Here is a 113893-nt window from a genome sequence, read left to right on the forward strand (position 1 = left end):
GACAGGCCGATCGCCGAGTCGTAGGAGTAGCGTCCGCCGACCCAGTCCCAGAACTCGAACATGTTGGCCGTGTCGATGCCGAAGTCCGCGACCTTCTGGGCGTTGGTCGACAGCGCCACGAAGTGCCTGGCGACCGCCTTCTCGTCCCCTCCCAGCCCGGCCAGCAGCCAGGAGCGTGCCGAGGTGGCGTTGGTGATCGTCTCGATCGTGGTGAACGTCTTGGACGCCACGATGAACAGCGTCTCGGCCGGGTCCAGGTCGCGGACCGCCTCGTGCAGGTCGGCGCCGTCCACGTTGGAGACGAAACGGAGCGTCAGATCGCGGTCGGTGAAGGCGCGCAGCGCCTCGTACGCCATCGCCGGACCCAGGTCGGAGCCGCCGATGCCGATGTTGACCACGTTGCGGATGCGCCTGCCGGTGTGGCCGGTCCACTCGCCCGAGCGGACCCGGTCCGCGAAGCGGGCCATCCGGTCCAGGACCGCGTGGACCTTGGGGACGACGTTCTCGCCGTCGACCTCGATCACCGCGTCCCTGGGGGCGCGCAGCGCGGTGTGCAGCACGGCGCGGTCCTCGGTGAGATTGATGCGCTCCCCGCGGAACATGGCGTCCCGCAGCCCGAACACATCGGTGGCCACGGCCAGTTCACGCAACAGCCGCAGCGTCTCATCGGTCACCAGATGCTTGGAGTAGTCGACGTACAGGTCGCCCACCCGCAGGGCGTACCCGGCGCCGCGCCCGGGATCCGCGTCGAACAGGTCGCGCAGGCGCATCTCGCCGAGCTGCTCGCGATGCTCGGCCAGCGCGGTCCACTCGGGCGTCCGGTCGAGCCTGATACGGCCGTCTGCGTTCATGTCGGACTTCAGCCTTCTTCCTTGGGTGTCCCAGCTGTCACGGCTGTTTCCAACCTAGTTGATCAGCGAAGAAGAAGACCGGAGAAGACGGACGGCGGCCGAGGGCGGCCGCCGGGCTAGATCTCGCCCCGGAGTTTGGCGAGCGCCTCGGCGAGGATCGCCTCGCCGTCCGCGTCGCTGCGGCGCTCGCGTACATACGCCAGGTGCGTCTTGTAGGGCTCGGTTCGCGGCGGGTCCGGCGGATTGTCCCGGTCCTGCCCGGCGGGGAAGCCGCAGCGCGGGCAGTCCCAGGTCTCGGGGACCTGGGCGTCGCTCGCGAAGCTCGGCTGTGTCTCGTGTCCGTTGGAGCACCAGAAGGAGATGCGCAGACGCGGCGCGGACTCGCCGCGCTCGGCCTCGCCCATCGGCCCCGCTCCGACCCGGCTTCCCCGGATCGCGTTGCCACTTGCCACGGTCGTAACTCCCTGCGTGATGGTGCCGCAAAGCGAGTCGGCGTTCCGCTTCGCTGCGAGCGCCTCAGTCTACGTAAGGCCCAACGCGCGTCCAGTGAGGGGAGTTACCGCTTCCTCTGCTCCCGCACAGACGCAGGCCCCATGATAGGCCGCGCCACGGGGCGCGTACCGTACATGGGGCCTTGCGTATGCGTACCGGCGGGGTCAGTTGTTGGCCTTCATCAGCAGGCCGAGCACCATGATGCACGCGAACCACAGCAGACCGACCACCACGGTGATCCGGTCGAGGTTGCGCTCGGCGACCGAGGAGCCGCCGACGGACGACTGCATGCCGCCACCGAACATGTCGGAGAGACCGCCGCCCTTGCCCTTGTGCATCAGCACCAGCAGCATCAGCAGCAGGCTGAAGACGATCAGGGCGATCGAGAACCCCAAAACCACGGCTGGACCAACTTCCTCGGATTCGGATGAACGACGGGGGCACGGTGACAGCAGGCCACCATGCCCCCGCAAGGGTACGACGTATCGCCGCTACGGCATACTCACCGGCCGATCCGCAGGTCTGCCGGTGAGCCGGTCCGCTGATCTACTGGTCGCGGAAGCGGACGATCTTGACGAACTCGTCGGTGTCCAGCGAGGCACCGCCGACCAGCGCGCCGTCGATGTCGGGCTGCGCCATGATCTCGGCGACGTTGCCGGACTTGACGGAGCCGCCGTACTGGATGCGGACCTTGTCGGCCAGCTCCTGCGAGTACAGCTCGGCGAGCTTGCCGCGGACGGCCGCGCAGACCTCCTGGGCGTCCTCGGCGCCGCAGACCTTGCCGGTGCCGATGGCCCACACGGGCTCGTAGGCGATCACGATCGTCTCGGCCTGCTCGGCCGGGAGGTCCTTCAGGCCGCCCTCGACCTGGGCGAGGGTGTGGGCGACGTGGTTGCCGGCCTCGCGGACCTCGAGCTCCTCGCCGACGCACAGGATCGGGGTCAGGCCGTGCTTGTAGGCGGCCTTGACCTTGGCGTTCACGATCTCGTCGGTCTCGGCGTGGTACTGCCGGCGCTCGGAGTGGCCGATCGCGACGTAGGAGCACTTCAGCTTGGCCAGCATCGAGCCGGAGATCTCGCCGGTGTAGGCGCCGCCGTCGTGCGCGGAGATGTCCTGGGCACCGTACTTGATCTTGAGCTGGTCCCCCTCGACCAGGGTCTGCACGGAGCGCAGGTCGGTGAAGGGCGCGAGGACGGCGACCTCGACGGCCTCGTAGTCCTTGTCCGCGAGGGCGAAGGCGAGCTTCTGGACATGGGCGATGGCCTCGAGGTGGTTGAGGTTCATCTTCCAGTTGCCCGCCATCAGCGGCGTGCGGGTGGTCATCGGGTCAGTCCTCCAGTGCGGCGAGGCCGGGGAGCGTCTTGCCCTCGAGGTATTCGAGGGAGGCGCCGCCGCCGGTCGAGATGTGGCCGAATGCCTTTTCGTCGAAGCCGAGCGTGCGGACGGCCGCGGCGGAGTCGCCGCCGCCGACCACGGTGAAGCCCGGGGCGTCGACGAGGGCCTGGGCGACCGCCTTGGTGCCCTCGGCGTAGTCGGGGTGCTCGAAGACGCCCATGGGGCCGTTCCAGAAGACGGTGGCGGCGTCGGCGAGCTTCGAGGCGTACAGCTTGCGGGTCTCGGGACCGATGTCCAGACCCTCCTGGTCGGCCGGGATGGCGTCCGCGGCGACGGTGGCGGGGCTGGCCGGGGCCTTGGTCTTCAGGTCCGGGAACTCGGACGAGACCAGGACGTCGACGGGCAGGACCAGCTCGACGCCGTTCTTCTCGGCGCGCTCCATGTACTCCTTGACGACCGGGATCTGGTCCTCCTGGAGCAGCGAGATGCCGACCTCGTGGCCCTTGGCCTTGAGGAAGGTGTACGCCATGCCGCCGCCGATGAGGAGCCGGTCGGCCTTGCCGAGCAGCTGGTCGATGACGGCGAGCTTGTCGGAGACCTTGGCGCCGCCGAGGGCGACGACGTAGGGGCGCTGCACGTCGTCGGTGAGCTTCTTCAGGACGCCGACCTCGGTGGCGATGAGGTGGCCGGCGTAGTGCGGCAGGCGCTTGGGCAGGTCGTAGACCGAGGCGTGCTTGCGGTGCACGGCGCCGAAGCCGTCGCCGACGTAGACGTCCGCGAGGCCGGCCAGCCTGTCGGCGAAGGCGGCGCGCTCGGCGTCGTCCTTGCTGGTCTCGCCGGCGTTGAAGCGCAGGTTCTCGATGACGGCCACCCGGCCGTCGGCGAGGCCGGTCACGGTGGACTCGGCGGACGGGCCGACCGTGTCCTCGGCGAACGCGACGTCGGCGCCCAGCAGTTCGCCGAGGCGTGCGGCGGCCGGGGCGAGGGAGAAGGCCGGGTCCGGGGCGCCCTTGGGGCGGCCCAGGTGCGAGGCGACGATCACGCGGGCGCCCGCGTCGGCCAGGGCCTTGACGGTGGGCAGCACGGCACGGATGCGACCGTCGTCGGTGATGGTGGTGCCGTCCAGCGGCACGTTGAGGTCGGCGCGGACGAAAACGCGCTTGCCGGCCACGCCTTCGGTGAGGAGTTCGTCGATCGTCTTCATGCAGAGGGCTCCTGGAATCTCGTGCTCGCTCGTGATCCTACGAGGGCTGGTCGCTGCGGACGCGACGCAGGGCCCGGACGGCGCGACGCTGCGCCGTCCGAGCCCTGCTCACGCATAGAGTCCTGCTCGGTCCGCTTCGGTCAGAGCTGGTTGCCGACGAAGACCGTGAGGTCGACGAGACGGTTGGAGTAGCCCCACTCGTTGTCGTACCAGCCGATGACCTTCACGTTCTTGCCCTCCTGGACCATGGTCAGGGAGGAGTCGAAGGTGCAGGACGCCGGGGCGTTGACGATGTCCGAGGAGACGATCGGGTCCTCGGTGTACTCGAGGATGCCCTTCAGCTCGCCCTCCGCGGCCTTCTGGAAGGCGGCGTTGACCTCTTCCTTGGTGACCTCGCGGGAGAGCTCGAGGACGAGGTCGGTGACCGAGCCGGTGGGGACCGGGACGCGCATGGCCATGCCGTCCAGCTTGCCCTTGAGCTGCGGGAGGACCAGCGCGGTGGCCTTGGCGGCGCCCGTGGTGGTCGGGATGATGTTCTCCGCGGCGGCGCGGGCGCGGCGCAGGTCCTTGTGCGGGAAGTCCAGGATGCGCTGGTCGTTGGTGTACGCGTGCACCGTCGTCATCAGGCCCTTGACGATGCCGAAGTTCTCGTCGAGGACCTTCGCCATCGGCGCCACGCAGTTGGTGGTGCAGGAGGCGTTGGAGATGACGTGGTGGTTCGCCGGGTCGTACGCGTCCTGGTTGACGCCCATGACGATGGTGACGTCCTCGTCCTTGGCCGGGGCCGAGATGAGGACCTTCTTCGCGCCGCCCGCGATGTGCTTCTCGGCGTCGGCCTTCTTCGTGAAGATGCCGGTCGACTCGATGACGATGTCGACGCCCAGCTCGCCCCAGGGGATGTCGGCCGGGTTGCGCTCGGCGAGGACCTTGATGGTCCTGTCGCCGACGGTGATGGTGTCCTCGGTGTGCGAGACCTCGTAGGGGAGGCGCCCGAGGATGGTGTCGTACTTCAGCAGATGAGCGGTGGTCGCGGTGTCACCCAGGTCGTTGACAGCCACGATCTCGATGTCTGCACCCTGCTCCAGCAGCGCGCGGAAGTAGTTACGACCGATGCGGCCAAAGCCGTTGATGCCTACGCGGATCGTCACGAACCGATCTCCTCGTTGGTACGCCGGCCCGTTGTGCCGGCGAGCTGTATTTGGGATGTCCCCGACCACCTCCGACCCTACCTCTCCGGGGCGTCGGAGGTGACATCGAGACGCCCCATAACCGGCAGGGCGGCCCGTACCCGTCAGTAGGGGTACGGACCGCCCGCGGTCACGGGGACCGATCACCCGATTGCGCTACCCGGTGCGGGTCCCCGGCGTCCCGGATTTCACTCGTCCAGGGCACGCAGCGCCTGCCGGACCAGCGCCGCGCGGGCGGCCGGCTCGGTCAGGTGCTCCAGTCCGAAGCCCAGCAGCACGGTGTCGTCCGTGGTGACCGCGCCGTAGGTCTGGAACAGGGTGCCGGTGCGGGTCCAGTTCTTCAGGACGGCCGGGCTGCCCGGGGGCGGTCCGGTGACCCGCCAGGCGCCCAGGGACGTCTCGAAGCCCTCGGTGCCGGCCGCCGTGCCGCCGGTGACCAGGGACGCCTCGTCGGCGAGGACGCCGCGGCCGCCGGTGCCGGGGTCGGTGACGTAGGCGATCGACACCTCGACGGACTTCCCGGCGTAGGCGCTCAGGTCGAACTCCACCTGCCGCCAGCCTCCGGACACCCCGGTGAGGCTGTTCCAGCGTCCGGTCGTGCCGGTCGCGGTGCAGCCGTCGTCGGACAGGGTCAGGTAGTGCCGCAGCCAGGGGTGCTCGTTCATGTAGAAGCCGGCCCCGCACTCGGCGGGCACGGCGGTGCCGGTCGCGCCGCCGGCCTCGGGGAGCGTGGTCCAGTCGTCGGCGCCGGTGGTGTGGGCCTCGACCAGGGCGTGGTCGTAGCCGCGCTCGGTGTCCCACAGCAGCTGGGTGCGCAGGGTGGGCCGGTCGGCGGCGGTGACGCCGGTGAGGTCGATGGTGCGGGTGAGGCGTTTGTAGGCGTCGTCGGTGTGGACGGCGGCGGCCATCCAGTCGCCCGCGTAGGGCCCGTACGGGTTCACCGTGCCGGCGAACTTCCCGGCGCCCGCGCTCGCGAACTGCGGGTGGGTGGCGGCGGGCAGCTCGTCCGAGGTGACGCTGTAGGTGCCGGCGGCGTCCAGCGGGTTGCCGGGGGCGGCGCCGAGCGTGCCGCCGGTTCCGCCGAGCCTTCCGGACCCGGTGAACGCGGTGGCGCCGGTGGTCGGCGTACGGGTGTAGGCGCCCAGGTAGTACTGGCTGAAGTCGTCGGACGGGTTGCCGCCGCCGAGGTCGACGCTGCCGCCCGCCTCCTCGCCGGCCTCGATCAGCTTGCCGCCCTCGTTGAGGTAGGCGCGCAGCTGGAGCTGGGTGGCGTTGCCCGGGGCCGTGGCACCGGTGTAGTGGACGACGGTGCCGAAGTGGCCGAGGACACCGAGCGCGTCGGGCACGCCCTGGGTGGCGACGTCCCAGACGGCCGCCCGCTTGCCGTTGGCCCTGAGCGCGTCCACGTACGTCTGCGCCTGCGTGGCCTTCGCGCCCTCCTCGGCGACGACGAGGACGTCCGCGCGGGGCCGTTCGGCGACCGTGTACGTGAAGTGCTCGCTCTCGGTCCGCTTCCCCTGCGCGGTCCGGCCGGTGAACCAGACCTCGACCTTGTCGCCCGGGTCGCCGTCCTCGACCTCGGCCCGGTACTCGTCGAAGTAGAGGTTGTCCTCGCCGCCGTACCGCTCACCGCCGCGCCAGGGCTTCAGGTCCGTGTCGTGGACGCGTCCGCCGTTGACGCGGTACTTCAGCTCCTTGTCGCGCACCGACTTGCGGGCGACGACGGAGACCTCCTGGCCGGCGCCGCGCGAGTAGGACGTGGTGAAGGGGGCCGGGGTGAAGTCGGCGGCCTCCAGGCCGACCGCGGAGGACGGCCGGTCGGGGTGGGCGGCGGACTCGGCGACGGAGAGCGCGAAGGGGATGTTCTTCTCGAACTCCTCCTGGATCAGCTTCTCGTCGTCGGGGAAGTTGAAGCCGGACTGGCAGTCGCTCGCGTTCCACTCGTCGTCGGGGTACTGGTCGGAGATGGTCTGGCAGGTGGACATCTCCGGGGTGAACATCGCCATGCCGTTGACGTTGGCCGCGTGGCCGTCCGCCTCGCCGTTGGTGGTGTACAGCTCCGAGGAGACCTGCGGGTGGTAGCCGGGGATCGCGGAGTTGCCGGGCGTGCCGGCGAGCGCCTCGTAGAGGACGTCGTCGGGGGTGTTCGTGGCGACCTGCCAGCCGACGCCGTAGAGGAGGAGTTCGGCGGCGGAGTGGTAGTTGATGCCGAAGGTGAAGCCGATGCGTTTCTGGAAGGCGTCCAGGGCCTTGGTCTCGGGTTCGGAGCCCGGACTCGCGCCGCGGTAGGTCTGGCTGGTGGGGTTGGGGGACGAACCCTCGTCGTCGTAGCCCCACTTGTAGGCGAAGTTCCGGTTGAGGTCGACGCCGTCACCGGTGCTGATGGCGCCGTCGCCGTTGACGTCGCGCAGGTTCTTGCGCCACAGGCGGTTGGCGGGGTCCTGGAAGGTGTAGTCGTAGCCGTCGGGGTTGGCCGACAGGACGAACCACAGCTCGGTGGTGTCGACCAGCTTCCGGATCCGCCGGTCCTTGCCGTAGTTGTCCAGGTAGTGGTGCATCAGCCGCCGGGTCATCTCCGGGGTGATCCACTCCCGTGCGTGCTGGTTGGACAGGTAGAGGACGGCGGGCTTGGAGCCGTCCTTGGCCTTCTTGGCGTTCTTGGTGAGCTTGAGCGCCAGGATGTCCTGGCCCCTGATCGTCCTGCCGATGGAGACGACCTTGGTGAGGTCCGGATTCTGCTGTGCGGTGCGGAGGATCTCCTCCTTCAGGCCGCCGCTGCCGCTGTACGGGCGGAAGACGCCGTCGGCCTCGGCCTCGACGCGTTTCGCGGCCCGGGCGGAGAGGGTGTGCTCGGTGAGGTCGACGCCCTTCTTCTCCAGCGTCTTCGCCTGCCGGTCGGTGAGGTAGACCTCCACGGTGGCCGTCCCCTTGTCGGGGACCTGCTCGCCGAGTTCGTGGCCGTCCTGTCCGGCGGCCAGCAGCAGGGGCACCTGCTCCTGGGTGACGTCGGCGCGGAAGACCTTCACTTCGTCCGCGTCCGGGGTCCCCGGGTCCGCGGGATCCGCCTGGGCGACGGGTGCGAAGCCCGCTCCGCCGATCAGGAGCGCGCCGACGGCGAGGATCGATCTCGCTCTTCGTCTCATGAACCCCCCTAGCTGAAGCCTGTCCGACAGGCATGGGTCCGCCACAGCAGCGAACAGATGCCAGGCTCATGACACCTCATGATCGAGTCAAGAGCGCGGGAGGGACACGCCGAAGCCGGTGCCGGTCACCCAAGTGGGCGTCGGCACCGGCTCGTCGGCGAAAAGCGGACGGGGCGCGCAGCGGGTCGGGCGGGGGCGGTCACCGGCCACCGGTGGTGCGGCGTCCGGGGTCGGTCAGCCGACCAGGTTGTCGGCCATGTTGTCGGTCAGGTTGTCGGCGAGCTCCTCGCCGAGGTTGGCCTCCGTGCCCGGGATGCCGAGGTCCGCGGCGCGTTTGTCGGCCATGGCCAGCAGGCGGCGGATACGGCCGGCGACGGCGTCCTTGGTCAGCGGCGGGTCGGCGAGCGCGCCCAGCTCCTCCAGGGATGCCTGCTTGTGCTCCATGCGCAGCCGGCCCGCGGCGGCGAGGTGCTCGGGCACGTCGTCGGCGAGGATCTCCAGGGCACGCTGCACCCGGGCGCCGGCGGCGACGGCCGCGCGGGCCGAGCGGCGGAGGTTGGCGTCGTCGAAGTTGGCGAGGCGGTTGGCGGTGGCCCGCACCTCGCGGCGCATCCGCCGCTCCTCCCAGGCCAGCACCGAGTCGTGGGCACCGAGCCGGGTGAGCAGGGCGCCGATCGCGTCACCGTCGCGGACGACGACCCGGTCCACGCCGCGCACCTCGCGGGCCTTGGCGGCGATCGACAGCCGGCGGGCGGCGCCGACCAGCGCGAGCGCGGCCTCGGGGCCCGGGCAGGTCACCTCCAGAGAGGAGGAGCGGCCGGGCTCGGTGAGCGAGCCGTGCGCCAGGAAGGCCCCGCGCCAGGCGGCCTCGGCGTCACAGGTGGCTCCCGAGACCACCTGCGGCGGCAGACCGCGGATCGGCCGGCCCCGGCCGTCCACCAGGCCGGTCTGCCGGGCCAGCTGGTCACCGCCCGCGACCACCCGGACGACGTAGCGCGAGCCGCGGCGCAGCCCGCCCGGCGCCATCACGATCAGCTCCGAGCTGTGCCCGAAGATCTCCAGGATGTCCCGCTTGAGCCGGCGGGCCGCGTTCGCGGTGTCCAGCTCCGCCTCGATCACGATCCGCCCGCTCACCAGGTGGAGGCCGCCGGCGAACCGCAGAAGGGCGGAGACCTCCGCCTTTCTGCAGCAGGTCCGGGTGACGGGGAGCCGGGAGATCTCGTCCTTCACCGCTGCCGTCATCGCCATGGGCCGATCCTTCCATGCATCCGAAAAATACGGTCGTACGCGGCGGCCAGCAGCTCCGGGTCGTGCCTCGAGGTCCCGTCGGCCCGGGCTACCGGAGCCAGTTCGACCGCGGCGCCGAACCGTTTCGCGGCGTCGGTGAGCGAGTCACGGTCGGGCACGGCGGCCTCGTCGGCCAGCACCACGTCCAGGGCGAGTTTAGGGGCGTGTCGTCCCAAAACCTCCAAATGACGCTGCGGGGAGAAGCCGGCGGTTTCTCCGGGCTGCGGGGCGAGGTTCAAGGAGAGCACCCGGCGCGCCTTGGTCCGGGTGAGCGCGTCCAGCAGGTCCGGTACGAGCAGGTGCGGGATGACCGAGGAGAACCAGGAGCCGGGGCCGAGCACCACCCAGTCCGCGTCCAGGACCGCCTCGATCACCTCTGGGACGGCGGGCGGGTCGTTGGGCACCAGGTGCACGGACTGCACCTCGCCGGGGGTCAGGGCCACGGTGGCCTGCCCCCGCACGATGCCCACCTCGTCCGGCCGGTCCGGGTCGTGACCTCTGACCAGGGCCTGGAGTTCCAGCGGGACGGCGGACATGGGCAGCACGCGCCCGTGCGCGCCGAGCAGCTTGCCGACCAGGTCGAGGGCCTGGACATGGTCGCCGAGCTGCTCCCACAGGGCGACGATCAGGAGGTTGCCGACCGCATGGTCGTGCAGGTCGCCCTGCGACTGGAAACGGTGCTGGATGACACGGGCCCAGGTCTGGCCCCAGTCGTCGTCGCCGCACAGCGCGGCCAGTGCTTTGCGCAGGTCGCCGGGCGGCAGGACGCCCAGCTCGTCGCGGAGCCGCCCGCTGGAGCCGCCGTCGTCGGCCACGGTGACGACGGCGGTGAGGTCACCGGTGATCCTGCGCAGTGCGGCGAGCGAGGCGGACAGGCCCCTGCCGCCGCCGAGGGCGACGACCTTGGGCTGGGTGCCCCGGCGGCGCGGTCTGCCGCCGCGCGCCTGTTCGGACCGGGTGGCGCGGGCTTCGGCGGATCTGCCGCCAGGTCCGTCGGGCACCACCCGGCGCAGCCTGCTCAGCCGCGGAGTACGTCGTGTCATTCCCGTCCCATGTCCCGGTGGACGACCACCGTCTCCACGCCCTCGGCGGCGAGCCGTGCGGCGAGCTTCTCCGACATGGCCACGGACCGGTGCTTGCCGCCGGTGCAGCCGACGGCGACGGTCACATAGCGCTTGCCCTCACGACGGTAGCCCGAGGCGATCAGCTGCAGCAGCTCGGTGTAGCGGTCGAGGAACTCCTTGGCCCCCGGCTGGTTGAGGACGTAGGAGGAGACCTCCTCGCTCAGGCCGGTGAAGGGGCGCAGCTCCGGGACCCAGTGCGGGTTGGGCAGGAAGCGCATGTCCACGACCAGGTCGGCGTCGACCGGGAGGCCGTACTTGAAGCCGAAGGACATGACGGTGGCCCGCAGCTCGGGCTCCTCCTCGCCGGCGAACTGGGCGTCCATCTTGGCGCGCAGCTCGTGCACGTTGAGGCTGGAGGTGTCGATCACCAGGTCGGCGTCGCCGCGCAGCTCGCGCAGCAGTTCCCGCTCGGCGGCGATGCCGTCGACGATGCGGCCGTCGCCCTGCAGGGGGTGCGGGCGGCGCACCGACTCGAAGCGACGCACCAGAGCATCTTCGGAGGACTCCAGGAAGACGACCCGCCGGGTGACGCCGCGGGCGTCGAGGTCGGCGAGGGACTCGCGCAGATTGTCGAAGAAGCGCCGGCCGCGGACGTCGACGACGACCGCGATGCGGGCCACGTTGCCCTGCGACCGGGCGCCGAGCTCCACCATGGTGGGGATCAGCGCGGGCGGCAGGTTGTCGACGACGAACCAGCCCAGGTCCTCCAGGCATTTGGCGGCCGTCGAGCGGCCGGCCCCGGACATGCCGGAGATGATCACCAGCTCGGGGATGGCCGCCTCGTGCGCCTTGGCTGTTTCCTTGCCCGTACTCACGTGTGCTCCGTTGTCCTGGCGTCCGTCGGGCCGGGCCGTGCTCGGGTCCGTTTCCCCGTCGGCCGTGGCGTGGGTCTGTTCTCGTCGCGTTGCGGGCTGTGTGTCGCGCTCGGTCATCTCTCCTGCCCCCGTCGTTCGTCCGGGGTGCCCGCGGGCACGGGCTCCCCCGGGGTGTCCGTCGTCGTCCCGGGTGCCCCGTCGTCGTCTTCCATGATCTCTCCGGTCGCCGTGTTCACGGCGGGCGCGGCCGGGGCCGTCCGGGCGAGGGCCACGGCGACCGTCTCGGCCGTCTTGCGGCCTATGCCGGGTACCTCGCAGATCTGGTCGATCGTCGCCGAGCGGAGCTTCTTCACCGAACCGAAGTGTTTGATCAGCGCCTGTTTGCGGGTCTCCCCCAGGCCCGGCACGTCGTCCAGGGGGCTCGACCGGAAGCGCTTGGCGCGTTTGGCGCGCTGGTAGGTGATGGCGAAGCGGTGGGCCTCGTCGCGGACCCGCTGGAGCAGGTACAGGCCCTCGCTGGTGCGGGGAAGGATCACCGGGTCGTCCTCTCCGGGCAGCCAGACCTCCTCCAGCCGCTTGGCGAGGCCGCACACGGCGATGTCGTCGATGCCGAGCTCGTCCAGGGCCCGCTGGGCCGCCGCGACCTGCGGCTGACCGCCGTCGACGACGACGAGCTGGGGCGGGTAGGCGAACCGCCTGGGACGGCCGTCCTCGTCCTTGAGTGGCTCCCCCTCCGAGGGGTCTTCGCCGTCCGCCCACTCGCCGGTCCGCTCCTTCTCGGCGAGATAACGCCGGAAGCGGCGGGTGATGACCTCGTGCATGGAACGGACGTCGTCCTGACCGCTGAACCCCTTGATCTGGAAGCGGCGGTATTCGCTCTTCCGGGCCAGTCCGTCCTCGAAGACGACCATGGAGGCCACCACGTCGTCGCCCTGCAGGTGAGAGATGTCGTAGCACTCGATCCGCAGCGGGGCGCTGTCCAGGCCGAGGGCTTCGGCGATCTCTTCCAGTGCACGCGAGCGCGTGGTCAGGTCGGAGGCGCGCTTGGTCCTGTGCAGCACGAGCGCCTGCTGGGCGTTGCGCTGCACGGTCTCCATCAGCGCCTTCTTGTCGCCGCGCTGCGGGACGCGCAGCGACACTCCCGAGCCGCGGCGGCCGGTGAGCCACTGCTGCACGGGCTCGACCGGGTCGGGCAGCGCCGGGACCAGGACCTCCTTGGGGACGGCGTCGCCCTTCTCCTCGCCGTACAGCTGCTGGAGGGCATGCTCGACGAGGGCGCCGGTGGTGATGTCCTCCACCTTGTCGGTGACCCAGCCGCGCTGGCCGCGCACGCGTCCGCCGCGCACGTGGAAGATCTGGACGGCCGCCTCCAGCTCGTCCTCGGCGACCGCGATCAGGTCGGCGTCGGTGGCGTCGGCGAGCACGACCGCGCTCTTCTCCATGGCCTTCTTCAGGGCGCCGATGTCGTCGCGCAGCCGGGCCGCCCGCTCGTACTCCATGTCCTCGGCGGCCTCGGTCATCTGCTTCTCCAGCCGGCGCAGATAGGCCCCCGTGCGACCGGCCATGAAGTCGCAGAACTCGTCGGCCAGGTCCCGGTGGTCGTCGGGGGAGATCCGGCCGACGCAGGGCGCGGAGCACTTGCCGATGTAGCCGAGCAGGCAGGGGCGGCCGGTGCGGGCGGCGTTCTTGAAGACACCGGCCGAGCAGGTGCGGACGGGGAAGACGCGCAGCAGGAGGTCGACCGTGTCGCGGATCGCCCACGCGTGCCCGTAGGGCCCGAAGTAGCGCACGCCCTTCTTCTTGTGGCCGCGCATCACCTGCACGCGCGGGAACTCCTCGTTCATCGTCACCGCGAGGTACGGGTAGCTCTTGTCGTCGCGGTACTTGACGTTGAAACGGGGGTCGTACTCCTTGATCCAGGAGTACTCCAGCTGCAGCGCCTCGACCTCCGTGGACACCACCGTCCACTCCACGGACGCGGCCGTGGTGACCATGGAGCGGGTGCGGGGGTGGAGGTTCGCCAGGTCCTGGAAGTAGTTCGCCAGGCGCTGGCGCAGGCTCTTCGCCTTTCCGACGTAGATCACCCTGCGGTGCTCGTCACGAAACCTGTACACCCCCGGGGAGTCCGGGATCTCTCCCGGCCTGGGGCGATAGCTGGAGGGGTCGGCCATGACTCACACCCTACTGGCGGGGACCGACAGTCCGGCGGGCCTGTGGACGACGGAGCCGGGGCCCTGTGGACGACGGGAGGGAACCTCGTGGGCCACCGCGGCGCTCTCCGGGGCTGTCGTACGGGTTCCCCGGGCCGGGAGGATGGACCGGAGGATGGCCGGGAGGGGTGGATCAGGTCTCAGGGGTGGCGACGATCCGGCCCTGCTTCACCTCGGCCCGCAGTTCCGTGAGCGGCGTGCTCGCCGGGGCGTGCAGCACCTCGCCGGTGCGCGCGTCGAACTCGCTGCCGTGACACGGGCACACCAGCTTGGTCCCCTCCAGCTTCTTCATGGGGCACCCCGCGTGGGTGCAGATGGTGCTGTAGGCCTTCAGCGAGCCGTCCTCGGCCCTGCTCACCACCACGTTCTGGTCCCGGTAGAGCCTGGTGGCGCCCTTGGCCACCTCGCCGTCCGCGCCGAGTTCGACGGGGCCGGTCGGCTTCGGGGCCGCACCGTCGTCGCCCGGTGAGCAGGCGGCCAGACCCAGTCCGGCTACGGGCGTGAGGGCCGCCGAGCGCAGGACGGTTCGACGGCTCGGGACGGGACGGCCGGGCATGAGCTCTCCACGGGTCGGGGATGTGCAGGGCGACGATATCCGGCGCCGCCGGGCGGCGGTGCGGCCGGGGAGCCGCAACGGGGTGCCTCCGGCCGCGTCGGTGTAAGCGCTTGCGCAAGCGTTTACGCCCGTTCGGCGGAATGGGTTACGGTCCCAGGCGGCACAGACCGCGCGGTGCAGAGGTACGGCGGCACGGGAGAACAGGGACGTGACGGATCTTCCGCGCACTGTGTGGGCCGACCTGTTCTCCCCGCGCCTGACCGCCGTCGCACAGCCCGACAGGGATCTCGGCGTCCGGGTGGTCCGGCTGCTGCCGGAGCGGCCGAGCCGGGCCGGCCGGGACCGTGCGGCTGCCCTGCGCCTTCGTCCACCGCACGTCGTGCGGCCGTTTCGAGCAATCCGGGCAATACGGGCATACTCACGAAAGGACCCTCCCGTGATCGTCGTCGCCGGTGAGGCACTGATCGACCTGGTACCGCAGGGCACGGGTGCCCTCGCCGCGCTGCGTCCCGCCCTCGGCGGCGGCCCCTACAACACGGCCGTGGCACTGGGCCGTCTCGGCTCCCCCACCGCCTTCTGCTCCCGGGTGTCGTACGACGCCTTCGGCGAGGCGCTGCTGGACCGGCTGCGCGAGACCGGCGTGGACGTCTCGCCGGTGCAGCGCGGGCCCGAGCCGACGACGCTGGCCGTCGCCACGGTCGGTGCGGACGGATCGGCCGCGTACTCCTTCTACGTGGAGGGCACCGCCGACCGGCTGTTCACGGCGCCTTTCTCGTTGCCGTCCGGCACCCGGGCGGTGTCCTTCGGCACCTGCTCGCTGGTGCTGGAGCCGGGCGCGAGCGCGTACGAGGAACTGCTGCGGAAAACGGCCGCGCGGGGCGTGTTCACGGCGCTCGATCCGAACATCCGGCCCGGGCTGATCACGGATCCGGACGCCTACCGGGCCCGGTTCAAGAGCTGGTTGCCGTCCGTGTCGCTGCTGAAGCTGTCGGCGGAGGACGCGGAGTGGCTCGGCGGCGATCCCCGGGAGTGGCTGGACGCCGGTCCGGTGGCGGTCGTGATCACCCGGGGCGGCGAGGGGCTGACGGCGTTCACCCGCGACGGAGGCGAGTACGCGGTGCCGGGCGAGCGGGTCGAGGTGGTGGACACCATCGGCGCGGGCGACACGGTGAACGCGGCACTGCTGCACGGACTCGCGGTACGGGACGCGCTCGGCGAGGCGGGGACGGCCGCGCTGGGCGACGAGGGCTGGACGGACCTGCTCGGCTTCGCGGCGCGCGCGGCGGCGGTCACCTGTTCGCGCGCGGGCGCGGAACCGCCGTACGCGCACGAACTGCGCGGCTGACGGCCACGGCACCGCGGCAGGCACCGTGCGGTTCAGCCCGCCGGGCGCACGGCTCGCGGGGCGCCGGGGCTTGTGTGCCCCGGCGCGTCCGTGTGCCGGCACCGCGTGGGTGCCGGGGTGTCCGTCAGGCCTCGCCGGAGGGCGTCGCCTTCTTCGCGGCCGGCTTGATGGTCCCGGTCTTCTTGACCGTCGCCGTGACGGTCTTCCGGGCGGTGCTCCTGGCCGCCGCCGTCTTCCCGGCCGTCTTCTTGGCCGCCGCCTTGCGGGGAGCCTTCACCGGGGCCGCGTCGCTGATGCGGTCGGCCCCCAGGATGTCCCGCAGGAACTTGCCGGTATGGCTGGCCGGTACCGCGGCGACCTGTTCCGGAGTGCCCTCGGCGACCACCAGGCCACCGCCGGCGCCGCCCTCGGGGCCCATGTCGACGACCCAGTCGGCGGTCTTGATCACGTCGAGGTTGTGCTCGATGACGATGACCGTGTTGCCCTTGTCGACCAGGCCGGACAGGACGGTGAGCAGCTTGCTGATGTCCTCGAAGTGCAGACCGGTGGTGGGCTCGTCCAGGACGTAGACCGTGCGGCCGGTGGAGCGACGCTGCAGCTCGCTGGCGAGCTTCACTCGCTGGGCCTCACCACCGGACAGGGTGGTCGCGGACTGGCCGAGCCGGACGTAGCCGAGGCCGACGTCCTTGAGTGTCTTCATGTGGCGGGCGATCGCGGGAACCGCCTCGAAGAAGTCGGTCGCCTCCTCGATGGGCATGTTCAGGACGTCGGCGATGGACTTGCCCTTGTAGTGGACCTCCAGGGTCTCCCGGTTGTACCGGGCTCCGTGGCAGACCTCGCACGGGACGTAGACGTCCGGGAGGAAGTTCATCTCGATCTTGATCGTGCCGTCGCCCGCGCAGTTCTCGCAGCGGCCGCCCTTGACGTTGAAGGAGAAGCGGCCGGGCATGTAGCCGCGGACCTTCGCCTCCGTCGTCTCGGCGAACAGTTTGCGGATGTGGTCGAAGACACCGGTGTACGTCGCCGGGTTGGACCGCGGGGTGCGGCCGATGGGCGACTGGTCGACGTGGACGACCTTGTCGACGAGGTCGTCGCCGTCCACGCGCGTGTGCCGCCCGGGGACGTTGCGGGCGCCGTTCAGTTCCCGCGCGAGGTGGGTGTAGAGGATGTCGTTGACCAGCGTCGACTTGCCGGAGCCGGAGACGCCGGTCACCGCGGTGAAGACGCCCAGCGGGAAGGAGACGTCGATGTCCCGCAGGTTGTTCTCGCGGGCGCCGTGCACGGTGAGCTGCCGGGACGGGTCCCGCGGGCGCCGCGTCTCGGGCAGGGGGATGGCCTTCCTGCCCGACAGGTACAGGCCGGTCTGCGACTCGGTGTTCTCGAGCAGCTCCTTGACGGAACCGCTGTGCACCACCTTGCCGCCGTGCTCACCGGCCCCGGGGCCGATGTCGACGATCCAGTCGGCGACCTTGATGGTGTCCTCGTCGTGTTCGACGACGATGAGCGTGTTGCCCATGTCGCGGAGCCGCACGAGAGTCTCGATCAGCCGGTGGTTGTCGCGCTGGTGCAGGCCGATGGACGGCTCGTCGAGGACGTACAGCACACCGACGAGTCCGGAGCCGATCTGGGTGGCCAGGCGGATGCGCTGGGCCTCGCCGCCGGAGAGCGTACCGGCCGCGCGGTTCAGCGAGAGGTAGTCCAGGCCGACGTCGACCAGGAAGCGCAGCCGCTCGTTGACCTCCTTCAGCACGCGCTCGGCGATCTTCTTGTCGCGGGCGCTGAGCTTCAGCTCGCCCAGGAAGTCGGCGCAGTCGCTGATGGACATCGCCGAGACCTCGGCGATCGACTTGCCCATGACGGTGACCGCGAGGACGAGGGGCTTGAGACGCGTGCCCTCGCAGGTGGGGCAGGGCACCTCGCGCATGTAGCCCTCGAAGCGCTCGCGGCTGGCGTCGCTCTCGGCCTCGCTGTGGCGGCGCTTGACGAAGGGGACGGCGCCCTCGAAGGCCGTGGTGTAGCGGCGCTCGCGCCCGTACCGGTTGCGGTAGCGGACCTCGACCTGCGTCTTGTGGCCGTTCAGCAGGGCCTTGCGGGCACGCAGGGGCAGCCCGGCGAACGGGATGTCCGTACGGAAGCCCAGGGCGTCGGCGAGGGCACCGATCAGGCGGGCGAAGTAGTCCTTGGTGTGCCCGTGCGACCAGGGATGGATGGCGCCTTCGTCCAGGGACTTGTCCGGGTCGGGGACGATCAGCTCCGGGTCGACCTCCATGCGCGTGCCGATGCCGGAGCAGTCGGGGCAGGCGCCGAAGGGCGAGTTGAAGGAGAAGGAGCGGGGCTCCAGCTCCTCGAAGGACAGGTCGTCGTACGGGCAGTACAGGTGCTCCGAGTACATGCGCTCGCGCTCGGGGTCGTCCTCGGGGAGGTCGACGAAGTCGAGCACGACCATGCCGCCTGACAGCCCGAGCGCGGTCTCCACGGAGTCGGTGAGCCGACGCTTGGCGGAGTCCTTCACCGTGAGACGGTCTACGACCACCTCGATGGTGTGCTTCTCCTGCTTCTTCAGCGTGGGCGGCTGGGAGAGCTGGACGGTCTCGCCGTCCACGCGCGCGCGGGAGTAACCCTTGGTCTGGAGGTCGGCGAAGAGGTCGACGAACTCGCCCTTGCGCTCGCGCACCAACGGGGAGAGCACCTGGAAGCGGCTGCCCTCGGGAAGCTCCAGGACCTTGTCGACGATGGCCTGCGGTGACTGGCGCGAGATGGGCCGGCCGCACTCGGGACAGTGCGGCTTGCCGATGCGCGCGAAGAGCAGACGGAGGTAGTCGTAGACCTCGGTGATGGTGCCGACCGTGGAGCGCGGGTTGCGCGAGGTCGACTTCTGGTCGATGGAGACCGCCGGGGAGAGACCCTCGATGAAGTCGACGTCCGGCTTGTCCATCTGGCCGAGGAACTGCCGGGCGTAGGAGGAGAGCGACTCCACGTAGCGCCGCTGCCCCTCGGCGAAGATCGTGTCGAAGGCCAGGGAGGACTTGCCCGACCCGGACAGGCCCGTGAAGACGATGAGCGAGTCACGAGGCAGGTCGAGCGAGACGTTCTTCAGGTTGTGCTCGCGCGCGCCACGGACGATGAGACGGTCGGCCACGCCGGTCCGCACCTTTCTTGAGAGAAGTGACAGGGGCGGGGCCCCCGTCCTTCTCAGACTAGGGGGAGCCACTGACAACGCCGGTCGGATTCACCGGTTGTCAACAAACCCCGGCTTCCCAGCATGCCCGACGCCACGACCGACCATATAGCACGTGCATTCGATTTACGGGCGGCTTCCGCCTCCTTCACCCGAAGGAGTTGTGCGGTCTAAGGTCGGCCGCATGATGGATCACGTACGTGACCTGGCGTCTGTACAGGACGCCACCGAGCGGCTGCTGAGTGCGCTCGCCGAACTGGACAACGCGGCCGTGACGGACCGGTCACGGCTCCCCGGCTGGACCCGCGGCCATGTCCTCGCCCACCTCGCCCGCAACGCGGACGCCCTCGTGAACGTTCTCGAGGGCCGCCCCATGTACGTCTCCGCCGAGGTCCGCGAAGCCGACATCGAACGGGACGCCCCGCGCCCTCTGGACGTACAGATCGCGGACGTGCGGGAGAGCGCCGGCCGTTTCCGGAAGGCGGGTGCCGTGCCCGCGGACTGGTCGCGCACGGTGACGCTGCGGGGCGGGGTCACCGACTCGGCCTCCCGGGTGCCCTTCCGGCGGTGGGCCGAGGTGGAACTGCACCACGTGGACCTGGGGATCGGATACGAGCTGGAGAACCTGCCGGAGGAGTTCACCGAGCGGGAGACCGCCTTCCTCGCCGCCCGGTTCACCGGCCACCCGGACGTGCCCCCCACCCGCCTGACGGACGGCACGCGCACGTGGCGCACGGGCCGCGAGGAGGACGGTTCCGGGGTGAGCGTCACCGGGCCCCCCGCCGATCTCCTCGGCTGGCTCGCCGGCCGGCGCGACGGCTCCGCGCTGACCGTGGACGGCGGCCCGCTGCCCGCGCTGCCGCCGTTGTAGCCCGGGGCGGGACGGCCGCGGGGGCGGTTACGGACCGCCTCCCGGCGCTAGGCTGGCCGGTATGACCTACAGCGGACAGGTGAGGGTCGGCGGCCCCGCCGACGTGCACGAGCTCAAGGACCTGATGATCACCAAGGTCGCGGTCGGTCCGATGAACAACAACGCCTATCTGCTGCGCTGCCGGGCCACCGACGAGCAGTTGCTGATCGACGCCGCCGCCGACGCGCACGCACTGCTCGGCACGATCGGTGACAGCGGTATCGCCTCCGTCGTCACCACCCACCGGCACGGCGACCACTGGCAGGCGCTCGCCGAGATCGTCGCGGCCACCGGCGCCCGCACCTACGCGGGCCGTCACGACGCCGAGGGCATCCCCGTGCCCACCGATGTGCCGGTGGCCGACGGCGACACGATCCGGGTGGGCCAGGTGGAACTCACCGCACGCCATCTGGTCGGGCACACGCCGGGTTCCATCGTCCTCGTCTACGACGACCCGCACGGGCACCCCCACGTGTTCACGGGGGACTGCCTCTTCCCCGGGGGCGTGGGCAACACCTTCAAGGATCCGGAGGCGTTCGCGAGCCTGATCCACGACGTCGAGACCAAGATCTTCGACGTTCTCCCCGACGAGACGTGGGTCTACCCGGGGCACGGCGACGACACCACGCTGGGCGCGGAACGTCCGCATCTGCCGGAGTGGCACGCGCGCGGGTGGTGATCCGCCCCGGTCCGCGCGCGGTGGCGCATGTGGTGCCGTGCGCGGACGGTGCGCCGCCCGGTACCCGTCAGGTGGCGGCCTGCCCCGTCCCGGCCAGTGCCGCGATCCGCTCCACTCCGAACACGTACCCCTGCGCACCGCACCCCGCGATCACACCGTCGGCGCGCTGCGAGACGTAGGAGTGGTGCCGGAACGGCTCGCGCTGGTGGATGTTGGAGATGTGGACCTCCACCACCGGCAGCCCGTCACAGGTGTTGAGCGCGTCCAGGATGGCGACGGACGTGTGCGAGTACGCGGCCGGGTTGATGACGATCCCGCAGTGGTTCAGGCGGGCCTCGTGGATCCAGTCGACCAGTTCGCCCTCGTGGTTGGACTGGCGGAAGTCCACCGTGCCGCCGTGTGCCGCCGCGGCCTTCGCGCACCGGGCCTCGATGTCGGCGAGGGTCTCGGAGCCGTAGATCTCGGGCTGGCGTCGGCCCAGCAGGTTCAGGTTGGGGCCGTTGAGGATCATGATCGGGGCGTTGGCCAGGGTGCGGGGCACGGTTCCTCCGGTCCGTTCGGGCGGCGGTCCGGACGTGACCGGCGCCGGGGTCCGGTTCTATCACGGTGCGACGGTCACCCGTCCGGCTCTACCCTGCCCGCATGACGACGATCATGTACCCGCCCAAGCCCTCGCCCGGAGACCGCATCGCGGTGATATCGCCCGGGGCGGGCCTGCCCGGACTGTTCCCGCGCCCCTACGAGCTGGGCCTGGAGCGGCTGCGCGAGGAGTACGGGCTGGAACCCGTCGAGTACCCGGCCACCCGGAAGATGGGCTCGTCCCCGCGGGAACGGGCCGACGACATCCACGCCGCCTTCGCCGACCCGGACGTCAAGGCCGTGATCGCGTCGATCGGCGGCGACGACCAGATCACCGTCCTGCCCTACCTGGACCGGGAGCTGCTGCGGGCGAACCCGAAGCCGTTCTTCGGGATGAGCGACAACACGAACCTGCTCGCCTACCTGCGCAACACCGGGATCGTCGCCTACCACGGCGCCGGTGTCATGTGCGAGCTGGGCCGTCCCGGCGCCATGCACCCGCAGACCGCGGACTCCCTGCGGGCCGCGCTGTTCACGTCCGGCCCGTACGAACTGCGGCCGGCCGAGCGCTGGAACGACGTGAACCGGGACTGGGCCGATCCCGCGACCTTCGAGAGCGAACCGCGGACCCGGCCCGGGTCGGGCTGGACCTGGGTCAACGCCGACCGGGTGGTCGAGGGGCGCAGCTGGGGCGGCTGCCTGGAGATCGTCTCCTGGCTGCTGATGGCCGACCGCGAGATCGCGCGCGACCCGGCCGAGTACGAGGGGGGCGTGCTGCTCCTGGAGACCTCGGAGGAGATGCCGCGCGCCGAGGAGGTCTTCCGGATCCTGCGCAACATGGGCGAGCGCGGCCTGCTCCGCCCCTTCTCCGCGCTGCTGATGGGCCGGCCGAAGACGTGGTCCTTCGAGCGGCCCAACAGCCCCGAGGAGGCCGCCCGCTACGCGGCGGAGCAGCGTGAGGCGGTGCGGCGTGCGATGCGGGCCTACGCTCCCGACACCACGATCGTCTTCGACGTGGACTTCGGCCACACGGATCCGCAGTTCGTCGTCCCGTACGGCGGGACCGTCCGGGTCGACGGGCCCTCCCGGCGCATCACCGTCACCTACTGATCCGCGTACGGGCTGTGCGCGTCCGCTACGGGGTGACCGCGAGCTCCAGGTAGGCCGCGAGCAGCACCAGGTGCACCCCGCCCTGCAGCGGTGTGGCCCGGCCGGGCACCACCGTCAGCGCGCTCACCACCACGGTCAGGGCGAGCAGCACCATATGGGTGCTGCCGAGGCCGAGGACGAGCGGACCGGTGAGCCAGACGGAGGCCAGTGCGACCGCCGGGATGGTCAGACCGATGCTGGCCATCGCCGAGCCGAGCGCGAGGTTCATGCTCGTCTGCACCTGGTTCCGGCGCGCGGCGCGCACGGCGGCGATGGTCTCGGGGAGGAGCACCAGCAACGCGATGATCACGCCGACGACCGAGTGGGGCAGATCGGCCGCCTCCACTCCGGACTCGATCGTGGGCGAGACCCCCTTGGCGAGGCCGACCACTCCGATCAGGGCGAGTCCCAGCAGCCCGAGACTGATCATGGCGGTGCGCCTCGACGGGGCCTCGGCGTGCTGTTCCTCCTCGTCGGCCACGCCGTCCTGCTTGGTGACGGGCAGGAAGTAGTCGCGGTGCCGGACGGTCTGGGTCGTGACGAACAGGCCGTAGAGGATCAGCGAGGAGACCGCCGCGAAGGAGAGCTGCACGGTGGAGAACTCCGGGCCGGGCTTGCTCGTCGTGAACGTCGGCAGCACAAGGCTGAGAGTGGCCAGTGTCGCGACCGTGGCGAGGGCCGCTCCGGTGCCCTCCGAGTTGAAGACGGCGGTGCCGTGCCGCAGTGAGCCGACCAGCAGGCTCAGTCCGAGGATTCCGTTGACCGTGATCATCACAGCGGCGAAGACGGTGTCCCTGGCGAGCGAAGCGCTGTTGTCCCCGCCGTCGAGCATGAGGGTGACGATCAGCGCCACCTCGATGACGGTGACGGCGACCGCGAGGACCAGGGAGCCGAAGGGTTCGCCGACCCGGTGGGCGACCACCTCGGCGTGGTGCACAGCCGCCAGTACGGCTCCGGCGAGAACCAGGGTGACCACCGCGACGAATCCGCCGGGCAGACTGCGTCCCCAGGTCAGGGCCAGCAGGACTACCGCCAGCAGCGGCACCAGGACGGTCCACCGTGCCGCGAGTCGCCTGGACAGAGCGATCATGCGGCAATCGTCCCAGGCGCAGAGGTGCGTCGCACCTCACTGGAGTCCGCCGGCCGACGGCGGACCGTGGTGGGGACGGTTGTTCTCACCCCCGAACTCCGTACCGGTCCTGACCGCCTCGGGGTCGTCATGGTCACGCATGGCCTCCTTGTACGAGTCGGATTCGGTGGGCTTCGGACGGCGGCACGGTCTGCCGCAGACGGTCCGGTACAAACGGACACCGGGAGCGGTGGTCGGCGATGTGCGCCTCCGCTCCCGGTGTCCGTTCCCCTGCGTACGTCATCGTCAGGCGTCGATGTTGTCCTTCGCGGGATGCTCGTCCCGGCCTTCGGCCGCGTCGGCCACCGCCTGCTTCCGGGAGGCCCGGAGGCTGGTGATCGTGGTGACGATCAGGACCGAGCAGATCACGCCGAGCGAGACCGGGATGCTGATCTCGGGGACGTGGACCCCGGACTCGTGCAGGGCGTGCAGCACCAGCTTCACGCCGATGAAGCCGAGGATGATCGACAGGCCGTAGGACAGGTGGACCAGCTTCTTCAGCAGGCCGCCGATGAGGAAGTACAGCTGCCGCAGACCCATCAGGGCGAACGCGTTGGCCGTGAACACGATGTACGGGTCCTGGGTCAGGCCGAAGATCGCCGGGATGGAGTCGAGCGCGAACAGGACGTCGGTGGTGCCGATCGCGAGCATCACGACCAGCATCGGGGTCATGATCCGCTTGCCGTTCTCCTCGATCCACAGCTTGGTGCCGTGGTACCGGTCGGCGACGCCGAACCGGCGTTCGGCGGCCTTGAGCAGCTTGTTCTCCTCGAACTCCTCGTCCTCCTCGTCGACGCGGGCCTCCTGGATGAGCTTCCAGGCGGTCCAGATCAGGAAGGCGCCGAAGAGGTAGAACACCCACGAGAAGCTGGCGAGGATCGCTGCGCCGGCGGCGATGAAGACGGCCCTGAGGACCAGGGCTATGAGGACACCGATGAGGAGCACCCGCTGCTGGTACTGCGAGGGCACCGCGAACTTCGCCATGATCAGGACGAAGACGAAGAGGTTGTCGACGCTCAGGGACTTCTCGGTGATGAAGCCCGCGAAGAACTCACCGGCGGGCTGGCCGCCGCCGAAGACGAGCAGCCCGAGCCCGAAGAGAGCCGCCAGCGCGATCCAGACGACCGTCCAGATGCCCGCTTCCTTGATCGACACGTCGTGCGGCTTGCGGCCGATGAAGAAATCGGCCCCGATGAGGACGGCAAGGCCCACGATGGTCAGGACCCACAGGCCCCCGGTCACTTCCACTATGCCTCCGGCAGTACGTCACACGGCAGATGTCAGCGTCGTCGCTGCCGGAGGTCTCTTCCACCCGGGCATCCGGTGCACGAAGCGCGTCGCGGACGCCACGGGCCGACGCCCCGGGATCTGGCCTGATCCGTATTGACGGGTACGCCGCAGCTGGCAGGGAGTACTCCCCTCCGTGGGAAAGACGGTACCCAATCACCAAGGAAAGGTAAAGGGCAAGGTAAAGGAAGTAACAAAAGGCCAGTTCAGCGTGGCTTTACCAGTGCTTGATGCAGGCCGCTCGGGACGGTCCTCGGCCTACCGTCCCCCTGGGCGGCGCGCTGCGGCCACGGCGGTGAGCACTCGCCCGAGCACCTGACTGCCGGGCGGGACGAGCGCGGGCTCGTACGTCCAGGCGTGCCCGACCCAGGGGTCGGACAGGTGGTCGTCGGCCACCGGGGTCAGGCGCAGCAGTGAACGCCACAGCGGGTCGAGCAGGGGGCCGTACTCCGCGGACTCCTCGCGGTCGGCGACCAGCATCAGGTGCACACCCGCGGCGGGGCCCTCGTCCGCGAGGTAGCGCAGCTGGGTCACGGCCCGGTCGTCGAAGCCGTGCGGGAAGTCGTTGACGATCAGGAGCTGCCGGGACGCGTCGAGGCCGGGCGGCAGCGCGTCGGCGGCCCCTCCGCGCAACGCCATCTGCACCAGGTCGACATGCTGGGTGAGCCGGGTCAGCACGTCCGCGGTCCCCGCGGCGCCCAGCGCGGGCGGCGCGGCCAGCACTCCGGCCCGTACCAGGGGGGCCAGGGGCCGGGACCCCGCACCGGCCGGGTCGATGACGTGCACGGTGAACCCGCCCGGCGGGTGGACGGCGAGCAGCCGGGCCGCGAGCGCGACCGCCGTCTCCAGGCCCAGGCGCCGCATCTCGTGGGAGTCGGTGAACGAACCGTCGAGCGTTCCGGAACGCCCGCTGTCGACCCACAGGCCCCGCTCCAGCGGCAGCCGGACGAGCATCGGGATGCGTATCCGGCCGGCCTCGGGCAGGTGGAGGTCGCCCAGGCGCACGGCCATCGGGGTCTCCTCCGGCGCCCGGTAGGCGTGCCAGACGGGGCTGTCCCAGCGCGCGCAGGCCGCCGGCAGGGCGGGCTCGACGACCTCGGCCTCCGCGGTGAGCTGGGCGAGGTCCCGGTCGAGGGCCTCCCCTGCCCGGGACACGAGCTGGTCGTGACGGGCACGGGCGGCCTCGCGCGCGGCGTCGCCCTGGCCGCCGAGCCGGTTGCGCGGGTCGGACAGTGCCCGGTCGAGTTCCTTCTCCCTGCGCGAGTCGGCGAAGTCGACGGCGCTGCGGTAGGCGGCGACGGCGCGGGCCAGGTCCTCGAACATGCCCCACACCTGGTTGTAGAGCCGTTCGTCCATGGTCCAGCCGGTGGCGTCGCCGGCGACGGGCCGTGCGGGCCGCCCCGGCGGGGCCGGGGAAGCGGCCGGTGCGGGCGTGGGCGGAGCGGTGTGCCGCCTGCGCGGGTGGCTGTAGTCGATCGGTCCCCCGGGGGCGGGCGGCACGGCGGTGCCCTCCTCCGCCGCCGGCCCGTCCTGGTAGGGCGGCGGCGTCCCGGGCTGTCCCGGAACACCGGGTGCCGGAACACCGGGTGCCGGTGTGCCGGCGACGCCGTGGGAGTCGTACGGGGAGGACGCCGGCGTGGGATCGGCGGTGCCGCGGGAAGCGGCTCCGGAGCGCTCCGGGCCGAGCGCCGGAGCGGGGGCCTGCCGGGGGCGGTCGCCGTCCGCCGTACGCGCCGGTGTCCGGACCGAGCGGGCACGGCCGCCTGCCACCGCCTCCCGGACGGCGTCGGCGAGCCGGTGGGCCTCGGTCAGGCCCTGGTCGGCGAAAAGCTCGGCGAGGCCGCCCGCGTAGCCCTGGCCGACGGCGCGCACCTTCCAGGCGTCCTGCCGGCGGTAGAGCTCCAGGGCGACGACGGCGGTCTCGTCCTCCAGTCCGGTGAGGGTGTAGCTGGCGATCTCGACGCCGCCGGGACCGGTGACGGCGACGAAGGGGGCGGCGACGGCGCCGAAGCGGGCGGGGCCCCGTTCCCCGTCACCGGGCAGGGCGAGCAGCACACCGACCTGGTGCACGGCGTCCGGCAGGGCCTCCAGGTCCACGGCGAGGCGGTGCTCGGCGGCCGCCTGGCGGGAGACCTCCAGTCCGGGCAGGGCGGGCGTGCCCGGGTGGGCCACCCGTCCGACGCCGTGGACCTTTCCGTTCTCGTCGCCGAGCGTGGCCGCCGCCACGAGCGGCGTGCCGGCCCGGACCCGGATCTCCAGACGGGTCTCGGGAAGCGGGTGGTTCTGTCCCCGCACCAGCTCGACCGTCATCGTCCCTCCCCCGTGTCGCTCATGTGCGCGTCGTGACGTGCGGCGCACCCGTGGCCCGTGTCCCGGTGGAACGGGCCACGGCCGCTGCCTGTCCTACAGGGCCGGAAGGATCGCCGGCATCAGGTCCTGGAAGGTGCGGCCCTTGGCCGGGGTGCCGAGGGCCGTCATCGACCAGCCCTGTCCCACCCTGTGCACCTTCGCCATGATCTGTGCCGTGAAGGCGCCACCGCCGGCCAGCGTGTAGCGGGCGAGCTCTTGGCCGTTGGTCTCGTCCACCAGACGACAGAAAGCGTTCTGCACCTCCTGGAACGTCTGGCCCGTGAAGGAGTTCACGGTGAAGACGATCTGATCGATGTGGACCGGGACGCGCTGCAGGTCGACGAGGATCGCCTCGTCGTCGCCGCCCTGGCCGACACCGCCGACCAGGTTGTCACCGGTGTGACGCACCGAGCCGTCGTCGCTCACCAGGTGACGGAAGAAGACGACGTCGACCGGCTGCTTGTCCGCGAACAGGACGGCGGAGGCGTCGAGGTCGATCTCCCGGGTGCGTGAGCCGAACAGGCCGCGACGGGGAGCCGCCTGCCAGCCGAGGCCCATGCGCACCGACGTCAGGCTGCCGCCGTCGCTCTTCTGCAGGCTGATGGCCTGACCCTTGGTCATGTTGACGGTCACGCGCTGATTCCCCTCTACGAACTGTCCCCTGTTGCCGCGGCGCCCGCGGTTGACCGAACCCTACGCAGCGGCACCGGCGGTGCCTTCCCCCGGTGCGCGCTTTGTGTCGGTCTTGCAACACAGCGCGTGCCGGGGCGCCGTCAGGCCAGTCCGGCCTCCTTCATCTGGCGCAGTTCCTTCTTCATCTCGGAGACCTCGTCGCGCAGCCGGGCGGCGATCTCGAACTGCAGGTCCGCGGCGGCCGCCCGCATGCGGGTGGTGAGTTCCTCGATCTGTTCGGCGAGCTCGGCCGCGGGGCGGTCGGTGGGCACCGTCTCCGCCTTCCTGCCCTTGGCCGCCTTGGCATCGGCCGCCGTCCTGCCGCCGAGTGCGGGCACGGGAGCCTTGGCGCCCTTGCCGTCCTTCGACTGGCGGTAGCCGGAGCCGAGGAGCTGTTCCGTGTCGACGTCCTCGCGGGCGATCTGCGCCACGATGTCGTTGATCTTCTTGCGGAGGGGCTGCGGATCGATGCCGTTCGCCGTGTTGTACGCGATCTGCTTCTCGCGGCGGCGGTTGGTCTCGTCGATGGCCTTCTCCATCGCCGGGGTGATCTTGTCGGCGTACATGTGGACCTGGCCGGAGACGTTGCGTGCGGCGCGGCCGATGGTCTGGATCAGGGAGGTGCCGGAGCGCAGGAAGCCCTCCTTGTCTGCGTCGAGGATCGCCACCAGGGAGACCTCGGGCAGGTCGAGGCCCTCGCGCAGCAGGTTGATGCCGACCAGCACGTCGTACTCGCCGGCGCGCAGCTCGCGCAGCAGTTCCACGCGGCGCAGCGTGTCGACGTCGCTGTGCAGGTAGCGGACCTGGATGCCGAGCTCCAGGAAGTAGTCGGTGAGGTCCTCGGCCATCTTCTTGGTGAGCGTGGTGACGAGGACGCGCTCGTCCTTCTCGGTGCGCTTGCGGATCTCGTGCACCAGGTCGTCGATCTGGCCCTCGGTGGGCTTGACGACGACCTCCGGGTCGACGAGGCCGGTGGGCCGGATGATCTGCTCGACGGCGCCGTCGGAACGCGACAGCTCGTAGGCGCCGGGGGTCGCCGAGAGGTAGACGGTCTGGTCGATGCGTTCCTGGAACTCCTCCCACTTCAGCGGCCGGTTGTCGAGTGCCGAGGGCAGCCGGAAGCCGTGGTCGACCAGGGTGCGCTTGCGGGAGGCGTCGCCCTCGTACATGGCGCCGATCTGCGGCACGGTGACATGCGACTCGTCGATGACCAGCAGGAAGTCCTCGGGGAAGTAGTCCAGGAGGGTGTTCGGCGGGGAGCCGGGCAGACGGCCGTCGAAGTGCATCGAGTAGTTCTCGACGCCGGAGCAGGTGCCGATCTGGCGGAGCATCTCCAGGTCGTACGTCGTGCGCATCCGCAGACGCTGGGCCTCCAGGAGTTTGCCCTGCTTCTCCAGCTCGGCCAGGCGCTCGGCCAGCTCCTTCTCGATGCCGTTGACCGCGCGCTCCATGCGCTCGGGGCCCGCGACGTAGTGGGAGGCCGGGAAGACGTACAACTGCTGGTCGTCGCTGATGATCTCGCCGGTGACCGGGTGGAGCGTGGACAGGGCCTCGATCTCGTCGCCGAACATCTCGATGCGGACGGCGAGCTCCTCGTAGACGGGGAAGATCTCGATGGTGTCGCCGCGCACCCGGAAGGTGCCGCGCGTGAAGGCCATGTCGTTGCGCGTGTACTGGATGTCCACGAAGCGGCGCAGGAGCTCGTCCCGGTCGTGCTCCTCGCCGACCCGGAGGGGGACCATGCGGTCGACGTACTCCTGCGGGGTGCCCAGGCCGTAGATGCAGGAGACGGAGGCGACGACGACCACGTCGCGCCGGGTGAGCAGCGAGTTGGTCGCGGAGTGGCGCAGGCGCTCCACCTCCTCGTTGATTGAGGAGTCCTTCTCGATGTAGGTGTCCGACTGCGGGACGTACGCCTCGGGCTGGTAGTAGTCGTAGTACGAGACGAAGTACTCGACGGCGTTGTTCGGCAGCAGTTCGCGGAACTCGTTCGCCAGCTGGGCGGCCAGTGTCTTGTTCGGTGCCATCACCAGGGTGGGGCGCTGGAGCTTCTCGATCATCCACGCGGTGGTGGCGGACTTGCCGGTACCGGTGGCGCCGAGCAGCACGACGTCCTTCTCGCCTGCTTCAATGCGCCGGGCGAGCTCGGCGATGGCCGCCGGCTGGTCACCGCTCGGCTGGTAGGGACTGACGACCTCGAAGGGCGCCACCGTGCGTTCGATCTGAGAAACGGGCCGCATGGGATCCACCGTACGACCCCGCACTGACAACCGGTCCGGATCAGCGGTTCTGCGGGGACCGGGGGTGCCGGCGGGCGAGGTGGCGGCGTGTGTGGTGCACGGGGTGGCGGACCGGACGGCGGGCCTTCCGCCGGAGTTCGGTGTGGGCCGGGACGCCCGGTTTGCGCTCGGCGGGGAACCCGGCCGGCCGGCCCGCGACCATCAGCGGGTCGAACAGCACCACGACGCCGGCGAGCAGGAGGAAGGCGAGCGGGCCGATCAGCATGGGGGCGAGGAGCTCGGCCGGTGAGCCGCCGGTGGAGGGCTCGGACGTGCCGTGCAGGTGGACGTCGAGGGCGGCCATGCCGGTGTAGTGCATGCCGGTGACCGCGAGGCCCATCACCAGGCTCGCGCCCACGCTCCAGAGGAAACCCCTGACCTGTCCGGCCGCCCACAGGGCCGCGGTGGCGGCTGCCATGGCGATGGCGACGGACACGGCCACGGTGAAGGTGTCGTACTCCAGCCGTCCGTCCAGCCGCATGCCGGCCATGCCCAGGTAGTGCATCGAGGCGATGCCCAGTCCGGTGATGGTGCCGCCGGTGAACAGGGCCGTTCCCCGTGCGCCGCGGTAGCCGACGATGAAGACGCCCACGCCCACCATGACGATCGCGATGGCCAGGCTCGCGAACGTCATCAGCCAGTCGTAGCGGATCGGCGTGTGCGCGATCGTGAAGCCCATCATCGCGACGAAGTGCATGGTCCAGATCCCGGAGCCGATCGCCGCCGAGCCGAGCGCGAGCCATCCGGGCCGCCACGACCGTGTGACCAGCAGGGCTCTGATGGTGCACCGCAGGCCGAGGGCTCCGCCCAGACAGGCCATGAGGTAGGCCACCACCGGTGTGACGAGTCCGTAGGTGAATCCGTCGACCGTGTTCTGCATGTGCGGCTGCCCTTCCGCCCTCTTTACGTCCCGGAGCGTTCTGAAATGTGCCCTTCCCGGAACCGTGCATACGACCAGGGCCGAGGCAGAGAGTATGACTCCCACCGGAATGGTCGAACGATTCTGCGGCAAAGAATCACGGTCTTGCCCCAGTTGTGCGGCCCCGGTGAGCGGAGTTGAGCAACTCCGTTCAGCCTGTGGCCATTCTGCACCCTGCTCTCGTTGACTCTCTGCTGTCACAGTAGTGCTGTCCGTGAACGCTCGACACGAGGAGCATGTATGCACGCGCGCGCAGTTGCCGTCCTGACCACCGCGCTGGCCGGAGTCGTCCTCCTGGCTCCCGGTTCGCACGCGGACGTCCTGGACAAGGGCGGCTCACCGACGGTCGTCGCCCACCGGGGTGCCTCCGCCTACGCGCCGGAGAACACGCTGGCAGCCGTCGACAAGGCCGCCGAGCTGGGCATCCGCTGGGTGGAGAACGATGTCCAGCGCACCAAGGACGGTGAGCTGGTGGTCCTCCACGACGAGAGCCTGCAGCGCACCACCGATGTCGAGGAGGTCTTCCCCGGCCGTGCGCCCTGGAAGGTGAAGGACTTCACGGCCGCCGAGATCGCGCGCCTGGACGCGGGGAGCTGGTTCGGTCCCCGGTACGCGGGCGCGCGTGTGCCGACGCTCGAGCAGTACGTGCAGCGGGTGGAGCGCCATCACCAGAAGCTGCTGCTGGAGCTCAAGAACCCGGCCCGGTATCCGGGGATCGAGCGGCAGACCCTGAAGGTTCTCGCCAATGAGGGCTGGCTCGACCGGCGGCACGTGTCCGGCCGGCTGGTCGTGCAGAGCTTCGACGCGGACAGCATCCGGCGGGTGCACGACCTCAAGCCGGCCGTCAAGACCGGGTTCCTCGGCACTCCGGCCGTGTCGGCCCTGCCCGAGTACGCGAAGTTCACCGACCAGATCAACCCCTCCCACAGCACCCTCTCGGCGGGCTACGTCTCCTCCGTCCGCAAGCACACCGGACCGCACGGCAGGCCTCTGGAGGTCTTCACCTGGACGGTCGACGACGCGGCCACGGCCCGGCGGGTCGCGGGGTACGACGTGGACGGCATCATCACCAACAAACCCGACGTGGTACGGGACGCCGTGCGCCGGACGGGGGCCCCGGCCGGCCGGTGACGTCGCGGCGACCGGGGCGGGGACGTGTGCGCTGCGCCGGGCGTTGTCAGTGGCGGGCCGTACGGTGGGCGGCATGGACAGCCATGGGCAGTACGAGGAGCAGGCCGTGTGGGCCGTCGTCCGCACCGGTGTCGGTCCGCTGCTGCTGGCCGCGACCGGCGAGGGCCTGGTCAATGTCGTGTTCCACGCCACGGACGCCGTGCGCGACAGCGCGCTCGGGCGGCTCGGGTCCCGGCTGGGCACCCGGCCCTTCGAGGCGCCCGGTTCCCCGGTGCTGGCCGAGGCGATACGTCAGATCGACGCGTACTTCACGGGCCGGCTGCACGACTTCGAGCTGCCGCTGGACTGGTCGCTGGTCTCGGGCTTCAACCGCCGGACACTGCGGGAGCTGGCGTCCGGCGTGCCCTACGGCTCGGTCGTCGGCTACGGCGACCTGGCCCGGCGGGTGGGCCGACCCGGGGCCGCGCAGGCGGTGGGCCTGGCGATGGGGGCCAATCCGCTGCCGGTCGTCGTGCCGTGCCACCGGGTCGTGGAGAGCGACGGCGGCATCGGCGGGTTCGGCGGCGGCGTGGACACCAAACGGCGGCTGCTCGCGCTGGAGGGCGTGCTGCCCGAGCCGCTGTTCTGACGGTCCTGTGCCCTCTGCGTGTGCGCTGCCGCGGACGCCGTGCACTGTATGTCGGCTCGTGCCGGAAGTGGACGGCCCTCCGGCACGACGGGCTTCCCGGACCACGCGGGTGAGGCTCGCACGCGGGCGGGAAGGCTCTGTCCACAGCGGGGAACAAAGCGGAACATCCCGTTTCCACAGGCCCGTACGCCGCCCGCGCGAAGCTGGCAGACTGGCGCGCCACGACGCGGGAAGCGCGGCGCGAGGAGATCCACGCGAGGAGGCCGGCATGTCGATGGCGGGGAATCTGCGGAAGGTGACGACTCCGGGCAGGGTCGGTGGCCTCCGCAGAGTCGCGCGGCTCGCCCGGCGGCGCCCGCGCGTCGACCTGAGCCATCCGGCCCGCTCGCCACTGGGGTCCTCGGTGGTGAACTGCGTGGCCTACCAAGGCGGTTACCGCACTCCCGTGAGCGGCGACCCGGCCGACGCCGTGCGGCGGATGCGCGAGCACGGAGACGGTTTCCTCTGGGTGGGTCTGCACGAGCCGACCGACCGGGAGTTCGCCGGCATCGCGGAGCTGTTCCATCTGCATCCGCTGGCGGTCGAGGACGCGATCGAGGCTCATCAGCGTCCGAAGGTGGAGCGGTACGACGACACGCTCTTCGCCGTGTTCAAGACGGTCTGCTACGTCGGGCACGAACGGCTCACGGCCACCAGCGAGGTGGTGGACACCGGGGAGATCATGGTGTTCACGGGCGAGGATTTCGTGATCACCGTGCGGCACGGACGGCACGGCTCGCTCGGTCCGCTGCGCGAAGGGCTGGAGGCCGAACCCCGGCAGCTCGCCAAGGGGCCGTCGGCTGTGCTGCACGCGATCGCGGACCAGGTGGTCGACGACTTCCTCACCGTCATCGAGGCGGTGCAGGAGGACATCGACCGGATCGAGACGGACGTGTTCGCGGAGAACGGGGCACGGGTCGACCCGGGGCGGATCTACCAGCTCAAGCGTGAACTCCTCGAGCTGAAGCGGGCCGTGGTGCCCCTCGGCCGTCCGCTGGAGGAGCTGGCCACCAGGCCGTCCCGGGCGGTGGCCCCGGAGATACAGGCATACTTCCGCGACGTGACCGACCATCTGCTGCGTGCCACGGAGCAGATCGCCGCGTTCGACGAACTGCTCAACTCCATCCTGCAGGCGCATCTCGCCCAGGTGACCGTCGCGCAGAACGAGGACATGCGGAAGATCACGGCCTGGGCCGCGATCGTCGCCGTCCCCACCATGATCTGCGGGATGTACGGCATGAACTTCGAGCACATGCCGGAGCTGCGCTGGCGGTACGGCTACGGGCTGTTCCTGGGCCTCGTATTCGCCGTCTGTCTGACGCTGTACCGGGGGTTCCGGCGCAACGGCTGGCTCTGACACCGTCCCGTGCGCACCGCCCGCGCACACCACCCGTGCGGGGCCCGCGCCCCGGCCGTGGGCGCCACGCGGTCAGCCGCTCCACGCCGGATGCCGCGGGTCGTCGGCGCGGACCAGGACGTCGGCGACGCCGACGGGATCGGCCTCCTCCTCGTAGCGGTCGTAGGCGGGGAGCGTCCACCGCTCGTCCTCGGGTGTGCGCCGGCGCAGGGCGCCCGGGGAGAGGACGAGGTGGACGCTCAGGTCCAGGGGGAACCAGTGGCGCAGCAGGAAGGGGCCGTGCAGCAGCAGCACGCCGCCCGGCGGAAGGTCCGTGTAGGGGCTGCGGGTGGCCCGGTCGGTCGCCGGGTCCCACAGATCGGGCAGCACCCGGCCGTTGCCGTCGGGGCCCAGGGGGTCGAGGACCTCTCGCCACAGGGCGCCGGTGTCGTGCCAGCCGTTGTAGTACGACTCGACGTCCTGACGTCCGTACTCCAGGCGGAGCGAGGCGGGGCGCAGGAAGCCTTCCAGCCCGACGACGAGGGAGGGGCGACCGCGCAGGCGCAGCGCCTCACCGACCCGCTCGGCGAGGTCGCCGGGGCGGGCGGCGGGAGCGCCGTCGAAGGCCGCGCGTGGCCAGCGGCTGCCGTCGGCCGGTTCCAGGTCGAGCAGACGCTCGGCGAGCCGGTCGCCGAGCCGGTCCCAGGTGATCGCTTCCAGTCGCACGCGCCCATGATGCGCCTGTTCGTGTCGTTCCCGGCACGGGCTGCCCGTACACGGCACGCGCCCGGAACGGGAAGTCGACGCAGCGGCAGGTGACCGGCTCGGTGCCGGAACGGTTCAAGAACAAGATTCAGCGCAGGATTCAGCAATGGGGCAGGTCTCAGGACAGGAGGAAGTCCGCCTCTCCCGCCTTCGCTCCCTCGATGAAGGCCGTCATCTCGGCGGAGGTGTAGATCAGCGCCGGTCCGTCGGGATCGGTGGACTGGCGTACGGCGATCCGGCCGTCGGCGAGCTTCATCGCCTCCAGGCAGTTGCCGCCGTTGCCGCCGCTCCACGGTTTGTGCCAGCCCTCGCTGCCCAGTTCGCGGGCGGGCATGCCGTTGTAGATGTGCTCGGCGCGGCCGCGTGGCGATGGCTGGGACGTGATGCGGTTCATTTCACAGCTCCTTGCGGAGATCCTGGAGGATCTCCTTCGTGCGATGTGCCGTGGCGGCCTGCGCCGCCATGCGGTCCATGACCTCGAGGTGGGTCGCCACCTCGGTGCGCGCGTCCAGATAGACGGCGCCGGTCAGGTACTCGCTGTAGACCATGTCCGGCAGCTCCGGCATGGCGAATCGGAACAGCACGAAGGGCCCGTACGTGCCGGGGTGCGGCCCGCTCGAGAACGGGGCCACCTGCAGTGTCACGTTGGGCAGCTCCATGGCGTCGAGCAGTCTGTCGATCTGGGCACGCATCACCTCGGGGCCGCCGACCGGCCGGCGCAGCGCGGTCTCCTCCATGACGACCCACAGCCGGGGCGCGTCCTCACGGGTGAGCAGTTCCTGACGCTGCATGCGCAGGGCGACGTGGCGCTCGATGTCGTCGGGCCGGGTCTGCCCGATGGCGCCGGAGCGGAGCACCCCGCGCGCATAGTCCTCGGTCTGCAGGAGGCCGGGTACGAAATGGGGCTCGTAGGAGCGGATGAGGGAGGCGGCCCCCTCCAGGCTGACGTACATGGAGAACCAGCCGGGCAGGATGTCGTGGAAGCGCTGCCACCATCCGGGGCGGTTGGCGTCCTCGGCCAGCCGGACGAAGGCGTCGGTCTCCTCGTCGTCGACGCCGTAGGCCTTCAGCAGGAGCTGGAGGTACGGGATCTTGAGGGCGACCTCGGCCATCTCCATACGGCGCACGGTGGCGGGGGCCACGCGCAGGACACGGGCGGCTTCCTCACGCTTGAGGCCGGCCCGTTCCCGCAGGTCCAGCAGGCGCCGGCCGAGTACGACCTGGCCGACGGTCGGCGCGGACCTCGGCTCGCTCACGGCCCACCTCCACGAAGAGTCCTGTGACAACGTGCGGACAGCCCGGCGGCGCCATTCGAAGATCTTCCCGAAGTCCGGCCAGACCTTCGGTGATCTGAAGTGGCGCCGCTCGACGTGCTGTTGCGAGCAGTGTGCCATGGCCGTCCGGAACGTCATGCAGCACTCTGCATTTTTCAGAGTGATACTTGCCAAGTGTTCGGGCCGGGGCGATAGTGGCAAGCGTGATTCCGTCCGCGCCCTTAGGAACAGACGCTGTCGCCGGCCTCCCGGGCCTCGGCGCCGCCGTGGCGACCCGCCCCGCGGGGGCCGATGCCGCCCAGCGCCGGTTCCGTTTCGAGCTGGCCGCACATCCGAGCTCTCCGGCGCAGGCCAGGCGCCTGACACGGGCCCGGCTGAACGGCTGGTCGGTGTGCGAGGACACCTGCGACACCGCCGCGCTGGTCGTCTCCGAACTGGTGACCAACGCGATCGTGCACACCGCGAGCACCCACATCGTGTGCGAGCTGCACGACGACGAGGACCTGGTGCGCATAGCCGTGCGCGACGAGGGATGCGCGCCCGGTCAGCCCCACGCGTCCCACGGGCAGCAGCCCGACGACGAGCACGGCAGGGGCCTGCTCCTCGTGGACGCCCTGTGCGAGGCCTGGGGCGCTCATGAGCAAGGGCCCGGGCTGCTGGTCTGGGCCGAGCTGCCGCGCACGGCCGCCACGGAAGTCCCGGCCGAGCACGGCCGGTCCGAGCCCGGGAACGACCTGGGCTGGGGTGCCCGCCCGAAGCCGGGATCCACCGGAGGTGCCGGCGACGACGGTGGGACCGGCGGCCGCCGCGAGATACGCCGCGGGACGGGGACCGCATGGCTGTGAAGGTTCCGCCCGGCAACCGCCCGCTCGGCCTGGACACCCTGGTCCGCCTCCAACGGGCCCTGCGTGCTCCCGGTGCCCCCCGGCGGCTGCCCGTTCCGGACGGCATGACGGCCCCGCTGGGCTGCGACGCGGTGGCGGTGCCCGCCCGTCTCGGCCCGCAGGTGATGCCCCGGCTGCCACGCGTGGGGTGCGTCTACGCCGACGCGGCGCACTGGTGGTGGATCGTCCCGTCCGACTCCGACTACGCCCTCGAGTGGCCGGCCCCCGCGCAATACGCCACCGGTGCGGTCCTGCCCGACGCCCCGGGTGTTCCCGGCCTGATACACCGGCCCGACGGCACCGTCCCGTACACGCCGCCCATCCCGCTCTACCTGGCTCTGTGCCGGCTGACGAACACGACGCCGACGTGGTCGCGGCCGGTGAGCGCGTAGCCGCTCCCCTCGGCGGGCGGGTCCTGCGCCCGGCCCCGCTCGCTCACGGACACGCCTGTACCGCTCAGGAGGCAGGCCGGTCCCGCCGCTCTTCCGGCCGGGCGCCGGTCACGCGGCCGTGTCCCGGACGCGCCCGCCGCCGCGGACGACGACGAGGAACGTGTCCGTGGCCAGGTCCATGACGACCTCGGCGGGCATGCCCTCCAGACGCCGTGCGTGCGCGAACTCCTCCGCCGGCCAGGATCCGCGCGGCCCGCCGGCGGGAAAGCGTTCGAGCACCGTTCGCCCGTCCACCCTGCACCTCCATGTAGCGCTGTACTCGTAGAGTCGAACGCCAACCATGGGGTGAACGGCTCGGGAAGCGACGGTACCGAGACCAAGTCGACACCCGTTCACCGCAAAGTGTGAGCGGTGTCGCAGCCGTTCGGTCCTTCTCGCCACGCTCCGTGTCAGTCCTCGTACTCGTCGTGGTAACGGATCGCCGCACTGCCCGCGGGCGCCCCGAGAGCCGACGCGCGTCCCGCCGGCCGCTCCCACTCCTCCCGCCGGCCGAGCGCGGTCAGGTCGAGGAGACTGGTGGTCGAGCCGAGCCCGTCGAGTCCGCGCTCGTACGTCGAGTAGGTGTGGAAGACCCGGTCGTGGTCGCGCAGGAAGCAGCTGAGGCCCGGCCGCTCGCCGAGCTCCCCCTCGTGCTCCAGAGTCACCTCGAAGTCGGTGTTGAAGTCGCTGACGTACGACGAGTACCAGGGCAGCGTCCAGCCCATCCGCGCCTTGAACGGCAGGATCTTCGGGTACGGCGCCCGGGACACCGCCGCGAAGGACGTGCCGCGTGCGTGCAGGTGCGCGAGGTGCCCGATCTGGTCGAGGAACGCGGAGCAGCTGCGGCAGCCGGCGTCCCATTCGGGGGCGAACATGAAGTGGTAGACGACGAGCTGGTCGCGTCCCTCGAAGAGGTCGAGCAGAGTGGCCTTCCCGTCGCCGCCCTCGAAGACGTACTCCTTGTCGACCTCGACCATGGGCAGTCCGCGCCGCTCGGCGTTGAGCGCGTCCCGGGCGCGGGTGGCCGCTTTCTCCTTGGCCAGCAAGGCCTCGCGCGCCGCGCGCCACTGCGCGCGCGTGACGATCTCGGGAAGCGACATGGGCTTCAGCTCCTCCTGTGCAACGGTCCGTAGGAGTGCTGACCCGAGGGGGGAGCGGAATTCATCGCGGCTCGGCAAGATTTTTTCCGGGCGATGGCCAGGACGGCGGTCCGTGCGCCCTGCGGGGTCACCGCCGAAGGGCCGTCACGTCCGGAGGAACGGTCCGCCGGGCGGCGATGGGCAGCGCGGGCAGGCGCAGCCCCGCGCGTTCGCACCGCTCGGCCAGCTCGTCCCGCAGCTCGGCGAGCCGCCCGGTGTGCCGGGGTGTGAGACGGCCGGCGTCGTCGAGATGCACGGCGCACGCGGTGGTCGTGTCGACGATCCGCTCCAGGACGGCGGCGACCTCGCCGGCGCCCGCGGAGTGCCGGGCGAGCGTGGGGAACTCGGCGGCGGAGAGGGCGGCGGCGGTGCGGGCCTCGGCGAGCGCGCGGTAGGCCTCCCGGCGCAGCGTCCACCGGTCGGCGCGGTCGCCGGATCCGTTCAGTACGTGGGTGAGATAGGCGTGCGCGGCGCCGCCCGCGGTCTCCAGCCGGGCGCGGACCGTGCCGCCGCGCTGGCGGCCCGGCATCGGCAGGTGTCCGACGACGAGCACGATCGCGCAGGCGAGCAGTGTCTCCGCGATGCGGCTGAGCGAGGCCTGGGGCTCGCCGCCGGCCATGACCAGGGCGAGGACGAGCACGGTGACGACGGCGGTCTGGGCGGCGAAGTGCCGGGCGGCCACGGGCACCAGGGCACCGCTGACGGCGACGAGCGCGACGAGACCTTCCGGCCGCGGCAGTACGGCGGCGAATGCGGCGAAGACGAGCGCCCCGAGGACGGTGCCGGCGGCCCGGCACAGCACCCGGGAGGCGAGCGGTCCGAGGTCGGGCTTGACCAGGAAGACGGCGGTGGCCGGCATCCAGTACCAGTGCTGGTGGGATCCGTACCACTGGCTGTGGTGCAGGGCCTGGGCGACGGCGGCGCTCGCCCCGAAGCAGAGGCCGGCCCGCATCCCGTACTCCCGGCCTCCGGCCCCCAGGGCGACGCGTGCCACGGAGGCCAGGGGCCGCCTGCGGGTGTGCAGGTCCCGGCCGCCGCCCCGGTCGAAGGCCTCGGCGGCGTGCAGCAGGGCGTCGTCGAGGGCGCGCAGGGCGGGGTCGGTGCGGGAGGGGGCGGGCAGCGGCCCGGCGGGGGTGTCGCCGCGGACGGCCGCGGCCAGTCGCCGGGGGCCTTCGGCCGCCCGGGCGGGCACGGGGTGCTCCGCCCAGGCGAGCGCGGTCGCGGCCTCGCCGAGGGGCAGCGCGGCGGCGTACCGGGCGTGCAGCCGCCGTTCGGCCGAGGAGGAGGCGTGGCGTCGCAGCCGGGGGCCGGCCAGCGCGTCCTGCGCGTGGTCGAGGGCGGCGGTGAGCGCGGCCCGGCGGGCGACGGCGTGCTCGCCGCCGGCCGCTTCCAGCAGCGCGGCGACGGCGTCGTACACGTCGGCGACGGCCGCCCGCTCCCCGTCGAAGCGGAAGGCGAGGCGGGTGTCGCCGGTGAGGGAACCGGGTGTGGGGAGGACCAGTCGCAGCGTGAGCAGCCATCCGGCGCCGGTGAGGAAGGCGAGGACGCTCTGCCAGGCCGGGTCGGGCAGCGGCATCCCGGCCCCCACGGCGGTGGTGACCAGCAGCTGGGTCCCGGCCCCGGACGCGACGGCCCCGGCGGCGCTGATGCCTCCGGCGACCAGCCCGAGCGCGGTCAGCACGAGGGTCAGCGGGACGGGTCCGAGGTGCTGCCCCGCCGAGGTGCCGGCCAGCAGCCCGGCCGCCCCGGCGAGCGCCGGTACGCCGATGCGGCGGACGGACGTACGGCGGCCGCCCGGCCGGTCGTTGATGCCGGCCAGCATGGCGGCGATGGCGGCGACGACGCCGAGGGAGGCACGCCCCGCGAGCAGGGCGGCGAGCAGCAGAGGTCCGCCGGCGAGCGCGCCCCGGGTGACCGCGCTCCAGGGCACGGGCCCGCGCTGGGCGCGCAGGGCGTGGGCGAGCCAGGGAGGAAGCGCGGGGGCGGTGGGGCGGGAGATACGGAGCACGGGGTGCGGGGCTCCTGTCGTCTGGTCGAGGGCGGGGATGAGCCTTCGGGCGACGGTGGCCGGGCCGGGGTGGGTGCCGTCCAGGGTACGGGTGGTTCTTGTGGTGGCGGCAACAGGCGTGTTTCGGGGAGGTGACGTCAGCTTTGTCGGGGTGACGTCAGCGACACGGCACCCCGGCGGTTGTTCTGGGTGCTCGGGGGGTGTCCGCCCGTGGCCGCCCTCCTGGCCCGGGGGCGGGCGGCCGGGTCTCGATAAGGAGGCCGCTCGCCCGTCGGCGCGGGTCCCTCCTCAGTCGCTCTTCGCACCGCTCCGGGCCGCTTGCACGGCCCGGCTCAGCAGCGTCCCGGCCCGGGCCACCGTCTGTCCCAGGATCTGTGGGTCCGGTGTCAGTTCCGTCATCAGCGCGTCGATGCCGTCGAGTCCCGCACGCTCGACGAGTCCCTTCTCGTTGGTGACCCACTCCCCCCGTGCCGCCAGCACCGCGTGGGCCGTCTGGGTCGCGGCGAGGGCGATCGCGCCGGCGACCTGGGTGAGGGCGCCCCTGGGGGCGTGGCCGGCCTCGGCGTAGGCGAGGGTGGCCGTGGCCGCGTCGTGCCAGCGGTCGGGGGCGGTGGCACGCAGGGCCTCGGGATAGGCGGGGCGGGGCAGGTCCCCGTGCAGCACCTTGTTGATCGCCAGTTCCGCGACCACCAGATAGGTGGGGATGCCGGCCAGGTGGAACATCAGCGGCTCGATGCCGAAGCGGCCCGCCTGTGCCTGGGCCGTCTCGTGCTCGACCACGTCGAGGTCGCGGTAGTGCAGGTCGACGCGGCGTCCGTCGATCGTCAGCCAGGCGCCGCCGTTGAAGACGCCGCCGCCCCAGGCGCCGATCCCGAAGACCTCCCCCGGCCAGCCGAGGGCGCGGAGACCGTCCGGGTCGAAGGTGCCCCGGTAGTAGACCGCCAGATCCCAGTCGCTGTCGGGCCGGTGAGTGCCCCGGGCCCGGGAGCCGCCGAGGGTGACCGCCCGGACGGCGGGCAGCGCGGCGAGCCGGGCGACGGTCGTGTCGAGGAAGGCCTGGTCCGTGAGGGAGGGCACTGCTGCGGGCTCCTGACGGTGGGGCGGGCGGTCGCCCGGAAGCCTAGGCGGCCGGGGCGGGAGGTGCGAGGGAAAATCGGGTGCGGCGGCGGGCGCGGAAGCGGACGATCAGGAGGTTGTCCGCCTGCCGTACCAGGAGTTCACGTGATCCAGCGCGTCACCGTGCCCGGTCTGTTCCCGCCGCCCGCCTACTCGCACGCCTCCGTCGTCGAGGCCGGGACGAAGCTCGCCTTCCTGGCCGGGTCCGTCCCGCTCGACGAGGAGGGGAAGCTGGTGGGTGAAGGCGATCCGGTCCGCCAGGCGGAGCGGGTGATCGCCAACCTCACCGAGCAGTTGCGTGCCGTCGGCAGCGGTCTGGAGCACGTCGTCTCCACCGACGTGCATGTCGTGAGCGACGAGAGCGCCGTCCTGGCCGCCGTCTGGGAGGTGGTCGAGGCGTCCGGTCTCAGTGCCGGACCGCACTCCTCGACGCTGATCGGGGTCAGCTGTCTCGGCTACACGGGCCAGCTGGTGGAGATCACGGCGACGGCCGTCGTACCGGAACCGGCACGGCCGTGACCGGCGCGGACACGTCGGCGCCGGTCCGGTTGCGGCGGGCGACGGATGCCGATGCCCGGGCCGCGGCCGACGTCTGGCTGCGCTCCTTCACCGCCGCCCTGCCGGCCGTGGTCCGGCCCCGCGCCGACGACGAGGTGCGCGACTACTTCCGGCACGTGCTGGTGCCCCGGTGCGAGACCTGGGTGGCCCAGGCCGCGGACGGCGGGGTCGTCGGGGTGATGGTGCTGGAGGACGACGAGCTCGCGCAGCTGTATCTCGCCCCCGAGTGGCGTGGGCGAGGGATCGGGGACCGGTTCGTCGCGCTGGCCAAGGAGCGCTGTCCGGGCGGGCTGTGGCTGTGGACGTTCCAGGTGAACACGCCCGCGCACCGCTTCTACGAACGGCACGGCTTCAGAGCCGTCGAGTGGACGGACGGCGCCCGGAACGAGGAGCGGGAACCCGACGTGCGGTACGTGTGGCAGCCGTAGGAGGACCGGTCGAGGCCCGGGCCCGTCCGTGGGCCCGGGGTCTCTGTGGAGCACCGGTGCCGGTTTGCCGTGCGGGTTTCCGGAGGTCTCCCGGTACACGTGGTTGTCGTCGCCGACGCCGAGCATGCCGTGGCCGTACGGTTCGGTCTCCGGATACAGGCCCATCGCGGCGCCGTACCGTCGTCCGCCCGGGCCGCTCACTCCTGATGTGCCGTGGGCAGTCCCGCCGTTCGGGCGGCCGTGCGCAGGACGTCCCGCAGCATCTCGGGGGTGAGCCGGCCGGTGAAGGTGTTGCGCTGGCTGACGTGGAAGCAGCCGAAGAGGTCCAGGCCGGGCCCGCCGGGGGCGGGCAGCGTCACATGGGCGCCGTGCGCGAAGGCGGGGCGGGGGCGGGGCACCGTCCACCCCGCCGCGGCGAACGCCGGCAACGCGGCCTGCCAGCCGAAGGCGCCGAGGACGACCACGGCGCGCAACGCCGGCCGCAGCAGCCCCAGCTCCTGGACGAGCCAGGGGCGGCAGGTGTCGCGCTCGGCGGGGGTGGGTTTGTTGGCGGGCGGGGCGCAGTGCACCGGTGAGGTGATGCGTACGCCGTACAGCTCCAGGCCGTCGTCGGCGCTGACCGCGGTGGGCTGCGACGCGAGGCCCACGTCGTACAGCGCCCGGTACAGCACGTCACCGGAGCGGTCGCCGGTGAACATCCGGCCGGTGCGGTTGCCGCCGTGGGCGGCGGGGGCGAGTCCGAGGATCAGCAGGCGCGCGTCCGGCGGTCCGAAGCCCGGCACCGGGCGGCCCCAGTACGTCCAGTCGGCGAACGCCGCCCGCTTGGTACGGGCCACCTCTTCCCGCCAGGCGACCAGCCGCGGACAGGCCCGGCACCCTGCGATCCGCGCGTCGAGTTCGAGGAGGCCGTCGGTGTCCATGTCTCCCACCGTAAGACCCTCGGCACCTCGGGGATCATCCGCCCGATATCCGGTCCCGGCGGGCCGGGACGTGCGGTTAAGGTCGGGGCATGGCTTCCGAGCATGACGAAGGCAGAGTCGGCGGCGGGGACGACGGCGGAGCCGGCGCCGCGCAGGACACCGCCGGGACGGAGACCGCCGGCCCCGTGGCGGACCCCGCGACGGCCGCCGCGGTCGCCGCCGCCGAGGCGGCCGGGCCGCAGAACGGCGAGAGTGTCCGCGTCGACAGCTGGATCTGGGCCGTCCGTCTGATCAAGACCCGTTCCCTTGGTGCGACCGCCTGCCGTGGCGGCCACGTCCGGGTGAACGGCGAGCGGGTCAAGCCCGCGTACTCCCTGCGCGTCGGCGACGAGGTACGGCTGCGGCACGAGGGCCGGGAACGCGTCGTCGTCGTGAAGCGGCTCATCCGCAAGCGGGTCGGTGCTCCCGTCGCCGTCCAGTGCTACATCGACAACTCCCCGCCGCCCCCGCCCCGCGAGGCCGTCGCACCGGCCGGCATCCGTGACCGCGGCGCCGGCCGCCCGACCAAGCGCGACCGGCGCGAGCTGGAACGCCTGCGCGGCCTGGAGGGCCCTGGCCGTCCGGCCGGCCGCTGAGACGCGGCACGTCCCCGGCTCCGGGACGCCCGGGGCCGGAGCACCGGGGCCAGGGACGTGCCCGGTCCACCGGCCTGTGCCGGCAGGTCAGGCACGCTTGCCGAGCAGCCGGAGCAGCTCCGCGTTGTGCTCCCGGCGGGCCCGGGCGACGAGCAGCAACGGCACCATCAGGATGAGCGGCGTCGCCGCGTTCTCGCCGTCGAAGTGGGTAAGCTGTACGACGAACGCGCCCGCCATCAGCGCGCTGAGCGCCGTCGCCGCCACCGACTGCAGCACCGGCACCAGCAGGGCGACCGCACCGGCCAGCTCCAGGACGCCTATGGCGTACATGCCGGCGTGGCCCCAGCCCAACTCGTCGAAGATCCCGGCAGCCGACGTGTGCCCGATCAGCTTGGGCAGCGCGCTCGCGACGGCGAAGAACAGGGCGACGACCACCTGCACCACGCGCAGGGCGGTCCTGGCACCACGCCCGCGGGCCGACGCGCCGGCGGCCGCCGAGGGGGCGGGGGCGGCGGGGTCGATGCGAGTCGTGGAGGTGGCGGTCTCGGGCATGGGATCTCCTGGGCTGGACGGTCCGTGCTGCTGTCGGGGGGTAGACCGCCCCGCGCCCCGGAACTCATCGGCCCACGGGAACCGCTCGCACCCATGTCCCGTCCTCGGTGAGATACCGGTCGACTCCCAGTCCCGCCTCCGCCAACGCCTCCTCGAACTGTTCCCTGGACAACGGCCGCGCCCGGAACGTCTGCGTCCAGACGGCGTCGGGGAACTCGTACTCCACGTGCACCGAGTTGACGCCGTCGCCGACCGGGTCGGCCGAGACGATCCGGACGGTGAAGCCGCCGGGATCGACGCGTTGCCGCGGCACGTCGGTGTGGTAGTCCTCGCCCTCCCGCTGGATCACCACGCAGCCGTCCTGCGCGACATGCCTGGCGCAGGTGCTCAGCAGCCCTCTTCTCACCTCCGTGTCCGCGGTGTGGACGAGGAAGGACGCCAGCAGCACCACGTCGAACGTCTCGTCCAGGTCCAGGTCTTCGATCGGGCCGCATATCGTCCGCGCCCCGCTCACGTGGGCCAGCATCTCGGCGGACTCGTCGACCGCCGTGACGGAGAAGCCCCGTTCCACCAGCGGCCGGGTCATCCGGCCCACCCCGCTGCCCAGCTCCAGGATGCGGGCGCCCGCGGGCACGGCCGCGGTGACGATGTCCGGCTCGGCTCCGACGGGCAGCCGCAGGTAGAGCTCGACCGCACAGCCGTCCGGGGTGATGGCTCCGGGCCCCGTCCCCTGGTGTCCTTCTCGCTTCTTCGGCTCCATGCCCGTCCAACGGGCGTCTCCCGCACAGCCGTTCCCCTCCCCGTCTGGTTCACCCGACCGAGTGAAAGGCCGACGGCTGCCGCGTCGGGGGCCCGTGACACCCGGCACGTCGTTCGCCCCGTCTTCGCGGGGGTACGCGTTCAACAGGAGTGGTCACGTCATGCGTACGGGCAGTGAACCGGCGACCGCCCGCAGTGCTCTGCGGGCGCGCTTCTGGCTGAGTCTGTGGGGAGTGGCGTGGGCGGTCTTCGGAACGGCCGCCTTCGCGCTCACCGGGCGGCCCGGCTGGGCCACGGCGTGCGGAGTGCTGTGGCTGGTCGCCACGGTCGATCTGACCGTGGTCCTGCGGCACCTCCGCCAGGGACCGCACTACCAGCCGGGCCCGGACGTCCCGCCGTACCGGCCGCCGGACACCCGCCCCCGGAACGGCCCTTCCGCTTCCCCTCCCCGTGGTCCGGGGAAGCCCGGCGATCCGTGATCCTCAGGAGCCGCGGGATCGCAGGTCCGGGCAGGTCCGGGCACCGCCGGGTACGGGACGCTGACGACCACGGGCCGGGGACAGCGGCAGCGGTGTCCCCGGGGATCAGCCGTCGAACCGCGCCTGCTGCAGATACTCGGGATTCGGGTCCAGGGCGGCGGCCAGGCGGAAGTGGCGTCGCGCCTGGTCGGGGCAGCCCCGGCGCTCGTAGGTGCGGGCCAGCGCGAAATGCGCGAACGCGTTGTCGGGCTCGCGCTCCAGGACGATCGTGAACTCCAGCTCGGCCGGTCTGAGCTGCGCCGCCGCGAAGAAGGCCCGGGCGCGCAGCAACCGCGCCGCGGTGTTCTCGGGGTGCGCCGCGATGACTGCGTCGAGAAGCTTCACCGCGCCCCGTGGGTCCCGCGCGGCGAGCAGTTGCTCGGCGGCACGGAAGTCGATGACGTCCGTCTCGGGAGTCCGTCCGGTCGGACCGCTGATCTCGGGCACGGCTGAGTCCTTCCCTCGCTGGCAGCACTCAACGCCCGCGCGGGCGGCGCTATTCCAGGGGGAGAGGGGCCCGGCCGTCCGGGCCGGACCGACTCAGCCGGCCCCGTGTGCCCGGCGGGTCAGCTCCGCCCACACCTCGTTCACGCGGCGCCGGAGCTCGTCCAGCGGTACGTCGTTGCCGATGACGATGTCGGCGATCTCCCGGCGTTGCTCCCGCGTCGCCTGGGCGGCCATGCGGGCGCGTGCGTCCTGCTCGGTCATGCCGCGCAACCGCATCAGCCGGTCGAGCTGGGTCGCGGGGTCGGCGTCGACGACGATCACCACGTCGTACAACGGCGCCAGGCCGTTCTCGGTGAGCAGCGGGACGTCGTGGACGACGACGGCGTCCTCGGCGGCGGCCTGCTCGAGTTCGCGGGAGCGGGCGCCGACCAAGGGGTGCACGATGGCGTTGAGCGCGGCCAGTTTCTGCGGATCGGCGAACACGATCGAGCCCAGTTTCGGCCGGTCGAGGCTGCCGTCGGCGGTGAGGATCTCCTCGCCGAACGCCTCCACGACCGCCGTGAGCCCCGGTGTCCCCGGCGCGACGACCTCGCGAGCGATGCGGTCCGCGTCGATCAGTACGGCGCCGCACTCGACGAGCAGCCGCGACACCTCGCTCTTGCCGGCGCCGATCCCGCCGGTCAGGCCCACTGTCAGCATGAGCGGAAGCTTAGGGCCTGCCGGTGACGGCACCTCGGACGGGGCGCCGCCGGACGTCAGCCCTCGCCCTCGCGCTCCGCCAGGAACCGCTCGAACTCGCGGCCGATCTCGTCCGCCGACGGGATCTCGACGGGCTCGGCGAGCATGTTGCCCCGGGACTCGGCGCCCGCGGCAGCGTCGTACTGGTGCTCCAGGCCCTGGACGAGGGCGGTGAGTTCCTCGTCGCCCTCCCGGACCTGCCGCTCGATCTCGGTCTGGGTGCGGTGGGCGTCGGTGCGCAGGGAGTGCGCGACGCCGGGCAGCACCAGTCCGGTCGCCGACGTGATGACCTCCAGGACCGTCAGCGCCGCGTCCGGGTAGGGGGAGCGGGCGACGTAGTGGGGCACGTGCGCGGCGACGCCCAGGACCTCGTGGCCGGCCTGCATGAGCCGGTACTCGACGAGCGCCTCGGCGCTGCCGGGGACCTGCGCCTCCTCGAAGGGGCTGCGGTGGCCCGGGACGAGGTCGGTGCGGTTGCCGTGCGGGGTGATGCCGACGGGGCGGGTGTGCGGGACGCCCATCGGGATGCCGTGGAAGTTCACCGCGAGGCGGACACCGAGCCGCTCGACGATCTGCGTCACGGCGGCGGCGAAGCGCTCCCACTCGACGTCCGGCTCGGGGCCGGACAGCAGCAGGAAGGGCGCTCCGGTGGCGTCCTGGACGAGGCGCACCTCGAGGGTGGGTTCCTCGTAGGCGGTCCAGGTGTCGCGCTTGAAGGTCAGCAGCGGGCGGCGGGCCCGGTAGTCCACGAGGCGGTCGTGGTCGAAGCGGGCGACGACCTGGTGGGGCAGCGAGTCGAGCACCTGCTCGACGATCTGGTCGCCGGTCTCGCCGGCGTCGATGTATCCGTCGAAGTGGTAGAGCATGACCAGTCCGGCCGACTCCTGGGCGAGTGCCATGTCGACGACGGCCAGGCCCTTCGGCTCCCACGTGTACAAATCCTGCGGATCAAGCACAGTGACCGCTCCCCTCCTGGTTGTCCGTACGTCATAACGCCCCTGCGGGGGCGGGCATTCCCGGAGCGGGGCACTGTGATCTTGACGGCGCGGGCGGTGTCGGGGCAACGCCGAGGGGCCGTACCCCGGAAGGTACGGCCCCTCAGTGTCAACGGTCAGGCCTCAGCGGCCCCGCGTTTCAGCTCTGGCCGCCGGCCAGCTTCTCGCGGAGCGCGGCGAGCGCCTCGTCCGACGCGAGGGCGCCGGAGGTGTCGCCACCCTCGGAGGAGTACGAGCCGCCGCCACCGGACGCGGCCGGGGCCGCGCTCGCGGTGTCGCCACCCTCGGCAGCGGCCTTCTCGTCCGCCTCGCGGGACTTGATGACCTGCGCCTGGTGCTGCTCGAAGCGGGCCTGCGCCTCGGCGTACTGGCGCTCCCACTCCTCGCGCTGCTTCTCGTAGCCCTCGAGCCAGTCGTTGGTCTCGGGGTCGAAGCCCTCGGGGTAGATGTAGTTGCCCTGGTCGTCGTAGGACGCGGCCATGCCGTACAGGGTCGGGTCGAACTCGACCGCCGACGGGTCGGCACCGAAGGCCTCGTTGGCCTGCTTCAGCGAGAGGCTGATGCGGCGGCGCTCGAGGTCGATGTCGATGACCTTGACGAAGATCTCGTCGTTGACCTGGACGACCTGCTCCGGGATCTCCACGTGGCGCTCGGCCAGCTCGGAGATGTGGACCAGACCCTCGATGCCCTCGTCCACGCGGACGAACGCACCGAACGGAACCAGCTTCGTGACCTTGCCGGGCACGACCTGGCCGATCTGGTGGGTGCGGGCGAACTGCTGCCACGGGTCTTCCTGGGTCGCCTTCAGCGACAGGGAGACACGCTCGCGGTCCATGTCGACGTCGAGGACCTCGACGGTGACCTCCTGGCCCACCTCGACGACCTCGGACGGGTGGTCGATGTGCTTCCAGGACAGCTCGGAGACGTGGACCAGACCGTCGACGCCACCCAGGTCCACGAAGGCACCGAAGTTGACGATCGAGGAGACGACGCCGGAACGGACCTGACCCTTCTGGAGGGTGGTGAGGAACGTCTGGCGGACCTCGGACTGGGTCTGCTCCAGCCAGGCACGGCGGGACAGGACCACGTTGTTGCGGTTCTTGTCCAGCTCGATGATCTTGGCCTCGAGCTCCTTGCCGACGTACGGCTGGAGGTCGCGGACACGGCGCATCTCGACCAGGGAGGCCGGGAGGAAGCCGCGGAGGCCGATGTCGAGGATGAGACCACCCTTGACGACCTCGATGACGGTACCGGTGACGATCCCGTCCTCTTCCTTGATCTTCTCGATGGTGCCCCAGGCACGCTCGTACTGGGCGCGCTTCTTCGAGAGGATCAGGCGGCCTTCCTTGTCCTCCTTCTGGAGGACGAGGGCCTCGATCTCGTCACCGACGGCGACGACCTCGTTGGGGTCGACGTCGTGCTTGATCGAGAGCTCGCGGCTCGGGATAACGCCTTCGGTCTTGTAACCGATGTCGAGCAGGACCTCGTCCCGGTCGACCTTCACGATGACGCCGTCGACGATGTCGCCGTCGTTGAAGTACTTGATCGTCTCGTCGATCGCGGCGAGGAAAGCTTCCTCGTTACCGATGTCGTTGACCGCAACCTGCGGGGTGGTGGCGGTGGTCTCGGTGCTGCTCGTCATGTGGGAAAGGGCTCCGGTACGGACATTGAGTCGTAGGTACTGCTTACGCCGGGAGCCCGTTTCGCTCTGCAGAAGCCGGACAGCCAAGTAAGCGTCACCGAAAACACTGGCGACGCCTCGAGAACCGAGGGGACATACAACAGATGCGAGCGCGACCTGCTACGTCTGAGGTGCGCAGGCCCGCAGCGCAACTTGTAGCATACGGGGACGGCCGGGCCCGGTCAATGCGCGAAGCCGCACACCCGGGGCGGATCGTCACATATCCGGCACAAGAGCCGTCCCCCGAGGCCACGCGGAGCCCGTGCCGCCCCGCGTGCGACGCCCGGGGCGGGCCGCCCGGAAGAGCCGCAGACTAGTACGAGGGAGCCGGTCATCCAAGAGCCCGTAGTGTCCGCAGCGGAAGAGACCGAGCCCGAGGCCACCCGGCGTGCCGCCGGTGTCACGGAGAGCGTCCGCGCCAACCGTGGCTGGTGGGACCGGAACGCGGACGAGTACCAGACCGAGCACGGCACCTTCCTCGGCGACGACCGCTTCGTGTGGTGCCCCGAGGGCCTGGACGAGGTGGAGGCCGAGCTGCTCGGTCCGACGGAGGAGCTGAAGGGCAAGGACGTCCTGGAGATCGGTGCCGGCGCCGCGCAGTGCGCCCGCTGGCTGGCCGGCCAGGGCGCGCGTCCGGTGGCTCTGGACCTGTCCCACCGCCAGCTCCAGCACGCGTTGCGCATCGGTTCAGCCTTCCCGCTGGTCTGCGCCGACGCGGCCGTGCTGCCCTTCGCGGACGGTTCCTTCGACCTGGCCTGCTCGGCGTACGGGGCGCTGCCGTTCGTCGCCGACCCGCGGCTGGTGCTGCGGGAGGTGCGCCGGGTGCTGCGGCCCGGGGGCCGTTTCGTCTTCTCCGTGACACATCCGCTGCGCTGGGCGTTCCCGGACGAGCCGGGACCCGAGGGGCTGTCGGTGTCCGCCTCCTACTTCGACCGCACGCCGTACGTGGAGCAGGACGACGAGGGTGTCGCGGTGTACGTCGAGCACCACCGGACGCTCGGCGACCGGGTCAGGGACGTCGTCTCGTCGGGGTTCCGGCTGGTGGACCTGGTGGAGCCGGAGTGGCCCGACTGGAACACCTCGGAGTGGGGCGGCTGGTCGCCGCTGCGCGGGCATCTCATCCCCGGGACGGCGATCTTCGTGTGCGAGCGCGACTGACCGACTGCCGCGGGGCGCACGCGTGGCGGGCGTTCCGCCGGGCGCACGCGCGTGAAGCGCGGTTCCGCCGCCGTACGACACTGGGGGCGTGATCCGTTACGACGCTCTGGAAGCCCTGCCCGTACGCGGTGCGCTGCCCGCGCTGCACGACGCCCTGGAGGGGCACGGCACCGCGGTGCTGGTCGCGCCGCCCGGCACCGGCAAGACGACGCTGGTGCCGCTCGCGCTGGCCGGGCTGCTGGGCGAGGGGCCGGCGCGACGGGTGGTCGTGGCCGAGCCGCGGCGGATCGCGGCGCGGGCGGCGGCCCGGCGGATGGCGTGGCTGCTCGGTGAGCGGCCCGGCGCGAGCGTCGGGTTCACCGTGCGCGGTGAGCGGGTGGCCGGGCAGGACACGCGCGTGGAGGTCGTCACGACCGGGGTGCTGCTGCAGCGGCTGCAGCGGGACCAGGAGCTGACGGGTGTCGACGCGGTGGTGCTGGACGAGTGCCACGAGCGGCATCTGGACGCGGACACGACGGCAGCGTTCCTGTGGGACGTGCGGACGGCGCTGCGGCCGGAGCTGCGGCTGGTGGCCGCCTCGGCGACGACCGACGCGGAGGGCTGGTCCCGGCTGCTCGGCGACGCGCCGGTCGTCGAGGCGCAGGGCGTGTCGTACCCCGTGGAGGTGGTGTGGGCGCCGCCGGCCCGGCCGGTGCGGCCGCCGCACGGGACGTGGGTGGATCCGGTGCTGCTCGCGCATGCGGCGTCGGTGGTGCGGCGGGCGCTGGCGGAGCGGGACGGGGACGTGCTGTGTTTCCTGCCGGGCGTCGGGGAGATCGCCCGGGTGGCGGGGCAGCTGTCCGGGCTCGGCGACGTCGAGGTGCTGCAGGTGCACGGGCGGGCGCCGGCGGCCGTGCAGGACGCGGTGCTGTCGCCCGGGACGCGGCGCCGGGTGGTGCTGGCGACCTCGGTGGCGGAGTCGTCGCTGACGGTGCCGGGTGTGCGGGTCGTCGTGGACGCGGGGCTGGCGCGCGAACCCCGGGTGGACCACGCGCGCGGGCTGAGCGCGCTGACCACGGTGCGTGCCTCGCGGGCGGCGGCGCGGCAGCGGGCCGGGCGCGCGGGACGTGAGGCTCCGGGCACGGTCTACCGCTGCTGGTCGGAGGCGGAGGACGCGCGGCTGCCGGCCTTCCCGTCACCGGAGATCAAGGTGGCCGATCTGACGGCGTTCGCGCTGCAGGCGGCGTGCTGGGGCGATCCGGACGCCTCCGGACTGGCGCTGCTGGATCCGCCGCCGGGCGGGGCGATGGCGGCGGCGCGGTCGGTGCTGACGGCCGTGGGCGCGGTGGACGCGGACGGGCGGGCCACGGAGCGGGGCGTACGGCTGTCGCGGCTGGGTGTGCATCCCCGGCTGGGGCGTGCGCTGCTCGACGCGGGCGCCTCGATGGCGTCGGACGCCTCGGAGGCGGTGGCGGAGGTGGTCGCGCTGCTGGGCGAGGAGCCGCCGCGGGAGTACGGGGACGATCTGGCGTCCGCGCTGCGCGCCGCCCGGCGCGGGGGCGACGCGTACGGGGCACGGTGGCGGTCCGAGGCACGGCGGCTGCGGGCCGCGGCGACGGCCCCCGGCGGACGGGGCGCCGGGGGTACGGAGGGCGCTGTGCCACGGTCTGGGGATACCGGCGGCACGGAGGGTGCCGGGGCGCGGCCGGACGGTTCCGGTGGTGCGGAAGGTGCCGGGGCGCGGCCGGGTGGTCCCGGTGGGCGGGCGGAAGCGGCCGGGGCGGGCGTCCACCTGCCCGGTGGGCGGGTGGCGGAAGTCGCCGGGGACACGCTGACCGGGCTGGTGGCGGCGCTGGCGTTCCCCGAGCGGGTGGCCAGGAAGGACGGGGGGTCGTACCTGATGGCCTCCGGTACGCGGGCGGAGCTGTCGGAGGGGTCCGCGCTGCGCGGGGCGCCGTGGATCGCCGTCGCCGTGGCCGACCGGCCGGTGGGCAGGGGGCACGCGCGCGTGCGGCTCGGTGCGGGCATCGACGAGGCGACGGCCCGGCTCGCGGCGGGCGCGCTGCTCACGGAGCGGGACGAGGTGCGCTGGGCCGACGGCGACGTGGTGGCCCGGCGGGTGGAACGGCTGGGGGCCGTCGAGCTGTCGGTGGGGCCGCCGGCCGACGCCGCTCCCGGCCTCGTGCGGGAGGCGCTGCTGGAGGGGCTGCGGCAGGAGGGGTTCGGGCTGCTGCGCTGGTCGGACGATGCCCGGGTGCTGCGGCAGCGGCTCGCGTTCCTGCGGCTGCGCCTCGGTGATCCGTGGCCGGACGTCTCGGACGAGGCGCTGCACGCGCGCGTGGACGAGTGGCTGGAGCCGGAGCTCGGCCGGGCCCGGCGGCGGGCCGACCTGGCGCGGATCGACGCCGGGCAGGCGCTGGCGCGGCTGCTGCCCTGGGCTTCGGGCGAGGCGGCGCGGCTGGACGAACTGGCGCCGGAGCGGATCACCGTGCCCAGCGGCTCCAGGATCCGTGTCGACTACGGCGATCCCGCCCGGCCCGTGCTCGCGGTGAAGCTGCAGGAGATGTTCGGGCTCCAGCGGTCGCCCGAGATCGCCGGGGTGCCGCTCCTGGTCCATCTCCTGTCCCCCGCCGGCCGTCCGGCCGCGGTCACGGCCGACCTGGCCTCCTTCTGGAAGGACGGCTACAAGGGCGTACGGGCGGAGCTGCGCGGCCGGTATCCGAAGCATCCGTGGCCCGAGGACCCGGCCTCGGCGGAGCCGACGCGGCACACCAAGGCCCGGTTCGGGCGGGAGTCCGCGTCCGGGGCGTGAACGGTTTCCGCCGGACCGCGCCAGGGCGGCGCGGTCCGGCGGGTGCTCATGCCGTGGGCTCGGCGGAGGGGCTCGGCGAGGCGTCGGAGGGCGCGCCGGTGGACGGGCTCGGCGAGGGTTCCGCCGCCGCCACCTCGAGCGGGATCTCGAGCGTGGCACCGCCCGCGGTGGTCAGACGCAGGACGAACGTGCCGGTGGTGTCGTCGGCGTACAGCTTCGGCAGCGTGAGCAGGCCGTCGGCGTCGGTCCTCAGGCCGCTCAGGATGCGGACGGCCTTGCCGTCGGCGTCCTTGAAGTAGGGGCCCTTGCCGCTCCCGGCCGGACCGGCGAGCGCGGCGGTGACGGCGACCCTGTCCGCGGCGGCGCCCTTGTACGTGGCCTTCACCCCGATGCGGCCGGCGAACTCGCCGCCCGGGACGCAGGTGAGCGCGCCGCCGCCGGTGCGGGTGAGGGCGTCGGCGACACGCTCGGTGACGGTGGCCCGGTAGTCGAGGGCGGTGCCCGGCCGGCCGACGACGACGGCCCGGACGGTGAACGTGCCGGTCTTCTCCCCCGCGCGCAGCGCGGGCGCCGTGGCGACGCCGGTGCCGTCGGTGAGGACGGTGGCGACCTTGTCGCCGCCGGCGAAGGTGGCGTCCGTGTCGCCGGTGATCGTGAAGCGGACGCGGACCTTGGCGACGGCCTCGCCGTCCTCGGTCTCGGCCCGGGCGCTGATCCTCTTGGTGAAGGTGTCGCCCGCCCTGGCGGTGAGGCCGGGGGCGCCGGCGTTCTCCAGGTGGTCCACCGTGTCGGTGGGGGTGGGAGACGGTGACGGCGACGGTGTCCCCGGGCGGGGCGGCGGCTCGGGGCTCGGGGAGCCGGTGGCGGGCGGTGCCGGCTCGGTGGGGGTGGTGGGTGTGCCGGGGCTCGGTGACGTCGTGCCGGGGGCCGTGGGTCCGGTGGACGGGCTGCCGGTGCCGGCCCCGGGCCTCGGGGTCGGGCGGGACCGGGCGGGGTCGTCGCTGCGGCCCACCGGCAGCGAGCCGGTGCCGTCCGGGACCTCGTGCGTGCCCTTGCGGTAGTACTCCAGCCAGGACAGCACCGTGCGCAGGTAGTCCTGCGAGTTGTTGTAGCTGAGGATCGCGCGGTGGAGGTCGGCCTGGACGGACAGGTCCCAGCCGTTGCGGCACAGGTAGTGGCCGGCGGCGAGGGCGGCGTCGTAGATGTTGTTGGGGTCCTTCTTGCCGTCGCCGTTGCCGTCGCGGGCCGCCCAGGCCCAGGTGGACGGGATGAACTGCATGGGGCCGACGGCGTTGTCGTAGCTGCTGTTGCCGTCGTGGACGCCGCCGTCGGTGTCCCTGATGAGCGCGAAACCGTTGCCGTCGAGCTGCGGTCCGATGATCCGGCCGATGGTGGTGCCGTTCGCGTCGACACGGCCGCCGCGGGCCTGGCCGGACTCCACCTTGCCGATGGCGGCGAGGAGCTGCCACGGGAGGTTGCAGCCAGGCTTGGCCTCGCGCAGCGCCGACTCGGCCTTCTTGTAGGCGTCGAGGACGGTGGCGGGGATGCCCGCCTCGGCGGGGCCCCGGGAGACGGGGGTGCCGACGACGGGGGTGTTCGTGGGTGCGGGGCTCGGGCTGTTGAGCGGCGGAAGGTCCGTGTAGTACGGCGAGTTGCCGGTGGCGCTGTCGCCGGCGGGTGCGGTGGGCGACGGCGTGCTGTCGGCGGTGGTCCGCCTGCCGTCGTCGCCGACCGTCACCTCGGGAGCCTTGGACGCGGACAGTGCCGCGACCGCGACCGCGGCAACGGTGGTGGTGACCGCCGCCTTGCGGAGCCTTCTGTCGAACTGAGCCGCCATGGAGTGACCCCTCCCGTGGACGCCCGCGCGTCCGTCTCCGTCGTCCGTCTCCGCCTGTCCTCGGCCGCAGTGCCCGCGCGCTGCACCCGCCCCGGTGCGACGGCCGGCCCGGGCCGGAGACCGCACCGCAACTTTCCGAGCACGATGTTCGTCTGTTCGACCAGTGCGGTGCCGCAGGTGACCCTACGGCAACTTGCTTTGCACGGGCACCCATTCGTGCCCGATATTCACCAGTTGGCCATATGAGGAGCCGGGTTGCCTTTCACTCTCAGTCATGCGGCGGCCGTGCTGCCCGCCGTGCGCGGCGACGGGTCCGGGCGGGGGCGGCTGGTGCCGGCCGTGCTGGCCGCGGGGTCCTTCTCACCCGACATGACCTACTACGCGGCGAGTTTCCTGTCCGGGGCGATGGAGTTCGGGGATGTGACGCATTCCCTGCCGGGCGTTCTCACGGTCGACGTTCTCATCGCCGGGGCGCTGGTGGGACTGTGGCTGCTGCTGCGGGAGCCGCTGGTGGCGCTGCTGCCCCGGGCCCGGCAGGGGCGCTTCGCCGCCCTGGTGCGCTGCGGGGCGGAACGCGCGCGGCCGCGGCCGTCCGTGCTGATGTGGTGGTACGTGTCGGCGGTGCTGGGGGCGCTGACCCATGTGGTGTGGGACGAGTTCACCCATCTCGACCGGTGGGGGATGCGGGTGTTCCCCGTGCTGGGCCGGGAGATCGCCGGCTCGCCGCTGTACTGGTACCTGCAGTACGGCGGTTCCGCGGTGGCCGCGGTCGTGCTCACCGTGTTCGTGGTGCGGGCACTGCACCGGCAGTCCCCGGCCGAGCCGCGGGGTGTCCCGGTGCTGTCGGTGCGGGACCGGTGCTGGGCCGGGGTGGTGCTCGGCGGCTGCGCGGTGGCCGGGGCGGTGCAGCGGGCGACCCGTTGGTGGGACTACTGGGGGGCCGTCGCGAAGCCCTGGGAACTCGTCCCGTCGGTGTGCTTCGGGGCGGGCGCCGGGCTCGTCCCCGGCCTGTTGCTGTACGCGGTCGCGGTCAGGGTGTGGCGTCCGGTTCCGGCCCCCGCAGACCCGGTGGCCGTCGGTGCGGAGCCGGGGCACCGGGTCGCGCGTTGAGGGTGTCGGGGGACGCGACGAACACGGTGAAGGTGTGCGCGGGGCGCGAACGCGGCAGCAGGGTGAGGGCGAGCGCCAGGTAGCCGCGGGCCAGGTCGGACCACAGGCGCCAGGCGGGTGTCTCCCGCGGGGGCGCGGCGGCGGGTTCACGGCGGGTGAGTCTGCGGCGGAGATCCGCGGTCGTGCGGCGTGCGGCCGCCGCGAGTGTGGTGGGGGTGCGGCCGGTACTTGCGTCCCGGGCGAAGACCGGGACCTGGAGGAGTGGCACGCGGGCGGGTCGGTCTGTGCTTGCCCGTGCCGGTGTCGTCCGGTGGAGGAGCATGCGTATACCCATGCCCCGCATCCTCACGGCGGGCGGGGACGGGGGCTTTCCTGCGGGGGCCACCTGAGTGACGGCCCGCCGGGGCACGGCACCCTCGCTCCGCCGGCCCTGCGAGGGCGGCGGGGCGGGCCTTCCGGCACGGCCCGCACCGGGTGACGGGCCGCCCTTCCGGGCCCCGGCCCACCGGCACCGCGGCACTCGGCGGCGGGGGCGTCCTCACGGAACCTCCGGGTGCCGGACGGGGCCGCGCGACCCGGCGGTGCGGCCCGGGTACCCCGGGCTGCGAGGCGGCCGGGGAGGCCGGGGAGGCCGGTTCACAGGGGGCGGGAGCCCGGCCGTGAAGACGGGAACCGGACCGCGAGGCGGGAGACCGGGCGCAAGGCCGGGGCACGGAGCCGGGGCCAGGACCGGGGGCGCGAAGGGGCGTGGCGCTTGCTGGGCCTGCCTTGCTCCGCGGCATGGACTGCGTCCCCCGCCCCGCCGCGCAGGAGGCTCATGCGCCTCCCGCGCGGCCGCCGGAGGCTAGTGCGCCGCCGACTCCCAGTCCGGGCCGGAGCCCACCGAGACGCCCAGGGGGACCCGCAGCTCGACGGCGTTCGCCATTTCGCGGCGGACCAGCTCCTCCGCCGCCGCCCGCTCGCCGGGGGCGATCTCCAGGACGATCTCGTCGTGGACCTGGAGCAGCATCCGGGAGTCGAGGCCCGCCTCGCGCAGCGCCCTGTCGACGTTGAGCATGGCGATCTTGACGATGTCGGCCGCCGTGCCCTGGATCGGGGCGTTCAGGGCCATCCGCTCGGCCGCCTCGCGGCGCTGACGGTTGTCGCTGTTGAGGTCGGGCAGGTAGCGGCGGCGGCCGAAGAGCGTCGCCGTGTAGCCGGTGGCCCTGGCCTCGTCGACGACCCGGCGCAGATAGTCCCGCACGCCGCCGAACCGGTCGAAGTAGGCGTCCATCAGCCCCCGGGCCTCGGCCGCCTCGATGTTGAGCTGCTGGGAGAGGCCGAAGGCGGACAGGCCGTACGCGAGACCGTAGGACATGGCCTTGATCTTGCGGCGCATCTCCGCGTCCACCGCGGACTGCTCCACGGAGAAGACCTGCGCGGCGGCGGTGGTGTGCAGGTCCTCGCCGGAGGTGAACGCCTCGATCAGGCCCGCGTCCTCGGACAGGTGGGCCATCACCCGCAGCTCGATCTGGCTGTAGTCCGCCGTCATCAGGGACTCGAAGCCCTCGCCGACGACGAAGCCGCGGCGGATCGCCCGGCCCTCGTCGGTGCGGACCGGGATGTTCTGCAGATTCGGGTCGGTCGAGGAGAGACGGCCCGTCGCGGCGACGGTCTGGTTGAACGTGGTGTGGATACGGCCGTCCGCGGCGATCGTCTTGATCAGGCCCTCGACGGTGACGCGCAGCTTGGCCTGCTCGCGGTGGCGGAGCATGATGACCGGCAGTTCGTTGTCCGTCTGCGTGGCCAGCCACGCCAGGGCGTCGGCGTCCGTGGTGTAGCCGGTCTTGGTCTTCTTCGTCTTGGGCAGGTTCAGCTCGCCGAAGAGGACTTCCTGGAGCTGCTTGGGCGAACCGAGGTTGAACTCGCGTCCCGCCGCGTCGTGGGCCTCCTTCACGGCCTGCTGGACCGCGCCCGCGAACATCTGCTCCATGGCCCGCAGATGCTCCCGGTCGGCCGCGATGCCGTGCCGCTCCATGCGGGCCAGCAGGGCGGACGTGGGCAGCTCCATGTCGCGCAGCAGGTCCGCCGCGCCGACGTCCTCGAGGCGCTCCTCGAAGACCTCGCCGAGGTCGAGGATCGCGCGGGCCTGCACCATCAGCGCCTCGGCCGCCGCGGCCTCGTCCGCGCCGAAGGCCAGCTGCCCGTCGGCCGCCGCGGCGGGGGCCAGCTCACGGTGCAGGTACTCCAGGGACAGCGCCTCCAGGTCGAAGGAGCGGCGGCCCGGCTTGACCAGATAGGCGGCGAGCGCGGTGTCCATGGTGACCCCGGCGACGCTCCAGCCGTGCTCGGCGAAGACGCGCATGGCGCCCTTGGCGTTGTGGAACACCTTCGGCCGGTCCGGGTCGGAGAGCCAGTCCGCGAACGCCCTCTCGTCGGCCTCGTCGGTCTGCGTCGGGTCGAACCAGGCGGCCTTCCCGTCGGACGCGGCGAGCGCGACCTCGGCGACCGACCCGGTGCCCAGCGCCCAGCTGCCGACCGTGGCGACACCGAGGGGCCGGGTGCCGTGCTCGGCGAGCCAGCCGGCCAGCTCGCCCGTGCCCAGCACCGTGCCGTCCAGCTCCACGCCGTCCGCCACGACCGGCGCCGCCTCGGCCTCCTCGGCCCCCGGGTCGACGGCGAACAGCCGCTCACGCAGGGACGGGTTGCGGATCTCCAGGGTGTCCAGGATCATCACGACGCCCTTGCGGTCGTACGCGGACCGCTCCAGGTCGGTGACCGCCCTCGGCAGCTCGACCTGCCGCTCCAGCTCGGTGAGCCGGCGGTTGAGCTTCACGGACTCCAGGTGGTCACGCAGATTCTGCCCGGCCTTGCCCTTGACCTCGTCGACGCGCTCGACCAGCTCCGCGAACGACCCGAACTGGTTGATCCACTTCGCGGCCGTCTTCTCGCCGACGCCCGGGATGCCCGGCAGGTTGTCCGACGGGTCGCCGCGCAGCGCGGCGAAGTCGGGGTACTGGGCGGGCGTCAGACCGTACTTCTCGACGACCTTCTCCGGCGTGAACCGGGTCAGCTCGGAGACGCCCTTGGTCGGATACAGCACCGTCGTGTGCTCGCTGACCAGCTGGAAGGAGTCCCGGTCACCGGTGACGATCAGCACCTCGAAGCCCTCGGCCTCGGCCTGGGTGGCGAGCGTGGCGATGACGTCGTCCGCCTCGAAGCCCTCGACGGCGAAGCGGGGCACGTGCATCGCGTCGAGCAGCTCGCCGATCAGCTCGACCTGCCCCTTGAACTCGTCCGGGGTCTTGGACCGGTTCGCCTTGTACTCGGCGAACTCCTCCGAGCGCCAGGTCTTGCGGGAGACGTCGAACGCCACCGCGAAGTGCGTGGGCGCCTCGTCGCGCAGGGTGTTGGCCAGCATCGACGCGAAGCCGTAGATCGCGTTGGTCGGCTGGCCCGTCGCGGTCGTGAAATTCTCCACGGGCAGCGCGAAGAACGCGCGGTACGCCAGCGAGTGCCCGTCCATGAGCATCAGGCGCGGGCGGCTGCCACCGGTGGGGGTCTCGGTCTTCTTCGATGCTGTGTCTGCCACATCCCCGATCCTGCCACGCCCCACTGACACCCGGTCCCGCCCGTGGCCGTGCCGCCGGCGTCCGCCGTCACGGGAAGCGGGCGCGACGCGGCCGGTCACGCCCGGCGGCAGGCGACCGGACACCGCCGCGGCCACCGCTCCCGTCCCCGGTTCCGCCCGGGCACCGTCACTGTCACAGGGGCGTGCGAGGATCGGAGACGTACTTCACACGTGTACGCGAAGGAGCGCGCGATGGCGACGAAGCCGCCCAAGGGTGATCCGGTTCAGGACGCGCCGCAGGTCACCGGGGCCCAGCATGCGGCGGCGGGCATCCCGGCCATCGGCCACACCCTGCGTGTCGCGCAGCGGCAGATGGGGGTGCGGCGGACCGCGCTGACGCTGTTGAGCGTCAACCAGAAGGACGGCTTCGACTGCCCGGGCTGCGCGTGGCCGGAGGGCGAGCACCGGCACCGGGCGGAGTTCTGCGAGAACGGCGCGAAGGCCGTGGCCGAGGAGGCCACCCTGCGCCGGGTCACCCCCGAGTTCTTCGCCGCGCACTCCGTCGCCGACCTCGCGACCCGCAGCGGCTACTGGCTGGGCCAGCAAGGGCGGCTCACGCACCCGGTGTACCTCCCGGAGGGTGGCGACCACTACGAGCCGGTCACCTGGGAACGCGCCTTCGACATCATCGCCGAGGAGATCGCCGCCCTGGACTCACCCGACGAGGCGGTCTTCTACACCTCCGGGCGCACCAGCAACGAGGCGGCGTTCCTCTACCAGCTCTTCGCCCGTGAACTGGGCACCAACAACCTGCCGGACTGCTCCAACATGTGCCACGAATCGTCCGGTTCGGCCCTGACGGAGACCATCGGCGTCGGCAAGGGCAGCGTCCTGCTGGAGGACCTGTACAAGGCCGACCTGATCATCGTGGCCGGCCAGAACCCGGGCACCAACCACCCGCGCATGCTCACCGCCCTGGAGAAGGCCAAGGCGAACGGCGCGAAGATCATCAGCGTCAACCCGCTGCCCGAGGCCGGCCTGGAGCGCTTCAAGAACCCGCAGACACCGAAGGGACTCACCACCGGGACCGCCCTGACCGACCTGTTCCTGCAGATCCGCCTCGGCGGCGACCAGGCCCTGTTCCGGCTCCTCAACAAGCTGATCCTGGAGACCGAAGGCGCGGTCGACGAGGCGTTCGTCCGGGAACACACGCACGGCTTCGAGGAGTTCGCCGAGGCCGCGCGCGCCGCCGACTGGGACGAGACGCTGACGGCGACCGGTCTCACCCGCGCGGAGATCGAGGAGGCACTGCGCATGGTCCTCGCCTCGGAGCGCACCATCGTGTGCTGGGCGATGGGCCTGACCCAGCACAAGCACGCGGTGCCCACCATCCGCGAGGTCGTCAACTTCCTCCTCCTGCGCGGCAACATCGGCCGCCCGGGCGCCGGCGTCTGCCCGGTGCGCGGCCACTCCAACGTGCAGGGCGACCGCACGATGGGAATCTTCGAGCGCCCCGCGCCCGCCTTCCTGGACGCCCTGGAGAAGGAGTTCGGCTTCGCCCCGCCCCGCGAGCACGGCTACGACGTCGTACGGGCCATCCGCGCACTGCGCGACGGCGAGGCGAAGGTCTTCTTCGCCATGGGCGGCAATTTCGTCTCCGCCTCCCCCGACACGCAGGTCACCGAGGCGGCGATGCGCCGCGCCCGTCTCACCGTGCACGTGTCGACGAAGCTGAACCGCTCGCACGCCGTCACGGGCGCGCGGGCCCTGATCCTGCCGACACTGGGCCGCACCGAGCGTGATCTCCAGAGCGGCGGCGAGCAGTTCGTCACCGTCGAGGACTCGATGGGCATGGTGCACGCCTCGCGGGGCCGGCTCGAGCCCGCGAGCCGGCACCTGCTGTCCGAGCCGGCCATCGTGTGCCGGCTGGCGCGCCGGGTGCTGGGCGAGAACAGCAAGGTGCCGTGGGAGGAGTTCGAGAAGGACTACGCGACGATCCGCGACCGCATCGCGCGCGTGATCCCCGGGTTCGAGGACTTCAACGCGCGCGTGGCCCGCCCCGGCGGCTTCGCCCTCCCCCACGCCCCGCGCGACGAACGCCGCTTCCCGACGGTCACCGGCAAGGCCAACTTCACCGCCGCGCCCGTCGAGTACCCCAAGCTGCCCGAGGGCCGGCTGCTGCTGCAGACACTGCGCTCGCACGACCAGTACAACACCACGGTCTACGGCCTGGACGACCGCTACCGGGGCATCAGGAACGGCCGCCGGGTCGTCCTGGTCAACCCGGAGGACGCCGAGCGGCTGGACGTGCGGGACGGCTCCTACGTCGACCTCGTCAGCGAGTGGACGGACGGGGTGGAGCGCCGGGCGCCCGGTTTCCGCGTCGTGCACTACCCGACGGCCCGGGGCTGCGCCGCCGCCTACTACCCGGAGACCAACGTCCTGGTGCCGCTGGACGCCACGGCGGACACCAGCAACACCCCGGCCAGCAAATCGGTCGTCGTCCGTCTGGAACAATCGGCGACCGACTGAGCGTTTGCTCAGCCGAGTCGACAGGCGGATCAGACCGACGGATCGCAATGAACGGAGCCGGATCCATGGGCGAGCAGCAGCAGGTGCAGTTCCCGCAGGAAGTCATCGACGAGTACGCCGCGCTGGGTGTCGATCTTCCCGCGCTGTTCTCGGCGGGGCATCTGGGGACGCGGATGGGCGTCCAGATCGTGGAGGCGGCGCCCGAACGGGTCGTGGGCACCATGCCGGTGGAGGGCAACACCCAGCCGTACGGGCTGCTGCACGGCGGTGCCTCCGCGGTGCTGGCCGAGACCCTGGGGTCGGTCGGGGCGATGCTGCACGGCGGCAGCTCCAAGATCGCCGTCGGCGTCGACCTGAACTGCACCCACCACCGCGGGGTCCGCTCAGGCCTGGTCACCGGTGTCGCCACGCCCGTGCACCGGGGCCGGACGACGGCGACGTACGAGATCGTGATCAGCGACGAGCAGGACCGGCGGGTGTGCACCGCCCGGCTGACCTGCCTGCTGCGGGAGGCGAACCCCGGCGACGCCGCCCCGGCGGGCACGCCCGCCTGAACACGGCGCACCGCACCACGGGCCCGAGAACCGCAGGGGCCGGACCTTCGCGGACCGGCCCCTGCGGCCAGGCACCGCACGGCCGGCGCCCCAGTGCTCTTGCGTCTCGCGGTCCGACGTCTCGTGGCCCGACGCCTCACGGCCCGACGCCCCACGGGTCGGCCCTCCGCGGCCCGGCATCGCGCGGCCGACGCCCTGCGTCCGCGGCCCGGCTCTCCGTATCCCCCAAGAAGCGTCCCCGGAGAGCGCCGGCCCGGGGCCCTCACCGTTCCGTCCGGCCGTCCCGGCGTCCCGGTGCTGTCAGCCCCATTGTTCCCGTCGCCCCGGCGCCTTAGCGTCGGGGCATGGAACGGGGACGCACCCCTCGGTCCGCGGACGCCGCGCGCGGACCGCGACACGCACTCCCACCGATACCGCCGGCGGCCGGCCGTCTCGTCCGCGTCCGGCACACCGGGCTCGGACGAGACGGCGGCCCGGGGCAAGGACCGCGGCGATGAGCGGCACCGGCCCCGTCGAGCCGGGCGAGGGCACGCACGCCTGGGAGACGCCGGGCACCTCCCGCCGCCCCGCCCGGCCGCGCGGCCCCCTCCGCCGGCGCTACGACCGCCACCGCCGCGCCGCCCACGCGGCCCTCGCCGCGCTCGTCCTCCTGGCCGGCAGCGGCTACCTGTACCTGAACCGGCCGCAGCGGCAGCCACCCGCGCCGCCGCCCTACCCGTCCCAGGCCGTCGACCTCGTCTACCTCGACCCGGTGCCCTCCCCCGGCGACGCCACCACCGGCGGTTTCAGCTTCGCCGTGCTGCTGAGCGTGCGGTCCGGGCCGCCCGTCACGGTGACGCGGGTGACCCAGCCCTACGCCGGCCTTTCGGCGTCCGCGACCCCCGCGCCGCCTTTCGAGACAGAACCGCTTTCCGCCCGCAAGATCATCATCACGCTCCGGGTGACGGAATGCGAAAAAGCACCACGGAACCCCGGACTCCCTTTCCTGGACGTAACACTGCGTAATACCCGCGCAATGCAGGTCCACAGTTTCATCCTGGGACCACGCTATGCACAGCACCTCTCCGAGGCCCTGCGAACCGCCTGCGGCCACATTCACCGGTAATCAGCAAAACGCCCCACACACCTGAACTCCCCCTCCGCTCCTGCGGGTTCTCACCATGCGGACAGGGCGAATCGGCCTGAATTCCTCCCTTCTCCTCCACCTGTACCGCTCTCCATTACCGCGTGTCATAACAAGAGAGTCACAGCCTGAGTCAGACCCTCCTCCCCGTTCCCCGCACACGCTTAGAGTCACGGCCAGTCACCGCGCCGTCGGATTGTCACTTCGGCCCAGCGCTCGACTACGCCGTCTCCACGGGGAAACGGCTGCGCCAGGGAAAGGACTGATCGTGCGTCAACGTTCGCTCATCGCCATCACCGCCGCTCTGACGGCAGGAGCGCTCACCCTCACCGCCTGCGGCTCGCGCGACGACGACGGCGGCTCCGACTCCGGCAACGGCGGCAGTGGCGGCAACACCACCGTCGTCATCGGCGTCGACGCCCCGCTGACCGGCGACCTGTCCGCGCTCGGCCTCGGCATCAAGAACTCGGCGGACCTCGCCGCCAAGACCGCCAACAAGCAGAAGTACGTCGACGGCATCACCTTCAAGATCGAAGCACTCGACGACCAGGGCCAGCCCTCCGTGGGCCAGCAGAACGCCTCCCAGTTCGTCGCCGACGACAAGGTCCTCGGTGTCGTCGGCCCCCTGAACTCCTCGGTCGGCGAGGCCATGCAGAAGGTCTTCGACACCGCCAAGCTCGTCGAGGTCTCCCCCGCCAACACCGGCCCCTCCCTCACCCAGGGCCCGGACTGGCGCACCAAGAAGGTCCGCCAGTACAAGTCGTACTTCCGCACCGCGACCACGGACGCCATCCAGGGCCCGTTCGCCGCCCAGTACGTCTACAACGACGCCAAGAAGAAGAAGGTCTTCGTCATCGACGACAAGAAGACCTACGGTGCCGGCCTCGCCGCCACCTTCACCGAGGAGTTCAAGAAACTCGGCGGCCAGGTCGTCGGCACCGAACACATCAACCCGGACACCAAGGACTTCTCCTCGGTCGCCACCAAGGTCAAGACCTCCGGCGCCGACGTCGTCTACTACGGCGGCGAGTACCCGCAGGCCGGACCGCTCAGCAAGCAGATCAAGGAAGCCGGCGCCAAGATCCCGCTCGTCGGCGGCGACGGCATCAAGGACCCCACCTTCATCAAGCTCGCGGGCGCCGCCGCCAACGGCGACCTCTCCACCTCCGTCGGCGCACCCGTCGAGGACCTCGACTCCGCCAAGAAGTTCGTCGCCGACTACAAGGCGGAGGGCTACAAGGAGGACTACGCGGCCTACGGCGGCTACTCCTACGACTCCGCCTGGGCCATCATCGAGGCCGTCAAGAAGGTCGTCGACGACAACGACGGAAAGCTCCCCTCCGACGCCCGCGCCAAGGTCACCGAAGCCATGCAGAACGTCTCCTTCGACGGCGTGACCGGCAAGGTCTCCTTCGACGAGTTCGGTGACGCCACCAACAAGCAGCTCACCGTGTACTCCGTCGAGAACGGGGACTTCAAGCCCGTCAAGTCCGGTACCTACACCGGCTGACCCTGCCGCACCACAGCCCACGAGCCGCGCGGGGCGCTGTTCCACAGGCGCCCCGCGCGCACTCGCATCCGGCCACATCCGTCGAACGCTCTGAAAGTCTCGGAGGACATGCGGTGAACGAACTGCCGCAGCAGCTGGTCAACGGCCTGCTACTGGGATCCATGTACGGGCTCGTCGCCATCGGCTACACCATGGTCTACGGCATCGTCCAGCTCATCAACTTCGCCCACGGCGAGATCTTCATGACCGGCGCCTTCGGCGCACTCACGGTCTACGTCTACATCCTGCCCGACGGCACCTCCCTGTTGATCGCCCTGCCCCTGATGCTGCTCGGCGCCGTGATCGTCGCCGTCACCGTCGCCGTCGGAGCGGAACGATTCGCCTACCGGCCACTGCGCGGCGCCCCACGACTCGCCCCCCTCATCACCGCCATCGGCCTCTCCCTCGCCCTCCAGCAGGCGGTGTGGGCCTGGTACCCCGACGCCAAATCCGCGCGCACCTTCCCCCAGATCGACGGCGGCCCCTTCCACATCGGCAACGTCACCATCCAGACCGGCGACATCTTCCTGCTCGTCGCCGCCCCCGTCAGCATGGCCGTCCTCGCCTACTTCGTGATGCGCACCCGCACCGGACGCGGCATGCAGGCCACCGCCCAGGACCCCGACACCGCCAAACTGATGGGCGTCAACACCGACCGCATCATCGTGATCGCCTTCGCCCTCGGCGCCGCCTTCGCCGCCGTCGGAGGCGTCGCCTACGGCCTCAAGTACGGCCAGATCGAATTCAAGATGGGCTTCATCCTCGGTCTGAAAGCCTTCACCGCAGCCGTCCTCGGCGGCATCGGCAACATCTACGGCGCCATGATCGGCGGCATCGTCCTCGGCGTCGCCGAAACCCTCGCCGCCGCCTACATCGCCGACATCCCCGGCCTCGACCAGTTCGGCAGTCAGTCCTGGGCCGACGTCTGGGCCTTCATCCTCCTCATCCTCGTGCTGCTGTTCAGGCCACAGGGCCTGCTCGGCGAACGCGTTGCGGACAGGGCGTGACACCGATGACCACACAGACCACCGCCTCGAAGACCACCGGCACCACCACCGCGGACGACACCACCGGCCTCATCGGCATACCCCCGCACATCGGACGGGCCCTCGCCACCGGCGGCGGCGCCCTCACCATCGCCTCCACCTTCCTCGCCTGGACCTGGACCGCAGCCTTCCCCGGCGACCTCACCGTCTACGGCTACCCCGGCGGCCTCCAGGTCCTCGTCCTGATCGCCGGCGCCCTCACCACCCTCCTCGGCCTCGCCACCTACGGCATCAAAGGCCTCCGCTGGCTGACACCCGCCGGCGGCGACGCCGCCCTCAAATTCGCCGCCCTCGCCGCCTTCGCCACCACCTGGTACACCCTCATCGCCATCAGCACCCAGCTCGGCGGCCTCGTCAACCTGGAACCCGGCGGCTACATCGCCGCCGCCACCACCCTCATCGCCCTCCTGGGCTCCCTAGCCCTCCCCTTCCCACGCCCCGAACCCGACCCCCACGACCCCGACGACACCGGCTGGGAAAAGTTCCGGCACACCGCCTCACAGAACTGGCAGACCGTCAAGGCCGCCTTCGCCACCGGCACCCCCCGCCCCCCGCGCCCCCTGCCCTCCTACGCCGAGATCCTCATCATCGTCGGCATCCTCGCCCTCGCCCTGCTCGTCTTCACCTACGGCATCGGCACCGAGTACGACGAACTCTTCGTCGGCTTCCTCATCGTCGCCGGCTTCGGCTTCGCCGCCCTCCACCGCACCGGCCTCATCGCCCAGGCCACCCACCTCACCGCCCGCCACCAGACCATCACCATCTGGGGCGCCTTCATCGCGGCCGCCTGCTTCCCCTTCACCCAGTCCGACGACCGGTACGCCACCCTCGGCGTCTACATCCTCATCTTCGCCACCGTCGCCCTCGGCCTGAACATCGTCGTCGGCCTCGCCGGCCTCCTCGACCTCGGCTACGTCGCCTTCCTCGGCGTCGGCGCCTACGCCGCCTCCATGGTCTCCGGCTCCCCCAGCTCCCCCTTCGACCTCCACCTGCCCTTCTGGGCCGCCGTCCTCGTCGGCGCCGCCGCCTCCCTGGTCTTCGGCGTCCTCATCGGCGCCCCCACCCTGCGACTGCGCGGCGACTACCTCGCCATCGTCACCCTCGGCTTCGGCGAGATCTTCCGGATCACCGTCAACAACCTCGACGGCACCTCCGGCCCCGACGTCACCAACGGATCCAACGGCATCTCCGCCATCCCCGACCTCAAGATCCTCGGCTTCGACCTCGGCACCCAGCACGACATCGCCGGCTTCACCATCGGCCGGTTCGCCAACTACTTCCTCCTGATGCTCCTCATCACCGCCGTCGTCGTCCTCGTCTTCCGACGCAGCGGCGACTCCCGCATCGGCCGCGCCTGGGTCGCCATCCGCGAGGACGAGACCGCCGCCCTCGCCATGGGCATCAACGGCTTCCGCGTCAAACTCATCGCCTTCGCCGTCGGCGCCGCCCTCGCCGGACTCGCCGGCACCGTCCAGGCACACGTCACCTACACCGTCACCCCCGAGCAGTACCTCTTCGCCGGCACCACACCACCCAACTCCGCCTTCCTCCTCGCCGCGGTCGTCCTCGGCGGCATGGGCACCATCGCCGGCCCCCTCATCGGCGCAGCCCTCCTCTTCCTCATCCCCAACAAACTCCAGTTCCTCGACGACTACCAGCTCTTCGCCTTCGGAATCGCCCTCGTCCTGCTCATGCGCTTCCGCCCCGAAGGCCTGGTCGCCAACAGGCGCAACAAACTGGAATTCCACGAAGAGGCCGACGTACCCGCAACCCTGAGCAAGACAGGGGCCTGACCCATGACCACCGACACCACCACCAAGGACACCGCCCCGGGCACCCCCGCCCCCGGCATCCCCGTCCTCGACGCACGCGGCGTCACCATGCGCTTCGGCGGACTCACCGCCGTACGCGGCGTCGACCTCACCGTCAACAGCGGCGAGATCGTCGGCCTCATCGGCCCCAACGGCGCCGGCAAAACCACCTTCTTCAACTGCCTCACCGGCCTCTACATCCCCACCGAAGGCGAAGTCCGCTACAAGGACAAAGTCCTGCCCCCCAAATCCTTCAAAGTCACCGCCGCCGGCATCGCCCGCACCTTCCAGAACATCCGCCTCTTCGCCAACATGACCGTCCTCGAGAACGTCCTCGTCGGCCGTCACACCCGCACCAAAGAAGGCTTCTGGTCCGCCGTCCTGCGCGGCCCCGGCTTCCACAGAGCAGAAGCCGCATCCCGCCAACGCGCCACCGAACTCCTCGAATTCGTCGGCCTCGCCGACAAGGCCGACCACCTCGCCCGCAACCTCCCCTACGGCGAACAGCGCAAACTGGAGATCGCCCGCGCCCTCGCCAGCGAACCCGGCCTCCTCCTCCTCGACGAACCCACCGCCGGCATGAACCCCCAGGAGACCCGGGCCACCGAAGAACTCGTCTTCGCCATCCGCGACATGGGCATCGCCGTCCTCGTCATCGAGCACGACATGCGCTTCATCTTCAACCTCTGCGACCGCGTCGCCGTCCTCGTCCAGGGCGAAAAACTCGTCGAAGGCGACAGCGCCACCGTCCAGGCCGACGAACGCGTCGTCGCCGCCTACCTCGGCGAACCCCTCGACAACGACCCCGGCGCCGCCGAAGCCGCCGAAGTCGAAGCCGCCGAAGCCGCCCAGGCCGACACCACCACGAACACCGCGGCCGGCAAGGAGAACGACCGATGACCGCACTCCTCGAGGTCGAGGACCTCCGCGTCGCCTACGGCAAGATCGAAGCCGTCAAAGGCATCACCTTCAAAGTCGACGCCGGCGAAGTCGTCACCCTCATCGGCACCAACGGCGCCGGCAAGACCACCACCCTGCGCACCCTCTCCGGCCTCCTCAAACCCGTCGGCGGCCAGATCAGGTTCGGCGGCAGATCCCTCAAGAAGACCCCCGCCCACCAGATCGTCTCCCTCGGCCTCGCCCACTCCCCCGAAGGCCGGCACATCTTCCCCCGCATGACCATCGAGGACAACCTCCGCCTCGGCGCCTTCCTCCGCAACGACAAGGCGGGCATCGAGAAGGACATCCAGCGCGCCTACGACCTCTTCCCCATCCTCGGGGAACGCCGCAAGCAGGCTGCCGGCACCCTCTCCGGCGGCGAACAGCAGATGCTCGCCATGGGCCGCGCCCTCATGTCCCAGCCCAAACTCCTCATGCTCGACGAACCCTCCATGGGCCTCTCGCCGATCATGATGCAGAAGATCATGGCCACGATCGCCGAACTCAAATCCCAGGGCACCACCATCCTGCTCGTCGAGCAGAACGCCCAGGCCGCCCTCTCCCTCGCCGACCACGGCCACGTCATGGAAACCGGCAACATCGTCCTGTCCGGCACCGGACAGAAACTCCTCCACGACGAATCCGTCCGCAAGGCGTACCTCGGCGAGGACTGAACCGAAAACACCACCCACAAGGGCCGCCGTCTCACCCGGACGGCGGCCCCTGCCGTTCCAGATCCACCGCACGCCGCACCAGATCCTCCGCCTCCGCGTCCCAGTCGGGACCGAAACACCGCAGGTCCGCGGCGGCCTCGCGCAACAACTCCGGATCCCCCGGACACTGGAGACAGGCGAGACGGTAGGCGAGGGCACGAGCCCACGGCGGCAACGCCGACCAGTCCTCGGCGAGGACCGCACGCAGCATCCCCCTGAGATCACCGGCACCCGCGAAGGTGACCGCCTCCACGAACACCCGTACGGCGTCCCGCACCTCCCCGCTCTCCGCACCGGCCGCATCCAGGACCCGACCCAGCTCCCGGCCCGCAGCAACCAGGCCGGCACCGTCCGGCACACCACCCGACGTCATGATCCCCAACCCTCCCGACAGGACGACAAGGCCCGCGCCCCCTGCCGCACAGGGAACACGGGCCTCACCGAACAACCCGGGCGTCAGCCCTTCGACGCCTTCTTCTCCTCGGCGTCCTGAAGCACCGCCTCCGCCACCTGCTGCATCGACATCCGCCGGTCCATCGACGTCTTCTGGATCCACCGGAACGCCGCCGGCTCCGTCAGCCCGTACTGCGTCTGCAGCACCGACTTCGCCCTGTCCACCAGCTTCCGCGTCTCCAGCCGCTGCGAGAGATCAGCGACCTCCTTCTCCAGCGCCTTCAGCTCCGTGAACCGCGAGACGGCCATCTCGATCGCCGGGACGACGTCACTCTTGCTGAACGGCTTCACCAGATACGCCATCGCACCGGCGTCCCGCGCCCGCTCCACCAGGTCACGCTGCGAGAACGCCGTCAGCATCAGCACCGGCGCGATGCTCTCCGCCGCGATCTTCTCCGCCGCGGAGATGCCGTCCAGCTTCGGCATCTTCACATCGAGGATCACGAGGTCGGGCCTGTGCTCCCGCGCCAGCTCCACGGCCTGCTCCCCGTCACCGGCCTCGCCGACGACGGAGTACCCCTCCTCCTCCAGCATCTCTTTGAGATCCAGCCGGATGAGCGCCTCGTCCTCGGCGATGACGACACGGGTCGTCAGCGGAGGAACGTGCGACTTCTCGTCTTCGGGCACGTCAGCGGGCTGGGGCGACTCGGGGGCGGTCACGTGGGCGCTCCTTGTTCCGGGGCAGGCGGTACTGCTTCCAGCAGGGTACCTAGCTGCGGCTGCACACAAGGAACCGGTACACTCCGATCAGCCTTGTGGCCGGGTTGATGGAAGGGTAGACATGATCGCCTCAAAAGCGATTGCCTGAAAGGGCGTGCGGGTTCGAATCCCGCACCCGGCACCTCTGAAGCGGAGGTTCACGTTCTTGTGAGCCTCCGCTTTTTGCTGCACAAGGCCGCAGTCGGTGCCTCAACGTCCCGCGAGGAACCGTGGGCCGGTGGCGCAGCGAGGACCGCAAGGCACGCGGCGTCGCATACGAGCAACCGACCGACTGTCCCCGGTGCACGGGCCGCGAGTTCGACAAGGTCGCGTACTTCTGCTTGCTCGGCCTCCACCCGGGCGACGGCCGCATCGTCTCGAAGTCCGGCCGGCATCATCTGTCGATTCCGACGGTTGCCGCATCACCAACTGGACCACGAAGACCGTCGGTGGGGTGCGCAAGCGCTATGAATACCCGCGTCACTTCTTCAGCAACAAGTCCGACGACATCCGGAAGCTCTTCACCGACGCTCTCGGCAAGGTGGGCGTCGAAGGGACGACCCTCGCGCGCGGGAGCGATCCCTTCAGCATCTCCGTCGCCCGCAAGGCCTTCGTCGCCCTCATGGACGCCCACGTCGGGCCGAAGTACTGACGGGCGGCCTACTTGGGGCTGTCGTCCTCGCCGATGTGGTGGACCCTGACCAGGTTGGTCGTGCCGGACACCCCCGGTGGCGAGCCGGCCGTGATGATCACCACGTCGCCCTTCTCGCAGCGGCCGTAGCGCAGGAGGAGTTCGTCGACCTGGTCGACCATCGCGTCGGTGGAGTCCACGTGGGGGCCGAGGAAGGTCTCGACGCCCCAGGTCAGGTTGAGCTGGGAGCGGGTGGCCGGTTCGGGGGTGAAGGCCAGCAGGGGGATGGGTGAGCGGTAGCGGGAGAGGCGGCGGGCGGTGTCGCCGGACTGGGTGAAGGCGACGAGGAACCTGGCGCCGAGGAAGTCGCCGATCTCGGCGGCGGCGCGGGCGACGGCGCCGCCCTGGGTGCGGGGTTTGTTGCGTTCGGTGAGCGGGGGCAGGCCCTTGGCGAGGATGTCTTCCTCGGCGGCTTCGATGATGCGGGCCATGGTCCGGGCGGTCTCGACGGGGTGTTTGCCGACGCTGGTCTCGCCGGAGAGCATGACGGCGTCGGTGCCGTCGATGACGGCGTTGGCGACGTCGGAGGCCTCGGCGCGGGTGGGGCGGGCGTTGTCGATCATGGAGTCGAGCATCTGGGTGGCGACGATGACCGGCTTGGCGTTGCGTCTGGCGAGTTTGATGGCGCGCTTCTGGACGATGGGGACTTGTTCGAGGGGCATTTCGACGCCGAGGTCGCCTCGGGCGACCATGATGCCGTCGAAGGCGGCGACGATGTCGTCGATGTTCTCGACGGCCTGGGGTTTTTCGATCTTGGCGATGACGGGGAGGCGGCGGCCTTCTTCGTCCATGATGCGGTGGACGTCGGTGATGTCGCGTCCGCTGCGGACGAAGGAGAGGGCGATGACGTCGAAGCCGGTGCGCAGGGCCCAGCGGAGGTCGTCCTCGTCCTTCTTGGAGAGGGCGGGGACGGAGACTGCGGCGCCGGGGAGGTTGAGGCCTTTGTGGTCGGAGACGATGCCTCCTTCGATGACGGTGGTGTGGACGCGGGGGCCGTCGATGTGGGTGACTTCGAGGCAGACTCTGCCGTCGTCGACGAGGATGCGTTCGCCGGGGGTGACGTCGGTGGCGAGGCCGGCGTAGGTGGTGCCGCAGGTGTGGCGGTTTCCGGCGGCGCCTTCTTCGACGGTGATGGTGAAGGTGTCGCCGCGTTCGAGGAGGACGGGGCCTTCGGTGAAGTGGCCGAGTCTGATCTTGGGGCCTTGGAGGTCGGCGAGGGTGCCGACGCTGTGGCCGGTTTCGTCGGAGGCTTTGCGGACGCGGTGGTATCGCTCTTCGTGTTCGGTGTGGGTGCCGTGGCTGAAGTTGAAGCGGGCGATGTCCATTCCGGCGTCGACCAGGCCTTTGATCCGGTCGTAGGAGTCGGTGGCGGGTCCAAGGGTGCAGACGATCTTTGCTCGGCGCATGGTTCGAGCCTATGACTTACCGATCGGTAGCGAATTGGGCTCGCGTGGCGTCTCAACAACCTTTGGGTGAAGGGTGGTTGACGGGTGTTGACGCGCGTTCCGGGGTGCTCCGTGGTGCGTCGGGGTGCTCTGATGAGCGTGCCGGGGCGGGTCCTATGCGTGTTGTCCGGTGGTGTGCCGTCGTGCGGCGGGAGGCTTGGCGGGGGTGAGGCCGAAGGTGGTGAAGGCGGTGCGGGCGGGCAGGGGGTAGGGGTTTCGTCCGGTGAGGTCGTTGAGGATGGTGGCGCTGCGCCAGGCGGCGAGGCCGAGGTCGGGTGCGCCGACGCCGTGGGTGTGGGTCTCGGCGTTCTGGACGTAGACGGAGCCGGTGATGGTGGGGTCGAGGCGGAGGCGGAAGTGTTCGTCGACGTGGGGGCGGTCGCGGTTGTCGCGGTGCAGGTGGGGGTGGAGGGGGGCGAGGAGGTGGTCGAGGGGGCGTTCGCGGTAGCCGGTGGCGAGGACGACGGCGTCGGTGGTGAGGCGGGTGCGGGTGTTCTGCCGGGTGTGTTCGAGGTGGAGTTCGATCCGGGTGCCGGCGATGCGTCCGGCGGTGCGGACGCGGACGGCGGGGGTGAGGACGGTGTCGGGCCAGCCGTGGAGGGTGCGGCGGTAGAGCTCGTCGTGGATGGCGGCGCTGGTGTCGGCGTCGATGCCTTTGTGGAGTTGCCATTGGGCGGCGACGAGGCGGTCGCGGACGGGTTCGGGGAGGGCGTGGAAGTAGCGGGTGTGGTCGGGGGTGAAGTGTTCGAGGCCGAGTTTGGAGTACTCCATGGGGGCGAAGGCCTCGGTGCGGCCGATCCAGTGGAGGCGTTCGTGGCCGGCGGGGCGGTGGCGGAGCAGGTCGAGGAAGATCTCGGCGCCGGACTGGCCGGTGCCGATGACGGTGACGTGTCCGGCGGTGAGGAGGGTGTCGCGGTGGTGGAGGTAGTCGGCCGAGTGGATGACGGGGGCGGTGGGGTCGGCGGTGAGGGGTTGGAGGGGGGCGGGGATGTGGGGTTCGGTGCCGATGCCGAGGACGATGTTGCGGGTGTGGGTGCGGCCGAGGGCCTGGGGTTCTCCGTCGGTGTCGAGGTGGGTGTAGTCGACTTCGAAGAGGTGGGTGTCGGGGTTCCAGCGGACGGTGTCGACCTGGTGGTGGAAGCGGAGGGTGGGGAGGTGGTCGGCGACCCAGCGGCAGTAGGCGTCGTATTCGGCGCGTTCGATGTGGAAGCGTTCGGTGAAGTAGAAGGGGAAGAGGCGGTCGCGGGTTCTGAGGTGGTTGAGGTAGGTCCAGGGGCTGGTGGGGTCGGCGAGGGTGACGAGGTCGGCGAGGAAGGGGACTTGGATGCGGGTGCCGTCGATGAGCTGGCCGGGGTGCCAGTGGAAGGCGGGTTTCTGGTCGTAGAAGACGGTGTGGAGGGTGGGGAGGGGGTCGGCGAGGGCGGCCAGGGAGAGGTTGAAGGGGCCGATGCCGATGCCGACGAGGTCGTGGGGGGTTTCGGGGGTGTGGGGGTGGTGGCCCATGGGGGTGTTCTCCGGGCGTGGGGGCGTCGGGGGTTCCAGGGTGTACGGGGTGGTGTGTCCGTGCCCGGGTAGTCCGGCGATCAGAACCCGAAAGGGGGTATGCGCGGCCGGCCCCCGGGGGTTCCGGGGGCCGGCCGTGTGCGGGGTGGGGGTCAGGCGGTCTGTGTGCGTCGTACGCGCAGGGCGCGGGTGAGGTCGTCGAGCTGGTCGACGAGTTTGCGGCGCAGGGCGGGGGTGGGGTCGGTGGTGGCGAGGCATTCCCGGCCGAGGTGCAGGGTGGTGTCGTCGACGGCGTGGGCGGGGAAGGCCCAGCGGCCGGTGGCTTCGGCGATGGCGGGGCCGCGGCGGGTGGCGACGGCGACGGCTTCGGGGTAGTAGCGGGGGATGTAGTCGGCGACGAGGTCGGCCTGTTCGGGTTGCCAGAAACCTTGGGCGGTGGCGGTGAACAGGTAGTTGGAGAGGTCGTCGGTGGTGAACATGGCGGCCCAGGCGGCGCTTTTGGCTTCGGGGTCGGGGAGGGCTGCGCGGCAGCGTGCGGCGCCTTCCTGGCCGGTGGCGCTGGGGTCGCGTTCGAGTTCGGTGGCGATGGTCCTTTCGTCGGTGGCCCCGAGGACGGCGAGGCGGGTGAGGATGCGCCAGCGCAGTTCGGGGTCGAGTTCGGGGCCGCCGGGGACGGTGCCGTCGGCGAGCCAGGCGGCGATGGTGTCGGGGTGGGCGGCGGTGTCGATGCGGTGGCGTACGGCGATGAGGCGCAGGCCGGGGTGGTCGCCGTCCTCGGTGCGGCGGATGAGGTCGCGGCAGAGTTCGGTGATGGTGGTGAGGGCGGCGGGGCGTTTGTCGGGGGTGGTGTAGCGGTCGGCGATGTGGGTGGTGGCGAAGGTGAGGGCGCCGTCGACGAGGGCGAGGTCGGTTTCGTGCGGGAGGTGGGTGCGGGCGATGTCCAGGTAGGCGGCGGGGGGGAGTTGGCCGTCGCGGACGGCATCGCGGAGGGCGTTCCAGACGACGGCGCGGGTCAGGGGGTCGGGCAGGCCGGACAGGCTGGTGCGGAGGGTGTGGAAGGAGTCGGTGTCGAAGCGGATCTTGGTGTAGGTGAGGTCGCCGTCGTTGAGGACGGTGAGTGCGGGGGCGGGGCCGGTGGGGGTGATGGTGAGGTCGCCGGTGGTGGGGATGTCGGCTTCCAGGCGGTCGCGCAGGAGGAGGCGGCGGTTGTCGTGGGGGTCGGTGTCGTAGAGGCCGATGTTGATGCGGTGAGGGCGGGTGTCGTTCTCGGGGTGGGGGGTGTCGGTGTGTTCCGTGCCGTTCCGGGGCTCGGCGGGGTCGGGTGCGGGCTGGGTTGTGGTGCTGCCGCGGTGTGCGATGCGGAGGTGCCAGGTGCCGTTCTCGGTACGTGGTTCGGGTACGAGGGTGTCGACGCCGGTGGTGCGGAGCCAGGCGTCGGCCCAGGCGTGGACGTCGCGTTCGGTGGCGGAGGCGAGGGAGTCGATGAAGTCGGCGAGGGTGGCGTTGGCGAACTTGTGCCGTGCGAAGTGGGTGTTGATGCCGGTGAGGAAGTCTTTCTCGCCGAGCCAGGTGACGAGTTGCCGCAGGGCGGAGGCGCCCTTGGCGTAGGAGATGCCGTCGAAGTTGAGGAGGGCGGAGGCGGTGTCCTCGACGTTCTCGGGGGCGACGGGGTGGGTGGAGGGGCGTTGGTCGGCGTCGTAGCCCCAGGGTTTGCGGACGATGCCGAAGTCGGTCCAGGTGCCGGTGAAGCGGGTGGCTTCGGCGGTGGTCTGGTAGCCCATGTACTCGGCGAAGGACTCGTTGAGCCAGATGTCGTCCCACCAGCGGAGGGTGACGAGGTCGCCGAACCACATGTGGGCCATTTCGTGGGCGATGACCATGGCGCGGGTCTGGCGCTGGGTGTCGGTGACGGCGGAGCGGTAGACGAATTCGTCGCGGAAGGTGACGAGTCCGGGGTTCTCCATGGCGCCGGCGTTGAATTCGGGGACGAAGGCCTGGTCGTAGGAGTCGAAGGGGTAGGGTTCGTCGAATTTCTCGTGGTAGCGGTCGAAGCAGGCGCGGGTGATGTCGAGGATCTCGTCGGCGTCGGCGTCGAGGTGGGGGGCGAGGGAGCGGCGGCAGTGGAGGCCGAAGGGGAGGCCGCGGTGTTCGGTGCGTACGGAGTGCCAGGGGCCGGCGGCGACGGCGACGAGGTAGGTGGGGATGCGGGGGGTGGTGGCGGCTTTCCAGTGGCCGTCGCCGGTGTGTTCGGTGATGCCGTTGGCGAGGACGGTCCAGCCTTGGGGGGCGGTGACGGTGAGGTCGAAGGCGGCTTTGAGGTCGGGTTGGTCGAAGGCGGCGAAGACGCGTTGGACGTCGTCGAGGAAGAGCTGGGTGTAGACGTAGGTCTCGTTGTCGGTGGGGTCGGTGAAGCGGTGCATGCCTTCGCCGGTGCGGGAGTAGTGCATGGCGGCGTCGACGTGGAGTTGGTGTTCGCCGGGGGTGAGGCCGTGGAGGGGGAGGCGGTTTCCGTCGAGGGCGGCCGGGTCCAGGGGGTGTCCGTCGAGGGTGACGGAGCGCAGGTGGGCGGGCTTGACCTCGACGAAGGTGTCCGTGGTGTCCGTCTCGGCGTGGACGGTGAACCGGATGACGGTGCGGGAGTCGAAGGTGTCGTCGTCGCCGGTGAGATCGAGGTCGATCGTGTAGTGGTGGACGTCGAGGAGCCGGGCACGGGTCTGCGCTTCGTCGCGCGTCAGTACGGACATGCAGGACATGCTGCCTGATGGGGTGGGCGGGGCACAGGGGCGGTTCGGTACGCGGTGTATGTCCGGTCGGTGCCGTGTGGTGGTGTGGTGGTGCGCCGGGGCCGCTGTGCCGGTTGTGGGGTGTTCGGGGGTGGGCCGGGTGGGTTCTGCGGCCCGGCGCGTTCGGGGAGGGGGCGTTCCGGGTCAGGTGGTTGCGTTGTCGGTGTGCTCGGCGATGCGTTCGTGGTGGTGGATGACCTCGGCGATGATGAAGCCGAGGAATTTCTCGGCGAAGGCGGGGTCGAGTCGGGCGGTTTCGGCGAGGGCGCGCAGCCGGGCGATCTGCTGGGCCTCGCGGGCGGGGTCGGCGGGCGGCAGGTGGTGGCGGGCTTTGAGGTGGCCGACCTGCTGGGTGCATTTGAAGCGTTCGGCGAGCATGTGGATGACGGCCGCGTCGATGTTGTCGATGCTGTCCCGCAGTCGGGTCAGTTCCTGGGTGACGGCGGGGTCGGTGGTTTCGGTGCCGGTGTTGCTGGTGGTCATGGGCGATCACCCTACGGGCGGTGGGCCGGGTGGTGCAGGCCGTCTCAGGCCGTGGGCGGCGTGGTGGCCGTGGGCGGCGTGGTGACGGGTGCGGCTCGTACAGTGGGGGCAGGGTCGGGCGTCTTGAGGGGTGGGGCGTGGCGAACGGTGGGCCGGTGGAGCACGGGTTTCCGCACCTGGAGACGGTCCGGGCGGCGGTGACGGCGTTGTACCGGCGTCTGTCGTGCGACACGGTGCGGTCGTTCTCGGTGAGTGTGGCTCCGGCGGATGTGGCGTTCCGGGACACGGAGGATCTGCATCTGGGGGCGCAGCGGGTGGCGCGGGAGCTGGTGCGTCACTACCGTCTGCCGGATGCGCGGATGGTGGTGTCGTTCCGGGAGATGGCGCATGCGGCGAGTGTGGAGCTGGCGGCGGGGCCGGAGTACTTCGTCGAGCTGAACGATCGTTTCCGTACGCATCGCCGGGACATCGGGGCGGCGCTGGCCCATGAGGTGATGCATGTGTATCTGCATCGTCTGGGGCTGTCGTTCCCGGGGACGCGGGACAACGAGATCCTCACGGACACGGCGGCGGCGTATCTGGGTGCGGGGTGGCTGCTGCTGGACGCGTTCCGTGAGGACGCGGTCTCCTCCCAGAAGCTGGGGTATCTGACGCCGGAGGAGTTCGGGTATGTGCTCGCCAAGCGGGCGCTGCTGTTCGGTGAGGATCCGGCGGTGTGGTTCACCAGTCCGCAGGCCGGTTTGGCGTATGCCGAGGGGCTGGCGCTGGCGCGGCGGGACGGGCGGCGGCCGCCGTTGGCGGCGGCCGGGTGGGTGGGGCGGCGTCGGTACGTCCGGGAACGGCGGTCGGCGTCGGATCCGCGTGCGGCCGCGGTGTCGGGTGCGCCGTACGCGTTTTTGCCGGATGCGCGCGGGCTGCTGCGGGTGTCGTTCGCGTGTCCGGTGTGTCATGAGCGGATCGCGGTGCCGGTGCGGGGGCGGGTGCGGGCGCGGTGCGGGCTGTGCCGGACGGTGCTGGAGTGTGACACGTAGGGGTGGGGGTGCGGTACGTGGGGGTGGGGTGCGGACCCCGCCTCTCAGGGGGTTCACAATGTTTCGATATTTTGTTCGCCGCCGTCCCCACCGGCTCACCGTCCGTCCGCCCCGAGGAGCCGGCCGTGGATTCCGAGTCCACAGCACCGTCTGTTGTCGCCGTCCGGCGGTGGTGTGCCGTGTCCGCTGTACCCGTTTCGCCCGTCCGGAGTGTGTGCGGTCGCGGGGACGGTTGCCGGCGGGCGGGGTGATGACCGTGGCGTACGCGCCCCGCGGCGGGTGCTGGTGCGGGCGGGTGTGTGCGTGGGTGTGGTGCTGCTGGCGGTGTCGGCGGCGGTCAAGGTGTCGGAACTGTCAGGTGGAGGTATTCCCCAGTGAAACGTGCCGGTGTGCTGCTTCTCGCGGCCGTCCCCGTGGTGGCCACGGGGGTGTACTTCATCATGCCGACGGATTCGGCGGACGCGCCGGTCTCCGGTCCGGCGGCCGCGGCCCAGTCGGCCCGTGCGGACGCCAAGGACCGGGCGGAGCGGGAGCGGGAGGCGGACGACGCGGTGATCGCCGGTCTGCCGCCGGGGCTGGCCGCCCCGGCGAAGAAGGAGCTGGCGCAGCAGTTGGTGTCGAGTGCGGAGAACTCGACCACGGACTGGCGCAGCGCCTACGGCAGTATCGAGGACCACGGGCAGGGGGACGGGTACACGGCGGGCATCATCGGTTTCTGCACCGGCACCCATGATCTGCTCGTCCTGGTGGAGCGCTACACCGAGAAGCATCCGGGCAACGGGCTGGCGAAGTACCTGCCGGCGCTGCGCGAGGTCGACGGCACCGATTCCCACGAGGGTCTGGACCCCGGTTTCACGGCCGCCTGGGAGGCGGAGGCGAGGCTCCCGGCGTTCCGCAGGGCACAGGAGGAGGAGCGTGACCGCGTCTACTTCCAGCCGGCGGTGCGTCTGGCCAAGCTGGACGGGCTCGGCACGCTGGGGCAGTTCGTGTATTTCGACGCGATGGTCTTCCACGGTCCCGACAGTGACGCGAACGGTTTCTACAGCCTGCGCGAGCGGGCGATGAAGAAGGCGAGGACGCCGGCCGAGGGCGGGGCCGAGAAGGCGTTCCTGTCGGCGTTCCTGGACGTGCGCCGGGAGGCGATGCTGGCCAAGCGGCCGGGCATGGACACCTCGCGCATCGACACGGCCCAGCGCCGGTTCCTGGAGGCCGGGAACATGGATCTGCGGACGCCGCTGGTGTGGGAGATGTACGGGGACACGTACAAGGTGCCGTGAGCATGCGACGGCGCCTGCCCATGTGTCCGGTCGGGGACGGGGCAGGCGCCGTCTGTGTTCCGCACGCCTTTGTGCGGGACGTTCTGTGTGCCGCTCGTCAGACCGTGAGGGCGCGGTCGGTCGGGCGGATCGGGGCCGGCAGGTCGCTGGCTCCGGTCAGGTGGCGGTCCGCGCCGCGGGCGGCGGAGCGGCCTTCGGCGATCGCCCAGACGATGAGCGACTGGCCGCGGCCGGCGTCACCGGCGACGAAGACACCCGGCACGTTGGTCTGGAAGTCGGCGTCCCGGGCGATGTTACCCCGTTCGTCGAGTTCGAGGCCGAACTGGTCGACGAGGCCGTTCTCGCGGTCGGTGCCGGTGAAGCCCATGGCGAGGGTGACCAGCTGGGCGGGGATCTTGCGTTCGGTGCCCGGCCTGGGGGTGAGCCTGCCGTCGGTGAACTCGACCTCGGTCATGTGGAGCCACTGGACGTTGCCGTCCTCGTCGCCCTCGAAGTGGGTGGTGGAGACGGAGTAGACCCGCTCGCCGCCCTCCTCGTGGGCGCTGGTGACCTTGTAGAGCATGGGGAAGGTCGGCCAGGGCTGGGAGACCGGGTCCCGCTCGTCGTTCGGGCGGGGCATGATCTCCAGCTGGGTGACGGAGGCGGCGCCCTGGCGGTGGGCGGTGCCCACGCAGTCGGCGCCGGTGTCGCCGCCGCCGATGACGACGACGTGCTTGCCCTCGGCCGTGATCGGCGGGGTGACGTAGTCGCCTTCCTGGACCTTGTTGGCCAGGGGCAGGTACTCCATGGCCTGGTGGATGCCCTTGAGTTCCCGGCCGGGGACCGGCAGGTCGCGGGCGGTGGTGGCGCCGACGGCCAGCACGATCGCGTCGTACCGCTTCTTCAGGTCGCCGGCCTTGATGTCGCGGCCGATCTCGACGCCGGTGCGGAAGCGGGTGCCCTCGGCGCGCATCTGCTCGATGCGGCGGTTGATGTGCCGCTTCTCCATCTTGAACTCGGGGATGCCGTACCGCAGGAGGCCGCCGATGCGGTCGGCGCGCTCGTAGACGGCGACGGTGTGGCCGGCCCGGGTGAGCTGCTGGGCGGCGGCGAGGCCGGCGGGGCCGGAGCCGACGACGGCGACGGTCTTGCCGGACAGGCGCTCGGGGATCTGCGGGGCGACGTCCCCGGTCTCCCACGCCTTGTCGATGATGGAGACCTCGACGTTCTTGATGGTGACCGGCGGCTGGTTGATGCCGAGCACGCACGCCGACTCGCAGGGGGCCGGGCACAGGCGGCCGGTGAACTCCGGGAAGTTGTTGGTGGCGTGCAGGCGTTCCTGCGCGGCCCGCCAGTCCTCGCGGTAGGCGTAGTCGTTCCACTCGGGGATCAGGTTGCCGAGGGGGCAGCCGTTGTGGCAGAAGGGGATGCCGCAGTCCATGCACCGGCCGGCCTGCTTGCTGATGATCGGCAGCAGGGAGCCGGGGACGTAGACCTCGTTCCAGTCCTTGACGCGCTCCTCGACGGGCCGGGTCTGGGCGACCTCGCGGCCGTGGTTCAGGAAGCCCTTGGGATCAGCCATTGGTCGCCGCCTCCATCATCTTCTCGGTGATCTCGGTCTCGGGGAGACCGGCTCGCTCGGCGGCGTCCTTGGCGGCGAGCACTGCCTTGTACGTACGGGGGATGATCTTGCTGAAGCGTTCCGCGGCGGCCGGCCAGTCGGCGAGCAGCTTCTCGGCGACCGTGGAGCCGGTCTCCTCGGCGTGGCGGCGCACCACGTCGTGCAGCCACGCCTTGTCGGCGTCGTCCGGGGTCTCGACGGCGTCGAGGTTGCCGGCGTTGACGTTGTCCCGGTCGAGGTCGATGACGTAGGCGATGCCGCCGGACATGCCGGCCGCGAAGTTGCGGCCGGTCTCGCCGAGGACGACGGCGTGGCCGCCGGTCATGTACTCGCAGCCGTGGTCGCCGACGCCCTCGGAGACGACGAGCGCGCCGGAGTTGCGGACGCAGAAGCGTTCGCCGACCTTGCCGCGCAGGAACATCTCGCCGCCGGTGGCGCCGTAGCCGATGGTGTTGCCGGCGATGACGCTGTACTCGGCGAGGTGGTCGGCGCCCCGGTCGGGGCGGACGACGATCCGGCCGCCGGACAGGCCCTTGCCGACGTAGTCGTTGGCGTCGCCCTCCAGGCGCAGGGTGACGCCGCGGGGGACGAAGGCGCCGAAGGACTGGCCGGCGGAGCCGGTGAAGGTGATGTCGATGGTGTCGTCGGGCAGGCCCGCGCCGCCGAACTTCTTGGTGACCTCGTGGCCGAGCATGGTGCCGACGGTGCGGTTGATGTTGCGGATGGCGACCTGGGCGCGCACCGGCGCGGCGTCGGTGGCGTCCGTGGCGGCCAGTGCGTCCGCCGCGAGCTTGATCAGCTGGTTGTCGAGGGCCTTCTCCAGGCCGTGGTCCTGGACGGTCACCTGGTGGCGCACGGCGCCCTCGGGCAGCTCGGGCACGTGGAAGAGGGGGGCGAGGTCGAGGCCCTGGGCCTTCCAGTGGTTCACGGCGCGGGTGACGTCGAGGGCCTCGGCGTGGCCGACGGCCTCCTCGATGGAGCGGAAGCCCAGCTCGGCGAGGATCTCGCGGACCTCCTCGGCGATGAACGTGAAGAAGTTGACGAGGTACTCGGCCTTGCCGGAGAACCTCTCGCGCAGCACCGGATTCTGGGTGGCGATGCCGACGGGGCAGGTGTCCAGGTGGCAGACGCGCATCATGACGCAGCCGGAGACGACGAGCGGCGCGGTCGCGAAGCCGAACTCCTCGGCGCCGAGCAGTGCGGCGATGACGACGTCGCGGCCGGTCTTGAGCTGGCCGTCGGTCTGGACGACGATGCGGTCGCGCAGTCCGTTGAGCAGCAGGGTCTGCTGGGTCTCGGCGAGGCCGAGCTCCCAGGGGCCGCCGGCGTGCTTGAGCGACGTGAGCGGGGAGGCGCCCGTGCCGCCGTCGTGGCCGGAGATGAGGACGACGTCCGCGTGGGCCTTGGAGACGCCCGCCGCGACGGTGCCGACGCCGACCTCGGAGACCAGTTTGACGTGGATCCGCGCCTGGGGGTTGGCGTTCTTCAGGTCGTGGATGAGCTGGGCGAGGTCCTCGATGGAGTAGATGTCGTGGTGCGGCGGCGGGGAGATGAGTCCCACGCCCGGCGTCGAGTGCCGGGTCTTCGCCACCCAGGGGTAGACCTTGTGGCCGGGGAGCTGGCCGCCCTCACCGGGCTTGGCGCCCTGGGCCATCTTGATCTGGATGTCGTCCGCGTTGACCAGGTACTCGGAGGTCACGCCGAAGCGGCCCGACGCCACCTGCTTGATCGACGACCGGCGGGCCGGGTCGTACAGGCGCTCCGGGTCCTCGCCGCCCTCACCGGTGTTGGACTTGCCGCCCAGCTGGTTCATGGCGATGGCGAGGGTCTCGTGCGCCTCCTGGGAGATGGAGCCGTACGACATGGCGCCGGTGGAGAAGCGCTTGACGATCTCGGAGACGGGCTCGACCTCGTCGATCGGGACCGGCTGCCGGTCGCTCTTGAAGCCGAACAGGCCGCGCAGCGTCATCAGCCGCTCGGACTGCTCGTTGACGCGCTCGGTGTACTTCTTGAAGACGTCGTACCTGCCGGCGCGGGTGGAGTGCTGGAGGCGGAAGACCGTCTCGGGGTCGAACAGGTGCGGTTCGCCCTCGCGGCGCCACTGGTACTCGCCGCCGATCTCCAGCGCGCGGTGCGCGGGCGCGATGCCGCTGGCCGGGTAGGCCTTGGCGTGGCGGGCGGCGACCTCCTCCGCGATCACGTCGATGCCGACGCCGCCGATCTTGGTGGCGGTGCCGTTGAAGTACGTGGCGACGAAGTCCTCGTCGAGGCCGACGGCCTCGAAGACCTGGGCGCCGCGGTAGGAGGCGACGGTGGAGATGCCCATCTTGGACATGACCTTCAGGACGCCCTTGCCGAGGGCGTGGATCAGGTTGCGGATGGCCTTCTCGGGCTCGATGCCGGGCAGGAAGGTGCCCGCGCGGACCAGGTCCTCGACGGACTCCATGGCCAGGTACGGGTTGACGGCGGCGGCGCCGTAGCCGATGAGCAGGGCGACGTGGTGGACCTCGCGGACGTCGCCGGCCTCGACCAGCAGGCCCACCTGGGTGCGCTGCTTGGTGCGGATGAGGTGGTGGTGGACGGCCGCGGTGAGCAGCAGCGACGGGATCGGCGCGTGCTCGGCGTCCGAGTGCCGGTCGGAGAGGACGATCAGCCGGGCGCCGTTCTCGATGGCGGCGTCGGTCTCGGCGCAGATCTCCTCGATGCGCGCGGCGAGCGCGTCGCCGCCGCCGTGGACCCGGTAGAGGCCGGAGAGGGTGGCGGCCTTGAAGCCGGGCATGTCGCCGTCGGCGTTGATGTGGATGAGCTTGGCCAGCTCGTCGTTGTCGATGACCGGGAAGGGCAGCAGGACGCTGCGGCAGGAGGCGGCGCTCGGGTCCAGCAGGTTGCCCTGGGGGCCCAGCGAGGAGCGCAGGGAGGTGACCAGTTCCTCGCGGATCGCGTCCAGCGGCGGGTTGGTGACCTGGGCGAAGAGCTGGGTGAAGTAGTCGAAGAGCAGCCGGGGCCGCTCGGAGAGCGCGGCGATGGGCGAGTCGGTGCCCATGGAGCCGATGGGCTCGGCGCCGGACTTGGCCATCGGCGCGAGGATGACGCGCAGCTCCTCCTCGGTGTAGCCGAAGGTCTGCTGGCGGCGGGTGACCGAGGCGTGGGTGTGCACGATGTGCTCGCGCTCGGGCAGGTCGGACAGCTCGATCTCGCCGGCCTCGAGCCATTCGGCGTACGGCTTCTGGGCCGCGAGTTCGGCCTTGATCTCGTCGTCCTCGATGATGCGGTGCTCGGCGGTGTCCACGAGGAACATCCGGCCGGGCTGCAGGCGGCCCTTGCGGACGACCTTCGCCGGGTCGATGTCGAGGACGCCGACCTCGGAGCCGAGGACGACGAGGCCGTCGTCGGTGACCCAGTAGCGGCCGGGGCGCAGGCCGTTGCGGTCGAGGACGGCGCCGACCTGGGTGCCGTCGGTGAAGGTGACGCAGGCGGGGCCGTCCCAGGGCTCCATCATCGTGGAGTGGAACTGGTAGAAGGCGCGCCGGGCCGGGTCCATGGAGCCGTGGTTCTCCCACGCCTCGGGGATCATCATCAGCACGGAGTGCGGCAGCGAGCGCCCGCCCAGGTGCAGCAGCTCCAGGACCTCGTCGAAGGAGGCGGAGTCGGAGGCGTCGGGCGTGCAGATCGGGAAGAGCCGGTCGATCCGCTCCTGGTCGCCGAAGAGGTCGGAGGCGAGCTGGGACTCGCGGGCGGCCATCCAGTTGCGGTTGCCCTTGACCGTGTTGATCTCGCCGTTGTGGGCGACGAAGCGGTACGGGTGGGCGAGCGGCCAGCTCGGGAAGGTGTTGGTGGAGAACCGGGAGTGCACGAGCGCGATCGCGGAGGCGAAGCGGCGGTCGGACAGGTCCGGGAAGAAGGGTTCGAGCTGGCCGGTGGTCAGCATGCCCTTGTAGACGATGGTGCGCGCGGACAGCGACGGGAAGTAGACGCCCGCCTCGCGCTCGGCACGCTTGCGCAGCACGAAGGCGCGGCGGTCGAGGTCGATGCCCCGCGAGGCGTTGTCGGTCACGAAGATCTGGCGGAAGACCGGCATGGTGGAGCGGGCGGTGGCGCCGAGCAGCTGCGGGGCGACCGGGACCTCGCGCCAGCCGAGGACGGTGAGGCTCTCCTCGGCGGCGATCGTCTCGATGCGTGAGACGGCGTCCTCGGTGCCGTCGACCGGCAGGAAGGCGATGCCGACGGCGTACGCCCCGGCCTCGGGCAGTTCGCATCCGGCCACCTCGCGGAAGAAGGCGTCGGGCACCTGGGAGAGGATGCCGGCGCCGTCGCCCGAGTCGGGCTCGGAGCCGGTGGCCCCGCGGTGTTCCAGGTTGCGGAGCACGGTGAGGGCCTGGTCGACCAGGGTGTGGGACGCCTCGCCCGTGAGGGCGGCGACGAAGCCGACGCCGCAGGCGTCGTGCTCGTTGCGGGGGTCGTACATACCCTGCGCAGCAGGGCGAGCATCCATGAAGGACCGGTTGTGGCCGTTCACGGAGTGCTGGGACGGCTGGCGCGGCGTACGCATCGGCTCTCCCGTCGTCGTCAGGTGGTATGTGGCAAGTACCGAGGGACGACGTTGGCCCTCTGCGTGAGTGCAAAAGTTGATGCAGGTTACATGATGGAGCGGTTCTCGGGAAGCGGGATTTTCCGTTCCAGCATGCGGACGCCGGACGGTCGCGGCGGGGACGCCGCGTCCTGCGGCGGAGGCTGTGGGGGACCGGGCGGACAGATCGATGTCCGTCGGTCCGGGGGCGGAGGGGCTTCTTCGCCCGCTCCGGGCGCGCCGCGGGCGTCGTTGCCCACAGCGCTTACGGCTCATGCCCGGTGGTCACGCGCTCGAAACCAGCGAGTAACGACTACTTATGCGGTCCGACGCATAAGTTCGAGCCGGGTCATCCTACGGCCGTTCCGAACAGACTGCCCAGGGCGTACGTCACACCGGCCGCCGCGCCGCCGAGGAGGAGCTGCCGCAGTCCGCTGTACCACCAGCTGCGCGCCGTCACCCTGGCCACCACCGCGCCGCACAGGAACAGGCCGGCGAGCGCCACCAGGACGGCGGGCCACAGCGCGCTCGCGCCGAGCAGGAAGGGCAGGACGGGCAGCAGGGCGCCGAGGGCGAAGGAGCCGAAGGACGACACGGCCGCGACCAGCGGGGAGGGCAGGTCGCCGGGGTCGATGCCCAGTTCCTCGCGGGCGTGTATCTCCAGGGCCTGCTCGGGGTCGCGGGACAGCTGCCGGGCGACCTCGCGGGCGAGCTCCGGCTCGACGCCCCGGGCCTGGTAGAGGGCGGCCAGCTCGGCCTCCTCGTCCTTGGGATGCTTCTTCAGCTCCCGGCGCTCCACGTCCAGCTCGGCCTCGACGAGCTCGCGCTGCGAGGCGACGGAGGTGTACTCGCCGGCGGCCATGGAGAAGGCGCCGGCGGCCAGGCCCGCGAGGCCGCTGAGCACGACGGTCTGCTGGCCGGCCGCGCCGCCGGCGACGCCGGTCATCAGGGCGAGGTTGGAGACGAGGCCGTCCATGGCGCCGAAGACGGCGGGGCGCAGCCAGCCGCCGTTCACGTCCCGGTGCGTGTGGTTGTCGCGGTGCGCGTCGTGCAGTGCCGCCTCGGTCTCGATGATGGCCACGAGGGTCCCCCAGAGCTTACTTTGGACAAATTCCAGCTTTTGACAGCGACAAATGTACGCCGGTCATTTCCGCCTCGCCAGCAAGGAAAGGCTGCGCTTACCTGCGGCTTTACCATGAAACGCTCATCCGTGATCATGGCTGCACATATGTCGACCGGGTGACGCTTCCTCCGGCGAGGCTGCGCGGCGTCCCGCACCGGGGACAGTTCCGCAAAGGGCCGTGCGCCTCTTCGGGCGCCGCAGAAGAGGAGAGGCCGCATGGCATCCACCGCCTGCATTCCCTCGGTCCCCGCCCCGGGGGACGCCGCCCGGCTCCGTGAACGGGCGCGCGGCGCGCTGCTCGGTCTGGCCGTCGGGGACGCCCTCGGAGCCCCGGCCGAGAACATGAAGCCCTCCGAGATCCGCGCCCGCTGGGGCCGCATCACGGGGTACGTGGCCGAGCGGCCGTCGGGCACGGACGACACGGAGTACGCGATCTTCTCCGGCCTGCTGCTCGCCCGGCACGGGTCCGCGCTCACCCCGGCCCATGTGGAGGCCGCCTGGCACGAGTGGATCGCGGACCGGGAGGACGGCCCCTTCCGGGGCGCGGGCTTCAGTGAGCGCGGCACCCTGGAGAACCTGCGCCGGGGCCTGGCCGCCCCCGTCTCCGCCCAGCACCGGCACGCCTGGAGCGACGGGCTGGCGATGCGGGCCGCGCCCCACGGCGTGTTCGCGGCCGGACGTCCCGCCGAGGCGGCCCGGCTGGTGGCGATCGACGGCTCGGTCAGCCACGACGGCGAGGGCATCCACGGCGGCCGGGCGGTCGCCGCGGGGGTTGCTGCGGCGATGACGGGAGCGCCGGTGGCCGCCGTCGTGGCCTCCGCCCTGGCCGTCGTCCCGGACGACTCCTGGACGGCGCGCTGTCTGCGCCGCGCGATGACGGCGGCGCACCTCGGCGAACGCGCGGTCCGCTCCGCCGTGGTGATCGGCGGCTACCCCTGGACCGACCTGGCCCCCGAGGCGGTCGCCCTCGCCTTCGGGGCGTACGCGGCGGCCGACGGCGACTTCACCGACGCCGTGCTGACGGCCGTGAACATGGGCCGCGACGCCGACACCACGGCCGCGGTGGCCGGCGCCCTGGCCGGGGCGGCCCAGGGCGTCGGCGCCATCCCCGCCGAGTGGGCGGCGGCCATCGGGCCGGCCCGCGGCAGCTGCCTGCCGGCGATGGCCGGACACCACGTCCTGGAAGTGGCGGACCTGCTTGTGGAGGCCGGGACGACACCCGACACCGGGGACAGGACGGCACCAGGCCTCACGGCACCGGACCTCACCGCACCCGGCCTCACCGCACCGGCCGCGCCGGCCGACGCCGTCCCCGGAGAACCGGCCGGCACCGCCCGCGTCCTGCCCGGCGGCCAGGCCCCGGTGGTGGCGTCGTGAGCCGGGGACGTTCCGCCGGGGAGGAGCCCGCCACCACCGCCTACGTCGCCCCGCCCGGCGCGGCGGAGGCGGCCGTGGCCGGGAGCGGTCACCGGACCGGGGCCGAACCGGGCGGGCAGGCGGCCGGGACCCCGCGGGCCGGACGGATCGAGGGACTGCTGCTGGGGCTCGCCGCCGGGGACGCCGCCGGCTGGCCCGCCGCCCGGCACCGGGCCGCCCGGATGCCCGAGTGGACCCGGCGCCTCACCCGCGAGCTGGACACCTTCGCCGAGCAGAACGCCACCACCACCCTCCCCGTCCCCATCGCCCTGAACCAGTCCCCGGGGCCCCTGCGCCTCGGCCCGTCGGACGACGCCGAGTGGGCGGCGTTCGCGGCGGAGGCCCTGCTGCGCGCCGGGGACGACAGCGCGCTCGGCGACCTGAGCCGGGAGCACCGGATCCGCGCCGCGATCGACCTCACCTGGAACGCCGTCGCCGGCGAGGTCGCCGCCGCCGCGGACCGCGCCCCCGAGGCCGAGTCGGCGGTGCTGCCGCTGCGCGCCCGCATCTCGGTACGGGCGGGGCTCGGCAACCTCGCCACCGGCCTGCGCCCGCCCGCCACCGGCCACGACAACCCGCACTACTTCGACGACGCCGCCTGCGTGCGGGCCTGCGTCCTGGCCGTCGCCCACCCCGGCGCCCCGCGGTCCGCCGCCGGCCTCGCCGAGTTCGACGCCCGCTACACCCAGGACGGCGACGGCGTGCACGGCGCCCGCGCCATGGCGGCGGCACTGGCCTGCGCCCTCGGCGGCGACGACGTGGAGACCTGCGTGACGGCCGCGCTCGCCGAGCTGCCCGAGGAGACCGAGATCGGCCGCAACACCCTGCGGGCGCTCGCCCTGGCGGCCGAGACGGAGAGCGTGTTCGCCCTGGTCCCGCTGCTGGAGCACCAGATCGTCGACCACGTCTACAGCTACGGCGTCGCCGCCGCCGAGACCGTCCCGGTCGCCCTCGCCCTGGCCCGCGCCGCCCGGGGCCGGATCGCCGAGGCCGTCCCGGCGGCGGCCTGCCTGTCCCGCCTCGCCGACTCCGCCCCGGCGCTGACGGGCGCCCTCACCGGCGCCCTGGGCGGCCGCGCGTCGGTCCCCGCCGCCTGGCGCGAGGCCTGCCGCACGCTCACCGGCTGCGTGCTGCCCCGGCTCACCGGCACGGACCTGGTGGAACTCGCCGGGCTCCTGCAGGCCGCACAGCCGTCCCGACCCGAAGGAGGACGCACCCCATGACAGCCCGCACCCCACACAACGGCACGGCGAGCCTGGAGGAACGCGTCACCGGCGCCCTCGTCGGCGCGGCCGTCGGCGACGCGCTCGGCGGTCCCGTCGAGGGCTACTCCCCCGAACAGATCCTGCAGCGCCACGGCGGCCGGATCCACGGCATCGTCGGCCCCTGGAACGGCGACGACTGGCGCACCGCCCGCCCCATCGCCCCGTACCACAAGGGCGACGGACACGTCACCGACGACACTCTGATGACCCACGCGCTGGTCCGGGTCTACGGCACCGTCCGCGACCACCTCGACGCCTACGCGGTCGCCGAGCACCTGGTCCCGGACCTGATGACGAACCCGCGCTGGATCCCGGAGCTGGAGGCGGAGGCGCTCCCCCTCCAGCGGATCTTCCTGGCGGAGAAGTGGCTGGTGGCACGGATCCACTACGGCCACGTCGACCCGCGCGAGGCCGGCACCGGCAACATCGTCAACTGCGGCGCGGCCATGTACACGGCCCCGGTCGGCCTGGTCAACGCGGCGAACCCGGCGGGCGCGTACACCGAGGCGCTGGACGTGGCGGGCGCCCACCAGTGGTCGTACGGCCGGGAGGCGGCCGGGGTCTTCGCGGCGGCGGTCGCGGCGGCCTGCGCGCCCGGCGCCACCCCGGAGTCGGTGCTGTCGGCCTGCCTGTCCCTGGCGAAGGACGGCACCCGGGCGGCGATCGAGGCGGTCGCCGGCGTCGCCTCGCGCCACTCGGACTTCGAGTCGGCGCTCGCTCCGCTGCGGGAGGCCGTCGCCCCCTACGACACGGTCGGCCCCGACTACCGCGCCCCCTCGCTGGGCGCCCGCCGCCCCTCCCGGCTGCACGCGATCGAGGAGCTCCCCGTCGCCCTGGGCATGCTGCTGGTGGCGGGCGGGGACTACCGGCACGCGGTCCTCGGGGCGGTGAACTACGGCCGCGACTGCGACTCCATCGCCACGATGGCGGGCGCGCTGGCCGGGGCGCTGGGCTCACCGGTCCCGGAGGAGTGGGCGAAGCAGGTCGCCGAGGCGAGCCGCCTGGACCTGTGGGAGCCGGCGGCGACGCTCACCGGGGTGGCCCGGGAGGTGTTCGCGCGGGACGTGCGACGGCGCCGCGCGCACGAGCGGGCGTTCGCCGCGCTCGGGGGTGCGGAATGCTCCGGCTGACCTGGGTGCAGCCCGAGGACCTGATCGGGCACGAACTGCGCCAGGCCGCGCTGGACGGCCGCGACGCGTCGGCGGTCGCCGCCCGCTGGCGCGCGGCGGGCGGCCACGAGGCGCCCGCCCGGGCGGGCGCCTCCCCCGGAGGGACCTCCCCGTACCTGCGGGCGCTGGCGGAGGAGCTGCTGGACGAACTGGCCGCTCTGCCGGACCCGTCGGCGGCGGCGGAGCCGACGGAACTGGACGACATCAGGGCGCGGTGCCCGCACTGGCCCCCGCCGCGCCCCGTCACACCCCCGGCCGTGTCCGCCGGCCGTCTGGAGGCCGCCTGGCTGGGCCGGGCGGCCGGCTGCCTCCTCGGCAAGCCCGTCGAGAAACTCCCCCTGCACGCCGTCCGCCTCCTCGCCCGGGCCGCCGGCAACTGGCCCCCCACCACGTACTTCACGGCCCGGGGCATCCCCGGGGAGCTCCTCGCCGCCCACCCCTGGAACCGCCGCTCGGCGGCCACCTCCCTGGCCGAGAACATCGACGGCATGCCGGAGGACGACGACCTGAACTACCCGCTGCTCAACCTCCTGCTGCTCCGGCGTCACGGCCGGGCCTTCACCACCGCCGACGTCGCCCGTCTCTGGCTCGACGAACTCCCCGCCGGGCGCGCCTTCACCGCCGAGCGCGTCGCCTACCGCAACCTCCTCACCGGCCTGGAACCCCCGCACACCGCCCGCCACCGCAACCCCTTCCGGGAGTGGATCGGCGCCCTGATCCGCGCCGACGTGCACGGCTGGACCAACCCGGGCGACCCGGCCGCCGCCGCCGAACAGGCGCACCGCGACGCGACGCTCAGCCACACCGGCAGCGGCGTCCACGCGGCGATGTTCGCGGCGGCCGTCATCGCCGACGCCGCCGGCGGCACCCGTGACGTCCACGCCTGCCTGCGCACCGGCCTCACGGTCGTCCCGTCCGGATCACGCCTCGAGAGGGCCGTCCGGCAGGGCATCCGGCTCGCCGAGACGCACGACGACTTCGACGCCGTCGTGGACGCGCTCCACGCCGTCCACTCCCCCGCCCACCACTGGGTGCACGCCGTGCCCAACACCGCCCTGATCGCCGCCGCCCTCACCCACGCGGACGGCGACTTCACCGGCTCGGTCGCCCGGGCCGTGTCGGGAGGCTGGGACACCGACTCCAACGGCGCCACCGCCGGCAGCGTCGCCGGCCTGCTCGCCGGTCACCCTGCCGCCCTGCCCGAGCACTGGACGGCCCCGCTGAAGAACCGCCTGGCCACCTCCGTCGGCGACTTCGACGGCATCGGCTTCGACACCCTCGCCCACCTCACCCACACGGAGGCCACCCGCTCATGCCCCGGCCCGTCGTGACACCCCCCGCCCCCGCGCCCGTCCCGGCCCCCCTGGCCGGGCTGCGCGTCCTCGATCTCGCCACCCTCTTCGCGGGCCCGCTCGCCGCCACCCTGCTCGGCGACTTCGGCGCCGACGTCGTCAAGGTCGAGCACCCCACCCGCCCCGACCCCTCCCGGGGCCACGGACCGTCGAAGGACGGCGTGGGTCTGTGGTGGAAGATGCTGGGCCGCAACAAACGCACGATCACCCTCGACCTGTCGAAGCCCGCCGGCCGCACCACCCTGCTCCGGCTGGTCTCGACCGCGGACGTCGTCATCGAGAACTTCCGCCCGGGCACCCTGGAGAAGTGGGACCTGGGCTGGGACGAGCTGTCGGCCGTCAACCCGCGGCTGGTCCTCACCCGGGTCACCGGCTTCGGGCAGACCGGCCCGTACGCGCGCCGCCCCGGCTTCGGCACGCTCGCCGAGGCGATGAGCGGCTTCGCCGCGATGACCGGCGAACCGGACGCGCCGCCGACGCTGCCGCCCTTCGGGCTCGCCGACTCGATCGCCGCGCTGGCGACGGCGTTCGCCGTGACGACGGCCCTGTCCGCCCGCGACCTCACCGGCGAGGGGCAGGTCGTCGACATGGCGATCATCGAGCCGATCCTGACCGTGCTGGGCCCGCAGCCGATCTGGTACGACCAGCTCGGCCACGTCCAGCCGCGCACCGGCAACCGCTCCCAGAACAACGCCCCGCGCAACACCTACCGCACCGCCGACGGCACCTGGGTCGCCGTCTCCACCTCCGCCCAGTCGGTCGCCGAGCGGGTGATGCGCCTGGTGGGCCGCCCGGAGCTGATCGACGAGCCGTGGTTCGCGTCGGGCGCCGACCGGGCCCGGCACACCGACGTGCTGGACGCGGCGGTCGGCGACTGGATCGCCCGGCACACCCGCGCCGAGGTGCTCGCCGCCTTCGAGGAGGCGGAGGCCGCCGTCGCCCCCGTCCAGGACGTGCGGGACGTGATGGACGACCCGCAGTACCGGGCCCTCGGCACCATCACCACCGTCGACGATCCGGAGCTGGGCCCGCTGCGCATGCAGAACGTCCTCTTCCGGCTCTCCGCCACCCCCGGCGCGATCCGCTGGGCGGGCCGCCCGCACGGCGCGGACACCGAGGAGGTGCTGGCCGAGCTGGGCCTGACCCCGGCGGACGTGAAGGAGCTGCGCGAGGCGGGAGTCGTATGACGGCGCCCCCGCTGACCTGGCTGTACGCGCCCGGGGACCGGCCCCGGGTGGTGGCCGGGGCGCTGGCGGCCGGGGCCGACGTCGTCGTGATCGACCTGGAGGACGCGGTCGCCCCGGACCGCAAGGAGTACGCCCGTGCCTGCACCGCGGAGCTGCTGGCCGACCCGCAGCCGGTGCCGGTGCACGTGCGGGTGAACGCCCTGGACGGGCCGCTGGCCGCGGCGGACCTGGCGGCGCTGGCCGCGCTGCCGGGACTGTCCGGGCTGCGGCTGCCCAAGGTGACCTCCCCCGCGCAGATCACCGCCGTCGCCGGGGCCGGCGGCGGGCCGCCCCTGTACGCGCTGCTGGAGACGGCCCTGGGCGTGGAGCGGGCGTACGCGGTCGCCGTCGCCCATCCGTCGCTGCGGGGCATCGCGCTCGGGGAGGCCGACCTCCGCGCCGACCTGGGGGTGCGGGGGGACGCGGGTCTGGACTGGTCGCGTGCGCGGGTGGTGGTGGCGGCGCGGGCGGCGGGGCTGGCGCCGCCCGCGCAGGCGGTGCATCCGGACACCCGGGACCTGGAGGGCCTGGCGGCGTCCTGCGCCCACGGCCGTGCCCTGGGTTTCCTCGGGCGGGCCGCGATCCACCCCCGTCAGCTGCCGGTCATCGAGCGGGCCTATCTGCCGACCGAGCGGGAGCTGGAGGAGGCGGAGACGGTCCTCGAGGCGGCCGCCGCGCGGCCCGGCGCCCAGGCGCTGCCGGACGGGCGGTTCGTCGACGCGGCGGTGGTGGCGACGGCCCGGCGCACCCTGTCGCTGGCCCGGCGGCCGGTCCTGTCCTGAGACGTGCCGAGGGCGCCCGGGGGTCCCCGGGCGCCCTCGGCACGGACACGGCGGCCGCGGCGCGGTGTCCGGTCAGGCCTTCTCGGCCGACCCTGCCCCGTCCTTCACGGTGTCGTTCCGGGTCCCCTTGCCGTCCTTGCCGTCCTTGGAAGCCTCGGTGCCGCCGGTGTCCTCGGTGTCCTCGGAAGCACCGTCGCCGGTCTCCGCGCCGGGTTCCACCACGGCCTCCCGGCCGGGCCGGGTCCTCGCCGAGACCACCATGTACACCACGGCGAGCAGGAACACGAAGAGCGCGGTCCAGTTGTTCAGCCTGAGGCCCAGGATGTGGTGGGCGTCGTCGACGCGCATGTACTCGATCCAGAAGCGGCCCGCGCAGTACGCGGCGACGTACAGGGCGAAGGCCCGTCCGTGGCCGAGCGTGAAGCGGCGGTCGGCCCAGATGACGAGCAGGGCGACGCCGATGCACCACAGCGACTCGTACAGGAAGGTCGGGTGGTAGGTGCCGGGCACCCGTCCGTCGGCCGACGAGGTGATCTCCACGGCCCAGGGCAGGTCGGTGGCCCTGCCGTACAGCTCCTGGTTGAACCAGTTGCCCCAGCGGCCGAGAGCCTGGGCGAGGGCGATGCCGGGGGCGACGGCGTCGGCGTAGGCCGGGAGCGGGATGCCGCGGCGCCGGGCGCCGATCCAGGCTCCGACCGCGCCGAAGGCGATGGCGCCCCAGATGCCGAGACCGCCCTCCCAGATCTTGAAGGCGTCGACCCAGTCACGGCCCTCGCTGAAGTACAGCTGGTAGTCCGTGATCACGTGGTAGAGCCGGCCGCCGATCAGGCCGAAGGGAACGGCCCAGACCGCGATGTCGGCCACCGTGCCGGCCCGCCCGCCGCGGGCGATCCAGCGCCTGTTGCCGAGCCAGACGGCAACGAAGACGCCGATGATGATGCAGAACGCGTAGCCGCGCAGCGGGACGGGACCGAGGTGCAGCACCCCGCGCGACGGGCTGGGAATGAAGGCAAGTTCCATGGCAGGTCCGACGCTACCGTGTGGGACGGGGCCCGCGGCGGGCAGCCCGGCTACGTCTCCGTAACGGGCGGCGGAAGGGGGCGCTCCGTGAACGCCCCGCCGCCGCCCCGTTCAGCCGCCCTGCTTGTCGGCGTCCTGCACCATCTTCTTCAGCTTGGCCGGGGTCATGCTCCGGTCCTGGTAGATGTTCTTGCCGTCCAGCAGGACCGTCGGCGTGCCGCTGAAGCCGCCGGCGCGGAAGGCCTTGTCGGACTTCTCCACCCAGCTGTCGTGCGTGCCGTTCCTGACGCACTCCTGGAAGGCGGGTGTGTCGAGGCCGTCGACCTTGCCGGCCAGGTCGATCAGCCTGTCCTCGTCGGCGTACGCGTCGTCGGCCTCGGCGGGCTGGTCGGTGAACAGCACGTCGTGGTAGGCCGGGAACTTCCCGGCGTCCTGGGCGCAGGCGGCGGCGTTGGCGGCCTTGCGGGAGCCGGTGCCGCCCATGTTGCCGTCGATGATCGTCGCCAGGTGGTACTCGACCTTGAGCTGTCCGGCGGCGGTGAGCTCGTGGATCGTGTCGCGGTAGGCCAGCTCGAAGGACTTGCAGGCCGGGCAGCGGAAGTCCTCCCAGACGGTGAGCGTCGACCCGGCGCTCTCCTTGCCGACCGGGATGGCGAGGCCGTCCTTGCCCTGGGCGCCCGAGGGCGCCACGACCGGGCCCGCGGACTCGCTGCCGTCGTCCTTGCCGGCGTTCGCGGCGACCACGCCGATCACCGCCGCGAGGCCCAGGACGCAGACCGTGCTCGCGCCGACGATCAGCGCGCGGCGGCGCTTGTCCCGGGACTTCTGCTTCTCGCGCTCGGCCGCCAGCTTCTGCCGGGCGGTGCGCTTTCCCTCTCGGTTCTTCTCGCTCACACCCCGCAGAACGAACCGGGGAGGCGCTCAGCGCCTCCCCGGTCCCAGGTCCACCCGTACGAGGGACCCCAGTCATGTGTCCGCGGTCACACCTGTCCGCGGACGCCCTTCGCCAGGTCGGCGGCGAGCGCGCGGACGCCCTCCAGGCCGGCCGCCTCGTCGGGGGCGTCCAGCATCCGCTTGACGAAGGCGGAGCCCACGATCACGCCGTCGGCGAAGCCGGCGACCTCGGCGGCCTGCGCGGCGTTGGAGACGCCGAGCCCGACGCAGACCGGGGTGTCCGTGGTGGCGCGGGTGCGCCGGACCAGGTCCTCGGCCTGTGCGCCGACCGACTCGCGGGTGCCGGTGACGCCCATGAGGGAGGCGGCGTAGACGAAGCCGCTGCCGGCCGCGGTGATCTCGGCGAGCCGCTCGTCCCTGCTGCTGGGGGCGACGACGAAGACGGTGGCGAGGCCGTGCTTGTCCGCGTGCTCCCGCCACAGCGCCGACTCCTGCACGGGCAGGTCGGGCAGGATGCAGCCGGCGCCGCCCGCCTCGGCGAGCTCGGCGGTGAACCGCTCGACGCCGTAGCGGTCGATGGGGTTCCAGTAGGTCATGACGAGGATCGGCCTGCCGGTGGCCTCGTGCGCCTCGCGGACCGTGCGCATCACGTCGGCGATCCGCACGCCGCCGCGCAGGGCGATGTCGTCGGCGGTCTGGATGACCGGGCCGTCCAGGACGGGGTCGCTGTGCGGCAGGCCGACCTCGACGACGTCGGCGCCGCCCTCGACGGCGGCCTTGACCGCCTCGATGCCGCCGTCCACGGTCGGGAAGCCGGCCGGGAGGTAGGCGATGAGGGCGGCGCGGCCCTCGGCCTTCGCCGCGGCGAGGGTGTCGTTCAGCAGCTGCACGTTTCCGCTCACTTGGCGTCCCCCTCGATCTCGGCGGTGCCGGAGACGTCCTCGGCGACCTCGGCGTCGGTGTCGTACAGCCCGAAGTAGCGGGCGGCGGTGTCCATGTCCTTGTCGCCGCGGCCGGACAGGTTGACGACGATCAGCCCGTCCGGGCCCAGTTCCCTGCCGACCTCGATGGCGCCGGCCAGCGCGTGGGCGGACTCGATGGCCGGGATGATGCCCTCGGTGCGCGACAGCAGGCGCAGGGCCTGCATGGCGGCGTCGTCGGTGACCGCGCGGTACTCGCCGCGGCCGGAGTCCTTGAGGTAGGCGTGCTCCGGGCCGATGCCGGGGTAGTCCAGGCCGGCCGAGATGGAGTACGGCTCGGTGATCTGGCCCTCGTCGTCCTGGAGGACGTAGGAGCGGGAGCCGTGCAGGATGCCGGGCTCGCCGGCGGTCAGGGTGGCCGCGTGCTCGCCGGTCTCCACGCCGTGTCCGGCGGGCTCGCAGCCGATGAGGCGGACGCCGGTGTCGGGGATGAAGGCGTGGAAGAGGCCGATGGCGTTGGAGCCGCCGCCGACGCAGGCGATCGCGGCGTCGGGGAGGCGTCCGGCCCGCTCCAGGATCTGGCGGCGGGCCTCGACGCCGATGACGCGGTGGAAGTCGCGGACCATCGCCGGGAAGGGGTGGGGGCCCGCGACGGTGCCGAAGAGGTAGTGGGTGCGGTCGACGTTGGCGACCCAGTCGCGGAAGGCCTCGTTGATGGCGTCCTTCAGCGTGCGGCTGCCGGACTTCACGGCGACGACCTCGGCGCCGAGCATGCGCATCCGGGCCACGTTGAGGGCCTGGCGCCGGGTGTCGATCTCGCCCATGTAGATGGTGCAGTCGAGGCCGAACAGGGCGCAGGCGGTGGCGGTGGCCACGCCGTGCTGGCCGGCGCCGGTCTCGGCGATGACGCGGGTCTTGCCCATGCGCTTGGTGAGCAGGGCCTGGCCGAGCACGTTGTTGATCTTGTGCGAGCCGGTGTGGTTCAGGTCCTCGCGCTTGAGGAAGATCCGGGCTCCGCCGGCTTCGGCGGCGAAACGGGGGACCTCGGTGAGGGACGAGGGGCGGCCGGTGTAGTGGACGAGCAGATCGTCGAGCTCACGGGCGAACTCCGGGTCGGACTTGGCCTTTTCGTACTCGACGGCGACCTGGTCGACGGCTGCGACGAGGGCCTCCGGGATGAACTTGCCGCCGAACGCGCCGAAGTAGCCCTCGGGGCTGGGGACCTGTCCCTCGGGGTCGGGGATGAAGAAGTCGCTGGGCATGCGTGTACCTCACGGTGAGTCTCTGGTGGGACGTGATCGCCGTGGGGCGGGGGTGTCAGACCTCTGCGGGCCGGCCGTGACCGGTCGCGCCCGCGCGACGGCAGCCGCGGATCGGGTACAGCCCCGCGCCCCTCGCGGGGCTCTGCCATCGCATGCCGTTGACCTGCCCCGGCTCGTCACCGATGACGTACCGCACCCGGCGGCCGTGCACCCGGCGTGCGGGGGCACGGCAGCCCCGGGGCCGGCAGCCGCGCGCGAGGCGGGCGTACGGGTCCCGGGTTGCCTGGGTGAGCGGGGAAGTCATCGGGGACAGCCTACCGAGGTCAGCCGCGTCCGTGCCGCAGTGCCGGGTGCTCGCCCGCGGCCACCAGGTCGGCGACGGCCGTCTTCGGGTCGCGGCCGGTGACCAGGGACTCGCCGACCAGGACGGCGTCGGCGCCCTCGTTGGCGTAGGCGATGAGGTCGTGCGGGCCGCGGACGCCGGACTCGGCGACCTTGACGATGTGCGCGGGGATCTCCGGGGCGACCCGCTCGAACGTGCCGCGGTCGACCTCCAGGGTCTTCAGGTTGCGCGCGTTGACGCCGATGATCCTGGCGCCGGCGTCCACCGCGCGCTCGACCTCGTCCTCGTCGTGCACCTCGACGAGCGGGGTGAGCCCGATGGACTCGGCGCGCTCGATCAGCGACTCGAGGGCGGGCTGGTCGAGGGCCGCCACGATCAGCAGGGCGAGGTCGGCGCCGTGCGCCCGGGCCTCCCACAGCTGGTACGAGGTGACGATGAAGTCCTTGCGCAGCACGGGGATGTCGACGCGCGCGCGGACCGAGTCCAGGTCGGCCAGCGAGCCGCCGAAGCGTCGCTGCTCGGTGAGGACGGAGATGACGGCCGCGCCGCCGGCCTCGTAGTCCGCGGCGAGTCCGGCCGGGTCGGCGATGGCGGCCAGCGCGCCCTTGGACGGGCTGGAGCGCTTGACCTCGCAGATGACCTTGACGCCGTCGCCGCGCAGGGCGCTGACGCCGTCCTGGGCGGGACGGGCCCTGGCCGCACGCTCCTTGAGCTCGTCGAGGCTGACGCGTGCCTGCCGTTCCGCGAGGTCGGCACGGACTCCGTCGATGATCTCGTCGAGCACGCTCACGCGAGCGGCCCCCTTTCAGACGGCGAAACCTGTGGTCACTCCGATGGTATCCGCAGGGGAGAGCATGCCTCGCATCCGGTGGACGACGGTCCCAGTACCTGGACGGGCGGGATGCGGTCAGGGACGGAGCCAGCCGCCGAACGGCAGGTTCCGGACCACGGTGAAGACCAGCAGCACGGTGCCCAGGGTCCACAGGTGCACCGGTCCCAGGTCGACCCTGAGGGGCCGGCCGCGTGCCGCGCGGATCACCCACACGGTCCACAGGGCGGCGAGGCCCAGGTAGCCGAGGACGGCCGGGGCGTTGGCCTGCAGGGCGGTCAGGAGGTCCCCGTGGACGAAGGCGTGGGCGCTGCGCAGGCCGCCGCAGCCGGGGCAGTAGAGGCCGGTGAGGCGCAGCAGCGGGCAGACGGGGTAGTGGCCGGGTTCGTTGGGGTCGACGCTGCCCACGTAGGCGAAGGCGGCGGCGACGGCGGCCAGCACTCCGGCCGGTACGGCCAGGCGGGCGGCGACGGCCGTCGCGTTCGACGGAGGGTCGGCCCTGCCGCCTGTCGGTTTGCGGGTGTCGGCGTCCACGTCCCGCATTCTGCCCCGCACCGTCCGCACGCGCACGTGAGGGGCGGCCCCGGCACCCAGGTGCCGGTCCACCCCTCAGGAAGTACCGAGAACGGCGTCGGTCAGCCCTTGGCGCCGGCCGGCTCGCGCTTCTCGGCGACCTGGTGCACCGGGTGGTTCTGCTTCGGCTGGCCGAGGCCCATCATGCGCATGATGCCGCCCACGGCGCCGCCGAGGAGCACGACCGCCATGCCGGCCCAGAAACCCACCGGCTGGGCCGCCACCATGAAGAGGCCCGCGATGCAGAAACCGATGAAGGCGATGATGACACCGGTCCAGGCGGCCGGGGTGTGACCGTGGCTGCTGCCCGCCATTGCTTGCTCCTCGTTGCTGTGTACGTGTCTGAGCAGGGTGCTCGTGCCCATTGTCCCGCACGGGCGCGCGCGCCGTGAGCGGGGGTGCGCGTCCGCGCGCGGGGGCGGCGCCGGTCGCACGGGCGTGCGTGGCGGGTCCACGGGTGCCCATGCGTGCGCGGCCGAACCGCGCGGGTGGCCGGGATCAGGCGCCGGTCGGGTCCTCGCCGCGGTCGAGGGCCTTCCAGAGGTCCTCGGGGCGGTCCGGGTCGGTCGTCTGCGGTCTGCGGCGCGGGCGGGGCGTCCCGTCGCGTTCGTAGCGGCCGGACATGGCGGGCCACAGGCGGCCGTAGCGCAGGGCGAGGAGTCCGGCCAGCAGGAGGAGGACGCCGCCCGCGGCGGCGACGTAGGGCCAGGCCGTGTGGGAGAGGGCGTCCACGGTGGCCGAGGTGTCGCCGGCGGCCTCGGCGGCCTTCTCGTCGAGCGCGGAGCTGTCGGACGCGCCGGCCAGGGCCGCGGCGACGGTGCCCGCGCCGCTGAGCGCGAGCAGGGCGGCGACGGCGAGGCGGCCCGCGCGGCGGACGGCGAAGACGGCGACGAGCGCGGCGAGGCCGACTATGGCGAGCGCCGCGGGGACGCCCGTGACGTCGCTGCCCTTGACGGTCAGGGGGAAGTCGCCGCCCGCCACCGTCGCGGTGCCCCGGGACCACTCCTGGCGGGTGGCGAGCAGGGCGACGGCCGCGCCGAGCGCGCCGCACAGCAGGGCGGCGGCGAGGCTGCGGCGGCCGGCCCGGGCGGGGCCGGCGGCGGGGGCACGGGGGGAGGGAACAGCTGTCACGTGTTCCACTATCGCCCGAACCCCGGGCGAACCGTCACCCGGGGTTCGGAATCGGCGGCGTGAGAATGGCCCTATCGCCCCAGCCGGTTGGCCGTGTGCACCGCGCGGAGCACCGCCGCCGCCTTGTTGCGGCACTCGGTGTCCTCGGCGGCCGGGTCGGAGTCGGCGACGACGCCGGCGCCGGCCTGGACATAGGCGGTGCCGTCGCGCAGGAGGGCGGTGCGGATGGCGATGGCGGTGTCGGAGTCGCCGGCGAAGTCGAGGTAGCCGACGCAGCCGCCGTACAGGCCGCGGCGGGAGGGTTCGAGCTCGTCGATGATCTGCAGGGCGCGCGGCTTGGGGGCGCCGGAGAGGGTGCCGGCCGGGAAGCAGGCGGTGAGCACGTCGAAGGCGGTGCGGCCGGGGGCGACCCGTCCGGTGACCGTCGAGACGATGTGCATGACGTGCGAGTACCGCTCGACGGACATGAAGTCGACGACCTCGACCGAGCCGGGTTCGCAGACGCGTCCGAGGTCGTTGCGGCCGAGGTCGACGAGCATGAGGTGCTCGGCGCGCTCCTTGGGGTCGGCGAGCAGTTCCTCGGCGAGGGCCTGGTCCTCCTGCGGGGTGGTGCCGCGGGGGCGGGTACCGGCAATGGGGTGGACCATGGCCCGCCCGTCCTCGACCTTGACCAGCGCCTCGGGGGACGAGCCGACGACGTCGAAGCCGTCGAGGCGGAGCAGGTACATGTACGGGGAGGGGTTGGTGGCCCGCAGGACCCGGTAGACGTCCAGGGCGCTCGCGGTGCAGGGCGTCTCGAAGCGCTGGGAGGGGACGACCTGGAAGGCCTCGCCGGCGCGGATGCGCTCCTTGATGTCCTCGACCGCCTCCTGGAAGTCGGGGCCGCCCCACAGCGCGGTGTACTCGGGCAGCTCGGAGGGCGGCAGCGCGGCCGGGGGCTGGGCGACCGCGCGGGTGAGGTCGGCCTCCATGGCGTCCAGGCGGGCGACCGCGTCGGCGTAGGCCTCGTCGACGCCGGTCTCCAGGTCGTTGTGGTTGATCGCGTTGGCGATCAGCAGGACCGAGCCCTCCCAGTGGTCCATGACGGCGAGGTCGCTGGTGAGCAGCATGGTCAGCTCGGGCAGCCTCAGGTCGTCGCGCTCGCCGGGGCCGACCTTCTCCAGGCGGCGCACGATGTCGTAGCCGAGGTAGCCGACCATGCCGCCGGTGAAGGGGGGCAGGCCCAGGTCGTGGGCGAGGTCGCGCGGGGTGTGCAGGGCCTCGACGGTGGCGCGCAGGGCGGCGAGCGGGTCGCCGCCGGTGGGGACGCCGACGGGCGGGGTGCCCTGCCAGTGGGCCTGCCCGTCCTTCTCGGTGAGGGTGGCGGCGCTGCGGACGCCGACGAAGGAGTACCGGGACCAGGAGCGGCCGTTCTCCGCGGACTCCAGCAGGAAGGTGCCGGGGCGTTCGGCGGCGAGCTTGCGGTACAGGGCGACCGGGGTGTCGCCGTCGGCGAGGAGCTTGCGGCTGACCGGGATCACGCGGCGGTCGGCGGCCAGCTTGCGGAAGGTGTCGAGGTCCATGACGTCCGTGTCGTCCATGTCGGCAGACCCTACTGATCCGCGCCGGACGCACCGGCGACCGAACCGTCGGCGCCGTCCGCCGCGTCCGTGCCGTCGGCGAGGAGCACGTCGGCGTCGAAGCAGGTGCGGGCGCCGGTGTGGCAGGCGGCGCCGACCTGGTCGACCTTGACCAGGACGGTGTCGGCGTCGCAGTCCAGGGCGACGGACTTCACGTGCTGGACGTGCCCGGAGGTGTCGCCCTTGACCCAGTACTCCCGGCGGCTGCGCGACCAGTAGGTGCAGCGGCCCGTGGTCAGCGTGCGGTGCAGCGCCTCGTCGTCCATCCAGCCGAGCATCAGCACCTCCCCGGTGTCGTACTGCTGGGCGATGGCGGGCAGGAGGCCGTCGGCGCTGCGCTTGAGGCGGTCGGCGATCTCCGGGGCGAGCGGGCTGGGCCGCCGGGGGGAGCTGCTGGTCATGGGGCCCATTGTGCCGCGCGGGACCGACACGCTCCCGCGCCGTCCACTGGGCGGACCCGGCGGGCGGCCGTAGGCTGGCAGGCATGTCGACATTCGCGAAGCGTGAACGACTTCTGCTCGCCGACCTGTTGGAGACGGCGGGCCCGGACGCCCCCACTCTGTGCGAGGGCTGGCGGACCCGGGACCTGGCGGCGCACGTGGTGGTGCGCGAGCGCCGTCCGGACGCCGCGGGCGGCACTCTGATCAAGCAGCTGGCGTCCCGTCTGGACCGGGTGATGGAGGAGTACGGCGCGAAGCCCTACGAGGAACTGCTCCAGCTGATCCGCACCGGGCCGCCGCGGTTCTCGCCGTTCCAGCTCAAGCAGGTCGACGAGGCGGCGAACACGGTGGAGTTCTACGTGCACGCCGAGGACGTCCGCCGTGCCCAGCCGGACTGGTCGCCGCGCGAGCTGGATCCGGTCTTCCAGGACGCCCTGTGGTCCCGGCTGGAGCGCACCGCCCGTCTGATGGGCCGCGGCATCCCGACGGGCCTGGTGCTGCGCCGCCCGAACGGCCAGACGGCGGTCGCCCACCGGGGCACGCCGGTGGTGACGGCGACGGGCGAGCCCTCCGAGCTGCTGCTGTTCGCGTACGGGCGGCAGAGCGCGGCGAAGGTGGAGCTGGAGGGCGAGAAGGACGCGATCGCCCGGCTGGGCGAGACGAAGCGGCTGGGGATCTGAGCGGCCGCCGGCACCCCGGTGCGGCACGGCGGCCCGGGGCGCAGCCCCGGCTGCCGACGGCGTCACCGCGGTAGTTCGGCCCGCCGCAGGCCGGGGGCGCACAGGGCGACGAGCCCGCTGAGGGCACAGACCGCGGCGCTGACGGTGAAGACGGGCCCGGTGCCCCAGACGCCGATGGCGGCGGCGGACAGCGGCATGCCGAGCGGCGCGATGCCGAGACTGACGAGGCCGGCGACCGCGGTGACCCGCCCCAGGTAGGCGGGGGCCGACTGGGTCTGCAGCAGGGCCCCGCACACGGCGCCGCTGAGTCCGGTGAGCAGCCCGACGAGCACCGCGACACCGACGGCGGCGGCGACGGCCGGCACGTACGCGAGGGCGGCGATCGCGGCGGCGCCGGGGATGATGGCACCGCCGGCGACGCACCCGGCGTGCGGCACGCGTCCGCGTACGGTCAGCAGCAGGGCCGCCGCACCTGCTCCCGTGCCGAATCCGGCGAGGACCCAGCCGAGGCCGGAAGCGCCCCAACCGCGTTCGTCCGCCAGCAGCGTCAGGCCGACGTTGAGGGGGCCGACGAAGCCGAGGTCGCCGAGGGCGATGACCACCATCAGCGGGGCGAGGACGCGGTGGCCGCGGATGTGGCGCAGACCGGCCCGCAGGTCGTGCCACGCGGTGCCGTCCCCGGCGGCTCCCGCGGTGTCGTCCGGCGGCAGGTCCCGCATCCGGACGGACACCAGCAGCGGCACCGACACGGCGATCAGCGCCCCGGCGAGCGCGAAGGCGGCCGCCGGCCCGCCGGCCGCCACGCCGAGCCCGCCCAGCGGGGCGCCCACGACGGCGGCGAACCGGACGGCGAGGCCGCGCATGCCCTGGACGCGGGCGAGCTGGTCCTTGCCGGTGATCCGCGCCGGGAGCGCCCCGACGGCGGGCATGAACACGGCGTCGACGGTGCCGAAGACGACGGCGAGCAGCACCAGCAGCCACAGCCCGGGGTCGGTCGCGAAGAGGACCGCGGCGACCGTCAGGACCATGACGCAGCGTACGGCGTCGCTGCCGATGACGACCCGGCGCGGGCCCAGCCGGTCGGCGATCACCCCGCCACCGAGCATGAGCAGTGCCCGCGGCACCGCGCTCACGGCGGTGACGATCCCGGCCTCGGCGGGGCTGCCGCTGCGCACGGCGGCCCAGGACAGCGCCAGGAAGAAGACGGTGTCGCCGAGCATGGAGGCGGTGTAGGCGGCGACCCACCGCAGCACGTTGGTGTCGCGGTGGGCGGGGAGGGCGGCGGGGAGGGGCGTGTCCGTGACGGGGACGGTCCGCCGCCTGCTGCGTCCCGGGCTAGCGGACAGGGTGCCCCGCCGTCCGGAGCGTCTCCTTCACCTCGCCGATGCGCAGGTCGCCGAAGTGGAAGACGGAGGCGGCGAGGACCGCGTCCGCGCCCGCCTCGACGGCCGGGGGGAAGTCGGCGAGGCGGCCCGCGCCGCCGGAGGCGATGACGGGGACGGTCACGTGCTTGCGGACCGCCGCGATCATCTCCAGGTCGTAGCCGTCCTTCGTGCCGTCCGCGTCCATCGAGTTGAGCAGGATCTCCCCCGCGCCCAGCTCGGCGGCGCGGTGGGCCCACTCCACGGCGTCGATGCCGGTGCCGCGCCGGCCGCCGTGGGTGGTCACCTCGAAGGTGCCGGCCTCGGTGCGGCGGGCGTCGACCGACAGGACGAGGACCTGGCGGCCGAAGCGCTCGGCGATCTCACGGATCAGGTCCGGGCGGGCGATGGCGGCGGTGTTGACGCCGACCTTGTCCGCGCCGGCCCGCAGCAGCCTGTCCACGTCGTCGGCGGTGCGCACGCCGCCGCCGACCGTGAGCGGGATGAACACCTGCTCGGCGGTGCGGCGCACCACGTCGTAGGTCGTCTCGCGGTCGCCCGACGAGGCGGTGATGTCCAGGAACGTCAGCTCGTCGGCGCCCTCGGCGTCGTACACCTTGGCCATCTCGACGGGGTCGCCCGCGTCGCGCAGGTTCTGGAAGTTGACGCCCTTGACGACCCGGCCGTTGTCCACGTCCAGGCAGGGGATGACTCGTACGGCCAGGCTCATGCGGGTACTCCGTGTTCTCCGCCGGGGCGGAACGCCTCCACTTCGACCTCGACCACCAGGCTGGGGTCGACGAAGCCGGAGACGATGATCATGGATGCGGCGGGGCGGACGGAGTCGAACAGCTCCTTGTGGGCGCGCCCCACCTCGTCCACGTCGCGGGCATGGGTGATGTACATACGTGTCCGTACGACATCGTCACGGCCGAGACCCAGCTCCTCCAGCGCCCCGAACGCGACGTTGAAGGCATTGACCGTCTGCTCGTAAGGACCGCCGTCGGCGATCTGGCCGTCCACGACGGACGTGCAGCCGGCGACCAGCACGAGGCCGTTCGGCAGCTGGACCGCCCGGGAGTAGCCGAACGACTCCTCCCAGGGCGCTCCTGTGGTGACGCGTCGTACGTCGCTCACCGGGCTACCGCCTCCAGGGCCTCTTCCAGGGTGAACGCCTTCGCGTACAGGGCCTTCCCGACGATGGCCCCCTCGACACCGAGCGGGACCAAACCGGCGAGGGCGCGCAGGTCGTCCAGGGAGGAGACGCCGCCGGAGGCGACGACGGGGCGGTCGGTGGCCGCGCAGACGTTCTTCAGGAGCTCCAGGTTGGGGCCCTGCAGGGTGCCGTCCTTGGCGATGTCGGTGACGACGTAGCGGGCGCAGCCCTCCTTGTCGAGGCGCTCCAGCGTCTCGTAGAGGTCGCCGCCGTCGCGGGTCCAGCCGCGGCCGCGCAGGGTGGTGCCGCGTACGTCGAGGCCGACGGCGATCTTGTCGCCGTGCTCGGCGATGACCTTGGCGACCCACTCGGGGGTCTCCAGGGCGGCCGTGCCGAGGTTGACGCGGGTGCAGCCGGTGGCGAGGGCGGCGGCGAGGGTGTCGTCGTCGCGGATGCCGCCGGACAGCTCCACCTTGATGTCCATGGCCCTGGCGACCTCGGCGATCAGCTCGCGGTTGTCCCCGGTGCCGAACGCGGCGTCCAGGTCGACCAGGTGCAGCCACTCGGCGCCGGAGCGCTGCCAGGCGAGGGCTGCGTCCAGCGGGGAGCCGTAGGAGGTCTCGGTGCCGGACTCGCCGTGTACGAGGCGGACGGCCTGGCCGTCGCGGACGTCGACGGCGGGGAGGAGTTCGAGCTTGCTCATCTCTACCGGGCTCATCTCTACAGGGTCTCGATCCAGTTGGTGAGGAGCTGGGCGCCGGCGTCGCCGGACTTCTCCGGGTGGAACTGGGTGGCCCACAGGGCACCGTTCTCCACGGCGGCCACGAAGGGTTTGCCGTGCGTGGCCCAGGTGACCTTGGGGGCGTCGATCCGTGGGTTGTGCGTCTCCAGCGACCAGTCGTGGACGGCGTAGGAGTGCACGAAGTAGAAGCGGGCGTCCGCGTCCAGGCCGGCGAAGAGCTGGGAGCCGGCCGGTGCCTCGACGGTGTTCCAGCCCATGTGGGGGACGACGTCGGCCTGGAGCGGGCCGACCGTGCCGGGCCACTCCTCCAGGCCCTCGGCCTCCACGCCGTGCTCGATGCCGCGGGCGAAGAGGATCTGCATGCCGACGCAGATGCCCATCACCGGGCGCCCGCCGGCCAGCCGGCGTTCGACGACCCAGTCGCCGCGCGCGGCCCTGAGGCCGTCCATGCAGGCGGCGAAGGCTCCGACGCCGGGGACCAGCAGCCCGTCGGCGTTCATGGCCTTGTCGTAGTCACGGGTGATCTCGACGTCGGCTCCCGCGCGCGCGAGGGCGCGTTCGGCGGAACGGACGTTGCCGAAGCCGTAGTCGAAGACGACGACCTTCTTGGCGGCGGGGTTCACCGGGGTCAATTCCACACCTCCAGCCTGGAGATGCCCGCGAACAGGCTCAGCGCGGCTCCGATGCACAGCAGCACGATGAGGCCCCTGGGCATCTTCTGCTTGGCGAAGGAGATGACGCCGCCGACGAAGAAGAGGCCGACGACGATCAGTGCGGTGGACGATCCGTTCATGGTTACAGCGCGCCCTTCGTGGAAGGCAGGATGCCGGCCGCGCGCGGGTCGCGCTCGCTGGCGTAGCGCAGGGCCCGGGCCAGCGCCTTGAACTGGCACTCCACGATGTGGTGCGCGTTGCGCCCGTAGGGCACGTGCACGTGCAGGGCGATCTGGGCCTGGGCGACGAAGGACTCCAGGATGTGCCGGGTCATCGTGGTGTCGTACTCGCCGATCATCGGCGCCATCTTCTCGGGCTCGGTGTGCACGAGGTAGGGGCGGCCGGACAGGTCGACGGTGACCTGGGCGAGGGACTCGTCCAGCGGGACCGTGCAGTTGCCGAAGCGGTAGATGCCCACCTTGTCGCCGAGGGCCTGCTTGAAGGCGGCGCCGAGCGCGAGGGCGGTGTCCTCGATGGTGTGGTGGGAGTCGATGTGCAGGTCGCCGTCGGTCTTCACGGTCAGGTCGAACAGACCGTGCCGGCCGAGCTGGTCGAGCATGTGGTCGTAGAAGCCGACGCCGGTGGCGATGTCGGTCTTTCCGGTGCCGTCGAGATCGATCTCGACGAGGACCGAGGTCTCCTTGGTCGTACGCTCCACGCGTCCCACGCGGCTCATGTGTTCTGCTCCTTCTTGACTTCACGGACCGCGTCGAGGAACGCGTCGTTCTCCTCCGGGGTGCCGGCGGTGACCCGCAGCCAGCCCGGTACGCCGTTGTCCCGGACCAGGACACCCCGGTCGAGGATCCTCCGCCAGGTGGCGTGGGAGTCCGCGAACCGTCCGAACTGGACGAAGTTGGCGTCGGACTCGGTCACCTCGTAGCCGATGGCGCGCAGTTCGGCGACGAGCCGGTCCCGCTCGGCCTTGAGCTGCTCGACGTACTTCAGCAGGGTGTCCGTGTGCTCCAGGGCGGCCAGCGCGGTCGCCTGGGTGACGGCGGACAGGTGGTACGGCAGCCGGACGAGCTGGACGGCGTCGACGACGGCCGGGTGCGCGGCGAGGTAGCCGAGGCGCAGGCCGGCGGCGCCGAACGCCTTCGACATGGTGCGGGAGATCACGAGGTTCGGCCGGCCCTCCAGCAGCGGCAGCAGCGAATCGCCGTGGCTGAACTCGATGTACGCCTCGTCGACCACGACCATGGAGGGCTTCGCGGTCTGCGCGGCCTCGTACAGGGCGAGGACCGCCTCGGCCGGGACCGCGTTGCCGGTGGGGTTGTTGGGGGTCGTGACGAAGACGACGTCCGGGCGGTGCTCGGCGATCGCCCGCTCGGCGGCGGGCACGTCGATGGTGAAGTCCTCGTGGCGCGGGCCGGAGATCCAGCCGGTGCCGGTGCCGCGCGCGATGAGGGCGTGCATCGAGTACGACGGCTCGAAGCCGATCGCGGTGCGGCCGGGGCCGCCGAAGGTCTGCAGCAGCTGCTGGATGACCTCGTTGGAGCCGTTGGCCGCCCAGACGTTGCCCGCGTCCAGGGGGTGGCCGGTGGTGTTCGTCAGGTACTCGGCGAGCCTGGTGCGCAGTTCGACCGCGTCCCGGTCCGGGTAGCGGTTGAGGTGGCGGGCGGCCTCGCGGACCCGCTCGGTGATCCGCTCGACCAGCGCCTCGGGCAGCGGGTAGGGGTTCTCGTTGGTGTTCAGCCGTACCGGCACGTCCAGCTGGGGCGCGCCGTAGGGGGACTTGCCGCGCAGCTCGTCCCGTACGGGCAGATCGTCGATTCCGAACGTCACTTGCTCTGGGGCACCTTCCACTCGAACCGCGCCTTGATCGCCGCGCCGTGCGCGGGCAGGTCCTCCGCCTCCGCCAGCGTCACCACGTGGTGCGCGACCTCGGCGAGGGCGTCCCGCGTGTAGTCGACGATGTGGATGCCGCGCAGGAAGGACTGGACCGACAGGCCCGAGGAGTGGCAGGCGCAGCCGCCGGTGGGCAGGACGTGGTTGGAGCCGGCCGCGTAGTCGCCCAGCGAGACCGGCGCCCAGGGGCCGACGAAGATCGCGCCGGCGTTCTTGACGCGCTCGGCGACGGCGGCGGCGTCGGCGGTCTGGATCTCCAGGTGCTCGGCGCCGTAGGCGTCGACGACGCGCAGGCCCTCGTCGACGCCGTCGACCAGGACGATCGCGGACTGGCGTCCCTTGAGCGCGGGCACGATCCGGTCGTCGATGTGCTTGGTGGCCGCGACCTGCGGCTCCAGCTCGCGCTCGACGGCGTCGGCCAGCTCCACGGAGTCGGTGACGAGGACGGCGGCGGCCAGCGGGTCGTGCTCGGCCTGGCTGATCAGGTCGGAGGCGACGTGCGCCGGGTCGGCCGTCGAGTCGGCGAGGACGGCGATCTCGGTCGGGCCGGCCTCGGCGTCGATGCCGATCTTCCCGGTGAAGTACCGCTTGGCGGCGGCGACCCAGATGTTGCCGGGGCCGGTGACCATGTTGGCGGGCGGGCAGGACTCGGTGCCGTACGCGAACATCGCGACGGCGGTGGCGCCGCCGGCCGCGTACACCTCGTCGACGCCGAGCAGGGCGCAGGCGGCGAGGATCGTGGGGTGCGGCAGGCCGCCGAACTCCGCCTGGGCGGGAGAGGCGAGCGCGATGGACCCGACGCCGGCCTCCTGGGCCGGGACGACGTTCATGACCACGGACGACGGGTAGACGGAGCGCCCGCCGGGCGCGTACAGGCCGACGCGCTCGACCGGCACCCACTTCTCGGTGACCGAGCCGCCGGGGACGACCTGGGTGGTGTGGGTGGTGCGGCGCTGTGCGCGGTGGACGAGACGGGCACGCCTGATGGACTCCTCCAGGGCGGCGCGCACCGCCGGGTCGAGCTCCTCCAGCGCGCGCGTGAGCGCGGCGACCGGAACCCGGACCTGGTCCAGCTCGACCCCGTCGAACTGCTCGGCGAAGTCGATCAGCGCCGCGTCGCCACGATGATGCACGGCCTCGCAGATCGGGCGCACCTTCTCCAGGGCGGCCGCGACGTCGAAGTCGGCTCGGGGCAGCAGGTCGCGCAGGGCGGGACCCTCGGGGAGGGCGTCGCCGCGCAGATCGATTCGGGAGATCACGGAACCAATTCTCTCAGACCCGCGTCGGAGACCGTCCGCGCGTATCAATGGCTGATACGGAACGCCACGGGCCGTCACACCGGGGCGTGATCCCCGCAGGATCTCCTCACGTTGAGTGTTCAGGTCGTCACGCAGTGGGCATGAACGGTTGTACGAAGCGTGAGTGACTCGCGAGTAGGCGGGGAGGGAGTGAAGCGCCGTGACCGAGGGGGAGGGCCATCGTGACGGAGAGCCGCCGGACGATCTGACCGCCGCGGAGGCGGGCATGTGGCAGGCCTTCCGCAACGGCAGCGTGTACGACCTGAGCAGTGGGGACGCGCTCGTCGACGATCCGCACGGCGGGCGGCCGTGGGGCCCGGAGCGGACCGTGCGGGCGCGCATCGTGTGCTGGCTGCTGCTCGACGGTCCGCCGGCGCTCGCGGGCCGCGTCTCCTCGCTGCAGCTCGTGGGGGTGCGGATCAGCGGCACGATGGACCTGGCGGGCGGCACGGTGGAGCCCTACGTGGAGCTGCGGGGCTGCCGCTTCGAGCGGGAGGTGCTGCTGCCCGAGACCCGCTTCACGACCCTGCGGATGGTGGACTGCTCGGTGCCGCGGCTGGAGGCCGCCCGGCTGCACACCGAGGGCGATCTGCATCTGCCGCGCTGCCGGTTCCCGGGCGGGATCCGGCTCACGGACGCCCAGATCGGCACCGACCTGCTGCTCAGCCAGGCGGTCGTGCACCGGGACCGCAGCGGCCGGTCCATCGCCGCGGACGGCATGTCCGTCGGGCAGGACCTGCAGGCCGAGATGCTGGAGTCGTACGGCGAGATGAGTCTGCGCAGCGCCCAGGTCGGCGTCTCGCTGAGCCTGCGCGGCGCCCGGCTGCGCAACCCGTACACGCCGCACGCGCTGAACGCCCCGCGGCTGGCGGTGGAGCGCACGCTGTACCTGACACCGGCGGGGCTGGACGGCCCGTTGCTGCGGGGCACGACCCCGGCGCAGGGGACGCGGATCCAGGTCTTCGAGTGCGAGGGCGGGGTGCGGCTGGACGACGGGCGGTTCGGTGACGCCGTCGACCTCGAGCACGCCCGGTTCCGCTTCGGCGACGACCATGAGCTGTCGCTGCGGCGGGTACAGACGCCCGAGCTGCGGTTCCTGGGCGAGCGTCCGGCGCGCGGGCGGGTAGTGCTGTCGGGGGCGCGGGTGGTCAACCTGATGGACCGGGCGGACAGCTGGCCGGGCCCGGGCCGGCTGCACATGGACGGCTTCACCTACGAGACCCTGGTGCCGCGGGGCCCGTTCCCGCTGGAGAAGCGGCTGCGGTGGGTGGGCGCCGCGACCGCCGAGTACAACCCGGAGCCGTACGAACGGCTCGCCGCCGTGCTGCGGGCCGCCGGCGAGGACGAGGACGCCCGCGAGGTGCTGCTCGCCAAGCACCGCCGGCGCCGCGAGAGCCTGCCGTTCGCCGCGAAGCTGGTCGGGTACGCGCAGGACTGGACGGTCGCCTACGGCTACCGGCCGGGGCGGGCCGCGGTGTGGATGGCGGTGCTGTGGGCGGCGGGCTCGTTCGCCTTCTCGCGGGCCGGCCCTCCGCCGCTCAAGCGCGGTGAGCACCCGGAGTGGAATCCCGCCCTGTTCGCCCTCGACCTGCTGCTTCCGGTCATCGACCTGGGGCAGGTGGGCTTCTGGCAGCTGCGCGGCCGCTGGCAGTGGCTGGCGGCGGTGATGATCCTGCTCGGCTGGTTCCTGGCCACGACGGTCGCGGCGGGCGTGACGAGACTCCTGCGCCGCAACTGACCGCCCCGGCGGGGCCGCCCGTCGCCCGGGGGGACACCGGCCGCCCGGGGCGCCGCCGCGCACGGCCACCACGCGTCGCCGGAGTCGTCC

98 protein-coding genes, 1 tRNA gene and 2 pseudogenes are annotated in these 113893 nt (G+C 72.0%); 36 read left to right on the forward strand and 65 right to left on the reverse strand.

Annotated features, from left to right (window positions below):
• The 12 genes and pseudogenes from ACFYOJ_RS06015 to ACFYOJ_RS06070 form a co-directional block, all read right to left on the reverse strand.
• Window positions 1-851: pseudogene (locus ACFYOJ_RS06015) on the reverse strand (glucose-6-phosphate isomerase); the annotation flags it as partial.
• 116 nt (window positions 852-967) lie between these two features.
• The gene (locus tag ACFYOJ_RS06020) at window positions 968-1303 is read right to left on the reverse strand and encodes an RNA polymerase-binding protein RbpA (RefSeq protein ID WP_003976875.1); all 336 of its coding nucleotides are present in this window, start codon (window positions 1301-1303) and stop codon (window positions 968-970) included.
• Window positions 1304-1507: 204 nt separating this feature from the next.
• Window positions 1508-1744 carry a preprotein translocase subunit SecG gene (gene secG, locus ACFYOJ_RS06025; protein ID WP_079160504.1) on the reverse strand — a complete coding sequence of 79 codons (237 nt, stop codon included), beginning with the start codon at window positions 1742-1744 and terminating at the stop codon, window positions 1508-1510.
• 145 nt (window positions 1745-1889) lie between these two features.
• Window positions 1890-2666, reverse strand: a complete 777-nt coding sequence (gene tpiA / locus ACFYOJ_RS06030) for a triose-phosphate isomerase (protein ID WP_356551915.1) — start codon at window positions 2664-2666, stop codon at window positions 1890-1892.
• A 4-nt stretch (window positions 2667-2670) separates the two neighbouring features.
• Complete coding sequence (locus ACFYOJ_RS06035; protein ID WP_356551916.1) at window positions 2671-3882, reverse strand: phosphoglycerate kinase; 1212 nt, start codon at window positions 3880-3882, stop codon at window positions 2671-2673.
• Between the two features lie 140 nt (window positions 3883-4022).
• A complete protein-coding gene (gap, locus tag ACFYOJ_RS06040) occupies window positions 4023-5030 on the reverse strand; it encodes a type I glyceraldehyde-3-phosphate dehydrogenase (protein WP_356551918.1) in 1008 nt (335 codons plus the stop codon).
• Between the two features lie 227 nt (window positions 5031-5257).
• A complete protein-coding gene (locus tag ACFYOJ_RS06045) occupies window positions 5258-8212 on the reverse strand; it encodes a M14 family zinc carboxypeptidase (RefSeq protein ID WP_356551920.1) in 2955 nt (984 codons plus the stop codon).
• 234 nt (window positions 8213-8446) lie between these two features.
• Entirely contained in the window at window positions 8447-9460 is a 1014-nt protein-coding gene (gene whiA / locus ACFYOJ_RS06050; RefSeq protein WP_356551922.1) for a DNA-binding protein WhiA, read from the reverse strand.
• A complete protein-coding gene (gene yvcK / locus ACFYOJ_RS06055; protein WP_356551924.1) occupies window positions 9451-10542 on the reverse strand; it encodes a uridine diphosphate-N-acetylglucosamine-binding protein YvcK in 1092 nt (363 codons plus the stop codon). The genes whiA and yvcK overlap by 10 nt, the downstream gene beginning before the upstream one ends.
• On the reverse strand, window positions 10539-11555 hold the full coding sequence (rapZ, locus tag ACFYOJ_RS06060) for an RNase adapter RapZ (protein WP_356551925.1): 1017 nt from the start codon (window positions 11553-11555) through the stop codon (window positions 10539-10541). Before rapZ ends, yvcK begins: the two co-directional genes overlap by 4 nt.
• Window positions 11552-13609, reverse strand: coding sequence for an excinuclease ABC subunit UvrC (gene uvrC / locus ACFYOJ_RS06065; RefSeq protein WP_356551927.1), 2058 nt, complete (start codon window positions 13607-13609; stop codon window positions 11552-11554). Before uvrC ends, rapZ begins: the two co-directional genes overlap by 4 nt.
• 172 nt (window positions 13610-13781) lie before the next feature.
• On the reverse strand, window positions 13782-14204 hold the full coding sequence (locus ACFYOJ_RS06070; protein WP_356551928.1) for a Rieske 2Fe-2S domain-containing protein: 423 nt from the start codon (window positions 14202-14204) through the stop codon (window positions 13782-13784).
• A 436-nt stretch (window positions 14205-14640) separates the two neighbouring features.
• Between ACFYOJ_RS06070 and ACFYOJ_RS06075 the strand changes: the two genes are divergently transcribed.
• Window positions 14641-15549 carry a carbohydrate kinase gene (locus ACFYOJ_RS06075; protein ID WP_356551929.1) on the forward strand — a complete coding sequence of 303 codons (909 nt, stop codon included), beginning with the start codon at window positions 14641-14643 and terminating at the stop codon, window positions 15547-15549.
• 124 nt (window positions 15550-15673) lie between these two features.
• On the opposite strand, the gene uvrA is transcribed toward ACFYOJ_RS06075, so the two are convergent.
• Window positions 15674-18688 (reverse strand): excinuclease ABC subunit UvrA, encoded by a 3015-nt coding sequence (gene uvrA, locus ACFYOJ_RS06080; RefSeq protein WP_356551930.1) that lies wholly within the window; start codon window positions 18686-18688, stop codon window positions 15674-15676.
• A gap of 223 nt (window positions 18689-18911) precedes the next feature.
• Here uvrA and ACFYOJ_RS06085 point away from each other — a divergent pair, with 223 nt between their 5' ends.
• Together ACFYOJ_RS06085 and ACFYOJ_RS06090 are read left to right on the forward strand one after the other, a co-directional pair.
• Window positions 18912-19598: a maleylpyruvate isomerase family mycothiol-dependent enzyme gene (locus tag ACFYOJ_RS06085; protein WP_356551932.1), complete on the forward strand. Its 687-nt coding sequence runs from the start codon at window positions 18912-18914 to the stop codon at window positions 19596-19598.
• A gap of 61 nt (window positions 19599-19659) precedes the next feature.
• Entirely contained in the window at window positions 19660-20316 is a 657-nt protein-coding gene (locus ACFYOJ_RS06090; protein ID WP_356551934.1) for an MBL fold metallo-hydrolase, read from the forward strand.
• A 67-nt stretch (window positions 20317-20383) separates the two neighbouring features.
• On the opposite strand, the gene aroQ is transcribed toward ACFYOJ_RS06090, so the two are convergent.
• Complete coding sequence (gene aroQ / locus ACFYOJ_RS06095; protein ID WP_356551936.1) at window positions 20384-20857, reverse strand: type II 3-dehydroquinate dehydratase; 474 nt, start codon at window positions 20855-20857, stop codon at window positions 20384-20386.
• Window positions 20858-20958: 101 nt separating this feature from the next.
• Here aroQ and ACFYOJ_RS06100 point away from each other — a divergent pair, with 101 nt between their 5' ends.
• Complete coding sequence (locus tag ACFYOJ_RS06100) at window positions 20959-22005, forward strand: S66 peptidase family protein (protein ID WP_356551938.1); 1047 nt, start codon at window positions 20959-20961, stop codon at window positions 22003-22005.
• 25 nt (window positions 22006-22030) lie between these two features.
• On the opposite strand, the gene ACFYOJ_RS06105 is transcribed toward ACFYOJ_RS06100, so the two are convergent.
• From ACFYOJ_RS06105 to ACFYOJ_RS06130, 6 genes are all read right to left on the reverse strand, one after another.
• Entirely contained in the window at window positions 22031-23134 is a 1104-nt protein-coding gene (locus tag ACFYOJ_RS06105) for an ionic transporter y4hA (protein WP_356551939.1), read from the reverse strand.
• 285 nt (window positions 23135-23419) lie between these two features.
• A complete protein-coding gene (locus tag ACFYOJ_RS06110; protein ID WP_356551941.1) occupies window positions 23420-24421 on the reverse strand; it encodes a TerC family protein in 1002 nt (333 codons plus the stop codon).
• A 297-nt stretch (window positions 24422-24718) separates the two neighbouring features.
• Window positions 24719-26770, reverse strand: a complete 2052-nt coding sequence (locus tag ACFYOJ_RS06115; RefSeq protein WP_356551943.1) for a TerD family protein — start codon at window positions 26768-26770, stop codon at window positions 24719-24721.
• A gap of 93 nt (window positions 26771-26863) precedes the next feature.
• The gene (locus tag ACFYOJ_RS06120) at window positions 26864-27442 is read right to left on the reverse strand and encodes a TerD family protein (protein ID WP_356551945.1); all 579 of its coding nucleotides are present in this window, start codon (window positions 27440-27442) and stop codon (window positions 26864-26866) included.
• 140 nt (window positions 27443-27582) lie between these two features.
• Window positions 27583-29721, reverse strand: coding sequence for an excinuclease ABC subunit UvrB (uvrB, locus tag ACFYOJ_RS06125; RefSeq protein ID WP_356551947.1), 2139 nt, complete (start codon window positions 29719-29721; stop codon window positions 27583-27585).
• Between the two features lie 40 nt (window positions 29722-29761).
• Entirely contained in the window at window positions 29762-30640 is an 879-nt protein-coding gene (locus tag ACFYOJ_RS06130) for an MHYT domain-containing protein (RefSeq protein ID WP_356551949.1), read from the reverse strand.
• Window positions 30641-30919: 279 nt separating this feature from the next.
• Between ACFYOJ_RS06130 and ACFYOJ_RS06135 the strand changes: the two genes are divergently transcribed.
• The 3 genes from ACFYOJ_RS06135 to ACFYOJ_RS06145 all read left to right on the forward strand — a co-directional run bounded on the left by ACFYOJ_RS06135 (window position 30920) and on the right by ACFYOJ_RS06145 (window position 33834).
• Window positions 30920-31810, forward strand: coding sequence for a glycerophosphodiester phosphodiesterase family protein (locus tag ACFYOJ_RS06135; RefSeq protein WP_356551951.1), 891 nt, complete (start codon window positions 30920-30922; stop codon window positions 31808-31810).
• A 73-nt stretch (window positions 31811-31883) separates the two neighbouring features.
• The gene (locus ACFYOJ_RS06140; protein WP_356551953.1) at window positions 31884-32438 is read left to right on the forward strand and encodes a methylated-DNA--[protein]-cysteine S-methyltransferase; all 555 of its coding nucleotides are present in this window, start codon (window positions 31884-31886) and stop codon (window positions 32436-32438) included.
• 268 nt (window positions 32439-32706) lie between these two features.
• Complete coding sequence (locus ACFYOJ_RS06145; RefSeq protein ID WP_356551955.1) at window positions 32707-33834, forward strand: magnesium and cobalt transport protein CorA; 1128 nt, start codon at window positions 32707-32709, stop codon at window positions 33832-33834.
• 72 nt (window positions 33835-33906) lie between these two features.
• Here ACFYOJ_RS06145 and ACFYOJ_RS06150 read toward each other — a convergent pair whose 3' ends face one another.
• The 3 genes from ACFYOJ_RS06150 to ACFYOJ_RS06160 all read right to left on the reverse strand — a co-directional run bounded on the left by ACFYOJ_RS06150 (window position 33907) and on the right by ACFYOJ_RS06160 (window position 35834).
• Entirely contained in the window at window positions 33907-34539 is a 633-nt protein-coding gene (locus ACFYOJ_RS06150) for a uridine kinase (protein WP_356551956.1), read from the reverse strand.
• Window positions 34540-34696: 157 nt separating this feature from the next.
• Entirely contained in the window at window positions 34697-34972 is a 276-nt protein-coding gene (locus tag ACFYOJ_RS06155) for a DUF397 domain-containing protein (RefSeq protein WP_356551957.1), read from the reverse strand.
• A 1-nt stretch (window position 34973) separates the two neighbouring features.
• On the reverse strand, window positions 34974-35834 hold the full coding sequence (locus tag ACFYOJ_RS06160; protein ID WP_356551959.1) for a helix-turn-helix transcriptional regulator: 861 nt from the start codon (window positions 35832-35834) through the stop codon (window positions 34974-34976).
• A 212-nt stretch (window positions 35835-36046) separates the two neighbouring features.
• Between ACFYOJ_RS06160 and ACFYOJ_RS06165 the strand changes: the two genes are divergently transcribed.
• On the forward strand, window positions 36047-36697 hold the full coding sequence (locus ACFYOJ_RS06165; RefSeq protein WP_356551960.1) for an ATP-binding protein: 651 nt from the start codon (window positions 36047-36049) through the stop codon (window positions 36695-36697).
• Window positions 36688-37128 carry a hypothetical protein gene (locus ACFYOJ_RS06170; RefSeq protein ID WP_356551963.1) on the forward strand — a complete coding sequence of 147 codons (441 nt, stop codon included), beginning with the start codon at window positions 36688-36690 and terminating at the stop codon, window positions 37126-37128. The genes ACFYOJ_RS06165 and ACFYOJ_RS06170 overlap by 10 nt, the downstream gene beginning before the upstream one ends.
• A 108-nt stretch (window positions 37129-37236) precedes the next feature.
• On the opposite strand, the gene ACFYOJ_RS06175 is transcribed toward ACFYOJ_RS06170, so the two are convergent.
• The 4 genes from ACFYOJ_RS06175 to ACFYOJ_RS06190 all read right to left on the reverse strand — a co-directional run bounded on the left by ACFYOJ_RS06175 (window position 37237) and on the right by ACFYOJ_RS06190 (window position 41391).
• On the reverse strand, window positions 37237-37470 hold the full coding sequence (locus tag ACFYOJ_RS06175) for a hypothetical protein (RefSeq protein WP_356551964.1): 234 nt from the start codon (window positions 37468-37470) through the stop codon (window positions 37237-37239).
• 107 nt (window positions 37471-37577) lie between these two features.
• Window positions 37578-38267, reverse strand: a complete 690-nt coding sequence (locus ACFYOJ_RS06180; RefSeq protein WP_356551966.1) for a DUF899 domain-containing protein — start codon at window positions 38265-38267, stop codon at window positions 37578-37580.
• Between the two features lie 127 nt (window positions 38268-38394).
• Window positions 38395-40305 carry an FUSC family protein gene (locus tag ACFYOJ_RS06185; protein ID WP_356552219.1) on the reverse strand — a complete coding sequence of 637 codons (1911 nt, stop codon included), beginning with the start codon at window positions 40303-40305 and terminating at the stop codon, window positions 38395-38397.
• 297 nt (window positions 40306-40602) lie between these two features.
• On the reverse strand, window positions 40603-41391 hold the full coding sequence (locus tag ACFYOJ_RS06190; protein WP_356551967.1) for a nucleotidyltransferase domain-containing protein: 789 nt from the start codon (window positions 41389-41391) through the stop codon (window positions 40603-40605).
• A gap of 144 nt (window positions 41392-41535) precedes the next feature.
• On the opposite strand from ACFYOJ_RS06190, the gene ACFYOJ_RS06195 reads away from it, so the two are divergent.
• Entirely contained in the window at window positions 41536-41949 is a 414-nt protein-coding gene (locus tag ACFYOJ_RS06195) for a RidA family protein (RefSeq protein WP_356551969.1), read from the forward strand.
• Window positions 41946-42416 carry a GNAT family N-acetyltransferase gene (locus ACFYOJ_RS06200; RefSeq protein ID WP_356551971.1) on the forward strand — a complete coding sequence of 157 codons (471 nt, stop codon included), beginning with the start codon at window positions 41946-41948 and terminating at the stop codon, window positions 42414-42416. The genes ACFYOJ_RS06195 and ACFYOJ_RS06200 overlap by 4 nt, the downstream gene beginning before the upstream one ends.
• Window positions 42417-42613: 197 nt before the next feature.
• Here ACFYOJ_RS06200 and ACFYOJ_RS06205 read toward each other — a convergent pair whose 3' ends face one another.
• Window positions 42614-43336 (reverse strand): uracil-DNA glycosylase, encoded by a 723-nt coding sequence (locus tag ACFYOJ_RS06205; RefSeq protein WP_356551973.1) that lies wholly within the window; start codon window positions 43334-43336, stop codon window positions 42614-42616.
• 89 nt (window positions 43337-43425) lie between these two features.
• On the opposite strand from ACFYOJ_RS06205, the gene ACFYOJ_RS06210 reads away from it, so the two are divergent.
• Window positions 43426-43971 (forward strand): RNA-binding S4 domain-containing protein, encoded by a 546-nt coding sequence (locus ACFYOJ_RS06210; protein WP_356551975.1) that lies wholly within the window; start codon window positions 43426-43428, stop codon window positions 43969-43971.
• An 87-nt stretch (window positions 43972-44058) separates the two neighbouring features.
• Here ACFYOJ_RS06210 and ACFYOJ_RS06215 read toward each other — a convergent pair whose 3' ends face one another.
• Complete coding sequence (locus tag ACFYOJ_RS06215; RefSeq protein WP_356551976.1) at window positions 44059-44523, reverse strand: DoxX family protein; 465 nt, start codon at window positions 44521-44523, stop codon at window positions 44059-44061.
• Between the two features lie 64 nt (window positions 44524-44587).
• Entirely contained in the window at window positions 44588-45283 is a 696-nt protein-coding gene (locus ACFYOJ_RS06220; RefSeq protein ID WP_356551978.1) for a class I SAM-dependent methyltransferase, read from the reverse strand.
• 160 nt (window positions 45284-45443) lie between these two features.
• On the opposite strand from ACFYOJ_RS06220, the gene ACFYOJ_RS06225 reads away from it, so the two are divergent.
• On the forward strand, window positions 45444-45761 hold the full coding sequence (locus ACFYOJ_RS06225; protein WP_356551980.1) for a DUF6343 family protein: 318 nt from the start codon (window positions 45444-45446) through the stop codon (window positions 45759-45761).
• 105 nt (window positions 45762-45866) lie between these two features.
• Here the strand turns inward: ACFYOJ_RS06225 and ACFYOJ_RS06230 are convergent, their stop codons facing one another.
• The 4 genes from ACFYOJ_RS06230 to rpsA form a co-directional block, all read right to left on the reverse strand.
• The gene (locus ACFYOJ_RS06230; RefSeq protein ID WP_356551982.1) at window positions 45867-46247 is read right to left on the reverse strand and encodes a tetratricopeptide repeat protein; all 381 of its coding nucleotides are present in this window, start codon (window positions 46245-46247) and stop codon (window positions 45867-45869) included.
• A gap of 93 nt (window positions 46248-46340) precedes the next feature.
• Window positions 46341-46946 (reverse strand): dephospho-CoA kinase, encoded by a 606-nt coding sequence (gene coaE, locus ACFYOJ_RS06235; protein WP_356551984.1) that lies wholly within the window; start codon window positions 46944-46946, stop codon window positions 46341-46343.
• A gap of 56 nt (window positions 46947-47002) precedes the next feature.
• Entirely contained in the window at window positions 47003-47941 is a 939-nt protein-coding gene (locus ACFYOJ_RS06240) for a PAC2 family protein (RefSeq protein WP_356551985.1), read from the reverse strand.
• 178 nt (window positions 47942-48119) lie between these two features.
• The gene (rpsA, locus tag ACFYOJ_RS06245) at window positions 48120-49622 is read right to left on the reverse strand and encodes a 30S ribosomal protein S1 (protein WP_356551987.1); all 1503 of its coding nucleotides are present in this window, start codon (window positions 49620-49622) and stop codon (window positions 48120-48122) included.
• Between the two features lie 387 nt (window positions 49623-50009).
• Here rpsA and ACFYOJ_RS06250 point away from each other — a divergent pair, with 387 nt between their 5' ends.
• Window positions 50010-50819, forward strand: coding sequence for a class I SAM-dependent methyltransferase (locus ACFYOJ_RS06250; protein WP_356551989.1), 810 nt, complete (start codon window positions 50010-50012; stop codon window positions 50817-50819).
• 88 nt (window positions 50820-50907) lie between these two features.
• A complete protein-coding gene (locus ACFYOJ_RS06255; RefSeq protein WP_356551990.1) occupies window positions 50908-53610 on the forward strand; it encodes an ATP-dependent helicase C-terminal domain-containing protein in 2703 nt (900 codons plus the stop codon).
• 46 nt (window positions 53611-53656) lie between these two features.
• On the opposite strand, the gene ACFYOJ_RS06260 is transcribed toward ACFYOJ_RS06255, so the two are convergent.
• Window positions 53657-55447, reverse strand: coding sequence for a lytic transglycosylase domain-containing protein (locus ACFYOJ_RS06260; protein ID WP_356551992.1), 1791 nt, complete (start codon window positions 55445-55447; stop codon window positions 53657-53659).
• A gap of 255 nt (window positions 55448-55702) precedes the next feature.
• Between ACFYOJ_RS06260 and ACFYOJ_RS06265 the strand changes: the two genes are divergently transcribed.
• Entirely contained in the window at window positions 55703-56557 is an 855-nt protein-coding gene (locus tag ACFYOJ_RS06265) for a DUF4184 family protein (RefSeq protein WP_356551993.1), read from the forward strand.
• 844 nt (window positions 56558-57401) lie between these two features.
• Here the strand turns inward: ACFYOJ_RS06265 and polA are convergent.
• Entirely contained in the window at window positions 57402-60128 is a 2727-nt protein-coding gene (polA, locus tag ACFYOJ_RS06270) for a DNA polymerase I (protein WP_356551995.1), read from the reverse strand.
• A 231-nt stretch (window positions 60129-60359) separates the two neighbouring features.
• Here polA and ACFYOJ_RS06275 point away from each other — a divergent pair, with 231 nt between their 5' ends.
• The 8 genes from ACFYOJ_RS06275 to ACFYOJ_RS06310 all read left to right on the forward strand — a co-directional run bounded on the left by ACFYOJ_RS06275 (window position 60360) and on the right by ACFYOJ_RS06310 (window position 70335).
• Entirely contained in the window at window positions 60360-62639 is a 2280-nt protein-coding gene (locus ACFYOJ_RS06275) for an FdhF/YdeP family oxidoreductase (protein ID WP_356551997.1), read from the forward strand.
• A 65-nt stretch (window positions 62640-62704) separates the two neighbouring features.
• The gene (locus ACFYOJ_RS06280) at window positions 62705-63193 is read left to right on the forward strand and encodes a hotdog fold thioesterase (RefSeq protein WP_356551999.1); all 489 of its coding nucleotides are present in this window, start codon (window positions 62705-62707) and stop codon (window positions 63191-63193) included.
• Between the two features lie 493 nt (window positions 63194-63686).
• Window positions 63687-64298 carry a Tat pathway signal sequence domain protein gene (locus tag ACFYOJ_RS06285; RefSeq protein WP_356552001.1) on the forward strand — a complete coding sequence of 204 codons (612 nt, stop codon included), beginning with the start codon at window positions 63687-63689 and terminating at the stop codon, window positions 64296-64298.
• A gap of 286 nt (window positions 64299-64584) precedes the next feature.
• Window positions 64585-65826 carry a branched-chain amino acid ABC transporter substrate-binding protein gene (locus tag ACFYOJ_RS06290; RefSeq protein ID WP_356552003.1) on the forward strand — a complete coding sequence of 414 codons (1242 nt, stop codon included), beginning with the start codon at window positions 64585-64587 and terminating at the stop codon, window positions 65824-65826.
• Window positions 65827-65939: 113 nt separating this feature from the next.
• Window positions 65940-66872 carry a branched-chain amino acid ABC transporter permease gene (locus tag ACFYOJ_RS06295; protein ID WP_356552005.1) on the forward strand — a complete coding sequence of 311 codons (933 nt, stop codon included), beginning with the start codon at window positions 65940-65942 and terminating at the stop codon, window positions 66870-66872.
• A gap of 5 nt (window positions 66873-66877) precedes the next feature.
• On the forward strand, window positions 66878-68704 hold the full coding sequence (locus ACFYOJ_RS06300) for a branched-chain amino acid ABC transporter permease (RefSeq protein ID WP_356552007.1): 1827 nt from the start codon (window positions 66878-66880) through the stop codon (window positions 68702-68704).
• A 3-nt stretch (window positions 68705-68707) separates the two neighbouring features.
• The gene (locus tag ACFYOJ_RS06305) at window positions 68708-69622 is read left to right on the forward strand and encodes an ABC transporter ATP-binding protein (RefSeq protein WP_356552009.1); all 915 of its coding nucleotides are present in this window, start codon (window positions 68708-68710) and stop codon (window positions 69620-69622) included.
• Window positions 69619-70335 (forward strand): ABC transporter ATP-binding protein, encoded by a 717-nt coding sequence (locus ACFYOJ_RS06310; RefSeq protein WP_356552011.1) that lies wholly within the window; start codon window positions 69619-69621, stop codon window positions 70333-70335. The genes ACFYOJ_RS06305 and ACFYOJ_RS06310 overlap by 4 nt, the downstream gene beginning before the upstream one ends.
• A gap of 31 nt (window positions 70336-70366) precedes the next feature.
• Here the strand turns inward: ACFYOJ_RS06310 and ACFYOJ_RS06315 are convergent, their stop codons facing one another.
• Both ACFYOJ_RS06315 and ACFYOJ_RS06320 read right to left on the reverse strand, forming a co-directional pair.
• Entirely contained in the window at window positions 70367-70747 is a 381-nt protein-coding gene (locus tag ACFYOJ_RS06315) for a hypothetical protein (protein WP_356552012.1), read from the reverse strand.
• An 83-nt stretch (window positions 70748-70830) separates the two neighbouring features.
• Window positions 70831-71487: a response regulator gene (locus ACFYOJ_RS06320; protein ID WP_356552014.1), complete on the reverse strand. Its 657-nt coding sequence runs from the start codon at window positions 71485-71487 to the stop codon at window positions 70831-70833.
• Between the two features lie 98 nt (window positions 71488-71585).
• On the opposite strand from ACFYOJ_RS06320, the gene ACFYOJ_RS06325 reads away from it, so the two are divergent.
• Both ACFYOJ_RS06325 and ACFYOJ_RS06330 read left to right on the forward strand, forming a co-directional pair.
• A tRNA-Leu gene (locus tag ACFYOJ_RS06325) sits at window positions 71586-71668 on the forward strand.
• A gap of 88 nt (window positions 71669-71756) precedes the next feature.
• Window positions 71757-72178 (forward strand): annotated as a pseudogene (locus ACFYOJ_RS06330) (hypothetical protein).
• 8 nt (window positions 72179-72186) lie between these two features.
• Here the strand turns inward: ACFYOJ_RS06330 and pyk are convergent.
• The 4 genes from pyk to ACFYOJ_RS06350 all read right to left on the reverse strand — a co-directional run bounded on the left by pyk (window position 72187) and on the right by ACFYOJ_RS06350 (window position 78431).
• Window positions 72187-73623 (reverse strand): pyruvate kinase, encoded by a 1437-nt coding sequence (pyk, locus tag ACFYOJ_RS06335; RefSeq protein ID WP_356552016.1) that lies wholly within the window; start codon window positions 73621-73623, stop codon window positions 72187-72189.
• A gap of 153 nt (window positions 73624-73776) precedes the next feature.
• The gene (locus ACFYOJ_RS06340; RefSeq protein ID WP_356552018.1) at window positions 73777-75165 is read right to left on the reverse strand and encodes a SidA/IucD/PvdA family monooxygenase; all 1389 of its coding nucleotides are present in this window, start codon (window positions 75163-75165) and stop codon (window positions 73777-73779) included.
• A 152-nt stretch (window positions 75166-75317) separates the two neighbouring features.
• Window positions 75318-77918, reverse strand: a complete 2601-nt coding sequence (gene pepN / locus ACFYOJ_RS06345) for an aminopeptidase N (RefSeq protein ID WP_356552020.1) — start codon at window positions 77916-77918, stop codon at window positions 75318-75320.
• Between the two features lie 174 nt (window positions 77919-78092).
• Window positions 78093-78431, reverse strand: a complete 339-nt coding sequence (locus ACFYOJ_RS06350) for a chorismate mutase (protein WP_356552022.1) — start codon at window positions 78429-78431, stop codon at window positions 78093-78095.
• Between the two features lie 137 nt (window positions 78432-78568).
• On the opposite strand from ACFYOJ_RS06350, the gene ACFYOJ_RS06355 reads away from it, so the two are divergent.
• Both ACFYOJ_RS06355 and ACFYOJ_RS06360 read left to right on the forward strand, forming a co-directional pair.
• Window positions 78569-79462 carry a hypothetical protein gene (locus ACFYOJ_RS06355; protein ID WP_356552023.1) on the forward strand — a complete coding sequence of 298 codons (894 nt, stop codon included), beginning with the start codon at window positions 78569-78571 and terminating at the stop codon, window positions 79460-79462.
• A 374-nt stretch (window positions 79463-79836) separates the two neighbouring features.
• Window positions 79837-80739 carry a chitosanase gene (locus ACFYOJ_RS06360; RefSeq protein ID WP_356552024.1) on the forward strand — a complete coding sequence of 301 codons (903 nt, stop codon included), beginning with the start codon at window positions 79837-79839 and terminating at the stop codon, window positions 80737-80739.
• Between the two features lie 97 nt (window positions 80740-80836).
• Here the strand turns inward: ACFYOJ_RS06360 and ACFYOJ_RS06365 are convergent, their stop codons facing one another.
• The 3 genes from ACFYOJ_RS06365 to ACFYOJ_RS06375 form a co-directional block, all read right to left on the reverse strand.
• Window positions 80837-82300, reverse strand: coding sequence for a glutamate synthase subunit beta (locus ACFYOJ_RS06365; RefSeq protein ID WP_356552025.1), 1464 nt, complete (start codon window positions 82298-82300; stop codon window positions 80837-80839).
• Window positions 82293-86831 carry a glutamate synthase large subunit gene (gene gltB, locus ACFYOJ_RS06370; RefSeq protein ID WP_356552221.1) on the reverse strand — a complete coding sequence of 1513 codons (4539 nt, stop codon included), beginning with the start codon at window positions 86829-86831 and terminating at the stop codon, window positions 82293-82295. The genes ACFYOJ_RS06365 and gltB overlap by 8 nt, the downstream gene beginning before the upstream one ends.
• Window positions 86832-87255: 424 nt before the next feature.
• Window positions 87256-87987 carry a VIT1/CCC1 transporter family protein gene (locus tag ACFYOJ_RS06375; protein WP_356552027.1) on the reverse strand — a complete coding sequence of 244 codons (732 nt, stop codon included), beginning with the start codon at window positions 87985-87987 and terminating at the stop codon, window positions 87256-87258.
• Window positions 87988-88245: 258 nt separating this feature from the next.
• On the opposite strand from ACFYOJ_RS06375, the gene ACFYOJ_RS06380 reads away from it, so the two are divergent.
• Genes ACFYOJ_RS06380 through ACFYOJ_RS06405 form a run of 6 tightly spaced genes read left to right on the forward strand, consistent with a single transcriptional unit; the run spans window position 88246 to window position 95239 of the window.
• The gene (locus ACFYOJ_RS06380) at window positions 88246-89406 is read left to right on the forward strand and encodes an ADP-ribosylglycohydrolase family protein (protein WP_356552028.1); all 1161 of its coding nucleotides are present in this window, start codon (window positions 88246-88248) and stop codon (window positions 89404-89406) included.
• Window positions 89403-90668, forward strand: a complete 1266-nt coding sequence (locus tag ACFYOJ_RS06385) for an ADP-ribosylglycohydrolase family protein (protein WP_356552029.1) — start codon at window positions 89403-89405, stop codon at window positions 90666-90668. Before ACFYOJ_RS06380 ends, ACFYOJ_RS06385 begins: the two co-directional genes overlap by 4 nt.
• On the forward strand, window positions 90665-91840 hold the full coding sequence (locus ACFYOJ_RS06390; RefSeq protein ID WP_356552030.1) for an ADP-ribosylglycohydrolase family protein: 1176 nt from the start codon (window positions 90665-90667) through the stop codon (window positions 91838-91840). The genes ACFYOJ_RS06385 and ACFYOJ_RS06390 overlap by 4 nt, the downstream gene beginning before the upstream one ends.
• A complete protein-coding gene (locus ACFYOJ_RS06395) occupies window positions 91828-93210 on the forward strand; it encodes an ADP-ribosylglycohydrolase family protein (protein ID WP_356552032.1) in 1383 nt (460 codons plus the stop codon). Before ACFYOJ_RS06390 ends, ACFYOJ_RS06395 begins: the two co-directional genes overlap by 13 nt.
• On the forward strand, window positions 93192-94418 hold the full coding sequence (locus ACFYOJ_RS06400; protein WP_356552034.1) for a CoA transferase: 1227 nt from the start codon (window positions 93192-93194) through the stop codon (window positions 94416-94418). The genes ACFYOJ_RS06395 and ACFYOJ_RS06400 overlap by 19 nt, the downstream gene beginning before the upstream one ends.
• The gene (locus ACFYOJ_RS06405; protein ID WP_356552036.1) at window positions 94415-95239 is read left to right on the forward strand and encodes an aldolase/citrate lyase family protein; all 825 of its coding nucleotides are present in this window, start codon (window positions 94415-94417) and stop codon (window positions 95237-95239) included. The genes ACFYOJ_RS06400 and ACFYOJ_RS06405 overlap by 4 nt, the downstream gene beginning before the upstream one ends.
• Before the next feature lie 72 nt (window positions 95240-95311).
• Here ACFYOJ_RS06405 and lgt read toward each other — a convergent pair whose 3' ends face one another.
• The 11 genes from lgt to hisI all read right to left on the reverse strand — a co-directional run bounded on the left by lgt (window position 95312) and on the right by hisI (window position 104231).
• Window positions 95312-96259: a prolipoprotein diacylglyceryl transferase gene (gene lgt / locus ACFYOJ_RS06410; protein ID WP_356552038.1), complete on the reverse strand. Its 948-nt coding sequence runs from the start codon at window positions 96257-96259 to the stop codon at window positions 95312-95314.
• Window positions 96260-96370: 111 nt separating this feature from the next.
• The gene (locus ACFYOJ_RS06415) at window positions 96371-97153 is read right to left on the reverse strand and encodes a thioredoxin domain-containing protein (RefSeq protein ID WP_356552039.1); all 783 of its coding nucleotides are present in this window, start codon (window positions 97151-97153) and stop codon (window positions 96371-96373) included.
• Between the two features lie 86 nt (window positions 97154-97239).
• On the reverse strand, window positions 97240-98055 hold the full coding sequence (gene trpA, locus ACFYOJ_RS06420; protein ID WP_356552041.1) for a tryptophan synthase subunit alpha: 816 nt from the start codon (window positions 98053-98055) through the stop codon (window positions 97240-97242).
• Window positions 98052-99335: a tryptophan synthase subunit beta gene (trpB, locus tag ACFYOJ_RS06425; protein WP_356552043.1), complete on the reverse strand. Its 1284-nt coding sequence runs from the start codon at window positions 99333-99335 to the stop codon at window positions 98052-98054. The genes trpA and trpB overlap by 4 nt, the downstream gene beginning before the upstream one ends.
• A 55-nt stretch (window positions 99336-99390) precedes the next feature.
• Window positions 99391-99639 (reverse strand): tryptophan biosynthesis modulator TrpM, encoded by a 249-nt coding sequence (gene trpM, locus ACFYOJ_RS06430; protein ID WP_356552045.1) that lies wholly within the window; start codon window positions 99637-99639, stop codon window positions 99391-99393.
• Between the two features lie 19 nt (window positions 99640-99658).
• Complete coding sequence (gene trpC / locus ACFYOJ_RS06435; protein ID WP_356552047.1) at window positions 99659-100468, reverse strand: indole-3-glycerol phosphate synthase TrpC; 810 nt, start codon at window positions 100466-100468, stop codon at window positions 99659-99661.
• 117 nt (window positions 100469-100585) lie between these two features.
• Window positions 100586-101050 (reverse strand): DUF2752 domain-containing protein, encoded by a 465-nt coding sequence (locus tag ACFYOJ_RS06440; protein WP_356552048.1) that lies wholly within the window; start codon window positions 101048-101050, stop codon window positions 100586-100588.
• A 92-nt stretch (window positions 101051-101142) separates the two neighbouring features.
• On the reverse strand, window positions 101143-101394 hold the full coding sequence (locus ACFYOJ_RS06445) for an HGxxPAAW family protein (protein ID WP_356552050.1): 252 nt from the start codon (window positions 101392-101394) through the stop codon (window positions 101143-101145).
• A gap of 184 nt (window positions 101395-101578) precedes the next feature.
• Window positions 101579-102220: a TIGR02234 family membrane protein gene (locus tag ACFYOJ_RS06450; protein ID WP_356552052.1), complete on the reverse strand. Its 642-nt coding sequence runs from the start codon at window positions 102218-102220 to the stop codon at window positions 101579-101581.
• A gap of 62 nt (window positions 102221-102282) precedes the next feature.
• Complete coding sequence (locus tag ACFYOJ_RS06455) at window positions 102283-103773, reverse strand: anthranilate synthase component I (protein ID WP_356552222.1); 1491 nt, start codon at window positions 103771-103773, stop codon at window positions 102283-102285.
• Window positions 103774-103802: 29 nt separating this feature from the next.
• On the reverse strand, window positions 103803-104231 hold the full coding sequence (hisI, locus tag ACFYOJ_RS06460) for a phosphoribosyl-AMP cyclohydrolase (protein WP_356552054.1): 429 nt from the start codon (window positions 104229-104231) through the stop codon (window positions 103803-103805).
• 83 nt (window positions 104232-104314) lie between these two features.
• On the opposite strand from hisI, the gene ACFYOJ_RS06465 reads away from it, so the two are divergent.
• Window positions 104315-104950: a TIGR03085 family metal-binding protein gene (locus ACFYOJ_RS06465; RefSeq protein ID WP_356552056.1), complete on the forward strand. Its 636-nt coding sequence runs from the start codon at window positions 104315-104317 to the stop codon at window positions 104948-104950.
• 62 nt (window positions 104951-105012) lie between these two features.
• On the opposite strand, the gene ACFYOJ_RS06470 is transcribed toward ACFYOJ_RS06465, so the two are convergent.
• From ACFYOJ_RS06470 to hisD, 9 genes are all read right to left on the reverse strand, one after another.
• On the reverse strand, window positions 105013-106203 hold the full coding sequence (locus tag ACFYOJ_RS06470; protein ID WP_356552058.1) for an MFS transporter: 1191 nt from the start codon (window positions 106201-106203) through the stop codon (window positions 105013-105015).
• Between the two features lie 82 nt (window positions 106204-106285).
• The gene (gene hisF, locus ACFYOJ_RS06475) at window positions 106286-107041 is read right to left on the reverse strand and encodes an imidazole glycerol phosphate synthase subunit HisF (protein WP_356552060.1); all 756 of its coding nucleotides are present in this window, start codon (window positions 107039-107041) and stop codon (window positions 106286-106288) included.
• Window positions 107038-107448 carry a RidA family protein gene (locus ACFYOJ_RS06480; protein WP_356552062.1) on the reverse strand — a complete coding sequence of 137 codons (411 nt, stop codon included), beginning with the start codon at window positions 107446-107448 and terminating at the stop codon, window positions 107038-107040. Before ACFYOJ_RS06480 ends, hisF begins: the two co-directional genes overlap by 4 nt.
• Window positions 107445-108170 carry a bifunctional 1-(5-phosphoribosyl)-5-((5-phosphoribosylamino)methylideneamino)imidazole-4-carboxamide isomerase/phosphoribosylanthranilate isomerase PriA gene (gene priA, locus ACFYOJ_RS06485; protein WP_356552224.1) on the reverse strand — a complete coding sequence of 242 codons (726 nt, stop codon included), beginning with the start codon at window positions 108168-108170 and terminating at the stop codon, window positions 107445-107447. Before priA ends, ACFYOJ_RS06480 begins: the two co-directional genes overlap by 4 nt.
• 17 nt (window positions 108171-108187) lie before the next feature.
• The gene (gene hisH, locus ACFYOJ_RS06490) at window positions 108188-108841 is read right to left on the reverse strand and encodes an imidazole glycerol phosphate synthase subunit HisH (protein ID WP_356552225.1); all 654 of its coding nucleotides are present in this window, start codon (window positions 108839-108841) and stop codon (window positions 108188-108190) included.
• Window positions 108838-109002, reverse strand: coding sequence for a hypothetical protein (locus tag ACFYOJ_RS06495; RefSeq protein WP_356552064.1), 165 nt, complete (start codon window positions 109000-109002; stop codon window positions 108838-108840). Before ACFYOJ_RS06495 ends, hisH begins: the two co-directional genes overlap by 4 nt.
• 2 nt (window positions 109003-109004) lie before the next feature.
• The gene (hisB, locus tag ACFYOJ_RS06500) at window positions 109005-109598 is read right to left on the reverse strand and encodes an imidazoleglycerol-phosphate dehydratase HisB (protein WP_019328035.1); all 594 of its coding nucleotides are present in this window, start codon (window positions 109596-109598) and stop codon (window positions 109005-109007) included.
• Window positions 109595-110704, reverse strand: coding sequence for a histidinol-phosphate transaminase (locus ACFYOJ_RS06505; protein ID WP_356552065.1), 1110 nt, complete (start codon window positions 110702-110704; stop codon window positions 109595-109597). The genes hisB and ACFYOJ_RS06505 overlap by 4 nt, the downstream gene beginning before the upstream one ends.
• On the reverse strand, window positions 110701-112026 hold the full coding sequence (gene hisD, locus ACFYOJ_RS06510; protein WP_356552067.1) for a histidinol dehydrogenase: 1326 nt from the start codon (window positions 112024-112026) through the stop codon (window positions 110701-110703). The genes ACFYOJ_RS06505 and hisD overlap by 4 nt, the downstream gene beginning before the upstream one ends.
• 199 nt (window positions 112027-112225) lie before the next feature.
• Between hisD and ACFYOJ_RS06515 the strand changes: the two genes are divergently transcribed.
• Complete coding sequence (locus ACFYOJ_RS06515) at window positions 112226-113803, forward strand: oxidoreductase (protein ID WP_356552068.1); 1578 nt, start codon at window positions 112226-112228, stop codon at window positions 113801-113803.
• Window positions 113804-113893 lie beyond the last annotated feature (90 nt).

Source organism: Streptomyces sp. NPDC006384, from assembly GCF_042870695.1.
Classification (GTDB): Bacteria; Actinomycetota; Actinomycetes; order Streptomycetales; family Streptomycetaceae; genus Streptomyces.

What these genes read in the sequence shown, in the direction of transcription:
- tpiA (WP_356551915.1), bottom strand. Translation starts at nt 2,666, where the DNA reads ATGACCACCCGCACGCCGCTGATGGCGGGCAACTGGAAGATGAACCTC.
- ACFYOJ_RS06035 (WP_356551916.1), bottom strand. Translation starts at nt 3,882, where the DNA reads ATGAAGACGATCGACGAACTCCTCACCGAAGGCGTGGCCGGCAAGCGC.
- ACFYOJ_RS06045 (WP_356551920.1), bottom strand. Translation starts at nt 8,212, where the DNA reads ATGAGACGAAGAGCGAGATCGATCCTCGCCGTCGGCGCGCTCCTGATC.
- whiA (WP_356551922.1), bottom strand. Translation starts at nt 9,460, where the DNA reads ATGGCGATGACGGCAGCGGTGAAGGACGAGATCTCCCGGCTCCCCGTC.
- yvcK (WP_356551924.1), bottom strand. Translation starts at nt 10,542, where the DNA reads ATGACACGACGTACTCCGCGGCTGAGCAGGCTGCGCCGGGTGGTGCCC.
- rapZ (WP_356551925.1), bottom strand. Translation starts at nt 11,555, where the DNA reads ATGACCGAGCGCGACACACAGCCCGCAACGCGACGAGAACAGACCCAC.
- uvrC (WP_356551927.1), bottom strand. Translation starts at nt 13,609, where the DNA reads ATGGCCGACCCCTCCAGCTATCGCCCCAGGCCGGGAGAGATCCCGGAC.
- ACFYOJ_RS06070 (WP_356551928.1), bottom strand. Translation starts at nt 14,204, where the DNA reads ATGCCCGGCCGTCCCGTCCCGAGCCGTCGAACCGTCCTGCGCTCGGCG.
- ACFYOJ_RS06085 (WP_356551932.1), top strand. Translation starts at nt 18,912, where the DNA reads ATGATGGATCACGTACGTGACCTGGCGTCTGTACAGGACGCCACCGAG.
- ACFYOJ_RS06090 (WP_356551934.1), top strand. Translation starts at nt 19,660, where the DNA reads ATGACCTACAGCGGACAGGTGAGGGTCGGCGGCCCCGCCGACGTGCAC.
- ACFYOJ_RS06100 (WP_356551938.1), top strand. Translation starts at nt 20,959, where the DNA reads ATGACGACGATCATGTACCCGCCCAAGCCCTCGCCCGGAGACCGCATC.
- ACFYOJ_RS06105 (WP_356551939.1), bottom strand. Translation starts at nt 23,134, where the DNA reads ATGATCGCTCTGTCCAGGCGACTCGCGGCACGGTGGACCGTCCTGGTG.
- ACFYOJ_RS06115 (WP_356551943.1), bottom strand. Translation starts at nt 26,770, where the DNA reads ATGACGGTCGAGCTGGTGCGGGGACAGAACCACCCGCTTCCCGAGACC.
- uvrB (WP_356551947.1), bottom strand. Translation starts at nt 29,721, where the DNA reads ATGCGGCCCGTTTCTCAGATCGAACGCACGGTGGCGCCCTTCGAGGTC.
- ACFYOJ_RS06130 (WP_356551949.1), bottom strand. Translation starts at nt 30,640, where the DNA reads ATGCAGAACACGGTCGACGGATTCACCTACGGACTCGTCACACCGGTG.
- ACFYOJ_RS06135 (WP_356551951.1), top strand. Translation starts at nt 30,920, where the DNA reads ATGCACGCGCGCGCAGTTGCCGTCCTGACCACCGCGCTGGCCGGAGTC.
- ACFYOJ_RS06140 (WP_356551953.1), top strand. Translation starts at nt 31,884, where the DNA reads ATGGACAGCCATGGGCAGTACGAGGAGCAGGCCGTGTGGGCCGTCGTC.
- ACFYOJ_RS06145 (WP_356551955.1), top strand. Translation starts at nt 32,707, where the DNA reads ATGTCGATGGCGGGGAATCTGCGGAAGGTGACGACTCCGGGCAGGGTC.
- ACFYOJ_RS06155 (WP_356551957.1), bottom strand. Translation starts at nt 34,972, where the DNA reads ATGAACCGCATCACGTCCCAGCCATCGCCACGCGGCCGCGCCGAGCAC.
- ACFYOJ_RS06170 (WP_356551963.1), top strand. Translation starts at nt 36,688, where the DNA reads ATGGCTGTGAAGGTTCCGCCCGGCAACCGCCCGCTCGGCCTGGACACC.
- ACFYOJ_RS06175 (WP_356551964.1), bottom strand. Translation starts at nt 37,470, where the DNA reads ATGGTTGGCGTTCGACTCTACGAGTACAGCGCTACATGGAGGTGCAGG.
- ACFYOJ_RS06180 (WP_356551966.1), bottom strand. Translation starts at nt 38,267, where the DNA reads ATGTCGCTTCCCGAGATCGTCACGCGCGCGCAGTGGCGCGCGGCGCGC.
- ACFYOJ_RS06205 (WP_356551973.1), bottom strand. Translation starts at nt 43,336, where the DNA reads ATGGACACCGACGGCCTCCTCGAACTCGACGCGCGGATCGCAGGGTGC.
- ACFYOJ_RS06210 (WP_356551975.1), top strand. Translation starts at nt 43,426, where the DNA reads ATGGCTTCCGAGCATGACGAAGGCAGAGTCGGCGGCGGGGACGACGGC.
- ACFYOJ_RS06215 (WP_356551976.1), bottom strand. Translation starts at nt 44,523, where the DNA reads ATGCCCGAGACCGCCACCTCCACGACTCGCATCGACCCCGCCGCCCCC.
- ACFYOJ_RS06220 (WP_356551978.1), bottom strand. Translation starts at nt 45,283, where the DNA reads ATGGAGCCGAAGAAGCGAGAAGGACACCAGGGGACGGGGCCCGGAGCC.
- ACFYOJ_RS06225 (WP_356551980.1), top strand. Translation starts at nt 45,444, where the DNA reads ATGCGTACGGGCAGTGAACCGGCGACCGCCCGCAGTGCTCTGCGGGCG.
- coaE (WP_356551984.1), bottom strand. Translation starts at nt 46,946, where the DNA reads ATGCTGACAGTGGGCCTGACCGGCGGGATCGGCGCCGGCAAGAGCGAG.
- rpsA (WP_356551987.1), bottom strand. Translation starts at nt 49,622, where the DNA reads ATGACGAGCAGCACCGAGACCACCGCCACCACCCCGCAGGTTGCGGTC.
- ACFYOJ_RS06260 (WP_356551992.1), bottom strand. Translation starts at nt 55,447, where the DNA reads ATGGCGGCTCAGTTCGACAGAAGGCTCCGCAAGGCGGCGGTCACCACC.
- ACFYOJ_RS06275 (WP_356551997.1), top strand. Translation starts at nt 60,360, where the DNA reads ATGGCGACGAAGCCGCCCAAGGGTGATCCGGTTCAGGACGCGCCGCAG.
- ACFYOJ_RS06280 (WP_356551999.1), top strand. Translation starts at nt 62,705, where the DNA reads ATGGGCGAGCAGCAGCAGGTGCAGTTCCCGCAGGAAGTCATCGACGAG.
- ACFYOJ_RS06285 (WP_356552001.1), top strand. Translation starts at nt 63,687, where the DNA reads ATGAGCGGCACCGGCCCCGTCGAGCCGGGCGAGGGCACGCACGCCTGG.
- ACFYOJ_RS06300 (WP_356552007.1), top strand. Translation starts at nt 66,878, where the DNA reads ATGACCACACAGACCACCGCCTCGAAGACCACCGGCACCACCACCGCG.
- ACFYOJ_RS06305 (WP_356552009.1), top strand. Translation starts at nt 68,708, where the DNA reads ATGACCACCGACACCACCACCAAGGACACCGCCCCGGGCACCCCCGCC.
- ACFYOJ_RS06310 (WP_356552011.1), top strand. Translation starts at nt 69,619, where the DNA reads ATGACCGCACTCCTCGAGGTCGAGGACCTCCGCGTCGCCTACGGCAAG.
- ACFYOJ_RS06315 (WP_356552012.1), bottom strand. Translation starts at nt 70,747, where the DNA reads ATGACGTCGGGTGGTGTGCCGGACGGTGCCGGCCTGGTTGCTGCGGGC.
- pyk (WP_356552016.1), bottom strand. Translation starts at nt 73,623, where the DNA reads ATGCGCCGAGCAAAGATCGTCTGCACCCTTGGACCCGCCACCGACTCC.
- ACFYOJ_RS06340 (WP_356552018.1), bottom strand. Translation starts at nt 75,165, where the DNA reads ATGGGCCACCACCCCCACACCCCCGAAACCCCCCACGACCTCGTCGGC.
- pepN (WP_356552020.1), bottom strand. Translation starts at nt 77,918, where the DNA reads ATGTCCTGCATGTCCGTACTGACGCGCGACGAAGCGCAGACCCGTGCC.
- ACFYOJ_RS06350 (WP_356552022.1), bottom strand. Translation starts at nt 78,431, where the DNA reads ATGACCACCAGCAACACCGGCACCGAAACCACCGACCCCGCCGTCACC.
- ACFYOJ_RS06365 (WP_356552025.1), bottom strand. Translation starts at nt 82,300, where the DNA reads ATGGCTGATCCCAAGGGCTTCCTGAACCACGGCCGCGAGGTCGCCCAG.
- gltB (WP_356552221.1), bottom strand. Translation starts at nt 86,831, where the DNA reads ATGGATGCTCGCCCTGCTGCGCAGGGTATGTACGACCCCCGCAACGAG.
- ACFYOJ_RS06380 (WP_356552028.1), top strand. Translation starts at nt 88,246, where the DNA reads ATGGCATCCACCGCCTGCATTCCCTCGGTCCCCGCCCCGGGGGACGCC.
- ACFYOJ_RS06390 (WP_356552030.1), top strand. Translation starts at nt 90,665, where the DNA reads ATGACAGCCCGCACCCCACACAACGGCACGGCGAGCCTGGAGGAACGC.
- ACFYOJ_RS06395 (WP_356552032.1), top strand. Translation starts at nt 91,828, where the DNA reads ATGCTCCGGCTGACCTGGGTGCAGCCCGAGGACCTGATCGGGCACGAA.
- ACFYOJ_RS06400 (WP_356552034.1), top strand. Translation starts at nt 93,192, where the DNA reads ATGCCCCGGCCCGTCGTGACACCCCCCGCCCCCGCGCCCGTCCCGGCC.
- ACFYOJ_RS06405 (WP_356552036.1), top strand. Translation starts at nt 94,415, where the DNA reads ATGACGGCGCCCCCGCTGACCTGGCTGTACGCGCCCGGGGACCGGCCC.
- lgt (WP_356552038.1), bottom strand. Translation starts at nt 96,259, where the DNA reads ATGGAACTTGCCTTCATTCCCAGCCCGTCGCGCGGGGTGCTGCACCTC.
- trpB (WP_356552043.1), bottom strand. Translation starts at nt 99,335, where the DNA reads ATGCCCAGCGACTTCTTCATCCCCGACCCCGAGGGACAGGTCCCCAGC.
- trpM (WP_356552045.1), bottom strand. Translation starts at nt 99,639, where the DNA reads ATGACTTCCCCGCTCACCCAGGCAACCCGGGACCCGTACGCCCGCCTC.
- ACFYOJ_RS06440 (WP_356552048.1), bottom strand. Translation starts at nt 101,050, where the DNA reads ATGCGGGACGTGGACGCCGACACCCGCAAACCGACAGGCGGCAGGGCC.
- ACFYOJ_RS06445 (WP_356552050.1), bottom strand. Translation starts at nt 101,394, where the DNA reads ATGGCGGGCAGCAGCCACGGTCACACCCCGGCCGCCTGGACCGGTGTC.
- ACFYOJ_RS06455 (WP_356552222.1), bottom strand. Translation starts at nt 103,773, where the DNA reads ATGGACCTCGACACCTTCCGCAAGCTGGCCGCCGACCGCCGCGTGATC.
- hisI (WP_356552054.1), bottom strand. Translation starts at nt 104,231, where the DNA reads ATGACCAGCAGCTCCCCCCGGCGGCCCAGCCCGCTCGCCCCGGAGATC.
- ACFYOJ_RS06465 (WP_356552056.1), top strand. Translation starts at nt 104,315, where the DNA reads ATGTCGACATTCGCGAAGCGTGAACGACTTCTGCTCGCCGACCTGTTG.
- hisF (WP_356552060.1), bottom strand. Translation starts at nt 107,041, where the DNA reads ATGAGCCTGGCCGTACGAGTCATCCCCTGCCTGGACGTGGACAACGGC.
- priA (WP_356552224.1), bottom strand. Translation starts at nt 108,170, where the DNA reads ATGAGCAAGCTCGAACTCCTCCCCGCCGTCGACGTCCGCGACGGCCAG.
- ACFYOJ_RS06495 (WP_356552064.1), bottom strand. Translation starts at nt 109,002, where the DNA reads ATGAACGGATCGTCCACCGCACTGATCGTCGTCGGCCTCTTCTTCGTC.
- hisB (WP_019328035.1), bottom strand. Translation starts at nt 109,598, where the DNA reads ATGAGCCGCGTGGGACGCGTGGAGCGTACGACCAAGGAGACCTCGGTC.